Genomic DNA, 115,343 nt, shown 5'->3' with positions numbered 1-115,343 from the left:
TGTTGCCGCAGCAGTGGTGGCCGACTGCGGTAGCACTTAAACGCTTGATCTATAAATGGGGGCCCTGCGCCCGATTTCAAGCCTTCTCGTCAATCGAAGGCGAAACCGGTGCGGGTGCCTTGCTGACCACGACCATGGCCGGGCGCAGCAGGCGACCGTTGAGCTGATAGCCCTTCTGGAACACCTTGAGAACGCTGTTCGGCTCGACGTCGGCACTTTCCTGCATGGCCATCGCCTGGTGCTGTTCAGCGTTGAACGGTTCGCCATGCGGATCGATCGCTTCCAGCTGATAACGCTTCAGGGTGTCCTGGAACATCTTCAGGGTCAGTTCGATACCTTCACGCATCGGGCGAATGCTTTCATCGTCCGGACTGGACAACTCAAGACCGCGCTCGAGACTGTCGATCACTGGCAGCAGGTCGCCAGCAAAACGCTCGAGGGCGAATTTGTGAGCTTTTTCTACGTCCTGCTCGGCACGGCGGCGGACGTTCTGCAGATCGGCCGCAACACGCAATGCCTGATCCTGAGCGCCAGCCAACTGCTCTTCGAGCACTTGCACACGAGCCGCCAGATCTTCGCCCGAGGCCTCGGAGGCCTGATTGGCGTCGAGATTTTGCGTATCCAGCGTCTGTTCGTCAGCCATAAAATTCTCCTTTCAATATCGTCCGCGAGCTCAACTCACGCTTCTGCCCCGGTATATGGGGTCGCATTTTCCAGGTTCAAGGGCCGCGCCCTTGGCAAAAATCATTGGACGGCCCCAAACGCCGGCCGCCAATTATTCCCGCACGCGATAAAAAAATCCGCCAAGCAAGTGAATCGAGCTAAGGCCGGGCATTGTCAGCCGAAAACAAAACACTGTATAAATAACCAGACCTAAAGCTTGGGAGCGGCCTTTATGCTGGTGCACCTGTCCGTACACAACTACGCCATCGTTGAGCATCTCGATCTGGAACTGGATCGCGGGATGAGCGTCATCACGGGTGAAACCGGCGCCGGCAAATCGATCATGCTCGACGCCCTGGGGCTGACCCTGGGTGATCGCGCCGACAGTGGCGTAGTACGCCCAGGTGCCGACAAGGCCGACATTCTCGCCACCTTCGACCTGGAAGACATTCCAGAGGCCCGCACGTGGCTCGCCGAACGCGACCTGGACAACGACAGCCCATGCATCCTGCGCCGGGTCATCACCGCCGAAGGCCGTTCCCGTGGCTACATCAATGGCTCCCCGTGTCCGCTAGGCGACCTCAAGGCACTCGGCGAACTGCTGATCGACATCCACAGCCAGCATGAACACCAGTCGCTGCTGAAAACCGATACCCACCGCCGCCTGCTCGACGAATACGCTGGCGCCACCGACCTGGCTCGCCAGGTATCGCTGGCGGCCCAGCGCTGGCGCCAGACCCGCCAGGAATTGGAGCGTCTGTCCAACTCCGGGGACGAGCAGCGGGCTCGCCACCAGCTCCTCAGCTATCAGCTGGAGGAACTGGAGAACCTCGCCCTGGGCGAAAACGAACTCGAACAACTGGAACTCGAACACAAGAACCTGACCAATGCCGAAAGCCTGCTGGGCATCTGCCGGCAGGTCGTCGAGCATTGCAGCGAAAATGATTCGGGCAACGTCCTCAGCGCCCTGACAGCGAGCCTCAATCGCCTGTCGAGCATCGGCAACACCTCCGGCGCCCTGGCGGAAGCCACCAACCTGCTGGCCAGCGCGCAAATCCAGGTCGAAGAAGCCGTCGGCGAACTGAATCGCTTCGTCGACCATTTCGATGCGGACCCGGCGCGCCTGCAACAACTGGAGGAGCGGCTGGACGCCATCTATACCCTGGCCCGCAAACACCGGATCCAGCCCACCGAGGTGGCAGCCATGCAGCAGAAACTGCTGGAGGAAATCGAAACTCTGGATGCCAATGACGAATCCATTGAGCGCCTGGGCGATGAGCTGAAATCCTATGCCCGGCACTATCACGAAAAAGCCAGGGAGCTGAGCGAGCTGCGCCAGCAGGCCGCAACCAGCCTGGCCAGCGCCGTCGAACAGGAAATCCAGCGCCTGGGCATGCCTGGCGGCCGCTTCACCATCGAACTGCACGCCAACAGCGGCGATGAACTGCAGCCCAACGGCCTCGAGCAGGTCGAGCTGCTGGTCAGCGCCAACCCCGGCCAGCCGCTCAAGGCCCTGGCTAAAGTCGCATCCGGGGGCGAACTGTCGCGGATCAGCCTGGCAATCCAGGTGATTACCGCGCAGACCTCTCGTGTCCCGACCCTGGTATTCGATGAAGTGGACGTCGGCATCGGCGGCCCGACCGCGGAGATCGTCGGCCAACTGCTACGTCGCCTCGGCGAGCGCGGCCAGGTATTGACGGTCACCCACTTGCCGCAGGTGGCAGCCCAGGGCCATCAACATCTTTTTGTGCACAAGGTGCGCGGCAGCGATGCGACTCACACCGCGGTTTCCAAACTGGGCAAGACCGAGCGGATCGAAGAGGTAGCGCGGATGCTGGGCGGCATCGACCTGACCAAGGAGTCGCTGGCCCACGCGAAAAAAATGGTAGTTACCGCCAAGGCTTGAGCCCCTGCCACTTTAATAAAGAGCAGAAAGCACGAAGGCGACCCTTGGGTCGCCTTCGATCGTTTCGCGGACTATGTCCGCGCGACATGCTTATTTCTTCGTGCGTACGTACAGCACCAAGTTGTGATCCACCAACTCGAAGCCATGCTTCTCGACAATCGCCTTCTGAAGCTTCTCGATTTCTTCGTCGAAGAATTCGATCACCTCACCGGAATCCACGTTGACCATGTGGTCGTGGTGACCGCCGTCAGCCAGTTCGAATACCGCATGACCGCCATCAAAGTTGTGGCGTACCACAAGGCCTGCTGCTTCAAACTGGGTCAGAACACGGTAAACCGTGGCCAGACCGACATCCTCGCCAGCTTCCATCAGCGCCTTGTAAACATCCTCGGCGCTCATGTGTCGCTGCTCGGCGGAATCGAGCATTTGTAGAATTTTGACCCGTGGCAGAGTCACTTTAAGGCCGGCTTTACGTAGTTCGCTATTTTCAACCATGGTCAGCTTTCTCGCGGATGCTGCTTCGCAGCTTCTCTTAATGCGGGTATGATCGGGGTTTACGTTGTCCCAGCCAAGATAGTGGAAGTCGCCCACCGATGCAAAACACCAAGCTCTTGCTAACCAGTTTCACCTTCGTGGGACTGCTCGCACTCGCCGGTTGTTCATTCCCCGGGGTTTACAAAATCGACATCCAGCAGGGCAATGTCGTCACGCAGGACATGATAGACCAGTTACGCCCGGGAATGACCCGCCGGCAAGTACGGTTTATCATGGGCAACCCTCTGTTGACCGACACGTTCCACGCCGATCGCTGGGATTATCTGTACAGCCTGCAACCAGGTGGCGGTGAACGCCAGCAGGAGCGCGTCAGCGTTATCTTCAACGGTAACGACCAACTGGTCAGCCTTTCCGGTGACTTCATGCCTGGCGTAAGCCGTGACGAAGCCATCCTGGGCAAGGACAGTGGCACCACCGTGACCGCCCCTACTGAAAACGCCGAGCAGCCAAAACCGGAAAAACCGGCCAAGCCTGGCTCTCTGCTCGATCAGATCCAGAAGGACGTCGACAACGTCGAGACCGTTCCGGTGCCAACGCCAGAACCTCTGGACACCTCGCCGCAATAATTTGTGGTGGAATAAAAAAGCCCGGCGAGTCCGGGCTTTTTGTTGCCTGTCGATTTGTTCAGGACTCTGAAGTACGAGCCCGGGCCTGCGCCGCCTTTGCCGCGCGCAGACGTCGGACCTCTTTAGGGTCAGCCAGCAGCGGGCGGTAGATTTCAATGCGGTCGTCCGCCCGAACCGGCCGCTTCCCCGGGTCCGCAACCGCTTTGCCAAAGATCCCCAGCGGACAATTGTCCAGATCCAATTCTGGAAATTGCGTGCCTATCCCACAGCCTTTCACTGCCGCACGAACAGTAGTCCCCGTTGGCACCGCAACACTGAGCAATACCTGCCGGTCGACCGCGGCATACACCACCTCGACTTCAATCATTGGCTCAAGCATGCAACTGCTTGGCCCGCTGACAAAACGCATCGACCAGGGTGTTGGCCGCCTGGTTGAACAAAGGCCCCAAGGTCGCGCGAACCAGTGGACCGGCGTAGTCGAACGACAAATCCAGGCTGATCTTGCAGGCCTTCTCGCCCAGCGGTTTGAAAATCCACACGCCGTGCAACTGGTTGAACGGCCCTTCCTCCAGGTTCATCTCGATCGACTGGCCCGGCACCAGGGTATTGCGCGTCACGAAATGCTGGCTGAGCCCGCCCTTGGCAACGGCCAGGCTGGCGCGCATCTGCACCTCACTGCTCTCCAGCACCTCGGCCGACGAGCACCAGGGTAAAAACTCCGGGTAGCGCGCCACGTCGTTGACCAGGTCGTACAAAAACTGCGCCGGATAAGGCAACAGGGCCGAGCGTTGAATATGTGTCGTCATGTCAGCGTCATTTCCACAACTGGGCGGCAAACACTATAAGAATGCCGATGGGCGCCACATAGCGCATCAAAAACAGGGTCAGGGCAAAAAGCAGCGGACTGCGGATCGACAGCTCATCACGAACCGCCTCGCGCCCCATTACCCAACCGGCGAACACCACAAAGCAGAGGCCACCCAAGGGCAACATGATCCGCGAGGTGAAGAAATCGATCACCCCAAAGAAATCCAGACCACCCGCCGCCCCCCATTGGTAGAGGTGGAAAGCCCCGCCTTCGTTCACGAAAAACTTGGCCTGCTGCCAGATATTGAAGGAGAACACCGTTCCCAATCCGACGAACCAGCAGGTAAACGCCAGCCAGAATGTCACCCAGCCGCGACGGATTCGAGTCCGCTCCACCAGGTAAGCCACCATCGGCTCCAGCAGCGAGATCGCCGAGCTCCAGGCGGCAATGGCCACCAGGACAAAAAACACCACGCCCATCAGCTGGCCGAACGCCACATTACCAAAGGCAAAAGGCAAACTGACAAACATCAGCCCCGGACCTTCACTCGGGTTCAACCCCGCGGCAAACACGATCGGGAACAGCGCCAGACCCGCCAGCAGCGAAACGAAGGTGTCCAGCAGCGCCACGCCGACAATAGTGCCGGAAATGGACGAATGCTTCGGCATGTAAGCGCCGTAGATCATGATGGAACCGACACCGACGCTCAGGGAAAAGAACGCATGCCCCATGGCCGGCAACAGGCCGTCGAGCAGTTTGTCGGTGCTGAAGTCGAACATGAAATGCACGCCTTCCATGAAATGCCCGGTGGTCAGGCTGTAACCCAGCAGGATCAGCAGCATCACGAACAACAGCGGCATCATGATCCGCAGGCTGCGCTCAAGCCCGGCCACCACGCCCTTGGCGATGACAGCCGCCGACAACAGCATGAACAGCGTGTGCCACAGCGTCAGCCGCCAGGGGTCGGCAATCACCGTGCCGAAATAGGCGCCGACCTGATCCGCCGTCACGCCCTGGAAATCACCACGGCCCATATCGATGATGTAGTCCAGCGACCAACCACCCACGACGCTGTAGAAGGAAAGAATCAACAAGGCCGTGATCATCCCGGCGAACGCGCCCCAGGACCACTTGGCCGAATGCCCGGCCTCCAGAGCCAGCGCCTTCAAGGCATTGGCCGGGCTTTGCCGGGCGCGACGGCCGATCAGGGTTTCCGCCAGCATCACCGGTACACCGATCAGCGCGATGCAGGCGAGAAATACCAGAACAAAGGCGCCGCCACCGTAGACGCCGACCATATAGGGGAATTTCCAGATACTTCCCAGGCCCACGGCAGAACCAGTCGCAGCGAGTATGAAAACCCAGCGACTGGCCCAGCCGCCGTGGACAGAAACCTTGTCCGTCGACATCAAAAACGCGCCCAACCGAGAAAAAAGAGGGCGCATTGTCCGGGATTCACTCAACCTGCTCAAGCACGCAGCTTCACCGTAGCCGACACGCGTGCAACTGCCTATAATGCCGCCCCTATGGCTAAACAGAAGAAACACCCAACAGGGACCATCGCGCAAAATAAAAAGGCGCGTCACGATTACTTCATCGAACATCGGTTCGAGGCTGGCATGGTCCTGGCCGGCTGGGAAGTAAAGAGTCTGCGTGCGGGCAAGGCACAACTGGTCGACAGTTACGTGCTGCTCAAGGACGGCGAAGCCTGGCTGCTGGGCAGCCACTTCACACCCCTGACCACCGCCAGCACCCATGTGATCGCCGACCCCGTGCGCTCGCGCAAACTGCTGCTCAACAAGCGCGAGCTGGAGAAGCTGTTCGCTGCCGTGCAGCAGAAGGGTTATGCCTGCGTGTGCCTGTCGCTCTACTGGAGCAAGCACATGGTCAAGTGCGAGATCGCACTCGGCAAAGGCAAGAAGGAATACGACAAGCGTCATACCGAACGCGAACGCGACTCCGATCGTGAGCTGCATCGCGCGGTGCGCAACAAGGGCAAGGAAGAGTAACGCCCTTCTGCCTTGATGCCATGATCGCAAGCCAGCTCGCTCCTACCAGGAGCGAGCTGGCCAGCGATGAATCTCCCAACTAAATCCCCTTGCGCCGCTCCGCCCGGGCCACGCGCTGCACTTCCTGACGCACCTCTTCCAGCACTTCCTGCACATACAGAATGTGCCGGCTGGAGACTTCGCGCGCCTGCTCGGCACGTCCTTCGATAATCGCCTGGTACAGATCGCGGTGCTGGCTGATCAGCATGTCGCGGGTTTCGGTGCGCTGCTTGTACATGCCGCCAATGTTGGTCACCACGTTGCGCTTGAGCAGATCGAACAGCCCGCGAATGGTGTGTAGCAACACGGCGTTGTGGCTGGCCTCGGCAATCGCCAGGTGAAATTGCGCGTCTGCCGCACCCTCTTCCGCCCGGCTCACATCCCCGGCCCGGGAATAGCAATCCTGCAGCTCCTCGAAGGCCGCGGTGAGCCGTTCACGATCCACCTCGGTGGCACGCAATGCTGCGTAATAGGCACATGAGGCTTCCAGGGTGTGGCGAAACTCCAGCAAGTCACGCTGGGCTTCAGGGTTGCTTTCCAACAACTGCAGCAGCGGATCGCTGAAGGTCGAGCCCAGCGACTCCACTACATAGTTACCGCCGCCCTGGCGACTGACCAGCAAGCCCTTGGCCGTGAGTTTCTGGATCGCCTCGCGCAACGACGGTCGCGAGACACCGAACTGTTCCGCCAACGCACGCTCCGCCGGCAGGCGCTCACCGGACTTCAGCGTGCCCTCGAGGATCATCCCCTCGAGCCGCTCGACAATGTCGTCAGACAAACGGCGCTGACGAATCTGATCAAACCCCATAACTCACTCTCCACGATCCCGACCGCGCGCCGGGCTCTCTATTCTGGCCTATCGGGGCTGTGCCAGCACCTATCAGAACGCAGGTTGGCGAGCGGATCAGATGCCATCTGCACCGCACCTTCGACAAAAGTTTTAGAGCGGCAAATTGACACACCGCTCACAAGGCTTTTACCCTAGCCAACAGCGATTGTAAATTGGTCTTACCAATTAACCAAATACGCTGACCAGTGCCTGACCAACAACAATTAGGGGCCACCCCATATGCAAACCTGGCAACAGCTTTACAGCCCGCTCGGCAGCCTCGGCCTGTCCGCCCTCGCCGCCGTCATCCCGATCGTCTTCTTCTTCCTGGCTCTGGCCGTGTTCCGCCTCAAAGGACACGTCGCCGGCAGCATCACCCTGGCGCTATCGATTCTGGTGGCGATCTTCGCCTTCCAGATGCCCACCGACATGGCGCTTGCCGCCGCTGGCTATGGATTTGCCTACGGTCTGTGGCCCATCGCCTGGATCATCGTCGCCGCCGTGTTCCTCTACAAACTGACGGTCAAGAGCGGCCAGTTCGAGGTCATCCGCAGCTCCGTGCTGTCGATCACCGACGACCAGCGCCTGCAGGTGCTGCTGATCGGTTTCTGCTTCGGGGCCTTTCTCGAAGGTGCCGCCGGGTTCGGTGCGCCGGTCGCCATTACCGCCGCGCTGCTGGTGGGCCTGGGATTCAATCCGCTGTACGCCGCCGGCCTGTGCCTGATCGCCAACACCGCCCCGGTGGCCTTTGGCGCCCTGGGCATCCCGATCATCGTGGCTGGCCAGGTAACCGGCATCGACGCGTTCAAGATCGGCGCCATGACCGGCCGCCAACTGCCGCTGCTGTCGCTGTTCGTGCCGTTCTGGCTGGTGTTCATGATGGACGGCCTGCGCGGCGTCAAAGAGACCTGGCCCGCGGCGCTGGTGGCCGGCCTGAGCTTTGCCGTGACCCAGTACTTCACCTCGAACTTCATCGGCCCGGAGCTGCCGGACATCACCTCGGCCCTGGCCAGCCTGGTTTCCCTGACGCTGTTCCTCAAGGTCTGGCAACCCAAGCGTTCGTTCGCCGCGGCCACCGCCAGCGTCGGCGCCGCTGCCGTGCGCAACGGCGGTTTCGGCCAGCCGCGCACCACCCAGCCTTCGCCCTACAGCTTTGGTGAAATCTTCAAGGCCTGGTCGCCATTCCTGATTCTCACCGTGCTGGTCACTATCTGGACGCTGAAGCCGTTCAAGGCGATGTTCGCCGCCGGCGGCTCGATGTACAGCTGGGTATTCAACTTCGCGATTCCGCACCTGGATCAGCTGGTGATCAAAAGCGCACCGATCGTCGCCACTCCGACCGCGATTCCGGCGGTGTTCAAGCTCGACCCGATTTCCGCCACCGGCACAGCGATTTTCTTCTCCGCGCTGATCTCGATGCTGGTGCTGAAGATCAATTTCAAAACTGGTCTGACCACTTTGAAAGAGACCTTCTACGAACTGCGCTGGCCGATCCTGTCCATCGGCATGGTGCTGGCCTTCGCCTTTGTCACCAACTATTCCGGCATGTCCTCGACCATGGCCCTGGTGCTGGCCGGCACCGGCGCGGCGTTCCCGTTCTTCTCGCCGTTCCTCGGCTGGCTGGGGGTGTTCCTGACCGGTTCGGACACTTCGTCCAACGCCCTGTTCAGCTCGCTGCAAGCCACCACCGCGCACCAGATCGGCGTCAACGACACCCTGCTGGTAGCGGCCAACACCAGCGGCGGCGTGACCGGCAAGATGATCTCGCCACAATCGATCGCCGTGGCCTGCGCCGCCACCGGCCTGGTAGGCAAGGAATCGGACCTGTTCCGCTTCACCCTCAAGCACAGCCTATTCTTTGCCACCATCGTCGGCCTGATCACCCTGGCCCAGGCCTACTGGTTCACCGGCATGCTGGTGCACTGATCGCGACACCGAAAGAACCGGCGCCGGAGCACCCACCCGGCGCCTGCAACTCACAACCCGGTCTGCAAGGCTGCTGAAAGCTTGTCTCTCTATATTCAGCAGCCGCCGCAGACGGATAACCGGGACCACCCGGAGACACGCCTGATGAGCGAGCTTTTTTACAACGCCGTGCCTAACGCGACCCGTGTCGCACCGCCTTTGGCCGAACCGCGCCAGTACCCCAGCGAGAAACCGTCGCGGGTCTACCTGTTCGGCACCTGTGTGGTCGACCTGTTCTATCCCGAAGCCGGGATGGATGCGATTCACTTGCTCGAACGCGAAGGCATTCGCGTGGAGTACCCGCAAGGGCAAAGCTGCTGCGGACAACCGGCCTACACCTCGGGTTACACCGAGCAAGCGCGCACCGTGGCCCGCTCGCAACTGGCGCTGTTCGCCGGCGACTATCCGGTGGTGGTGCCGTCGGGTTCCTGCGCGGGCATGCTGCGCGAGCACTACGCGGACTTGTTCAAGGATGAGCCGCAGACCTTGAAGCAGGTGCAGGCCCTGGCCGAACGTACCTATGAGCTGGCGGAGTTCCTGTTGCACGTATGCAAGGTGCAGCTCAAGGACAGTGGCGAGCCGATCAAGGTGGCGCTGCACACCTCCTGCTCGGCACGGCGCGAGATGAACACCCACCTGCACGGTCGTGAGCTGCTGGCACAACTGGGCAACGTGGAACGGGTAGAACACGACCACGAAAGCGAATGCTGTGGCTTTGGCGGGACTTTCAGCGTCCGAATGCCGGACATCTCCGGCGCGATGGTCGCGGACAAGACCCGCGCGCTGAAGGAATCCGGCGCCCACCAGGTGCTGAGCGCCGACTGCGGCTGCTTGATGAACATCAACGGTTCGCTGGAGAAACAACGGGAAGCGCTGCGCGGCCAACACTTGGCCAGCTTCCTCTGGCAGCGTACCGGAGGTGCCGCATGAGCGCCCCGGAGCTTATTCCGACCCTGACCGTGTCGGACGATTTTCGCACCCGGGCCCACCAGGCCCTGGGTGACCGACAACTGCGAAACAACTTTCGCAGCGCCATGGATTCCCTCATGGCCAAACGTGCAGCGTCGTTCAGCGATGCCCACGAGCGCGAACACCTGCGGGCCCTGGGCAATGCGATCAAGGCCCGTGCGTTATCCAAGCTGCCCGACCTGCTCGAGCAGCTTGAACAGAACCTGACCCGCAACGGTGTGACAGTGCACTGGGCGGAAACGGTGGACGAGGCCAATGGCATCGTCCTCTCGATCATCCGGGCTCACGAGGCGCGGCAAGTGATCAAGGGCAAATCGATGGTCAGCGAAGAGATGGAGATGAACCATGTCCTCGCTGAACAAGGCATTGAATGCCTTGAGTCGGACATGGGCGAGTTCATCGTCCAGCTCGACCACGAGAAGCCTTCACACATAATCATGCCGGCGATCCACAAGAACGCCGGTCAGGTCGCGTCCTTGTTCCACGACAAACTCGGCGTGGAGTACACCAAGGACGTTGACCAACTCATTCAGATCGGCCGCAGGGTCCTGCGGCAGAAATTCTTCGAAGCGGACATCGGCGTCTCCGGCGTCAACTTCGCCGTGGCCGAGACCGGCACCCTGCTGCTGGTGGAAAACGAAGGCAACGGACGCATGTCGACCACGGTGCCGCCCGTGCACATCGCCGTCACCGGCATCGAGAAAGTCGTCGAGAACCTGCGCGACGTGGTGCCGCTGCTGTCGCTGCTGACCCGCTCGGCGCTGGGCCAGCCGATCACCACCTACGTCAACATGATCTCCGGCCCGCGCAAGGAGTATGAGTTGGACGGCCCGCAGCAAGTGCACCTGGTGCTGCTCGACAACGGTCGCAGCCAGGCCTTCGCCGACAGCGAATTGCGCCAGACCCTGAACTGCATCCGCTGCGGCGCTTGCATGAACCATTGCCCGGTCTACACCCGCATCGGCGGCCACGCCTACGGCGAGGTCTACCCCGGCCCCATCGGCAAGATCATCACCCCGCACATGGTCGGCCTGGCCAAGGTGCCGGACCACCCGAGCGCGTCTTCGTTGTGTGGCGCCTGCGGTGAAGTGTGTCCGGTGAAGATCCCGATCCCGAGCCTGTTGCGTCGCCTGCGCGAAGAGAACGTCAAGGCTCCGGACAGCCCCCATCAGGTGATGCGCGGCCAGGGCAGCAAGTACTCGCGCAAGGAACGTTTTATCTGGAACGCCTGGGCCAGGCTCAACAGTTCGCCGACCCTGTATCGCCTGTTCAGCCTGGCGGCCACCCGCCTGCGCGCGCTGACCCCGAGCAACGTCGGCCCCTGGACGCAAAACCACAGCGCACCGAAACCCGCCGCCCGGTCCTTGCACGACCTGGCCCGCGAGCATCTGGCCAAACAGGGAGAACGTCGATGAGCGCCAAACAGAACATCCTCGGCAAGCTGCGCAGCAGCCTGACCGGCACCACACCGATTGTGGATAACTTCGATGAGGCCCTGGTCACCGAGCCTTATACCTACGCACCGGAACAACGCATCCCGCAGCTGCGCAAGCAGATGGAAGCGGTGCACACCGAGATTCATCAGACCACCGGCCAGGACTGGCCGGCGCTGCTCGCCCGCCTGCTGGGCGAACGCCAGTTGCCGAGCCTGCTGATCGCACCGACCACGCCCCACGGCCAGCGCGTCAGCCAATACTGGGCCGAGCATCCCGGGCTGCCGACGTTGAAGGCCTACGATCGGCCCGTCGAGGAATGGAAAGCCGAGCTGTTCAACGACACCCCGGCCAGCCTCACCACTACCCTCGGCGCCATCGCCGCCACCGGCAGCCTGATCCTCTGGCCGACCCGCGAAGAACCGCGGCTGATGAGCCTGGTGCCGCCGGTGCATTTCGCCCTGCTCAAGGCCAGCGAGATCCGCGACAACTTCTATCAGGTCCAGCAGGAATACGCCTGGGCCCAGGGCATGCCGACCAACGCCCTGTTGGTGTCCGGCCCGTCGAAGACCGCCGATATCGAGCAGGTCCTGGCCTACGGCGCCCACGGCCCGAAAGACCTGGTGGTGCTGATTCTGGAGGACCAATGAGTCTACCGGCGGCTTTTCTACGTGATGCCCAACAACTGATCCCCCAGGAGCGGCGTTTCGATGACCCGCTCTCCACCCTGGCCTTCGGCACCGATGCGAGTTTTTATCGGCTGATTCCGCAACTGGTGATCCGCGTCGAGTCCGAAGACGAAGTGGTGGCCCTGCTCAAGCTGGCCCAGCGCGACCGCGTACCGGTGACCTTCCGCGCCGCCGGTACCAGCCTGTCGGGGCAGGCCATCAGCGATTCGGTGCTGCTGGTGCTCGGCGATAACTGGAATGGCCGCGAGATCCGCGACCAGGGCCAGCAGATCCGCCTGCAACCGGGGGTGATCGGCGCCCAGGCCAACGCCTGGCTGGCGCCGTTCGGACGCAAGATCGGCCCCGATCCGGCCTCGATCAACGCCTGCAAGATCGGCGGCATCGTCGCCAACAATGCCAGTGGCATGTGCTGCGGCACCGCGCAAAACACCTACCACACCCTGGCCGGCCTGCGCCTGGTACTGGCCGACGGCACTCGCCTGGACACCGAAGACGCCGCCAGCGTCGCGGCCTTTCGCAGCAGCCATGGCGAGTTGCTCGAACGCCTGGCCAGCCTCGGCCGCGAGACCCGCGCCAACAGTGAACTGGCGGCGAAGATCCGCCACAAGTACCGGCTGAAAAACACCACCGGCCTGTCCCTCAATGCCCTGGTGGATTTCGATGAGCCGCTGGACATCCTCAGCCACCTGCTGGTGGGCTCCGAAGGCACCCTGGGGTTTATCAGCGCGGTGACCTACGACACGGTGATCGACCACCCGCACAAAGCCTCGGCGCTGATCGTCTTCCCGGATGTGGAAACCTGCTGCAACGCGGTAACCGTGCTGAAAAACCAACCGGTGTCCGCCGTGGAACTGCTGGATCGCCGCAGCCTGCGTTCGGTGCAGGACAAACCCGGGATGCCGGCTTTCGTCCAGCAACTGTCCGCCAATGCCTGCGCGCTGCTGATCGAGTCCCGCGCGGCATCTTCCGCGCTGCTACAGGAACAACTGGCGCAGATCATGGCGTCCCTCGCCTCTTTCCCGGTGGAGAAGCAGGTCGACTTCACCGAAGACCCGAAGGAAAACGCCAAGCTCTGGGCGATCCGCAAAGACACCTTCCCCGCCGTCGGCGCGGTGCGCAAGACCGGCACCACGGTGATCATCGAAGACGTGACCTTTCCGGTGGAACAGCTGGCGATCGGCGTCAATCGCCTGATCGCGCTGTTCGACAAACACCGCTACGACGAGGCGATCCTGTTCGGCCATGCGCTGGAGGGCAACCTGCATTTCGTCTTCACCCAGGGCTTCAACAGCGCCGAGGAAGTGGCGCGCTACCAGGCCTTCATGGATGACGTGGCGCAGCTGGTGGCGGTGGAATTCGGCGGCTCGCTCAAGGCCGAACACGGCACCGGGCGCAATATGGCGCCCTTCGTCGAACTGGAATGGGGCAGCGATGCCTACCAGTTGATGTGGCAACTCAAGCGCCTGCTCGACCCCAACGGCATCCTCAACCCGGACGTGGTGCTCAGCGAAGACCCGCAGATCCACCTCAAGCACCTCAAGCCGCTGCCGGCGGCCGACGAGATTGTGGATAAGTGCATCGAGTGCGGTTTCTGCGAACCGGTGTGCCCGTCCAAGGGGCTGACCCTGAGCCCGCGCCAGCGCATTGTGATCTGGCGCGATATTCAGGCCCGCAAGCGCGCCGGCGTCGACACCACGGAACTGGAAGCGGCCTATCAGTACCAGGGCATCGACACCTGCGCCGCCACCGGCCTGTGCGCCCAGCGCTGCCCGGTGGGCATCAACACCGGCGAGCTGGTGAAGAAGCTGCGCAGCCAGCACGCCACGCACACCAAGGCGGCCGATTGGCTGGGCTCGCACTTCGCCACCACCCTGCAGGGAGCGCGGTTCAGCCTGCATGTGGCCAACGGCGCGCGGATGCTGCTGGGGGCGCCACGCCTGGCCAGGGTTTCGGCGGCGCTGACCAGACTGTCCAAGGGCCAGGTGCCGCAATGGACCAGCGCCATGCCGCAGCCGGAACGGGCCATTCGCTTCAGCCCGGCCGTCAGCGACCAGCGGCCACGGGTGGTCTACCTGGCGGCCTGTGTATCGCGGGTCATGGGCCCGGCGGCCGGGGACAAAGAGCAAAGCTCGCTCTACGACAAGACCCGCGGCCTGCTGGAAAAAGCCGGTTATCAGGTGGTGATCCCGGACAACGTCGAAAGCCTGTGCTGCGGCCAGCCGTTCGCCTCCAAGGGCTACGCGGAACAGGCCGAGCACAAGCGCCAGGAACTGATCGGCGCCCTGCTTCACGCCAGCCGCGGCGGCCTCGACCCGATCTACTGCGACACCAGCCCCTGCACCCTGCGTCTGGTGCAGGACCTGGGCGACGTGCGCCTGGACCTGTACGACCCGGTGCGCTTCATCCGCACCCACCTGATGGACAAGCTCGAGTTCACCCCTCAGGAAGCGCCGGTCGCCGTGCACGTCACCTGCAGCACCCAACACCTGGGCGAAAGCCAGGCGCTGATCGACCTGGCGCGGCGTTGCAGCAACAACGTGGTGATCCCGGAAGGCATCCATTGCTGCGGCTTCGCGGGCGATAAAGGGTTCACCACACCGGAGCTCAATGCCCACTCCCTGCGCAGCCTCAAGGACGCGGTGCAATATTGCAGCGAGGGCATCTCCACCAGCCGCACCTGTGAAATCGGCCTGAGCCAGCATGGCGGGATCGATTATCACGGGCTGGTGTACCTGGTGGACCGGGTGACCCAGCCCAGGCAAGCCTGATCGGCACCAGATAAAAAGGGGCGTTTCGCCCCTTTTTTTTACGTCCGCAGGTTCAGTGGTCGCGACCCTGGGCAGAAAAGTAGAACCCTGGCGAACCACCGCAGTCCACCGATCAAGCTCCCGAAAACGGGAGCTTCCTGAAATCTCGGCAGTTCGTACTGATGGCCAGCAGCGCCTGGCCCTTCAGTTCAAGGAGACGCCCATGAAACGCTCTGTACTGTTAGGCCTGTTCGTCACCGCTTCGATCCTGGCTTCCCCCGGCTTCGCCGGGAACCAGGAAGACCTGTGCCAGGTGAACCTGCAAACCATCCGTGATGCACGGACCACCATCCAGGCCGCGGACCTGCAGGCCAACATCGACGCCACCGTGCAACAAGCCCAGGCGGCCCAGGCGAAAAACACCGAGGAAGGCACCAAGGAATGCATCGCCCTGACCACCCGCGCGATCCAGAGCATCCAGAACAGCACCAAGGGTGAAGGCGGCGGCTAACAGGCCCCGCCTTCGGGATGGCCTTGCGGGCCATTTTGGCGTAGACTGTACAAACCTGCTGGTAATGCACAGCAGGTTCGGGGCCGTTTAGGATTCGACGCCGGTTGCGAAACTTTAGGTGCATGCCGAGTTGGTAACAGAACTCGTAAATCCACTGTTGCAACTTCCTATAGTTGCCAATGACGAAACCTACGGGGAATACGCTCTCGCTGCGTAAGCGGCGCTAGCCTTCCTTCTGGTACCTTCGGGTCCAGCAATCATCAGGGGATGTCTGTAAACCCGAAATGATTGTCATACAGAACAGAATCGCCGTGCAGTACGTTGTGGACGAAGCGGCTAAAACTTACACAACTCGCCCAAAGCACCCTGCCCGTCGGGTCGCTGAGGGTTAACTCAATAGACACGGCTACGCATGTAGTACCGACAGCGGAGTACTGGCGGACGGGGGTTCAAATCCCCCCGGCTCCACCAAACAAGCTAGACAAAAAAGGCACTTGGCGATTTTCGCAAGTGCCTTTTTTGTGCCTGAAGTGGGCTAGCTTGGCTCCGCAATGCCAGCTTAATGACGGCCTCCTAGGCACAGCTCGACGGCGTACAGACCTTGGCGGGGGCTTTCGTGATGGCCTCATCAGGCCAAACACTTCGGGCCCTTCCCTTTCCCACTCTAGGCAAAGGCTAGACAAACAGCTCCTTTGAGCGTCTGACTCAATGGTGCAAAGACCTTACCGCAACCCCGTCCCCTTACCGGGTGCGGTGCATCGCTTGGCTTGGGATACAATCACCGCCATTTAATCGGCATCCACTCCCTGGGTGCCCACAAGGGATTCCGCAATGCCCCTCACGCTGCAACAACTGGAACGCCATCTGTTCAAGGCTGCCGATATTCTGCGCGGCAAGATGGATGCCTCGGAGTTCAAGGAATATATCTTCGGCATGCTGTTCCTCAAGCGTTGCTCCGACGTATTTGAGGAGCGCTACGAGCAGGTCGTTGCCGATGAGATAAACGCCGGCAAGAGCAAGGCCGAGGCCTTTGTCACGGCGGAAAACCCGCGCTGGTATAAACGCGATGGCAATTTCTGGGTGCCCAGCCATTCGCGCTTCAGGTATTTGCTCAACGAAGCGCACATCAACGTCGGCGACGTGCTGAACAAGGCGCTGGGTGGAATCGAGGAAAACAACGTCTCCCTAGAAGGAGTTCTGGAGCATATCGACTTTACCCGCAAGGTCGGCCAGAACAAGATTTCCGACCAGAAATTGCGCCAGCTCATCAGCCATTTCGGTGATGTTCGCCTGCGCAACAGCGACTTTGAATTCCCCGACCTGCTGGGTGCCGCCTACGAGTACCTGATCGCCGAGTTCGCCGACTCGGCCGGCAAGAAAGGTGGCGAGTTCTATACGCCGCGCTCGGTGGTGCGGCTGATGGTGCACCTGCTCAAGCCGACCCTGGCCCACGATGTCTACGACCCCTGCTGCGGCTCGGGCGGCATGTTGATTGCGGCCAAGGAATACATCGACGAGCACGGCGAGGACGGCCGCAAGGCCAACCTTTTCGGCCAGGAATTCAACGGTACCGTCTGGTCCATCGCGCAGATGAACATGCTGCTGCACGGCATCAGCAACGCCTGGCTGGAAAACGAAGATACCCTGGCCGACCCCCGGCATATTGAGGACGGCGAACTGCTGCGCTTCGATCGCATCCTCACCAACCCGCCGTTCTCCATCAACTGGGGCCACACCGAGAAGAACCCGGATGGCAGCCTGGCCTGGAACCCGACCTTCCGTGAGGAGCGCTTCCGTTTCGGCGAGGTGCCGCCGGGCTCGAAAAAGGCCGATCTGATGTTCCTCCAGCACATGCTCGCTGTGTGCCGCGACGAGGGCATGGTCGCCACCGTACTGCCCCACGGCGTTTTGTTCCGTGGCGGTGAAGAACGCGGCATCCGCGCCGGCATTATCGAAAACGACCTGCTCGAAGCGGTGATCGGCCTGCCGGCCAACCTGTTCTACGGCACCGGCATTCCGGCCTGCATCCTCATCCTGCGCCAACAGAAGCAGGAAGGCGCCAACCGCATCAGCAGCAAGCCGGCTGAGCGCCAGGGCAAGGTGCTGTTTATCAACGCCGACCGCGAATACTTCGAGGGTCGCGCGCAGAACTACCTGCTGCCCGAACATATCGAGAAGATCACCACAGCCTTCGACGAATTCCGCCGGATCGACGGCCTCAGCGATGTGGTGGATATCGCCACCCTGCGCGACAACGATTACAACCTGAATATCCGCCGCTACGTGGATAACGCACCGCCACCCGAGCCGCATGATGTACGCGCCCATCTGCTGGGTGGTGTGCCCAAGGTCGAAGTTGAAGCGAAAGCCACACTGTTCGCCGCCCACGGCCTTGACCCACAAGATCTGTTCGTGGCGCGCGATGCCCAGTATTTCGACTTTTGCAGCGAGCTAAGCCGCCGCGCCGACCTCAAGCCGGCCATCGAAGGCAATATCGGCCTGCAGGCCAAAGAAGCCTCAATCCGTGACGTCTTCGAGAGCTGGTGGAGCGAGCACAGCCCGCGCATCACCGCCCTTGCGGGGAGGCTCGACGACAGCGCCGCGTTGGTTGAACTGCGCGCCGAACTGCTGGCCAGCTTTAGCCAGACGCTGGAAAGCATCGGCCTGCTCGATCCCTTCCAGGTCAGGGGCATCGTTGCCGGTTTCTGGTACCAGAGCAAATACGACTTCCTCGGCCTGATGGCTCGCGGCAGCCGGGGCGTGATCGATGCCTGGCGCACCAGCATCATCACCGCCCTGGAGGACAAGGCCAGCAAGCAAAGCCCGCTGGAGCACAAGTTGGTGAAATTCCTGCTGGGCGATTTCGTAGCTGGGCTGGCCGAACTGGAAGCTAAAAAGGCCGAACTGGATAGCCAGCTCAAGGCCGCCACCCCAACTAAGGGGGAAGATTTAGACGAGGCAGACAGCGCAGTGGATGCCGATGACGAGGCCCCCCCCATTGACGAAGCGCAGCTCAAGGCCTGGAAGGCCGAGCTGGCCAAGGTGAAGAAACAGCTCAAAACTCAGCAGGAAAACTTCGCCAGCCACCTGAATCAAGCCGTCGATGGGCTGGACGAGCAGCAAGCCGCCGAGCTGTTGCTGACTATCCTGCACAACGATATGCAGGCCATCGTCGAGCGTTATATCGCCGCCCAGCGCAAGCAGATCGTTGCCGCCTTCGAGAGCTGGTGGGACAAGTATCGGGTCACGCTGAACGAGATCGCGCAGAAACGCGATGCGGCGGCAGGAGCGTTGCAGGAGTTCCTAAAGGGGTTGGGCTATGTCTGAGCAGCGTACGCCGAGCCAGTTCCCATCAGTCCCTTTACGTGAGCTAGCTAGCCGTATTACCGACGGCTCTCATTTCAGCCCTACCCCACAGCAACATGGTTATCTCATAGCCAACGTTAAGGACATGAAATCGGGTTACATCGATTTCAGTTCCTGTACTCGAATATCCGCTTCTGCTTACCGCGAGCTCAACGCTACTGGATGCACCATCCGCAATGGAAACGTCTTGCTTTCAAAGGACGGTACCGTTGGGCGTGTTGTGGTTTATCAGCAGGATGATGAGATTGGGGCGCTCTCGTCTATCTGCATCATTGTACCGACCGAGGAAATCGACTCGGCTTACCTTGGTCATGCATTGCAAAGCGAGATTTGTGTCCGGCAGTTTGAAAACTTCATGTCGGGTAGCGCTCTCCGACGTCTGGTTCTGCGTGACATTCGAGCAATCGAGATACCAGTCCCAAGCGTTGAGCAACAGGAGGCCATCGCTCAAATCCTCGACACCCTCGACACCGCCATCCGCGAAACCGAGGTTCTGATCAATAAGCTCAAGGCCTTCAAGCAGGGGCTACTGCACGACCTGCTGACCCGCGGCATCGACGCCAACGGCCAACTACGCCCACCACAAAGCGAAGCGCCGCAGCTCTACAAGGAGTCACGGTTGGGGTGGATTCCGAGAGAATGGGAGGCGCTTCGGCTCGATACGGTTGCAGCACGTGGCAGCGGGCATACACCAAGCAAGGATGTTCTTTCCTACTGGAATGGTGGTGTGAAGTGGGTTTCTTTGGCCGACTCGCATCGCCTCGATCGGATCTACATCCACGAAACGGACAAGGAAATCAGCGAGCTTGGCATAGCCAACTCATCAGCTGTTCTTCATCCGGAGGGAACCGTCATTTTGTCCCGCGATGCAGGGATCGGTAAGAGCGCCATCCTCGGCTGCGACATGGCAGTGAGCCAACACTTCATGGCGTGGCGCTGCGGAGAAAAGCTGAACAACCTTTTCCTGTACTTCTACCTGCAGCGAGAAAAGCCCAAGTTCGAAGCTATTGCGATAGGAAGCACGATCAAAACCATCGGACTGCCATTCTTCAGGAGTTATGAAATTGCAGTACCTCCGCGCCAGGAGCAAGACCAAGGGGCCGCTATCCTGATGGAGGCTGAGCAGGGTCTGGCAGCGCATGCTACTGAGCTGGAAAAGTTACGTAAGCACAAGATCGGCCTGATGGACGATCTGCTAACCGGCCGCGTGCGCGTCACCCCGCTGCTGGAATCCATGCAACACACTGCTGTACCAACGGGAGCCTGATATGCCCCAGCGCCTGCCACTCCGCGAGTCCCTCACCGTCGAGTTCAAGAGCGACCGCAGCAAGCTCCCCGACCGCGAGCTGATCGAGGCACTGGTCTGCCTCGCCAACGCAGAGGGTGGCGAGCTATGGCTGGGCGTTGAGGACGACGGCACGCCCACCGGCCTGCATACCGAGCATCGCCTGCTGGAGGGCCTGGCCGGTATGGTAGCGGCGCGCACTTCACCGTCGCTGAACGTACAGGCCGAAGCGGTCGAGTTGGACGGCGTGACTGTGGCGCGCATCCATGTTCCCAAAGCCCAGGGTGAGGTGGCTACCACCAGTGGTGTGTACCTGCGCCGCCGCTTAAAGCACGACGGCACGCCCGAGTGCGTGGCCATGTTGCCCCATGAGCGCAGCAGCCGTGCGAGCAACTTCGGCCTGCTCGATGTCTCCGCCCAACCAGTGGCCGGCGCCATCCTGGCCGACCTCGACCCGCTGGAGCGCGAACGCCTGCGCCAGGCGGTACAACAATACGGCGGCGACCGCGTGCTGCTGGAACTGGACGACGAAGCCCTCGACGGCGCTCTGCTGCTCACCGTGCGCCAGCCCGACGGTTCGCGGGTGCCAACCCTGACCGGCCTGTTGCTGGTTGGCCGGGAAACCTCTATTCGCCATCTGGTGCCCACCCACGAATTCGCCTTTCAGGTGCTGGCCCAGCAGGCAGTGCGCTTCAACGAGTTCCGCCGCTTCCCGCTGCTCAAGGCACTGGACTGGCTAGAAACCAACTTCCGCCCTTACAACCCAGAGGAGGAGCTGCAGGTTGGCCTGTTCCGCGTGCCGGTGCCCAAGGTAGACCTCGGCGCCTTTCGCGAAGCCGTGGCCAATGCCCTGGTCCACCGCGACTACCACGGTCGCGGCGCGGTGCATGTGCGCCTGGAAGACGATGCCCTGGTGGTCAGCAACCCCGGCGGCCTGGTCGATGGTGTGACCCTGGCCAACCTGCTGGTGACCGAACCGCGCCCGCGCAACCCGGCCCTGGCCGATGCCATGAAGCGTATCGGCGTGGTCGAACGCTCCGGCCGCGGCGTGGACAAGATTTTCCGCGGCATGCTCAAGTTTGGCCGCCCGGCTCCGGATTACAGCTACACCACTGCCCAGAGCGTAGTGCTGCGCCTGCCCACCGCCGAGGCCGACCTGGACTTTCGCCGCCTGGTGGTCGAGCACGAACGCGCCACCCACGCCGAGCTGCCCATCGACAGCCTGATCGCCCTGGCCGCCCTGCGCGAAAGCAAGCGCGTCACGGCCGACGAGCTGGCCGTGCTGATCCAGCGCGACGCCACCAGCGCCAAACGCACCCTGGAAGCCCTGACCGAAGCCGGTTTGGTGGAAGCCCACGGTTCTACCCGCGGCCGCAGCTATACCCTGTCGGCCAGCCTGTACCAGGCAGTGGGCGACAAGGCCGCCTATACCCGCCAGGCAGGCTTCACAACCATTCAGCATGAACAGATGGTGTTGAACTATGTGCAGCAGCATGGGCAGATCCAACGCGCGGAAGTGATGGATCTGTGCCGGCTCTCGCCTGATCAGGCGGCAAAGCTGCTTAAACGCATGAAAGACAAGGGCGCACTGATACAGCAAGGTGAGCGACGCTGGGCGGTATATAAGCTCAGCTAAATATTTTTCTATGAGCCGCTATGAGCCGCTATGAGCCTGTATGAGCCCATACACGCCTGAACTGGATTAAAGGAGTAACCCTGTGGGCTGGGAACTGGAAGACGTCGAAAAACCTTTTATGGCTCAGTTGCAGGGGCTTAACTGGCAGCATACCGAGGGCAGCCTCGACGACCCTGCCATCACCGGCCGCAGCAGCTTCAGTGAAGTTATTCAGTGCGCCGCACTGGCCGAGCGCTTGCGTGCCATCAACCTGCGTGACGGTCAGCCCTGGCTGGATGATCAGCGCATTGCCGAAGCCCTGGCGGCCATTACCCATTTGGGTACCGGCAAGCTGATGGAAACCAACCAGACCGTCACGGAGCTGTTGCTCAAAGGTATCACCGTCGACGGCCTCCCTGGCTGGGAAGGCGGGCGTGGGCAGACCATCCAGTACATTGACTGGGGAACCCCGGCCAACAACCACTTCAGCGTGATCAACCAGTACCGGGTGGACTGCCCGCCGGGCTATAACAGCGGCAAGAAATTTATCGTCCCGGATTTGGTGTTGCTGGTGAACGGCATCCCGCTGGTGGTGGTGGAGTGCAAGAGCCCGTCCATTCCCGAACCGCTGGCCGAGGCTGTCGATCAACTGCGCCGCTACAGCAACCAGCGGAAAACGGCCTTCGAGGTCGAGGAGAACGAGGGCAACGAAACCCTGTTCGCCAGCGTGCAGTTGTTGATCGCCAGCAGCTACGACGAAGCCCGGGTGGGCTGCATTGGTGCTGGCTTCGCACACTTCTCTCAATGGAAGACCGTGGTTGGCCCCGATGGCAACGGCAGCGAGCAGGCGCTGGCCGAGCAGTTGGGTAAAGCCAAATTGTCCGAGCAAGAGCGCCTGGTGGCCGGCATGCTGACCCCAGCCCATCTACTCGATCTGACCCGGCATTTCATGCTGTTTATGCAGGTTGGCGGACGCACTATCAAGACGGTGTGCCGCTACCAGCAGTACCGTGCTGTAAACCGTACGGTTACCCGGATGAAGCACGGCCAAACGCGCCTGGAGCATGGCGAGAGCGATCAGCGCGGCGGCATCGTCTGGCACACCCAGGGCTCAGGCAAGAGCCTGACCATGGTGTTTCTGGTACGCAAAATACGCACAGATACGCAACTGCGTCGCTTCAAGATCATCGTGGTTACCGACCGCAAAGATCTGCAGAGCCAACTCGCAGCCACTGCCACGCTGAGCGGCGAGTTACCGGAGGTGGCCTCCAATATCGAGGGCGTTAAAGCCTTAGCGCGCCGCCAGGGCCCTGGCCTGGTGTTCGCCACCATCCAGAAATACCGCCTCCCCGAGCAAGACGAAGACGGGGTGACTCCGAGCTCTGCGCAAGTCGCTACCCTCCTCAAAGCCGCAGAAAAACCCGCGCTCTACCAGGTAAACAAACCGTTCGAGGTGCTCAACCACGACGAGAGCATTCTGGTACTGATCGATGAGGCACATCGCACCCAGGCCGGTGATCTGCAAGCGAACCTGCTGGCAGGTCTGCCCAACTGCGTACGCATCGGTTTTACGGGTACGCCGATCATCATGGGTAACAAGAAACGCACCCATGAGATTTTTGGTGCATTCATCGACAAATACACCATCAAGGAGGCCGAAGCAGATGGTGCGACGGTGCCGGTGCTCTATGAAGGACGCACCGCCCGAGGCGCGGTGAAAGACGGGGCGAACCTGGATGAGCTGTTCGAGGATTTATTCCGCGAACACAGCCAGGACGAACTGGAACTGATCAAGAAAAAATACGCCACCAAGGGCCATATCTTTGATGCTCCCGCGCTGATCGCCGACAAGGCCCGCGACATACTCCGCCACTACGTCACCAACATCCTGCCCAATAGCTACAAAGCGCAGGTGGTGGCCTACAGCCGGATTGCCGCCATCCGCTATTTCCATGCGCTGCAGGCCGCCCGCGATGAACTGCTGGCTGAGGCCGACGCGTTGCCCGCGAGCGACAAAGGCCTGGACGATGAAGCCCTGTGTCAGCTCCCCGCCAAGTTGCAGGCTCGCGTGCAGGCGTGGCGTTATCGCGACACGTTACGCGGCCTGGAGTTCGCACCGATTATTTCCGGGGCAAACAACGATCCGTCCGGGTGGAAAACCTGGACGGATGGCAGCAAGCACGAACAGCTGATCAAGCGCTTCAAAAAGCCCCTGAACCATGAACAGCCTGGCAAGACTGATCCCTTGGCCTTCCTGATCGTCAAATCGATGCTGCTGACCGGCTTTGACGCCCCCATCGAGGGGGTGATGTATCTCGACCGACCGATCAAGGAAGCCGAACTGCTGCAGGCCATTGCGCGGGTCAACCGGACCGGATTTGGTAAGCGCTGCGGCATCGTGGTCGACTACTACGGGGTCGCCAACCATTTGCGTGAAGCCCTGGCTGCCTATGCTGACGAGGATATCGAGGGCGCACTGAGCAGCATCAAGGACGAGGTGCCGGTGCTACGAGATCGTCATCTGCGCGTGGTGGATGTATTTCGTCGCCAAGGTATCGAGTCGCTGGAAGATATCGAAGCCTGTATTAACGCACTGGATTCGGAGAAGGTTCGCGCCGAATTTGCGGTGAAGCTCAAAGCCTTCCTCGACTCATTGGACACCGTACTGCCTCGCCCCGAAGGTTTGCCCTTCGTCAAAGATGCCAAGCGTCTGGCCTATATCCACGCTCGGGCACGCGGCCGCTACAAGGACCTGCCGCAACTGGGCAAGGATGTCGGCGCCAAGGTGCGCAAGCTGATCGACGATCACGTGATCTCGCTGGGTATCGACCCAAAGATCCCACCGATCCAGCTCACCGATGCAGACTTCGAGAAGCAGTTGTCGCGTAGCGTCAACGACCGCGCCAAGGCCTCCGAGATGGAGCACGCCATTCGCTCCCATGTGCGCAAGCACGCTGATGAAGATCCGGTGCTGTATCGCAAGCTGTCCGAACGTCTGAACGAGCTGCTCAAGTCGCTGGGCGAGCAGTGGGACCAGTTGGTTGAGCAACTGCAGAAGCTCATCAACGAACTGCGCAGCGGTCAGATGAGCGATGACAACAGCCCTCTGGACTTGCCCGAGCACTATGCGCCCTTCCTGCGAACCCTGCTGGATGTAGTAGCTGCCGACGCCAACCCACAGCCCGCTGAGCTGCTGCGATTGAAGGATGTCACGGTGGAATTGGTGGATCTGTTGGTGGGCGAGCTGCAAAGCCACCGCGATATCTGGAGCCCGCGTAAGCGAGCGGCCCAGGAAGAGCTGGCCGGCCAGCTATTCGATCACCTGATGCGGCTGCGGCCGCCCTTGGTGGATACCGACACGGCGGGGGTACTGGCTGACCGCCTGAGGGATCAAGCCAGAGCGAGCCATGAACGGTTGATGCAACTGTGAGCAATCAAATTCTTACCGTAGACGACCTGCTGTTAACGCTGCGTCGCAGTGCGCGGCGCAAGACACTGCAAATCACCGTCGAGCGCGACGGTGCACTTATCCTCTCTGCTCCGCCCGAGGTGGAGGAGCAGGCACTGCGGCAATTCGTAGCGGAAAAAAGCTTCTGGATTTACTCGCGCCTGGCCGAAAAGGAACGCCTGCAACGTGCTATTCCTACCAAGGAGTACGTGGACGGAGAAGGGTTTCTGTACCTGGGGCGAAGTCATCGCCTCAAACTGGTGGATGAGCAGGATGTGCCGCTCAAACTCTCAGCCGGCCGCTTCCGTCTACTGCGTAGCGAGCTGCCACGCGCACGGGAGCATTTTATCCGCTGGTACAGCGAACATGCCCGCAGCTGGCTGGCCCTGCGCGTAAAGAGTTACCAAGCTCGCCTGGATCTTTCACCTGGTGGGGTGCGGGTACAGGATCTTGGCTATCGCTGGGGCTCCTGTGGCAAGGGCGCGCAGTTGTACTTCCATTGGAAGACCATCCTGCTGCCCAAGCACATTGCAGAGTATGTGGTCGTGCATGAAATGGCGCACCTGCACGAGCCGCACCACACACCTGAGTTCTGGCTACGCCTGGAGCGCGTCATGCCAGACTACGCACAGAGAAAAACTTGGTTGGCGGAACACGGGATCGAAGTCGAAGGGGTCTGAAGCTCTTCCCCTGGCTGGGATCAGGCTTTGCCCGGTTTGACTGCCATTAGGGGAACTGAACCGGAATACTTGTCCTTCTGATGCCTGAGACTACGAACCGAAACGCCAGCCAACTTAGACCAAGCCTTCCTTCCCCTGGAGCAGCGTTAAGTCTCTTTCTATTGTGCGAACTTTCCTAGAAACTCCTAGCCGCTTGCGCCTGGTGTACCCGCTGGCTAGCCTCGTTCTGTCACTGCACATTCAGTGACCGGGTTTAGCAGCTCGCAATCGATTAGGCGCACAGCGCCGTCATCTACGTGGCGTTTTTTTGGGCTCCGTTTTATGGCGGCCGTGCGCAGGGCATCTTCGGGTGCGCCGGGTTCCTAATCGACCGGTACTGCTAACCTGCGAACGGCCGCCACCCTATCGTTTAGCAGCGACGGTGAAGGCTCCTACCCTCGATTAGGAGTTACGCCATGAAAAAGCTCGTCCCCGATCCTCCCCGTAGTGCTACCCACCGCGTCAGAAACCTCGAACACGATCTGGCCAATCAGCACATCCGGCAGAAGCTTTCAGTTCAGCCTGCTGATGTGTCTCTGATTCAGTCGCTCAAAAAAACCGTCAGTATCCCGGTGAGCCGCGATTCCTTGTTCTCGGTTCGGGAAGGCATCAACGCCGAAGAAGCACTGCTCCATGTCTCCCTGCTGCTGAAAAGCGCCGAGGAGGTTTCCGATGAAATCACCGAGCGCGGCAGCGGCATCGAGCGCGGTTTGATCTGGTCTATGGTGCACTCGGTGGAGATGGCGCGGGCCGTGGTAGACGCCTTGCTCGATGGCAGTCGCCACACGCCATCGCTGAAATAGAACGCCCCGCGAACGCACGGCGCGGCAGCATGACCTGCCGCGCTGTTCCTTAATGACAAACCTGCGCATGTGGAAAACAGACACGGCCTGAACGGGCCTGGAATGCTGGCCGCATTCGAATTCAACGCCCCCGCCAAACACTCAAAAAAGCACCTCCAACTCCACCCCCTCCGCCATCGCCCTATTCCCCACATCCCCCGGATGCAAGTGATCGCCCGAATCGATCTGCGGCAACAACCGGGTTGGCTGCCGCGGATCGCGGGTCAGCTGGTCGAAGTCGATCACCGCGTCGAATGCCTGCCCGGTGCGTATCCACTGGTTGAGCGCCTGGCGCAGTTGTTCCTTCGGGGCGCTGTGATAGTGCTCGATGATGCTGCCCTGCAGGGCGCCTTCGAAGGGCAACAGCGTGGTGCCGATGATGCGCAGGTTGTGGCGATGTGCCTGGTCGATCAGTTGTCGATAGCCGGCGATCAGCTCGTCCAGTGCAGGCAAGGATGCGTTGGGCGCGAAGGCGGTGCCGGGCCAACTGATGTCGTTGATTCCCAGCATGACGACCACGCTTTTCACCCCGGGCTTGCTCAGCACGTCGCGCTCGAAACGTGCCCGTGCGCTGGCGCCCATGCCGTCTTCGAGCAGGCGCGCGCCGGATATGCCGCCGTTGAGCACGGCGATGTTTTTGGCGGCCAGGCGCTGGGCGAGGAAGTCGGGCCAGCGGCGGTTGCTGTCCAGGGTCGAGCCGTTGCCGTCGGTAATGGAGTCGCCGAGCACCACCAGCGCCCGGCTGTCGAGCGGGGCGTCCACCAGGATGTCGCTGAGGAACAGCCGCGCTTCCACTTGCCGCTCACCCGCTAACTGCTGAGTGTCGACGTGGTTGCCCGCAGCAATAAAGGCGGTTTGCTTGCCGTCCCAGTGGAAGGTAGTCAGCGGCGTGGGCTGCGGCAGGTACAGCGAGACAACCAGCTCACCAAGGGCCGGCACCGCCAGCGCGACCGGATCGCTGGTGCGGGTTTCGCCCGGCGCGATGCTGATCTGTTCCTCACCGCCAAACGTCAGGACTTGTCCGGAGCTGGCGTGAATGGACTCAGCCTCCTCCACGGCCGCGACCCGCGCCGCGCCAATCCGCAGCGGCTGCTGGCCGTATTCATTGGAAACCACTACCCGTACCCGGCTTCCACCGACGCTGACGCGCAGCTTCTGCTGGACGGTGCTGTCGGCCAGGGTTGCGGGAATCCGCGTGGGCAGCGGCAGCTCGTTGCCCCAGGTCGGTTGCGGGCTGGCCATCCAGGTGGTGAGCCAGTTGCCCTGGGCCAGGGCAGGACCTGCGGTAAGCAGGGCCGTGACTATCAGCGGCAGGGAAAAGCTTGAGTGCAGGGCTTTCATCCGGGTAGCTCCTTGAGGCCGTAAGGCTGAGGCGAGCCAGATTGCTCCATTCGAAATAACCGTGATAGAAGGCATAACTTCATACAGCCCATTCCGATATCGAATACCCATGGACAGTCTCAAAGCGATGCATTGCTTCGTCCGCGCCGTCGAGCTGGGCAGCCTGTCGTCGGCCGCCCGGGAACTGGGCAGCACTCAGCCCACTGTCAGCAAGCTGGTGGCGGCCCTGGAACAGCAGTTGGGCACCCGCCTGCTCATCCGCGGCACCAGCGGGCTGACGCCCACCGAACAGGGCAAGCGTTTCTACGAGCGGGCGAAAGCCGTGCTGGAGGAATACAGCGAAGCGGTGGCCGAGGTACGCGGCCTGACCGAGCGCCCCGAAGGCGTGCTGCGGGTTAACGTGCCAGTGAGCCTAGGGGTGTTGCACCTCAATGCCTTGCTGCTGGCGTTCATGGCGCAATACCCGGACATCGAGGTGGAGCTGATCTTCAACGATCGCTTCGTCGACCTCACCGAGGAAAACGTCGACCTGGCCCTGCGCCTGGGCGGGGACCTGCCGCCAAACGCCATCGCCCGGCGCATCGCGACGTCGCCGCGCTACCTGGTGGCGGCCCCGGAGTACCTGCGCCAGCATGGGCCCTTGAACAGCCCGGCCGACCTGGGCGAGCACAATTTCCTGCGCTTCGCCTGGCTGGCGGCGGGCGATCGCCTGGAACTGAGCGGCCCGAGCGGCGAGAAGGCCAGCGTCACCCCCCAAGGGCGCTATCGGAGCAACAGCTCGTTGGCCATCCGCGACGGCGTGCTGCAAGGTGCCGGGCTCTGCATCACCCCGGCCTGGCTGGTCAGCGACCTGCTGGACAGCGGGCAGTTGGTGCGGGTCCTGCCCGACTGGAGCGGGCCAGCCAACGAGGCATTCCTGATCTACCCCGAGCGCCGCTACCGGCCCCTGCGCGTGCGTTTGCTCATGGAGTACCTGGCCGAGCGGGTGGCGCGGTTGCCGGGCTTCATTCCCTGAACCCAGGGCAAGCGCGTTGCCTGCGCCGGACACGATCAATGGCCATTACGATCCCCTTTTGGCCAACCCCGTGCTGTGAATCCCAGGGGCCGTCGGCAAGAATCGAACCCGGACCACCGACTCGAGTGACCTACGCTGTCACCACAACCGCCCTTGTGAACCTTGACCCTCTTTGTCCTTTGCCTTTCAAGGACCGCCTGCCGCGTACAGAACATAAAAACCATCGCCACGCTGGGGAAACCATTCATGGCCACTATGAAACGCATACTGAGTGCCACCGTTTGTGGGCTGTCGCTGCTGGCCGGCGCGGCACAGGCCGAGCAGCGCGAGCTGCGGGTGTACAACTGGGCCGACTACATCCTGCCGTCGGTGCCCAAGGACTTCGCCAAGAACAGCGGCATCAAGGTGACCTGGGACACCTTCGACACCAACGAATCCCTCGAAGCCAAGCTGCTGACCGGCAACTCGGGCTACGACCTGGTGGTGCCGTCGAACCAGTTCCTCGACACCCAGATCAAGGCCGGGGTGTTCCAGAAGCTCGACAAGTCCAAGCTGCCCAACTGGAAGCACCAGGACCCCGAGCTGCTCAAGCTGCTGGACAGCAACGACCCAGGCAACCAGTACGGCGTGCCCTACATGTACGGCACGGTGCTGATCGGTTTCAACCCGGCCAAGGTCAAGGCGGCGCTGGGCGACAACGCGCCGGTGGACAGCTGGGACCTGGTGTTCAAGCCGGAGAACATGGAGAAGCTCAAATCCTGCGGCGTGGCCATGCTCGACTCGCCATCGGAAATCCTGCCGCTGGCCCTGCATTACCTGGGGCTGGACCCCAACAGCCAGAACCCGCAGGACTATGAAAAAGCCAAGGAGCTGATGCTGAAAATCCGCCCCTACGTCACCTACTTCAACTCGGCCAAGTACATGACCGATATCGCCAACGGCGACATCTGCGTGGCCATCGGCTACTCCGGCAGCTTCTACCAGTTCGGCAATCGCGCCAAAGAGGCCGGCAACGGCGTGGTGGTGGACTGGCGCCTGCCCAAGGAAGGCGCGCCGATCTGGTTCGACACCTTCGCCATTCCCAAGAGCGCGAAGAATGTCGCCGAGGCCCATGAGTTCCTCAATACCCTGCTGGACCCGAAAGTCATCGCGCCCATCAGTGATTTCCTCGGTTACCCCAACGCCAACAAGGATTCGATTGCGCTGATCAACAAGGAGATCACCGGCAATACCGACCTGACGCCAACCCCCGAAGCCCTGAAAAAGCTCTATGTGGTGCAACCGCTGCCGCAAAAGCTGGAACGCGTGCGGACGCGAGTCTGGACTAGCATCAAGTCGGATAAATAATCCGCCCTCAGGCAGCCCCGCCCTGGGGTTGCCTGGCCTTCACTTCAGCTCGAACACCAGACAGGGATTGCCGTTCAAGCGCCCCTCGAACACCGGAGTCACCTGTTCCAACGCAGTTCCCGCCAGCAATGCCCGATCCTTGCGCGCCAGGATCACCCAGGCCGGACGCGGCAACGACGCCAGCGGCGACAGGTCGTCCTTGCCGATAAACCGCGGCTGCTCGTCGTGGTCCAGGTTCATCATGTAGCGCACCGCCCAGGTGTCTTTGCCCAGGTTGAGAAACACCAGGGTGCCGCGGTCCTCCCCACGCAGTTGCTCGACCTGAGCGACAAAACCCCGGGTGGCGAATTGCAGGTCCTTGGCCGGCTCGATCGCCTTCACCAGCAGCCACCACTGCGCCGCCAGGGCCAACAGGCTGAGCAGCACCAGGCGCCGCCCGGGCGCATTGCGAGTGGTTTGCCAGCCATGCAGCGCCAGCACCTGCAGGCCGAAAAACACCGCCATCATCAGCGGCAATGACAGCGCCGGCCAATAACCGTGCTTCTGCCAACTGTGCCGGCAGACCAGCAGCACCACCGCGCACAAGCCCGGCAACAGCACCATCAGGCCGAGATAAAACCAGCGCACCCTGAGCAGCCAGCGCTGCGGGTGGAGCAGGCCGTAAGCCGCGACCGCCGCGAACATCGGCACCATGGGCAGGATGTAATAGGCACGCTTGAAGTGCGGCACCGACAAGCCAAGCAGGATCATCAATCCACAGGCCCCCAGGCGCGCCAGCAGTTGCAGCTTGTCGTCGGAGTGCCGCGTGGACCATTGCCGACGCAGGACGAACAGCGTCGCCAGCGCCAGCGGCACCACCGGGAAGTACCGGTAGAGGCTGAGCTGAAAGTAGAAATACAGCGGCTCGCCGCTTTCATCGAGGCGCCCGCCGACCTGCATCTGGTAGACCTGTCGGGCGAAGGCTTCGCCGCCACTGAACTGCGCCAGTTGCATCAACGCCCACCAGCAGGCGGCCAGCAGGATCAGGCCGATCAGCCCATGGGCGAGTACCTTGCTCAACAGTCGCCAGCCGTCGCCCGGTGCCCGGCAAATACTCAATGCCCAGTAGCTGCAGGCCACGCCGCAGACCTCGATCAGCCCCAGGGGGCCGCGGATGGCGAAGGCGATGACGAACAGCGGAAAAATCGCGTACTGGCGCCATTTGGAACCCAGCTGCTCGCCGCTGTGCAGCAGGTAAAAACAGCCCAGGCACAGCAGCGAGACCATCTGGTCCAGGCATACCGAGCGCGACTTCTCCAGCCACTGGGTGGTCAGCGCCGTGAGCAGCACCGCCAGCAATGCCCAGGTGCGATCGAGCGGCGCCAGCAGGCGGTACAGCAGCGCCAGCACCCCGGCCGAGGCCAGCGCCGTGGGCAGGATATTGGCCAATTCGTTAGGCGCGCCGAACAGCTGGGCAAAGCCATAGCTGAACAAGGTGGCGGTGCCCGGATAGTCCGGGTAAGGCTCGCCGTAGGTGGTGGGAAACAGGCTCGCGCCGTGGCGGAACATCTCCTGCAGGAACAACCACCAGCGCCCGTCGAAGCCTTGCGCTGGCTGGTCCCAGATGCCGAAAGTGAACAGGAACAAAGCGAGCAGAAAGACGCCCAACATCTCGATGCGAATGCGGTGGTGGTCCATGGATGATCCGTCAGAGGGTGCGCTGCCCGAAGGCTTGGGCATGCCGGCTGCCATGTTGCAGCCGCAGGCCCTGAACCATCCCTGAACAGGCCGCAAAAAATCCCGGCCCTTCCATCAGCCCTACTCGCAAAGACAGGCTGGCGTCCCACTCCCTCCTGATCGCTCAGCCTGGCGTACTCAGTCCTCCTGCCGCAGAAACGGCAGCAGATGAGCAATAAAGGCCTCGGGCGCCTCCTCGGTAATGAAGTGGCCACACCCCGGCACTATCGCCCCCTGAAGTCTCAGGGCATTGCCCTTCATCGTCAGCAACGGCGCATCGTTAGTGGCGTGTTCGGCGCCAATCGCCAGGACCGGCATTGCCAGTGGGCGGCTGGCACGCTCGCGGTTCTGCCGGATGCTCTCGGGGATGGCCCGGTAATAGGCGAACCCGCCCCGCAGCCCACCGGGCACCGAGTAGGCTCTGACATAGGTCTGGACCGCGACCCGCTCCTGATGCACCGACCACTTTTCGAACATGTAAGCCAGGTACTGCGCCTCCCGCCCGGCGATCAGCACCTCCGGCAGGTCCTGCAACTGGTTGAACATGAAGTGCCAGAGAAAGATGTTCTGCCCCGCAGGCGCGAAGATCGACGGCGCCTCGGCCAGGCCGGGAATCACCGCCTCCGTCAGGGCCAGTTTCTCCACCGCCTGCGGATAGTCGCAGGCCAGGGCGTAGGCCACCCACATGCCGACATCGTGCCCCACCACCGAGTACTGGCTGTAACCGAGCGCCAGCATCAAGGCCTGCAAGCGAGACGCCGTGGTGCCGGTGTCGTAGCCCTGCTCGGGGCGATCGGACAAGCCCATGCCGGGCAGGTCGACCGCGATCGCCCGGTAACCCTGCCCGGCCAGCGCCTGCATGACATGGCGCCAGGTGAACCAAGTCTGCGGCCACCCGGGGATCAACAGCACGGGTTTGCCCTGGCCCTCACTGACATAGTGAATGCGCCCGCCGTCCACCTGTACGTAGCCATGGCGGTAGTCACGCCCGGCAAAAGCCTGCTGCTCGAAAAGATCCATGCTCAGCGTCCTTGATGGGAGGGCTGGGCAATGCCCAGCAGTCGGTTGATCTGGGCCTGGTCCAGCGGCGCGCCGGCGAAGTCGTCGAAGACTTTGTCCGTCACCTGGATGATGTGCTCATTGATAAAGGCCACGCCTTCGCGCGCGCCCTGCTCCTGGTCTTTCAGGCAGCACTCCCATTCCAGGGTCGCCCAGCCGGCATAGTCATAAAGCGCCAGCTTGGAAAAGATCCCCTTGAAATCCACCTGCCCGTCGCCCAGCGACCGGAACCGCCCGGCCCGCTCGGCCCAGGGCTGATAACCGCCGTAAATGCCCTGGCGGCCGGTGGGATTGAACTCGGCGTCCTTCACATGAAACATGCGAATGAACTCGTGGTAGATATCCAGGTAGTCCAGGTAATTGAGTTGCTGCAGGACGAAATGGCTGGGGTCGAAGAGCATCTTGCAGCGCGGGTGGTTGCCGACCCGCTCCAGGAACATCTCGAAGCTCACACCGTCATGCAGGTCCTCGCCAGGGTGGATCTCGTAGCACAGGTTCACCCCCTGCTCGTCACAGGCGTCGAGAATCGGCAGCCAGCGCTTGGCCAGCTCATTGAATGCCGAGTCGACCAGGCCTTCCGGGCGTTGTGGAAAGGGAAAGAAATAGGGCCAGGCGAACGAGCCGGAAAAGCTCCCCATATCGCTGAGCCCCAACCGGCGCGAAGCCTTGGCCGACAGTTTCAGCTGTTCGAGGGCCCACTGGGTCCTGGCGCCACTGTCGCCCCGCAGAGCCGCCGGGGCGAAGCCATCGCACAAGCTGTCGTAGGCGGGATGCACCGCCACCAACTGGCCGAACAGGTGGGTGGTCAGTTCGCTGATCACCAGCCCGTGTTCGGCCAGGGTGCCGCTGACCTCATCGCAATAATCCTGGCTGCTGGCCGCCAGGCGGACATCGAACAGGCGCTCATCCCAGGCTGGTACTTGAAGCGCCTTGAACCCCAGCCCCGCCGCCCATGCGGCAATGGCGGGCAGGGTGTTGAATGGCGGTGCCGCATCACTGAATTGAGCCAGGTGCAGGCTCGGTCCCTTGAGGGTTTTCATGGTTAACGCCCTATTGTTTGTCGTTCGACAAACAATAGGGCTGCCCTCGACACCTCGTCAATACGATGGCTTGATTTTTTTGTCGATCGACCAATAATTGGCAGCACTCCCTTTGCATCGAGAACTGGACATGGCTGGCAGACCCCGCGAATTCGACCGAAAGCAGGCCCTGTACAAGGCGCGTGATGTGTTCTGGCAGCGCGGCTTCGAGGCCACTTCCATGTCCGATCTGGTGGACGCGCTGGGCATTGCCTCGGCGCGCATCTATGCGGCCTTTGGCTCCAAGGAAGCGTTGTTTCGCGAAGCCATAGAACTCTACGAATCAGGCGACGGCGCCTTTGCCGATGCCGCCCTGGGCGACGACATCAGTGCCCGCGATGCCATCGAGCGCATGCTCAGGGAAGCCGTCGAACTCTATACCCAGCCCGACCGGCCCCTGGGCTGCATGGTGGTGTCCTCCGCCACCAATTGCTCGGCGGACAACGACGGCATCAGAGAATGGCTGGCCGAACACCGCCGCGACAGGACCCGCTCCATCATCGAGCGCCTGGAGCAGGCCGTGCGCGCTGGCGAGCTGCCCAAGCGCACCGACGTGATGTCCCTCGGGGACTGCTATGCCACGGTGCTGCATGGGCTGTCGGTGCAGGCCCGGGATGGCATCGGCAGGTCGCGCCTATTGGCGATGATTCCCATGGCCATGGCGGCCTTCGATGCGCAAACCGAAGCGGCCACTTAACACTTGCGAGCAGCCAATCGCGGACAAAAAAACGGCCCGGCGGGATCGCCGCCAGGCCGTATTCGAGTCATTACGCGATTTACAGAAAGACCGCCGAGAGCATGCCCAGCGCACCCAGGCAACAGCCGATCAAGGTGCCGCGCCCCGGCAACTCACGGAACACCGACCAAATCACCAGCGGTTCGAGCAGCAACAGCGAGGTCACCGACACCACCGTGATCATCCAGATATCGCCGACCGCCAAATAGCCCAGCCAATAGGCGCCAATCAGGCAGATACCGGCGAAACACATGATCAGTACGGGAAACGCCAGGTCCGGCCATGACGTGTTGCCCGTCTGCGCCAGGCGGGCGGCGACCACTTCGCTGTAGATCGCGCAGAACTCGCCCAGCACCATCAGCCCTACAGCAGAAACTCCGAGTAATTCTTTGGACATATGACAAACCCCTTGGTATTGAGAGCCAGATTTTTCAGCTCCCAGGCAGCAATGGCTCCGCTGACGGAGCCGCCATGACGATGCCGAGGGGTTTGCTCTAATTCAGTGACCGTGAGGAACCTGAACATGTCCATCTCCTGCGTGGTGGGTGGTACGGGCGCCCGCGAACGCCATGGACGATTGCGGACCGCTCTCTGTATAGGGTATTTCCGGGGTGGTCGACACGCGTTTTTTGTAGAGTTTTTGTCTGTTCGCCGCCACAGGGGCCAATGCCGCCAACCAGAAAAGCCTTCGCTACTCGGCCCGGAAGTTCCAGACGATCTCCACCACCCGCACCGCCAATACCAGGTACACCAGGAACAGCGCGACCTGCAGCAGCCGGTGATAGGGCAGCCTGGCCAAGCGGCGCAGGCCGTCGCTGACATTGAGCAGCATCAGCAGCGCCGACACCCCGATCAACCCCCATCCGGTCAGGCCGGAGCCGAACAGGCCCAGGAACAGGTGGTGGTCGCTGTGCAGCGCATTGGTCCCGGCGGCGAACAGCAAAGCGCAGACCAGCAGGTTCTTGACGTTGTCGAAGACCCGCGTGTTCAGGTCGCCGTCCAGCAGGTCCAGATACTTTCGCCACAGTTTGCGCATGTTCAAGGCACCTGTTCGGCCGCAGGAAAGAAAGACGCCCAGGGCGTTTTCAAAGATCAATCACCCGCCGGGCGCACCTCCCAGCGTAGTGACGATTGCCGCAACCTGCTTGCGGTCGTTCAACCCCATGCGGTACACCCCGTTCAACAAGGAAAACAGGCAGGAGCCTGCTGTTACCCAATCCTCCCTCGTTCACGATTTGTTAAGAATCGCCTCCGTATACTCGGACCGCCTGATCCTCCCCGGCGCAACCTCTTCGGCAGTCCCCTCATGTCGCGACCCGCACCGCTGTTGTTTCTGCTTGCCGCCCTGCTGTTCTTCTTCGCCCTGGGCAACCACCAGTTGCAGGGCTCCACCGAAGCCCGGGTCGCCGGGATCGCCATGCAGATGCACCTGGACGATGACTGGGTGACGCCGCGCCTGTTCGGCCAGCCCTTCCTGGAAAAACCGCCGCTGAGCCTGTGGCTCGACGCCAGCGCCATCCGCGTATTCGGTGGCACGCCGTGGGCGGTGCGCCTGGCCTCGGCCTTCGCCGGGCTGTTCAGCGTGATGCTGCTGTACGCCATGCTGCGCCGCTTCGGCCGCCCGCCAGCGGTGGCCTGGCTCGCCGGCGCCATGCTGGCGACCATGGCCAGTTACTGGGGCAATGTGCGCGGGGTCGGTGAAGACGCCCTGCTCAGCCTCGGCGTGACCCTGGCGCTGCTGGCGTTTTTCCACACCCAACGGCGCCAGGCCGAACGCCAGCCGGCCACTCTGGGCTGGCTGCTGTTCGCCCTCGGCATCGCCATCGCCACCCTGAGCAAGGGCGTGCTGGGCCTGGCGATGCCGGGCGTGGTGATCTTCGCCTGGCTGCTGGCCGACAGCCTGATCGAAAAGCGTTTCGCCCTCGGCCACTGGCTCAAACCCGCCCTGCTGACCCTGCTCGGCCTGGTGCCGCTGCTGATCTGGCTGTATTTCCTGTACCAGCGCGGGGGCCTGCAAGCCCTGGGCGAAGTGCTGTGGACCAACAGCGTCGGGCGCTTCGATGGCTCCTTTGTCGAGGCCGGGCATTACGAGCCCTTCTATTACTACCTGGCCAAGCTGCCGCAAGCCTTCCTGCCGTGGAACATCCTGGTCTACCTGGGCCTGTGGCACTTTCGCAAAAGTCTGGTGAAAAACCGCTACCTGCTGTTTTTCAGCCTGTGGCTCGTAGCCCAGTTCACCCTGCTGTGCCTGGCGTCGAGCAAGCGCACCGTGTACCTGATGTCGCTGACCCCGGCCGCGGCGGTGCTGGCGGCCGAATACGCGGCAGTGCTGTACGAACGCCTGCGCCAGCGCGCCGCGGGCGATGGGTTCTGGAGCGTCGTGGGGCGTCGGCGCCGCGGCCTGGCCCTAGGCGTGCTGACGCTGGTGGTGTGCAGTTACCTGGTGGCCGCGCAGTGGGCCGCGCCACGCGCCGATCGCCAGCTGTCCTTTGTACCGCTGATCAGCGAGATCCAGACGCTACAGGCCGCCGGGCAGCAGGTGGCGCTGTATCAGGCCAACGAACGCGCGGCCGGCGCCAGCGTGTTCTACACCCAGAGCCTGCTCAAGGACGTGCAGACCGTGGCCCAGCTGAATGAGTTTCTCGGCACCTCGCCGAACAACGTGGCGGTCATGGCCCTGCAGGAAGACCCCAAGCCACCGCTCAAGGTACTGAAGAAGGTCACGGTCAGTCGCCAGGCCTACTACTTTGTCGGCCACTGACCGGCACAGTGAGCGCCCATAAAAAAGGCACCCTCATGGGGTGCCTTTTTTTATCTCGTCGCCAGGCTTTCGCACCGGCGCCAGCATGGCTCACTGAACGGTTTTCAGCTTGACCACATCGCCGGAGACCTTGGTGGTGTAACCGCTCAATACCCAGGCCCAGAACCAGTTTTCCTGGATCTGGGTGTTGATCATCGCGTCACCGCCCTTGGCCTGGATAGCCGCGGTCTGGGCGCGGACGAAGCGGTTGTTCTGCCGGATTGGGATGACCCCGAACAGCATGATGCCGGTAGCCGTTGCTTCGCTGTGACCGACCACGGTGTACTGGCTACTATCCAGTTGCTGAGTTTTCATCGCGGTGCCGGTGCAGCCAGCCAGGGCCAGGACAACCAGCGCAGAGGCGGCGATTTTGCTCAAGTGTTTCATGCATGACTCCATAAACCAGGAACCCGGGAACTCTTTTCTCCGGGGCGCGCACCCTAACAGTTCTGGTCACCCAAAAAACATCGGCAAGCGCCAAAAATTGCGCCGGGGCCCTCTCCCGCCGGGCGCCTGGCATTGACGATTCAGTCAGCTACTGAAGCACCGTTATCGATCGGCGCCGCGGACTGCCCGGCCCCCGGCTCACTGTGCGCCAGCACCGGCTGCTCCAGGCGCGCGCGGCCATAAAACAGCAGCGCCGTCAGCAGGCAGGTGAGCCACACTACGATCCCCGCCCAGAAGGTATGGGACATGTAATGCCAGCCCTGCAGCACCCGGGTGGTGCCATAGACGAAACCCAGCAGCAGCGAGCCGTACAGTAGCGCCTTGGCGTGGCGCCAGCGATAACGCCGGGCCACGAAGTACAGCGCCAGCATGGTGAAACCGCCCGAGGCATGGCCGCCCGGCCAGCAGCGGCCGTCACCGGCGGTCTTCAACAGCTCGAAGTTCTCATACCACTCCTTGTGCTCGATCTTGCCGGCGTACTGGGTGGTTTCCACCGGGCAGTACACGCTGGTGTGGCCCTTGAGGTAGTGAATCGCCCCGGTGCACAGGGCGAAGGCCACCACCACGAACAGCAGGTCCCGGCGATGGCGCGCGGTAAAACGCAATACCGGCGCCACGCGGAGCTTCTCCAGCAAGGTCTTGCCGCGGCCAAACCTTGCGCCCTTGAACAGCGGCCAGACAAACGACAGCAGCAGCCCGATCAGCGCCAGCTCGCCGGTCCAGTTGGGGATGATCCGCGCCCACTTGTGGGTGATCTTCTCGAACAGATGGGAGTGATCCAGCGGGAAGGTCTGGCTCACCGGATCGAAGAACAGGTCGCTGAAGGCGATGTCGATCCGGGTCATGTCGAACATCAGGAACACCAGCGCCGCGCACAGCAGCGGCAGGCCGAGGTTCCATTTATAAAAGCTCCAGGCCGTAAAGCGGGGACGGGAAAACGCCGGCATAGTCAGAGTCTCGGACAAGGGACGGTCAGGGGCGGTTGAAGGCGACGGAACGCCAGTCGCTGGCTTCGATGAAGCCGAGCATGTGCGGACGCCCGTCGAGGGTATCGGTGGAGACGAACAACGAGGCGCCGTAGCCCAGGGTCGAAGACGGCAGCTTCAGCGCCTTCTCCAGCGCGGCCATGCATTCGCTGTGGGTCACCAGCACCAGGTTGCGCCCGGCCACCTTGTGCGCCAGGGCATCGCGCAACAGGCTGCGTTTGCAGTCGAACAGCCAGTCTTCGCCACTGCCGGCCTTGCTGAACATATAACCTGAGGTCTGTACCGCGCGGGTCAGCGGGCTGTGGTAGATGTCGGCCTTGTCCAGCCCCAGGTGCTCGAACTGCGCGCCGACCCCCACCGCCACGTCACGGGCACGGTCGGTGATGCCGTCGGGCACGTTCAGGCAGGCGGCCCTGGAATGGTCGCAACGCTCGACGTGACGAATCAGCACAATCATCTGGCCCTTGGCCCAGCCGGCGCTCAAGGCCCTGGCGCCGGCCAGGTTGCCGTGGGCCAGGTCCGGCACCGCCGCGGGCTTGAGCACAAAGAACACCAGCGGCAGCACCAGCAAGGCCACCAGGGCGATCACCAGGCTATTGCGATAACGGGCAAAACGGCTCGCGACGAGCGCGGGCTTTGCCACCGGAAGACTGAGTCCTGACGCCACGTGCGAGCCGCCCCTAAATGACCACCAGACATTGAGTTGAGCAGCGCAGCAGACGCTAACCGCCGCTCATGACAAATCGAGTGCGTGGCACCCGATCGAGGGTCGGACTTTAGGCAGCGAGGCGTGGCCGCCCAGTGAAACGGATGTGAAAAAAAGCTCAATCGGCCAGGCGGTTTCTGGAGCGAAATCAGGCCCTTGGAAAGCCCCAAAATGGTGCAAAAAACTAATGCGACGAAATCGTTTCAGCTATTGCCCTTGCCGCCGATACACACCTGCGAACAAATCCTTGCTGGCCACCAATAACAACAATCTTCCAGCGATACATGATCAAGCAGCACAACGTTCCTGGAGGAATTGCATGAATAGCTGGTTCGGCAACATCAGCGTCAACCTCAAGTTAGGCCTGGGCTTCGGCCTGGTCCTGGCCCTGACTACCATCCTCGCCATCACGGGCTGGACCAGCCTGGGCGGTCTGATCGACCGCAGCAACTGGATGAGCGACATCACCCAACTGAACGCCGGGCTGACCAAGCTGCGCGTGACCCGCCTGCAATACATGCTGACCAACGGCGACGAAACCGCCGCGCAGAATGTGCAGGCCTCCCTGGACGACTTCTCGGCCCAGCAACAGAAGCTGCAGAACAGCTTCAAGAACCCGGCCAACATCAAGCTGCTCAAGGAACAGGGCACCACCATCAGCGCCTACCAGGCGTCCCTGAACAAGATGCGCAACGCCTACCGCAACGCCAATGCTGCCCGCGCGGTGATGAACGGCAACTCGGAAACGGCGCGCAACCTGATCAACAGCATCACCACGCGCGTTCAGCAAATGCCCCTGAGCGACCAGCGCTTCGAACAGTTCCAGGCCATCACCAAGGCCCGTGAGGAGTTCCTGCTGGCGCGCTTCGAAGTCCGTGAATACATCTACAACAGCACCGCGGAAGCCGAACGCAATGCCGCCGCCCAGATCAACGCGGCGATCGCCGCGCTGGGTGGCCTGGACAGCCATTTCAGCAGCACCCAGGGCGATGCCCTGCGCCAGTTGAAAACCGCGCTGGATGACTACCGCACCTCCCTGCTGACCTTCAAGGCCGCGGTCAGCGAAGCCGGCCAGGCGCGCAAGGAAATGACCGAACAGGGCGCCCTGATCGTCAGCCAGAGCGAAGAGCTGTACCAGTTCCAGCTCGACCGCCGCGACGAAGAAAGCGTCCAGGCCCGCAGCCTGCAACTGATCAGCACCCTGCTGGCGCTGCTGGTGGGCATCCTGGCCGCGGTGATCATCACCCGCCAGATCACCCGTCCACTGCGTGAAACCATGACCGTGGTCGAGCGCATCGCGTCCGGCGACCTGACCCAGGACGTGCGCGTCACCCGCCGCGACGAACTCGGCGTGCTGCAACAAGGCATCGGCCGCATGGGCGTGACCCTGCGCGAACTGATCGGTGGCATCCGCGACGGCGTGACCCAGATCGCCAGCGCCGCCGAGGAACTGTCGGCAGTGACCGAGGAAACCAGCGCCGGGGTCAACAGCCAGAAGGTCGAGACCGACCAGGTGGCCACCGCCATGCACGAGATGACCGCCACCGTGCAGGAAGTCGCGCGCAACGCCGAAGAAGCCTCGCAAGCCGCGGCCGCCGCCGACGGCGAAGCCCGCGAAGGCGACAAGGTGGTGGCCGAAGCCATCGCCCAGATCGAACGCCTGGCCAGCGAAGTGGTGCGTTCCACCGACGCCATGAGCGTGCTGCAACAGGAAAGCCAGAAGATCGGCAGCGTCATGGACGTGATCAAGGCCGTGGCCGAACAGACCAACCTGCTAGCGCTGAACGCCGCCATCGAAGCCGCCCGCGCCGGTGAAGCCGGTCGCGGTTTCGCCGTGGTCGCCGACGAAGTCCGCGCCCTGGCGCAACGCACGCAGAAATCCACCGAGGAAATCGAAGGCCTGGTGGCCGGCCTGCAGAACGGCACCCAGCAAGTGGCCAACGTGATGAACAACAGCCGCAGCCTGACCGACAGCAGCGTCGACCTGACCCGCAAGGCCGGCGTCTCCCTGGAGAACATCACCCGCACGGTGTCGAACATCCAGTCGATGAACCAGCAGATCGCCGCCGCTGCCGAACAGCAGAGCGCCGTGGCCGAGGAAATCAGCCGCAGCATCATCAACGTGCGCGACGTCTCGGAACAGACCGCCGCCGCCAGCGATGAAACCGCCGCCTCCAGCGTCGAACTGGCGCGCCTGGGCAACCAGCTGCAAATGATGGTCAGCCACTTCCGCGTCTGACCCTCAAGGCCCTATCGCGAGCAACCTCGCTCGCGATAGGCCGCCCACCCTCCCCAATCCCTGTAGCCGTTGCCGCAGGCTGCGATAAGGCCGAAGGCCTTCGGCGGTCTCAGGACCTTGCGCCTGCTGCGCAGTCGATCGCAGCCTCGCGGGCTCGGCAGCGGCTACAGGGTTCGGGTTCCAGGTTCCAGGTTCCAGATTCCAAGGTTCGGGGTTCGGGGTTCGGGGTTCGGGGTTCGGGGTTCGGGTTCAGGCTTGCGTGGGCCGGCGGCCGCCGTCGAGCAGCGCATCCACCACACCCCGTGCCATCTCCACGTTATGGATCAACGACCAGATCAGGCCACGCTCCACACCGCTGGCCCGCTCGGTGATTTCATCGGACACCTCTTCGGCGGCCTTGAGCAGGATCGAAACGTGAAGCAACGCCTCCTCGGCGCTGATGCCTTCACGTACACAAAACAACGAATCCTGGCCAACGACAGTGCCCACGGTTGGCTTGAGCGCCTCCATCGGCGAACCATCACCACGATGCCGGCACAGCGCCTGAAGAATGCTTTCGTTGGCACGATCATGCTCAGGATTTCTACGCGAGCACGGAAGGGAAACGGGTGGATCGGGGACGAGCTTTTTCATGGTGGATCCTCTTGGAAATGGAGCCAACCACCTACCGCTGCTAAACGAATAAGGGTGGCGGCGGTACGCGGGTTAGCAGACCGGTCCAAGATTCCGGCGCACCCGAAGGTGCCCCACGCACAGCCGCCATGACAGCAAACAGCAACCGAACATCATTGGTTGAGCTGACAGCGATACCTGCGTGACTTGGAAGCGAGCTGCTAAACCCGATCACCGAAAACCAGTGACGAACCCGAGGCTAGACAGCCCCCTTCCCAGACGCAAGCGCCCCGGAGTTTCTCGGAAAAGCCTTACAAGATAAAGCGAAGAGCCTCACTTTCAGACAGCGTCTTACACGACAAACCTGTCAGCCGCGGGACCTGATCGCGAGCAAGCTCGCTCCTACAAAAGGCTCCGATATAACCGGTCTGTAGCCGCTGCCGAGCCCGCGAGGCTGCGATAGGACCGAAGGTCCTCCAGCGGTTTCAAAATCCCTGCGCCCCCTGCGGGGTCGATCGCAGCCTCGCAGGCTCGGCAGCGGCTACAAAATTTAGCGCCGACCGGCAGGTCGCGCATGGCGCAGCTTTTGATCTTGATCTTGATCTACCCGCCCCATCGGGAGGCCGAGTGAAGGCGTTCATCAGGGGGATGGCGCGCAGCGCCCCTCGACGCAGTCGAGGACATCGTATGGAGGTCGAAGCGAAGCCGACCGGAGTCGATGCCCCCTGATGGACGCCGGAGCGAGGGAACCTGAGCGCAGCGAAGGCCGTACGCAGGGGCAAGCGTTTTTTGGTTACTTTTTGCTGGGCCGGCATTCCGGCGTTTGAAAAAAAGTGACCCGCCGTAAGGGCGGAACCCTAAGTGGCCGTTACCGCAGCAACGGATATGTACCCCGTCCAAAAAATGCAGCGCCAGAACGGACGCCATCGCGGGCAAGCCTCGCTCCTACGGCAGCCAGCCCGAATTACTCGATCCGCCAAATCCGCACCGTGGCGTTCTTCAACTCCAACGACCACTCCTCTTGCGACAAACGAAGCCGCCGCAGCGTCTCCCCCATCTGCGTCTCTGCCACATAGTCCTTGGCAATCACCAGAATCAGAAACTTATTCCGAACCCCCTCCATCCGTCGCAACCGATGCAGATCGGCAAACACCGACCAGACCACAGACTCCCCCGGATCAACCTGCGGAAACCAGAGTCGCCCATCGCCATCCTCTCGCAGCACGGACCGGGTCTCGGCCATCCCCTTGCCCATCAGGCACTTGGGAAACGACACATCCCCCAAGCATTTCACCTCGGCCGCCATGTCGAGATCTTCCGTGTACAGGTCGACTTTGGTGCGTCCTCCAGCATTGCCGCCGGTCCAGACATCGGTATGCCCCTGCTGCCAGGCATACAGGCTGAGCTCCGCCTGAATCCAGTGCTCCCGGCAATCGCTCAGCTCCAGCACCTGCGCCATGCGCTCGCTGATCGCATCAAACGCCCCGAGAAAAACCTCCGGCCATGCAATGGCTGTGTTCATTTTTTTGGACTCCGTTCCTGAAAGGGTCAGGGGAGCTTTCACGCCCCCCAACGCGTGCCTGCCTCTTGCGTATCGGCACCCGCTGCAGCGTCTTGAACCCTGCGCCGCCGCGCCAGCCAGCCCGAGGCAAGACGAAGCCGCCCCTTACCGGGTCCCGCGCAAGCGCAACGCCGACGGCATGAAGTAAGCGTCTTCCGGCACCGGCTGGGCAAAGTCCACGGTCTGCGCCTCCTCGTTATCCAGGTTCTGCACGTAGTAACGACGCGCCTGCAGATCATGGAACACGTCCAGCGCGCTCCAGGTCGTCGGCAAGTCGTAGAAGTTCTTCAGATAGGCCATCGACACCCGCCACAGATCCCCGCGGCCATCGTATTGGTCCACCACCGCCGCGCCCCAGCTGTCCTCGTCGAGAAACAGCACTCGCTTGGAATAGATGTGCCGGGCATTGGGCTTCAAGGTGCCTTCCACCACCCACACCCGATGCAACTCATAACGGCTGTACTGCGGGTTGAGATGCCCGGCCTTGAGCAAATCGGCGTACTTCACCGCCGGGCTGGACACCTTGTAGTTGTTGTACGGAATGTAGATTTCCCGCTTGCCCAGCAGCTTCCAGTCGTAGCGGTCGGGCGAGCCGTTGAACATGTCGGTGTCGTCGGCCGTGCGCAACCCGTCGGACGCCGCGATCGGCGTGTCGTACGCCAGGTTCGGCGCGCGCCGCACCCGACGCTGGCCGGCGTCGTAGATCCAGGCCTGGCGGGCCTCCTTGATCTGGTCCAGGGTCTCATGCACCAGGGCGGCGCCACCGGCCAGGCGCGCCGGGCTTTTCACGAAGGCCAGGTAATAGAACAGGACGTTCTTCAAACCGGCGAATTGCCCGTCCTTGCGGTAGTAGTTGAACAGCCCTTCCTGCTGCGAGGTCACCAGCGCGAAGCTGCCATTGCGCTGCACCGGCGCCTCGGAAGCGCGGCGTACCACATAGGTGCCGCGGTAGCGTGTGATGTGGTTCCACAACGCCTCGACCCCGCTTTTCGGGATTGGGAACGGCACCCCGCCGTAGGCGTCGGCAAAGCCGTTGCCACCGTCGAGCAGCTTGGCGCTGGTGGCGTTCCTGTAAGTGTTGTCATACACCCATTGCGGCGCCGAGCCGGAGCGGCGGCTCTTGTACACCGGCATCTGGAAGGTGTCCGGGTAGTTGTTGAACAGGGCGATTTCACCGGCGGTGAGGTTGGCCTTGTACTGTTCCAGGTTGGCCTTGGTGATGGTGAACAACGGCGTGTCGCCGGCGAACGGGTCGACATGGTGCTTGCCGGATTGATAGCCCTGGGGCGCCTGGGTGATGCCACCGTCCCAGGCTGGAATGGTGCCGGCCGCGTTGCCGGCACGCTCGGCGCCCAGCGGTGTCAGGCGGCCCTTGAGTGTTTGCGCCTCATCGCCGTTCGCCGCCAGGGCGCTGGCGGCGGCCATGCCCAGGGCCAGCGCCAGGCCGGCGTGGATCAATCGGTGCTTGTGCAACATGGATGCTCTCCGAAGCGGCTCGACAGGTGCCGCAGGCTGATGGCTCACAGGAAGTACTTGAGGTTGAAACCGATGTTGTCGCGGTCACGCACGCCGTTGTTCTGGCCACCGCCGAAAAACTCGGTGTACTGCAACTCGGCTTCCAGCTTGTTCTGGTAGTTGGCCTTGACCCCCAGGGTGTAGGCCTTGCGTCCCTCGATGAAGTTGCCGGCCTGGTAGGAGTTGCCCTCGAAGTCGTCCTTGTAGACCACGTAGGGCGACACGTTGACCCCGGCGTACACGTCGTTCCAGGTGCCGTTGAACATCACCGTGTAGCTGTAGGCGTTGCGGTTGACCTGATCGTCGCGCTCGCCCCCGGAGACGTAGGAAAAGTTGCCGGTGCCGGCGTAATAGCGGGTGCTGCCGTCATGGGCCGTGTATTTCAGGCTGCTGCCGCGCAGGTGTTCGGAGGCCAGTTCGAACACCCCGAACAACGAGTCGAACGACAGGCTTGGGCCGAAGTTGTAGATGCTGCCCAGGGAGGCGTTGAAGGCTTCGATCCGCTCGGCGTTATTGATCTCGCTGTCGAGCCGGACCATTTGCCCGCCGACATTCACGGTCCGGCCGGCCGCCGCGGCCGCCGCGCCATTGGCCAGGTCGCCGACCAGGTCGTTGGTGGCCGCGATGCCAATCGGCAGGTTCGGCCGGTAAGCCAGTTCGCCGAACACCGACGCCGGCCCCAGGGTGGTGTTGAAACTGAAGCCATACATGCGGATGTCTTCGGCGTACCGGCGGTGAGCCTGGATATTGCCCATCACGTCGGCCGTGGCCAGGCCGTTGGCCAGCGCCTCGGCCTGGCTGCCGGCCACCGGGCGCAGCAGATTGGCCAGGGCGTCCATGTCGACACCCTGGTACCCGCCCAGGTCGGCGGCAATGGTGGGCTCCTTGGCGTGATAGTTGACCAGGTACAGGCCGAACTCGGTGCTGTTGAGCGACTCGGCCATGTAGCGAAAGGCGAAGCCGTATTGGCCGTCGTTGCGCGCGTTGATGTCCTTGCCCACCGAGGCCACCTTGAGGGTGTTGCCGAATGCCGGGGTGATGCCGTTGGCGTACAGGCCGGTGCTGCGCAGCACGTTGCCCAGCACCGGGTTGTTGCCCAGGGACTCATACAGCCCGATGACGTTGCCGAAGCCCGGCACCGGGGTGTCCAGCGCGGTGCCGCTGAAGTTGTTGTAGGCCGTGCGGCCGCCGTCGGCGAACAGATCGGTCTGCGAATAGAAGGTGCCGACCGGGTCGATGCGCGTCTCCTTCCAGTTCCACTGGTAGAAGCTTTCCAGGGTCAGGTTGTCGCTCAGGCCGATGTTGAAACTGATGGCCTCCACCGGCATCAGCACTTCCTTGACCTCGGCGCCGGGCAGACGGTACTTGGCGGCGTCCACCGGGTTGGTGGTGTTGACCCCGCCGCGATAGAAAATCCCCTCGCCCCAGTTGAACACCTGGCGCCCGAGCCGCACCGACAGCGGCATCTGCGCCACATCCCAGTTGCCGTAGACATAGGCGTCGAGCATCTCCACGCGGCTGCCGGCGATGTCGCGGGTCTGGCTGCTGAAGTGATCGTCCCGGGGGTTGCTCTGGCTCGGCTGCGAGGGCTGGTTGTTTTTGTAGTAGTCGTTGCGCTTGTCCATGATCTGGGTGTCATAGAACGCCGTGCCGCGCACGAACATGCCGTAGTTCTGGTAGTTGGCCTCCAGCTCCGAAGTGATCTTGTAGACCTCCGAAGCCAGCCCGGTGTCGAAATTGCGATTGCCGTCGTTGGTGTTGACGTCATCGTTGCTCTTGTCCCGCCCCTGGACCCGCCACAGGCGGCCGTAGGACAAGGTGCTGTCGAACGAGCCGGTGACCTGGCTGTCCAGCACGCTGAACTCCAGGGCCTGCACCGCATCGACCGCGCACCATTGCAACACGCCCAGCAGCCCGACCCCGGCATAGCTGGGTGCCGCGTACCATTTGCCCGGTGCTCCCGGGTGCCGACTCCACACGCTGATCGCCATCGCTTGCATCCCCCTGACTGACTCTTGTTATTTTTCTGTCCGTTTGCGCTGCACTACTCGGTGCCTGGCCCGGCATCTGCCTCGATACCGGCGCGCACAAAATTGCGGCTGTGGGCGCCCAGGTTCCGGATCAGTTGCAACAGTTGCCCGTTCAGCGCCGCATGCTCATGAGGTTCCCGGGCCAGCGCGTTGCCGGCGCTGAAGCTCTGGTTGGCTGCCGGGGTCTGCAGCCACTGGCCGATGGCCTCGTCGAAGGCCGCGGCCTGGGCGCTGGATTCGGCGCTGATCACCTCGCGCGGGTAGTCCACCGAATAGGGCGGGTAGCTCGCGTCCCGCTCGGTGTCGGCATAGGCCGCCAGCATCGGGTGCGGCTGCCCGGCCAGCAGCAGGCCGTGCAGCCAGTTGAACTGGTATTTCTCCACTTCCGTGTGGCGGGTGGCCGCGCGTTCGATCGCGGCCTTCTTGTCCGCGTCGTAACCGGCCAGGGCCTTGCTCTCCATCAGCAGCATGTCGGCCAGGTCGACACCCGGCAGCGCCGTGGCGTGATAGGGCTGGGTCAGGTCCTGGATGTAATGCAGGCCCCAGCCGAGAAAGCGGTAACCCCAATAGGGATGCCCCTTGGCGAAGGCGAAGCGCGCCAGGTCGAGAAACTGATAGGCCCGCCAGTGCGGCCAGTTGCGTTGCAAGAACGGCGCGGCGGCATACACCACCGGGTTTTCGTGGAAGAAACCCATGTGGAACGGCGCCTGGGAGCTGTACTGGAAACGCGCATCGCCAAAGGGCTGCGGGCCGAAGCCATAGCGCGCGCCGACATCGCCGGGGTTGTCGCTGAACAGGTTGATGTCGTGGCCGTAGTCCGGCTCGTCGGCGGCGCTGGCCAGCACCGCCAGCGGCGCGACGCGCTCGGCGGGAGCCAGGGCAATGAAGCGCTGGATGTTCCAGGGCGAAAGGGTCTGCTCGACCATCACCTGGTCCGCCGCCAGATGCTGGCGCCGGGGCTGGTCTTGCCCGGCCATCGGCTGGATCGCCAGCGCCAGGTGGATCTTCGGGTTGAGCCGCAGCGCCTGGAGGAATGCCTGGCGCGGATTGTCCCCCGGCTGCTCGCCCAGCTTCAGCTCGTCCGGGCGCGGCGGATAGTGCGCGAAGTGTTCACGGGCAAACTGCTCCTGCCGCTCGAGCAGGACCACCAGCCCCGCATGCTCCTGCACGAGGAACGGCTCCAGGGCTTCGACCTCGACTTCGGGCGCGTCACGCAGTTGCGGCAACGCCTGCAAGGCCAGGTAGCTGCCCACGGTGTGGTTGGACCAGGCCTGGGCATCGGGCGCCATTGCGCAGGTTCCCCACGCCAGCCCCCACCACAGCGCTACAGACAACTTCATCGGCTTTTCGCTCTTATTGGATCAATCGGCAGTGGGGATCGAGCCTAACAACCGACCCCGGGCCTGACACTGTCCAATCTGGCCAAAAAAACTCTCCGATAGCGCCACGCCGTTGCCCGCGAATCCACGCAGCCGCCAACGCCGCGCGCCGGCAAAACCCGGGCGCGACAACCGCTGGCATGCGGCCGGGTTCAGGCCGGGTAACCGGTGATCTCGCGAATGCTGCGGTACAGCGGGCTGAGCTGGCGGTACATGCGCACATACACCTCGCGGTACAGCCGTTGATAGAGCTGCTGCGCCTGGGGTTGCGGCTGAAAGACCTCGGCGACGCGGGTCATGCCGGCAATGGCCGTGGGGAAATCCGGGTACAGGCCCAGCCCGACCGCACAGGCAATCGCCGCGCCAAGCCCGGAGGCTTCGTACACATGCGGACGCTCGGCGGGCAGGCCGAAAATGTCCGCCGTCAATTGCATGGCCGCGTCGCTCTGGGAACCGCCGCCGGCCACCCGCAAGCAGGTAATCGGGGTGCGGGTGCGCTGCTCGATGCGTTCCTTGCCCTGGCGCAGGGCGTAGGCCAGGCCCTCGAGAATCGCCCGGTAGATATGCGCCCGGGTGTGCACATCGCCAAAGCCGATCATCGCGCCCTTGGCCTCGACGCCCGGCTCGCGGATTCCGGGCGACCAGTAAGGTTGCAGCATCAGCCCCATGGAGCCGGGCGGCACCGCGTTGACCAGCGCATCGAACAACACCTCCGGCTCCAGCCCCTGCTCGCGGGCCTGCTGCATTTCCCGCAGGCCGAACTCCTGCTTGAACCAGCTGACCATCCAGTAGCCGCGATAGATCATCACTTCGCAGTTGTAATGGTCGGGCATCGCCGAGGGGTAAGGCGGGATCAGCGGGATGATTTCCCGGTAGCGGGACCGGGTGGTGGTGATGGTCGCCGTGGTGCCGTAGGACAGGCAGGCAGTGCTGCTGTCCTGCACCCCGGAACCCAGCACTTCACAGGCCTTGTCGGCCCCCGCGGCAATCAGCGGCAAGCCTTCGGGAATCCCGGTCAGCTGGCTGGCCGCGGCGCTGATATGCCCCAGGACCTCGCCCGGCTTGCGCAGGCTCGGCAACTGCTCGGGGCGCACCGCCAGGGCCTGCCATTTCCAGTCACGGGGCGCGGCCCAGCGCAGGCGCTTGTAGTCGAAGGGCAAAAAGGCCACGCAACAGCCGACCGAGTCGACAAAGTTCCCGGTCAGCCGATGGGTGAGAAAGCCCGACAGCAGCAACAGCTTGTCGGTGGCCGCCCAGACGTCGGGCTGGTGCCGGGCGATCCAGTTGACCTCGGCCTGGGCGCGAAAGTAGTCCACCGTGGCCTGGGCCCCGATCAGCTTGAACAGCCAGCTCCAGGGGCCCTTGAGGTCGCCCTCGACTTCGGTCTGGCGCTGGTCGAGCCAGAGGATCGCCGGACGCAAGGGTTTGCCGTCGGCATCGACGTTGATCAGGGTGCCGCGCTGGGTCGTCAGCGACACGCCGCGGATCTGCCGGCGATCGATGCCGGCCTGCTGCCACAACTGCTGGCAGGCCTCGCCGAGTTTGCGCCAGTAGTAATCGGGGTCCTGTTCGGCCCAGCCGGGCTGGCTGGAATAGTAGGCCTGCAACTCGACCTTGCCCTTGCCCAGCAGGTTGCCTTGCAGGTCAAACAACAGGGCCCGCACGCTCTGGGTGCCATTGTCGATCGCCAGCAGATAGGGCTTGTCGTTGTTCATGGATGGCTCTTGGGTAGGCTTCTATAGGCAACCTCGGGCAGGCTGTGATAACGCAGCCACAGGTCGTGATAACGCTGTTGTTCCTGTTCCCAGCGCGCGTCGTCCCAACCGAGCAGGGGCTGGCACAGGGCGCGGATCGCCGGCAGCTCGGCCGCCGCGCCGTTGGCCAGCAACAGGCCCAGGCGGGTGCGGCGCAGCAGCAGGTCGTCCAGGTGCAGGACCATCTCGCTTTGGGCGGCAAACGCCAGCTCGGCCCACAAGGTGTCGCTGCTGGCGACGCAGCCGCATCCCAGCTGCGCCAGCCATTGCGCCAGTCGCGGCAGGTCGCGCCCATGGCGCCCGGCCAGGCGGCGCAGCTGGCCGCTGCTCAGGCCCGCGACCTCCACCGCCGGCACGGCCGCGAACACCGCCGCGTCGGCATCGTCCAGGGTCCGCCCGAGCATCGCCGCACAGGCCTGCAACACCTCGAGGGCCTGGGTACGAAAGGTGGTCAGCTTGCCGCCGGCCAGGGTCACGCAGCCCGGCTCGCACCACAGCGCATGCTCGCGGGTTTCATTGGAAGGCTTGCCCGCCGCGTCGGCGCTGCCCACCACCGGGCGCACCCCGGACCAGGTCGACAGCACATCGGCGGCGCCGATGCGCGCCTCGGGAAATTGCTGCTCGCAGGCCGCCAGCAGATAGGCCAGCTCCTCGGCACTGATGCGCGCGCTCTGGTCGAGGTCTTCGCGGTGATCGAGGTCGGTGGTGCCGACCACGGTGGCGCCTTCCCAGGGAAACACGAACACCGGGCGCCGATCGCTGTCATGCAGGAAGCTGAATGCCTGGGCCACCGGCAGACGCCAGCCGGGCAGCAACAGGTGGCTGCCGCGCAGGGGCCGCAAGTGGCGGTTCTCGCCAGGCGGCGCGAAACGCCCGGCCCAGGCCCCGCTCGCCACCGCCAGCACCGCGCAACGCAGGGTCAGCGCCTGGCCGCTTTCCACGTCCTCGACCGACACCCCGCACACTCGCCCCCGTTCGCGCAGCACCTGCTGCACGCGCAGGCCATTGAACGCCTGGGCGCCATCGGCCCGCGCCTCGGCCAGCACCCGCATCACCAGCCGGGCATCGTCGGTCAGGGCATCGAGAAAACATGAGCCGCCCAGCAAGCCTTCGGCCTTGATGCCGGGCGCCAGGTAACGCATCTGCTCGACGTCGTGGAAACGATGGTTGCGCCGCCCGGCCAGGGCGTCGTACACCGCCAGCAGGCCACCGAACACCCGCGGCCCGGGAAACACACCGCGATAGTGCGGCATCAGAAAGCTCATGGGCTCCACCAGCCCGGGGGCTTCGTCGAGCAGGCGCTGGCGTTCGCGCACCGAATCGCGGGTCAGGCGCCATTGGCCCTTGGCGATGTAGCGCAGGCCGCCATGGACCATTTTCGAGGAGCGGCTGGAAGTGCCCCAGGCAAAATCGCGCTGTTCCAGCAGCAGGCAGCGCCAGCCATGCCGCGCCGCCTCACGCAGGATCCCGGCCCCGCTGATGCCGCCGCCGATCACGATCAGGTCCCAGCTCTGGCCCGCCAGGGTCGGCAGCTGAGCCTGGCGCCATTGCGCATTCCAATCCGTGCTCATGGGCCTTATTCCTCCAGCAGGGTGCCGGGGTTGAGGCGCCCGGCAGGGTCGAAGTGCCGGCTGAGGCTGCGCAGGGCGGCGATCGCCAGTTCGCCTTTTTCGTGCACCAGATAGGGCGCGTGGTCCTTGCCCACGCCGTGCTGGTGGCTGATGGTGCCGCCGTGCTCGACGATGGTCTGGCTGGCCGCATGCTTGAGCGCCTTCCAGCGGGCCAGGGTGGCCGGGTAATCCGCGGCCGGACGGAACACGTAGCTGGTGTAGATGCTCGAGCCTTCGCCGTAGACATGCGACAGGTGGGTGAAGACATGGACCTGTTCGCCTTCGGCCGCCAGGCAATCGCGCAGGCTGGCCTCGATGCGCTGCAACAGGTTGTCGACATTGCTCCAGTCGGTGGCGGTCTCCAGGGTGTCGACCACATAGCCGGCATGCCAGAGGCTCTCGCGCAGGTAGGGAAAACGAAAGCGGTTATGCGCCCACTTGTTGCCCAGCAAGGTGCCGGTGAACACCCCGCCGAAGGCCTTCAGGTGCTGCCTGGCCTGGCGCAGGGACAGGGCGTTCTGCTGGCGGTTGCCGGTCACGCCGAAGGTCAGCAGGCACTTGCCCTGCCCCGCCCCGCGCAGCTTCAGGTATTTCTCCAGCCAGGCGATCTGCCGCGGATGGCCGGCCAGGGCCAGCTGGGTCTCGGTTTCCACCGCGTTCGACAGCCGCAGCATGGACAGCGGCACCCGGGCCTGGGCCAGTTGGCGGATGGCCTGCAGCGCCTTGGGCCAGTCCGGCAGGAACACGCCATAGAAGCGCTCGTCCTCGACCAGCGCGCTGACCCGCACCTTGACCGAGGAAATGATCCCGAAGCGGCCCTCGCAGCCCAGCACCACCTCGCGCAGGTCCGGCCCCGCGGCCGACGCCGGGAACGCGGGAATCTGCAAGGGGCCGGCGAAGGTTTCCAGGGTGCCGCCGGCGAACAACTGCTCGATGCGCCCGTAGCGCAGGGACTGCTGGCCGCTGGAGCGGCTGGCGACCCAGCCGCCCAGGGTCGACAGCTCCCAGGACTGCGGGAAGTGCCCCAGGGTATAGCCGCGGGCGCGCAACTGGCTTTCCACCTGCGGGCCGCTGGCGCCGGGGCCGAAGGTGGCGATCAGGCTGCTTTCGTCCAGCTCCAGCAGGCGATTCATCCGCGCCATGGACACGGTCAGTACCGGCCGCGTCGAAACGGGTGGGTTGATGTGGCCGGCCACCGAGGTGCCGCCGCCGTAGGGGATCAGGCACAGGTCCTGCTGTTCGGCCAGGGCCAGCAACTGGCGAACCTGCTCGGCGCTATCGGGAAAGGCCACGCCGTCCGGGTAGCGCTCCAGCGTGCCTTCGCGCAGGGCCAGCCAGTCCGGCAGGCTCTGGCCGCGGGCATGCAGCAGCCGGTCATGGGCCTCGATGCTGTACAGCGCATGGGGCATCAGGCGCGACGGCGGCACCCGGGCCAACGCGGTTTCCAACGAAGCATCCGCCAGTCGGCTCCCCGCGCCGATACGCTGCGCAAGAAACCCCGCGCCCTGGGCGGGCAATTCGACCACCGTGCTTTGTTCGCCCCAGCCGTTCCAGCGTCGCATGCCTGTGCCCCTTGTGTCGTGCTTGTAAGTATTGGTTTTCAAGGCCCCCATACTAGTTCGCGGCGCACGGGTGTCACGGTCGCATCAGGCCAGTTCGAGTAGCCAATTGGGTCAGCCGGGGACAAGGGGCCCGAAGCATTTACTTTAGTCCCGCTTTCAAATTACCTTTCAGGGCGCCGACGCCTGCTGGAACAGCCTCCCACTCGGTTCCCGCGCGCGTCCATCCACGTTCCGGCGCCAGGAAACCCACCATGCACAGCCTCGGCTACACCTCGGTCCCACCGCTGCTCAAGTACCTGCGCTATGCCGAGCAGCTGGGTATCGCCATCGAACCTGCGCTGGCGGCCGCGGGCTTGCAGGCCGGGCAATTGAGCGACAACAGCCTGCGCCTGCCCGGCGAGGCCCATGAGCGTTTGCTGGACTATTTCTGCGAGCATTCGGCAGACCCGTTGTTCGGGCTCAACTCGGCGCGGTTCGTGCTGCCCAACTCGTGGAACGTGCTGGGCTACATCACCATGAACTGCGCGACCCTGGGCGACGCGATGAACCGGATCATGCCGTTCGAGAAGCTGGTGGGCGACATGGGCGTCAGCCGCGCCGAGCAGGTCGACGGGCAAATCCACTTGACCTGGAGCTGCCGCCACCAGCGCCCCACCTCGCGCCGGCACATGGTGGAGAACGTGCTGGCGTCGTGGCTGCTGTACGCACAGTGGATCGCCGATACCCGGTTGAGCCCCATCGCCGTGTGGTTCGAGCATTCGCTGCCGGCGGGGGCCGAGCTGGCCCAGTACGAGGCATTTTTCGGCAGCCCGGTACTGTTTGACCAAGCCTACTCAGCGCTGATCGCGCCTGCGCAATACATGCAGTTGCCCCTGCGCCAGGCCGACGCCCAGTTGCTGCGGACCCTGGAGGAACATGCCCTGGGCCTGATGGCCTCGCTAAGCGATGCGCCGCTGCCGCAGCAGGTGAAAAACGTCCTGCGCCAGCTGCTCAAGGAAGGCCTGCCACGCAAGGAGCAGGTGGCGAAACAACTGGCCACCTCCGTGCGCACCCTGCAGCGCCAGCTGCAACAGGCCGGCACCGGCTACCAGCAGATTCTCGATGACCTGCGCCAGGAGCTCGCCGAGCATTACCTGCTGCACAGCGATCTGGCGATTCACGATATTTCCCAATACCTGGGCTTTACCGAACAGCGCTCCTTTCACCGCACCTTCAAAAGCCGCACCGGCATGACCCCGGGAGAATTCCGCCACACCCAGCGAACCCCCTAACCCTGTAGCCGCTGCCGAGCCCGCGAGGCTGCGCTCGACCCCGCAGGGGGCGCAAGGTTCTTGGGAGCGCTGGATGACCTTCGGTCCTATCGCAGCCTCGCTGCGCTCGGCAGCGGCTACAAGGTGCCAGGCGCAAGGCGAGGTGCATCGCACCATTCCCTGTAGCCGCTGCCGAGCCCGCGAGGCTGTGATCGTCCCCGCAGGGGGCGCAAGATTCTTGGGGCCGCTGGAGGACCTGCGGTCCTGTCGCAGCCTCGCTGCGCTCGACCCCGCAGGGGGCGCAAGGTTCTTGAGACCGCTGGAGGACCTGCGGTCCTGTCGCAGCCTCGCTGCGCTCGGCAGCGGCTACAAGGTCCAGGCGCAAGATGCGAAGCGCTGGCTCAGACGCAAATGGCGTTGGTAAACACCAGCCGATTGCCGAACGGATCGAGCACCGTCAGGTCCTGGCTACCCCAGGGCATGGCCTGGATCTGTGGGTGGGCGAAGCGGTAATCCTTGGCCAGCAACTGCTGCTGGAAGGCTTCCAGCTCGTCGGTCTCGATGCGCAACGCAGAGCCCGGCGTGCTGTCGCCATGGTGCTCCGACAGGTGCAGCACGCACTCCCCACGCGACACCTGCATATACAGCGGGAAGTTGTCTTCGAAGCGATGCTGCCAGTCGAGCGTGAAGCCCAGGAAGTCGATATAAAACTCCCGCGCCTTGGCCTCGTCGAAAATCCGCAGGATGGGGGTGGTTTTGCCAAAGCTCATTGCGCGACTCCCTGATGAAAGATGTCCACGGTATAGCAGGTGGATGTCAGCACTTCGGCTAGGCCAAGGCTTTCTTTAATATCATCAGGCCATCATTGTGACGGCGTTCACCTATTCGGCACCGCACGCCTTCAGCCGTTGAACCCTTCACGCAAATCCCCTTGCCGCGCCAGGAAGCGCCCATGCCGGCGGCCATTGGCCTGGCCTTCGGCATAGCTGCGCACGCCGTTGACCCACACGCCGTCGATCCCCTCGGCCGCCTGTTGCGGGCTTTTGAAGTCGGCCACATCGCGGACCCGCGCCGGGTCGAACAGCACCAGGTCGGCCCAGTGCCCTTCGCGGATTTCGCCACGCTGCTTGAGGCCGAAACGCGCCGCCGACAGCCCGGTCATCTTGTGCACCGCGGTGTGCAGCGGGAACAGGCCGAGGTCGCGGCTGAAGTGCCCGAGCACCCGCGGGAAAGCGCCCCACAGCCGTGGATGGGGGAACGGGTCTTCCGGCAGGCCGTCGGAACCGATCATCGACAGCGGGTGGGCAAGAATGCGCCGCACATCGGCTTCGTCCATGCCGTAGTACACCGCGCCGGCCGGTTGCAGGCGCCGCGCGGCCTCCAGCAGAGTCGTGCCCCACTCGGCGGCGATGTCCATCAGGTCGCGGCCGCCCAGTTCCGGGTGCGGGGTGGACCAGGTGATGGTGATGCGAAAGGCGTCGGTGACCTGCTTGAGGTCGAGGGTCGAGGAACTGGCCGCGTAGGGGTAACAGTCGCAGCCCACCGGATGGTCTTTCGCCGCCTGCTCCAGGGAGGCCAGCAACTGCGGACTGCGCCCCCAGTTGCCCGCCCCCGCGCATTTGAGATGGGAAATGATCACCGGCGCCTTGGCCTGGCGGCCGATCAGGAACGCCTCATCCATGGCCTCCAGCACCGGCTCGAATTCACTGCGCAGGTGGGTGGTGTACACCGCGCCGAAGGCGCTCAGTTCCGCGGCCAGTTGCAGCACCTCGTCGGTCTCGGCCGAGAAGGCGCTGGCGTAGGCCAGGCCTGTGGATAAGCCGAGGGCGCCGTCTTCCAGACTGGCCCGCAACTGCTCGCGCATGGCGGCGATTTCCTCGGCCGTGGCGGTGCGATACAGATCGTCCAGGTGGTTGCTGCGCAGCGCCGTGTGGCCGATCAGCGCCGCCACATTGACCGCCGGCTGCGCGGCGTCCACCGCCGCGCGGTAGTCGCGAAAACGCGGGTAGACGAAGGCCGCCTGGCTGCCCAGCAGGTTCATCGGGTCCGGTGGCTCGCCGCGCAGATTCACCGGCGAGGCACTGATGCCGCAGTTGCCGACGATCACCGTGGTCACGCCCTGGCTGAGCTTGGGCAGCATCTGCGGCTGGCGGATCACCACGGTGTCGTCGTGGGTGTGCACGTCGATAAAACCGGGGGCCAGCACCCGCCCGGCGGCGTCGACTTCTTCGCTGGCGCGGGCGCCTTGCAGGTCGCCGATGCGGGCGATGCGGCCCTCGAGCAGGGCGACATCGGCGGGGTAAGCCGGGCGGTCGCTGCCGTCGATCACCAGGGCGTTGCGGATCAGGGTGTCGTAAAGCATGTCAGTCTCCCAGCGGCAGGCAATCGTCGCCGCCGCGGTAATCGTCCAGGGCCAGTTTGATCCGGCGCAGGCGTTCCTGGTTGTCTTCGGGCAGGGCCAGCGCCAGCTCAGTGGCCAGCACATCGATGGCCAGCAGCATGCCGTAGCGCGCGGCCGTGGGTTTGTAGATGAAGGAGGTTTCGGCGTTCTGCAGTGGCAACAGCACGTCCGCCAGTTCCGCCAGCGGCGAGTCGGCCAGGGTGATGGCGAGCACGCTGGCGCCGTAGCTGCGGGCCAGTTCGACGGTCTCCAGCAATTCGGGGGTGATGCCGGTCAGGGAGCAGGCGATCAGCGCGTGTTGCGGGCCCAGGGCCGCGGCGGTCACCCGCATCATCACCGGGTCGTGGCAGGCGGCGATGGGGTAGCCGAGGCGCACCAGGCGCACCTGCAATTCGTCGCTGCACAAGGTGGAACAGCCGCCCATGCCGAAGGCGTGAATCATCTGCGCCTTGCCCAGCAAGCGCACCGCATCGCGAAAGCGCGACTCGTCGAACCCCGCCAGGTGCTGGTGCAGGGTCGACTCGATATCGCCGACGATCTGCCGGTAGAAACCCGACTGCTCCGGGGTGCCCGCCGGGTCGAGAAAGCGGCTGCCGACGCCGCTGGCCTGAGCCAGTTGCAGGCGCAGGTCGCGACAGCCGACGCTGCGGGCAAACCGCGACAGGGTGGCGGCGCTGACTTCCGCCTGCTGCGCCAGCTGTTCCAGGCTGGCCGAGGCGGCGAAACCGACGTCATCCAGCATCAAGCGGGCGATGCGGCCTTCGCCGGCGCTGAAGGAATCCTGGCGGGAACGGATCTGGTAGAGGATGTCCATGGACGGCACCTGGGCTCAAAGCAATTGGGCAAGACCGACGGTCAGGGCGAAGGCGACCACCGAGATCAGGGTCTCCAGCACCGTCCAGGTCTTGAAGGTCTGGGTCACGGTCATATTGAAGTATTCCTTGATCAGCCAAAAGCCGCCGTCGTTGACGTGGGAGAAGATCACCGACCCAGCGCCGGTGGCCAGCACCAGCAGTTCCGGGTGGGGATAGCCCAGGCCGATGGCCACCGGCGCCACCACGCCCGAGGCGGTGGTCATGGCCACGGTGGCCGAGCCGGTGGCGATGCGCATCAGCGCGGCGAACAGCCAGCCCATCAGCAGCGGCGACAGCTGGAATTCATGGGCCAGGCCGACGATCTGGTCGGTGACCCCGGCGTCCACCAGGATCCGGTTCAGGCCGCCGCCGGCGCCCACCAGCAGGGTGATGCTGGCGGTCGGCGCCAGGCATTCGTTGGTGAACCTGAGGATCGATTCGCGGTTGAAGCCCTGGGCCAGGCCGAGGGTCCAGAAGCTCAGCAGGGTCGCCAGCAACAGGGCGATCACCGAGTTGCCGATAAACAGCAGGAACTGGTTGAGGCTGCTGCCCGGGGTGGAGATCAGGTTGGCCCAGCCGCCGATCAGCATCAGCACCACCGGCAACAGGATGGTGACCATGGTGATCGAAAAACTGGGCAAGCGGGTGCGCGGCTCACGGTCGATGAACTGGCGCGCCAGCGGGTTTTCCGCTGGCAGCTGGATGCGCGGCACGATGAACTTGGCGTACAGGGGGCCGGCGATGATCGCCGTGGGAATGCCGATCAGGATCGCGTACAGCAGGGTCTGCCCCACCGACGCCTGATAGGCCTGCACCGCCAGCATCGCCGCCGGGTGCGGCGGCACCAGGGCATGCACCACCGACAGGCCGGCGACCATCGGCAGGCCGACCATCAGGATCGACACACCGACACGCTTCGCCACGGTGAAGGCGATCGGCACCAGCAACACGAAACCGACCTCGAAGAACAGCGGCAGGCCCACCAGGAAGGCGATGCAGACCATCGCCCAGTGCGCGTTGCGCTCGCCGAAACGGTCGATCAGGGTCCGCGCCACCTGCTCCGCGCCGCCGGACTCGGCCATCATCTTGCCGAGCATGGTGCCCAGGGCCACCACCAGGGCGATGTGCCCGAGGGTCTTGCCGACACCCGCCTCGTAGGCCCCGACCACGCCGGACGGCGGCATCCCGGCCATCAACGCCAGGCCCACCGAGACCAGGGTGATGACAATGAACGGATTGATCCGGTAACGCGCGATCAGGACGATCAGCGCGATGATGGCGATGGCGGCATAGCCCAGCAGCCAGTAGCCCGATGCAGGTGTCATGCGGTACTCCTCGAAAAAGGGTCACGTCGAATGCTTGTGAAACTCATAAATCATTTCGTGACCGGATTTTCAAACCACATGAAACTAACTTTCGCGCAGAGACATGCTTTGTCGCGGACAGACAGGTCGTGTCGCGAATAATGAAAATTGGCGAGGGGTATTTTCATCCGCTGTAGCGGATGTCTGCTTCTTTCTGTAGGAGCGAGGCTTGCCCGCGATGGCGTCGTTTCTGACACATCGCGGGGCCTCGATCGCGAGCAAGCTTCGCTCCTACAGAAGCTTGCTCGTGATCGACGGGTTATTTGACGACTTTGCCCACGCCGCGTCCGCGCGGGTCGGAGGCCGTTTCCAGCTGGCGGCCGGTGACCCGGATCGCCTGGATATCGCCCATCTCCCAGCCCTGGTCTTCCAGGGTGTAGCCCAGGGCTTTCAGCTCGTCGGCGACCTTGCCGGTGAGCGGTGCGTAGGCGTCGTAGTAAATAGTGTCCTTGGGCAGCAACTGGTGATGCACGCGCTGCGCGGCCACGGCTTTCTCCAGCGGCAGGTCGAAGTCGTAGAGGTTGTTCAGCACCTGGAAGATCGAGGTGAAGATCCGCGACCCGCCAGGCGTGCCCAGCACCAGGGTGACCTTGCCGTCGCGGGTCACCAGGCTCGGGCTCATGGACGACAGCATGCGCTTGCCCGGCGCGATGGCGTTGGCGTCGCCGCCGACCACGCCAAAGGCGTTGGCTACCCCGGGCTTGGCGCTGAAGTCGTCCATTTCGTCGTTGAGCAGGAAGCCCGCGCCCTTGACCACCACGCCGCTGCCGTAGTCCCAGTTGAGGGTGTAGGTATTGCTCACCGCGTTGCCGTCGGCATCAACGATGGAGAAGTGCGTGGTCTGGTGCCGCTCCAGGCCCGGGCGGACTTTTTCGGTGGGCGAGATGGCCGTCGGGTTGATCTCGGCGGCGCGTTTTTTCAGGTAGGCCGGGTCGGTCAGCTGCTTGACCGGCACCTCGGAGAACGCCGGGTCGCCAAGGTAATCGGCGCGGTCGGCGAACACGCGTTTTTCGATTTCCGCCAGCAGGTGGATGTACTTGGCCGAGTTCAGCTCGACGCCCTTGAAGTCCGCCGTGCGTTCTTCCTTGATGGTCATCAGTTGCGCCAGGGCGACGCCGCCGGAGCTGGGCGGCGGCGCGGTGTACAGGGTGTTGCCGCGCCAGTTGACCTGCAGCGGCTCACGCCAGGCGACCTTGTAGTCCTGCAGGTCCTGCTTGGTGATCAGGCCTTTGTCGGCCTGCATCTGCGCCACCAGCAGGTCGGCGGTCTTGCCCTCGTAGAACTCCTTGGCGCCCTGGTCGGCGATGCGTTCCAGGGTCGCGGCCAGCTCCGGCTGGCGGAAGGTTTCGCCGACTTTCATGCTGCCGAAATAGTCGCCGAAGTTGGTGCTGTCCTTGAACAGCTTCAGCGCATCCTCGCGGTACTGATACTGCTTGTCGGCGACCTTGAAACCGTTTTTCGCATAGCCCACCGCCGGGGTGATCAGTTCGCTCCAGGGCAACTTGCCGAACTTCTTGTGCGCCTCCCACAGGCCCATCACCGTGCCCGGCACCCCGGCGGCGCGCGCGCCGACCAGGCTGAGGTTCTCGATCACCTCGCCTTTGTCATTCAGGTACATGTCGCGGGTCGCGGCCTTGGGCGCGGTTTCGCGGTAGTCGAGGAAGTAGGGTTTTCCGTCGATGAACAGGGTCATGAAACCGCCGCCGCCAATGTTACCGGCCTCGGGGTAGGTCACCGCCAGGGTGAAGGCGGTGGCGACCGCGGCGTCCACCGCGTTGCCGCCCTTCTTCAGAACCTGCGCCGCGACGTCGGCGCCATACTGGTTCGGCGCGGCGACCGCACCGCCCTCCAGCAACACAGCGAAGGTCGGCGAGCTGGCGGCGATGGCCGCTGTCAGAGCCAAGGTCTTAAATAGAACAATGCGCATAAGGTCCGTCCTTTTATTGTTTTTTGGCAGGTCGAACGATAGGGGCAAGATCGGGGGCGGAGCAATCGGCAAATAAAAACGGCCGCTTGAAGCGGCCGTCTGGCGAGGGGACGAGTGACGGTGGCTACGGTGCCGCGCTTGAGGCCGTCACGACCGTACCGGTCGATCGTCCGAACGCGACCCGAGCCTGCAGCAGCGGCTACAGGGATAGCGGGTCAGACCATCTCGTGGCGAATCCACTCCAGCACCGAGGTGCGCCGCGGTACCCAGCCCAGCAATTCGCGGGCGTTCTTGCCCCGCACGCGGCTGTTGGAACCCAGGCCGTAGTTGGCCATTTCATAGCCCCATTCGGCTTCGGCCTGGGCCAGCGGCCAGTCCTGCGGCGCGCCGAGGTGCAGGGCCTGGGCCATGGCGGTGGTCATGTCGATGAAGGAGGCTTCACCGCTTTCGACGAAGTAGAAGGTGCCCGGGATGTTGCGGGTCAGCGCCAGCAGGTACAGCGCCACCACGTCTTCGATATGCACGTTGGACCAGATGTTCTGCCCCGGCCCGACATGCCGCACCACGCCACTGTTGCGCGCCTGCTTGAGCAGCCGCGGCAGCTGCACGCTGTCGCGTTTCACGCCGAGGCTGTGGCCGTAGATCAGGGTGTTGCAGAGCACCGCCGAGTTCACCCCGTCCTTGGCAGCGGCCAGCACCAGGTTGTCGATGGCCACGCGCGCGGCCTTGTCGACGGTGGGCTCTGGCAGGTTGTTTTCCTGATAGACGACGTCGCTGACCTTGCCGCCCGAAGCGTCGCCGACGATGCTCGAACCGCTGGTGTGCAAGAAGACTTTATTGGAGCCCTTGAGGGCCGCGAGCAGGACTTCCACCGCTCCACGATGGTCGCTGCTGGCAGCGTTGATCACCGCGTCGGCGGCGCGGGCCTGTTCGGTCAGCACGACGCTGTCGTCCAGGCTGCCGAGCACCGGCTGGATGCCCAGGGCGCTGAGTTCGGCGGCCTGTTCGGCGCTGCGCACCAGGCCGGTGACTTGATGGCCGGCCTGGACCAGGCCGGTAGCGATGGAGCCACCGATAAAACCCGCGGCGCCGGTGACGAATACATTCATGGAGAAACTCCCTGGGTGGATAAGTGATGGCGCCAGTATCGACGGGCGACTCCTGCCGAAACAGGCAGGTTGGCCCAAATCACTCTTGCGCAGGGATCACGAATCAGGGATCGGTCTTCCCACGGAGATTGGCCGCTGCAGGAGCCGACTTGCCAGCGATGGCGCCTGCCCGGGCGGTGCAAGGCGAGCCGGTTCCTACAGCAGAAAGGCCTCAGCCTTCGAACAGCGGGTTAGCGTACTCGGCCAGCTTGCCCTGGATAAAGTCGAGGAAGCACTGGATGCGCAGGGCCAGCTGCGAGTTGCGGTAGTACACGGCGTTGATCGGCTGGCGATAGCCGCTGTTGAACTGGGCGAGGAGCGGCGTGAGGCGCCCGGCGCGGATGTCGTCGATGGTCATGAAGTGCGACAGGCAGGCGATGCCCTGCCCTGCCAGCGCCAAGTGGCGCACCGTCTCGCCGCTGGAGGCGCTGATGCCCGGCTGGATCGGCCAGCGGTCGCCGTGCACATGGCGCAGCGGCCAGTGGTTGAGGGTTTCGGTCTGGGTGAAGCCCAGCAGGGTATGGTCGCTCAGCTCGGCCACGCTGGCGGGTGTGCCGTGCCGCTTCAGGTAGTCGGGGCTGGCGAGGATGTGCAGCGGGCTGCAACCGAGCGCGCGCGCATGCAGGGTCGAGTCCGCCAGGGTGCCGATGCGGATCGCGATATCGGTGCTCTGCTCCAGCAGGTCGATGATCAGGTCGTTGCTGTTGAGCTCCAGCTGGATGTCCGGGTACAGGCTACGGAATTCGGCGATGTAGGGCACGATGGCATGCAGCATGAACGGCGAGGCGGCGTTGATGCGCAGGCGCCCGGACGGCGTCTGCTGGCGGGACGACAGGCGCTCTTCGAGCTCGTCCATCTGGTCGAGGATCAGCTTGGCCTGCTCGAAGAAATACTTGCCCTCCTCGGTCAGGTCCATGCGCCGTGTGGTGCGGTTGATCAGCGTGGTGTCGAGCTTGGTTTCCAGGCGCGACAGGGTGCGGCTGACCGCCGACGGCGTCTGCCCGACCTGCTCGGCCGCCGCGGAAATCGAACCGCACTCGATGACGCAGACGAAGATCTGGAGTTCGTCGGATCTGGCTTTCACGTAAGTCCTCTATCTCGGTTGGGCGCCTGTAGCCACTGCCGCAGGCTGCGATAAGGCCGAAGGCCTTCAGCGATCTCACGACCTTGCGCCCCCTTCGGTGGCGATCGCAGCCTGCGGCAGCGGCTACATCCTGTGTCAGGCTTGTGGCACGCCACCGATAGTAGCCGGATTTACGCGGGGAGGTTGAACACCGCCTTGAGGTGTTCTTCGTAGCGCTGCACGTCGGCCTCGATGTTCGGGCGCTTCATCACGTCGACGCAGAGGAAGGTCGGCAGGCCGCGCATGCCGAGGAACTGGTTGGCCTTGTGGAACGGGAAGTACACCGCGTCCACGCCCTTGGCTTCGAAGAAGTCGGTCGGGTCGTCGAAGGCTTGCTGCGGAGCGTTCCAGGTCAGCGACAGCATGTACTGCTTGTCGTGGATCAGGCCGCCGCTGCCGTACTTCTGCGAGGCATCGGAACGGGTGCGGCCGTCGCTGGCGTAGAGGCTGCCGTGGCCCTCGGTGAAGACTTCGTCGATGTACTTTTTCACGATCCACGGCGCGCCCATCCACCAACCCGGCATCTGGTAGACGATCACGTCGGCCCAGAGGAACTTGGCCACTTCTTCCTGGATGTCGTAGCCCTCGTCGATGTGGGTGACTTTGACGTCCACGCCGCCACGGTCCAGCACCGCCACCGCGGCTTCATGCAGGGTCGCGTTATAGCGGCCGTCGGAGTGGGCGAACTTCTTGCCACCGTTGAGCAACAGTACTTTTTTCATGATCCAGCCTCATCAGGAACAACCCTTTGGCGCTGCGCTGCAGGGCCGGGTCGAGAAAATTAAAAAACGATGGGGCGGAGAATATCGTTGAAAGACGATATGAATAAGCGCGATCCAGGCAAAAAGCATTTGACCAATACGCACGAATAGACGACGGATTCGTGTCGTAGAATTTTTAAAACTCCCTTTACTCAGGAACGCAGCATGTCCGAACAGCACGGTTTTATCCTTCACGCCAAGACCCGCCCGGAAATGTCCGAGGCCTTCGAGGCGCTGTTTCGCGCCTATGTCGAGCCGAGCCGCGCCGAACCTGGCTGCATCGAATACCACATGCTGCGCGACCAGCAGGACCCGAGCCTGTTCATCTTCTATGAGATCTGGGAATCCCAGGCGCACCTGGACGTGCACTCCAACTTGCCGCACATGAAGGCGTTCTTCGACAAGCGCATGGATTACCTGGAGCGCGACTTCGATATCCGCCGCATCGACATGCTCAGCCCGTCGTCCGCTAGCCGCTGATTAGTAGATGGGCACCCAGCAGGACCAGGCCGCTGAAAAACACCCGCTTGAACAGCACGGCGCTGATGCGCTGGCGCAGTGCCTGGCCCAGCCACATGCCGAGCAGGGCCGGGATCAGCGCCAGCAGCGAAGCGCTGAGTTCGCCGCCGCCCAGGGCGCCGCGCCAGTACAGGCCGGCCGCCAGGGCCAGGGTCGAGACGGTGAACGACAGCCCCAGGGCCTGCACCAGTTCGTCCTTGTGCAGCCCCAACGCCTGTAGATAAGGCACCGCCGGAATCACGAACACCCCGGTGGCCGAGGTGATGACGCCCGTCACCAGGCCACAGGCCGGGCCCAGCCAGGTTTCCATTCGCGGCCGCAGCCGCAGGGTCGGCAGCAGCAACCCGCTCAGGGCATAGAGCAGTAACGCCGCCCCCAGCGCCCGCACCACCCAATGCCCACCGTCGATGCCCAGCCACAGGCTGCCCAGGCCAGTGCCGATGAATATCGCCAGCAGCAGCGGCCACAAGCGCTTGAGCAACGTCCACAGATGCCCACCGAATGCCAGCTGCCAGACATTGGTCAGGGTCGCCGGGATGATCAACAGCGCCGCAGCCTGCGTTGGCGCCATAGCCAGGCCGAGCAGGCCCATGGCAATGGTCGGCAGGCCGAGGCCGATCACGCCCTTGATCATGCCGGCCAGGACAAAGGTGCCGATCACCAGCAAGGACAGGAGCAAACCGAGGTTCTGGTAAAACGCGAGGGAAGTGTTCATGGCGCTATCCTGCACCCGCGGCGGTGGGCTGAAAATCTGCCATATACTGAGGTAGCCTCTTGCTGGGCGAGAGGCTGTAGATTTTCAGTGGCTGTGATGGCCGCACAGCGGCGTTATCAAGGACACCCCCCATGCACTTCGACCTGACCGACCTGCGCCTGTACTTGAACATCCTCGACGCCGGCAATATCACCGCCGGCGCCAGCCGCAGCCATTTGTCCCTGGCCGCGGCCAGCGCACGAATCCGCGCCATGGAAGCATCCCTGGGCACCGAGTTCCTGCAGCGCGGCCGCCGAGGCGTGAGCCCGACGCCCGCCGGCAAGGCCCTGGCCCAGCACGCGCGCGGCCTGCTGCAACAGGCCGAGCACCTGCGCCAGGACCTGGCCGAATATGCCCGGGGCGTCAAAGGCCAGGTGCGCCTGTTGTGCAACACCACGGCGATCACCGAATACCTGCCGGAGCCGCTGGCGGACTTTCTCTGCGCCCACCCCAACCTCGACATCGACCTGCAGGAGCTGCCCAGCCAGCGCATCACCCACGCCCTGCGCCAGGGCGCGGCGGACCTGGGGATAGTCTCCGACGCGGTGGATACCCAGGACCTGCAGACCCTGGCGTTTCGCGACGACCCGCTGGTGCTGGTCCTGCCCGCCCACCACACGCTGGCGGACGGTCGGGCGGTGAGTTTCAGCGACAGCCTGCACCACGACTATGTCGGCCTCGCCGCCCACAGCGCCCTGGCCGTGTACCTGGAAGAACAGGCCTTGCACCTGGGGCTGCGGATGGCGATCCGCATCCGCGCCGACGGCTTCGACGGGGTGATGCGCATGGTCGCCCGGGGCGCCGGATTGGCGGTGGTGCCCCGCGCCGCCATCGAACGCCGGGGGCCGGATGCATCGCTCAAGGTGCTGCCGCTGGTGGAGGCCTGGGCGCAACGCAAGTTGCTGCTCTGCGCCCGCGACTTCAACGCCCTGCCGCCCTACGCCAAGGCCCTCCTGGAAGCGCTGGGACACCTGTAGGAGCAGCCGGTCGACGCTCGATTGCTCGCGAATAGCGTTCGTCGCAACGCTGCGGTAAATGGCCGCTGCGCGGATCGCGAGCAAGCTTCGCTCCTACAGGTTTGGGATCAGACCTTGGACGGGTTCAGCTCGGCGGCGGCCCGGGTTTTTCTGAAGCAGGCGAAGTAGACCGCCGTCAGGATCAGCAGGAACGGCACGCCGAACACCAGGGTCATCTTGAAGGCCTCGGTGAAGTAGGTGGTGATCATCACCGCGCCCATCAGCACCAGGCCCAGCAACGTGCTCCAGGGGAACAGGCGCATGCGGAACGACAGCTGTTGCTCGCCATGGCGCTGGTGGTAGCGGCGGAAGCAGTAGTGCGTGAGGAAGATCATGAACCAGGTGAAGATCGCGCCGAACATCGAGATCGCCATCATCAGGGTGAACGAGCTTTCCGGGTACAGCACGTTGATCAGGGTCGCCAGGCCGATGCCCGAGCTGGACAGCAGCAAGGCGTTCAACGGGATGCCGCTCTTGCTCAGGGCGCCCATGGACTTGGGCGCATAACCGCCGCGGGACAGGCTGAACATCATGCGCGTGGTGATGTACAGCTGGCTGTTCATCGCCGACAGCGCGGCGATCAGGATCACGAAGTTCATCACCCCGGTGGCGCCGGGAATGCCGATGGTCTGCATCACCGTGACGAACGGGCTCTGCGCCTTGCCGGCCTGGACCCAGGGCACGATGGCCAGCATCAGCGCCAGGGTCAGCAGGTAGAACACCACCAGCCGCACCATGGTCGCGCGAAAGGCCTTTTTCACCGCCCGCTGCGGATCCTCGGCTTCGCCGGCGGCCACCGCGATCATCTCCACGCTCAGGTAGCTGAAGATCGAGACGATCACCGCGACCCACATGCCCTGCACACCGTGGGGGAAAAAGCCGCCGTGGGCGGTGTAATTGTGCAGGCCGTAGTCGGCATTGCCGGAGCCGAACACCACGTACACCGCGAGGATGATGAAGCCGACGATGGCGGCGATCTTGATGGTGGAGAACCAGTACTCGAAATTGCCGAAGGTTTTCACGCTGATGGCGTTGAGCAGGATCAGCACGCTGGAGAACGAGACGATCCACACCCATTCCGGCACGTGGGCGAACCAGTACTTCATGTACATGGCGATGGCCGTGACCTCGGCGCCGACCGCCAGCACGATGGCCGCCCAATAGGCATAGCGCACCAGGAACCCGGCCAGCGGGCTGATGTAGAACTCGGCGTAGGCGCCGAAGGAGCCGGAGGTGGAATGGGCCACGGTCATTTCCGCCAGGCAGCCCATCAGCAGCAGAGTGATCAGCGCGCCGATGGCGTAGCTGAGCAGCACGCTGGGCCCGGCGTAACCGATAGCGTAGGCGCTGCCCATGAACAGGCCGGTGCCAATCGCCCCGCCGATGGCGATCATGCTCATCTGCCCGGCTGTGAGCTGGCGGCGCAAGCCCTGTTCACGATTGGAAATCGCTGCAAAACCCTTGTTGGTCGTGGTCACGTTTGTGAGCCTCTTTTATTGTTATTTGCACACGGAATGGCTTGGCTTGTAGCCGCTGGCGCAGCCTGCGATCGGCGACGAAGTCGTCGTGAAACCGGGCAACGCGGTGTTTCGGTTACACCGCGTGCACCGGTCTTACGCCTGCTGCGCCCGAACGCGGACCGAGCCGATCGCAGCCTGCGGCAGCGGCCACAGGGGGGGTGTTTCAGGTCACGCTGTGGCGGATCTGGAACTGCGGCTGGGCCCAGGTTTTTTCATCTAGGATTTCACCGAGGATCTGCACCGCGTCCCAGACTTCGCTGAAGCGGGTGTACAGCGGCGTGAAGCCGAAGCGCATGATCCGCGGTTCGCGGTAATCACCGATCACGCCCCGGGCGATCAGGGCCTGGATCACCGCATAACCTTCGGGGTGCTCGAAGCTGACATGGCTGCCGCGCTTGTCGTGTTCGCGCGGGGTGACCAGCTTCAGGCCATGGGCCGCGCAGCGCTGTTCCACCCGTTCGATGAACAGGTCGGTCAGGGCCAGGGACTTGCGCCGCAGGCTGGCCATGTCGGTCTGCTCGAAAATCTCCAGGCCGCACTCGACCATGGCCAGCGACGTGATCGGCTGGGTGCCGCACAGGTAGCGGGCGATGCCGCTGCTCGGCTGATATTGCACGTCCATGTCGAACTGCCGCGCATGGCCGAACCAGCCGGACAGCGGCTGCCTGACCAGATCGCAGACGGCCGGCGAGACCCAGGCGAAGGCTTGCGAGCCCGGGCCGCCGTTGAGGTATTTGTAGGTGCAGCCGATGGCGTAGTCGGCGCCGGCCTGCTTCAGGTCCACCGGCACCGCGCCGGCGGAGTGGGCCAGGTCCCACAGGCTCAGCGCGCCGCATTCGTGGGTCAGCGCGGTTACCGCCTGCATGTCGTGCATGTAGCCGGTCTTGTAGTTGACGTGGGTCAGCATGACCACCGCGGTGTCTTCGCCAATGGCCTGGGGCAGCGCCTCGGGGCTGTCCACCAGGCGCAGGGAATAGCCCTGCTGCAGCATCTCGGTCAGGCCTTCGGCGATGTACAGGTCGCTGGGAAAGTTGCTGCTCTCGCTGACGATCACCCGCCGCTGCGGCGCCTTGAGCGCCTGCACCCGCAAGGCGGCGCTGAGCACCTTGAACAGGTTGACCGAGGTGGTGTCGGTGATCACCACTTCGTTGGCATCGGCGCCGATCAGTTTGGCCAGGCGGTCGCCCAGGCGCTGCGACAGGTCGCGCCAGCCGGCAGTGTTCCAGCTGCGGATCAGGCCATTGCCCCATTCCTCGGCAATCACCTGTTGCGCCCGTTGCAGGGCCGCGACCGGGCGGGCGCCGAGGGAGTTGCCGTCGAGATAGATCACCCCGTCGGGCAGCGCGAACTGGTTGCGCAGCGGTGCCAGCGGGTCCTGTGCGTCGAGGGTCAGGCAGTGGTTTCTTGTTGTCATGGGAAGTCCTGTTTTCACTAAGGCATGCGGCGGCACACGCCATGCCAGGGGCGGCATCGGCGGCTGCGCGGTGAAGAAATAATGAACGAAGCCCTGGAGAATTTTCGTGCAAAATGCGCTATGAGAGCGGCACAGTCTCGAAGATTATTCGACTACAACTTAAAAAAACGCGGATAAATGCCAACCATGATTCTCGACTCGACAGACCTGCGAATCCTGCACTTCCTGCAACAGGACGGCCGTATCAGCAACCAGGAGCTGGCGGAGAAAGTCGCCCTCTCGCCCTCGGCCTGCCTGCGTCGCCTGCGCCTGCTGGAGGGCGAAGGCATCATCAGCGGCTATCGCGCGGTACTGAATGCCGAGCGTTTGGGGATCGAGCTGGAGGCCATCGTTCATGTGTCGCTGCGCCAGGACGTGGCGGACTGGCACGAGACCTTTATCAAGAAGGTCCAGCAGTGGCCGGAAGTGGTGACCGCCTATGTGGTCACCGGCGCCAGCAACTATGTGCTGCGGGTCCAGGCGCGCAACCTCAAGCACTTCTCGGATTTCATCGTCAATCACCTGAACCGCACGTCCGGGGTCACCGACATCCGCTCGGAAATCGTCCTGCAGAAAATCAAGGAGCAGGACGGCCTGCTGGACCTGGTGTTGCGCAAGTAACCGCTAGAAACCACCCAGGCGCCGCGCGTCGTGGCGCTGCAGGGTGACGCTGGGCGACTCGCCGAACAGCTTGCGGTATTCGGCGGAGAACCGCCCCAGATGGCTGAAGCCCCAGCCCAGGGCGATCTCGGAAATGGTCCGCGCCGAGCCGTGTTCGAGGATCTCCTGGCGCACCGCGTTGAGCCGGTACTTCTTCAGGTAGACCATCGGCGACAGGGCGAAATACTTCTTGAAGGCCTCGAACAGCTTGAAGCGCGAAACCCCGGCGGCGGCTTCCAGGTCTTCCAGGCCCAGCGGTTCGCGGGCGTTGGCGTGAATGTACTGGCGGGCGCGGACCAGGTAGTGGGGCAACTTGACCTCCAGCACCTCGCGCAGCTCCGCCGAGTAGTTGTTCGGCTGGGCCAGGATCAGGCCCTTGATCAAGGAGCTTTCCAGGTCCCGGGTGAAGGCCAGCTGTTCGTACAGCTCGCTGCTGCGCTCCAGCTCGGCGATGAAATAGCGCGCCATGCGCCACCAGGACGCCGACGCCCCCTCCACCGCATCCATCACCGCCTCGAAGCGCAGCGGCGCTTGCGGCGGGCGTTGCAGCAAGGCTTCGAGGGCCTCGCTCATGGCCGCCCGGGTAATCACCACCTGGACTTTGCGGCAGTCGCCGGAGATCGCCAGCATCTGGCTTTCATTGGGCGCGATGATCACCCCCTGGTCGCGGTTGGAACGCAGCAGCCGGCCGTCCTTGCTCAGTTCCTGATCGCCGCTCAGCGGCAGGCTCAGGCTGTAGCTGCTGAAGCGCTCGGCGTCTTCGATATCGATGGTGACGTCGGTGCCGTATTCGATGGTGCCCAGGGTCGTGGCCCGCGACTTGAACACGTTGGCGCTGTGGTGAAAGCGGATGCGTTCGGGGGTCGCGGTCTCGAGCCGATGCGGCCCGCAAATGCCGGACATCCAGCTTCTCGCCCCCTCGAGGTCGTAGCGATCGATACGAATATCGCGAAACTGCGAATCAGCCTTGCTATTCATCACGGCGCACCCACGGCAATATTTTTTTTGCGCGCTCTGACGGCGCGTCTGGCTTGAAGTACTGGCTTGCTTGCAACAGCCGACAGCAAGTTTTGCGCCACCGCCCGGCACTGCCAACCGACTGGATAGCAATCGCCGACTAAGTGGATAGAACCCGTCCACCCGGTGCGCAAAACCCACGCAAGACTGCGCCAAACAGTAGCTCATCGCGACATCGCGGTGCAGCCGTTGATCGCCTGGGGCGCAGGCCCTGGGTATTTCCACCACACCTCCAGCCCATGTAGCCGCTGTAGCCGCTGTAGCCGCTGTAGCCGCTGCCGCAGGCTGCGATCGACGACGCAGTCGTCGCAAGACCTGAGCCCGCGATCCTCCTGAAACACCGCGATACCTGGTTTGCGCCTGCTGCGCCCGAACGCGGACCGAGCCGATCGCAGCCTGCGGCAGCGGCTACAGATGAGCGTGGCCATGCAATTTTGTGGATGGCCTTGGCCGACTAAGCGGATAGCCACCTCTGCCCCGCACTCTCTCTAATGCATGCACCGATTGGCCTGAACAAGAAAGGTACTCACTCATGAGTGGTGCAAGAAACACAGAACAATGGAAAAGCTTCATCGACGGCTGCCTGGATTTTCGTCCGGACGACGGCGTATTCCGCATCGCCCGGGACATGTTCACCGAGCCCGAGCTGTTCGACCTGGAGATGGAACTGATCTTCGAGAAGAACTGGATCTACGCCTGCCACGAAAGCGAGCTGGCCAACAACCACGACTTCGTCACTATGCGCGCCGGGCGCCAGCCGATGATCATCACCCGCGACGGCGAAGGCCGGCTCAACGCGCTGATCAACGCCTGCCAGCACCGCGGCACCACCCTGACCCGGGTCGGCAAGGGCAACCAGTCCACCTTCACCTGCCCGTTCCACGCCTGGTGCTACAAGAGCGACGGGCGCCTGGTGAAGGTCAAGGCGCCGGGGGAATACCCCGAAGGCTTCGACAAGGCCACCCGCGGCCTGAAGAAGGCCCGCATCGACAGCTACAAGGGCTTCGTCTTCATCAGCCTCGACGTCCACGCCGACAACTCCCTGGAAGACTTCCTCGGCGACGCCAAGGTGTTCTTCGACATGATGGTCGCCCAGTCGCCCACCGGTGAGCTGGAAGTCCTGCCCGGCAAGTCCGCCTACACCTATGACGGCAACTGGAAACTGCAGAACGAAAACGGCCTCGACGGTTATCACGTGAGCACCGTGCACTACAACTACGTGGCCACGGTGCAACACCGCCAGCAGGTCAACAGCGAGAACGGCGGCGCCAGCGCCACCCTCGACTACAGCAAGCTCGGCGCCGGCGACGCCAACACCGACGACGGCTGGTTCGCCTTCAACAACGGCCACAGCGTGCTGTTCAGCGACATGCCCAACCCTGCGGTGCGCTCCGGCTACGCCACCATCATGCCGCGGCTGGTGGAGGAGTACGGCCAGGAAAAGGCCGAATGGATGATGCACCGCCTGCGCAACCTCAACGTCTACCCGAGCCTGTTCTTCCTCGACCAGATCAGCTCGCAGCTGCGGATCATCCGCCCGCTGGCCTGGAACAAGACCGAGATCATCAGCCAGTGCATCGGGGTCAAGGGCGAGTCCGACTCCGACCGGGAAAACCGCATCCGCCAGTTCGAGGACTTCTTCAACGTCTCGGGCATGGGCACCCCCGACGACCTGGTGGAATTCCGCGAAGCCCAGCGCGGTTTCCAGGGCCGCCTGGAACGCTGGAGCGATATCTCCCGCGGCAGCCACCGCTGGGAAACCGGGCCGACCCGCAACAGCGAGGCCATCGGCATCCAGCCGGCCATGACCGGTACTGAGTTCACCCACGAAGGGCTGTACGTCAACCAGCACCGCAACTGGCAGAAATTCCTCCTCGACGGGCTGGCCCGGCAATCCCTGAAACTGCGTGAGGTGTGAACATGAGTGCGCAACTGCAATACCGTATCGAGCAGTTTTTCTACCGCAAGTCCGAGCTGTGCGACGCCCAGGACTGGGATGCCTACCTCGAACTCTTCGACCCGCAGAGCGAGTTCCACCTGCCGCAGTGGGACTCCGAGCATGTCTACACCACCGACCCGAAACGCGGCATGTCGCTGATCTACTACGCCAACCGCTCGGGCCTGGAAGACCGGGTGTTCCGCCTGCGTACCGGCAAGGCCGCCTCGACCATTCCGATGCCGCGCACCCTGCACAACATCAGCAACGTGCGGATCGCCGAGTTGGCCGACGGCAGCCTGCAAGTGCGGCTGAACTGGCACACGCTGTTCTATCGCCTGGCCACCGCCGAGCAGTTCTTCGGCCATGCCACCTACAACCTCAAGGCCCACGGCGACAGCTGGCTGATCACTCGCAAGCATGTGCTGCTGCTCAACGACACCATCAATTCGGTGCTCGATTTCTACCACCTCTGACGGAGACCGGGCATGAATCACAAGGTCGCGTTCAGCTTTGCCGACGGCAAGACGCTGTTCTTCCCTGTAAACGCCAACGAAATACTGCTCGACGCCGCCCTGCGCAACGGCATCAAGATCCCCCTCGACTGCCGCGAGGGCGTCTGCGGCACCTGCCAGGGCCGCTGCGAATCGGGCAACTACAGCCAGGACTACGTGGACGAGGAAGCGCTCTCCAGCGCCGACCTGGAGCAGCGCAAGATGCTCAGTTGCCAGACCCGGGTGCAGTCCGATGCCACCTTCTACTTCGACTTCGATTCCAGCCTGTGCAGCGCCGCGGGGCCTGCACAGCTGGGCGCCACAGTCAGCGCAGTGCGCCAGGTCTCCGACAGCACGGCGATCCTGCAACTGCAGCTCGACGAGGGTCAGGCGGCGCTGGACTTCCTGCCGGGGCAATACGCCCGGCTGTCGGTCCCCGGCACCTCGAGCAAACGCTCCTACTCGTTCGCCAACCGCTCGGGCAGCCAGCAGCTGCAATTCCTCCTGCGCCTGCTGCCCGACGGGGCAATGAGCAATTACCTCCGCGAACGCTGCCAGGTCGGCGACCGCATCGAGCTGGAGGCGCCGCTGGGCGCCTTCTACCTGCGCCATATCGTCCGGCCGCTGGTGCTGGTGGCCGGCGGCACCGGGCTGTCGGCGCTGCTGGCCATGCTCGAGCAACTGGTCGCCGACGGCTGTACCCAGCCGGTGCACCTGTACTACGGGGTGCGCAACGTCGCCGACCTGTGCGAAACCGCGCGTATCGAGGCTTATGCCGGCCAACTGCCGGGCTTTCGCTACACTCCGGTGATCAGCGAGCCGACGGCGGACTGGCCGGGCAAGCGCGGTTATATCGCCGAGCATTTCGATTGCAGCGAACTGCGCGATGCTCCGGTGGACATGTACGTCTGCGGACCGCCACCGATGGTCGAGTCGATCAAGAACTGGTTGCAAGATCAGCAACTTGAGAGCGTTCAGCTGTATTACGAGAAGTTCACCGAGAGTAATATCTGATCCGTCCGCCGTCAGCCGCGATCTGGCCGCGAATACGGACAGATCCGATAACAATGAGAAGAGAGCGTGATTAGTGGATGACATCCTGAAACCCGGCGAACTCAAGCGTGGCTTGAAGAACCGCCATATTCAGCTGATTGCCCTGGGCGGGGCGATCGGCACCGGACTGTTCCTGGGCTCCGCCGGCGTGCTCAAGTCCGCCGGACCTTCGATGATCCTCGGTTATGCGATAGCCGGGTTCATCGCCTTCCTGATCATGCGCCAGCTCGGCGAAATGATCGTCGAGGAACCGGTGGCCGGGTCCTTCAGCCACTTCGCGCACAAATACTGGGGCGGTTACTTCGGCTTTCTCGCCGGCTGGAATTACTGGGTGCTGTACGTGCTGGTGGGCATGGCCGAACTCACGGCCGTGGGCAAGTACGTGCAGTTCTGGTGGCCGGAAATCCCGTCCTGGGTCAGCGCGGCGGTGTTCTTCGTACTGGTCAACCTGATCAACATGATGAACGTGAAGTTCTTCGGCGAAGCCGAGTTCTGGTTCGCCATCATCAAGGTGGTGGCCATCATCGGCATGATTGCCCTGGGCTGCTACATGCTGGCCAGCGGCAGCGGCGGCCCGCAGGCGGCGGTGAGCAACCTGTGGAGCCACGGCGGGTTCTTCCCCAATGGCGGCACCGGCCTGCTGATGGCCATGGCCTTCATCATGTTTTCCTTCGGCGGCCTGGAACTGGTGGGCATCACCGCCGCCGAGGCCAGCGAGCCACGCAAAGTGATCCCCAAGGCGATCAACCAGGTGGTGTACCGGGTGCTGATCTTCTACGTCGGTGCCCTCACCGTGCTGCTGTCGCTGTACCCCTGGGACCAGTTGCTGCAGACCCTCAACGCTTCCGGCGACTCCTACAGCGGCAGCCCGTTCGTGCAGATCTTTGCCCTGATCGGCAGCGACACCGCCGCGCACATCCTCAACTTCGTGGTCCTGACCGCGGCGCTGTCGGTGTACAACAGCGGCGTGTACTGCAACAGCCGCATGCTCTACGGCCTGGCCGAACAGGGCGACGCGCCCAAGGCGATGATGAAGCTGAACAAACAGGGCGTGCCATTGTTGGCCCTGGGCGTCTCGGCGCTGATCACCCTGCTCTGCGTGGTGGTCAACTACCTGGCGCCGCAAGAAGCCCTGGAACTGCTGATGGCGCTGGTCGTTGCCTCGCTGATGATCAACTGGGCGCTGATCAGCCTGACCCACCTGAAGTTCCGCAAGTCCATGGGCCAGCAAGGCATAGTGCCGTCGTTCAAGACCTTCTGGTTTCCGTTCAGCAACTACCTGTGCCTGGCTTTCATGCTGATGATCGTCAGCGTGATGCTGATGATTCCCGGCATACGGGTGTCGGTCTACGCCATCCCGGTGTGGGTTGCGCTGATCTGGGTGTTCTACCGCCTGCGGATAGCCAGGTCCGGCGCTCGCGCGGTGGCCTGACGTCTGCGGCACCAGCCCCGGTAGCCGCTGCCGAGCCCCGCGAGGCTGCGATCGGGCGCGCAGCGGCCGTAAAACAGGCGACCGTGTTCAGCCTGTCCCACCGCAGTGGCCGGTTTTACGGCTCCTGCGGAGCCGATCGCAGGCTGCGCCAGCGGCTACAGGGATTGGCATAAACAAAAAGGCCCGGCATTCGATGAATGCCGGGCCTTTTTGTTGGCCTGCCGCTTACAGCGTCGAACGTACGCGCCACAGCTCGGGGAACAATACGGTGTCGAGCATCTTGCGCAAATAGCCGACGCCTTCGGTGCCGCCGGTGCCGGGCTGGAAGCCGATGATGCGCTCCACCGTGGTCACATGGCGGAAGCGCCACTGGCGGAAGGAGTCTTCCAGGTCGATAAACTTCTCCGCCAACTGGTACAGGTCCCAGTAGCGCGACGGGTCGGTGTAGACCTCGCGCCAGGCGGCTTCCACCGACGGGTCATGCTGGGTCGGCGCCTGGCTGTTCAGGGCCAGGCGCTCGGGGTCGATGGCCAGCCCGGCCTTGGCCATCAGGCCGATGGCTTCGTCGTACAGCGACGGCGTGGCGATCGCCAGCTCCAGTTCCTTGAGCAGTTCCGGCCGATGGGCATGGGGGCGCAGCAGGGTCGCGCTCTTGTTGCCGAGGATGAACTCGATCTCGCGGTACTGGAACGACTGGAAACCCGACGAGTGCCCCAGGTACGGGCGGATCGACTTGTACTCGGACGGGGTCATGGTCGCCAGCACCGCCCAGGCGTGCACCAGCTGGTCGAAGATCCGCGACACCCGCGCCAGCATCTTGAATGCCGGTGGCAGCTGCCCCTGATGCACGTGCTCGCGAGCCGCCTTGAGCTCGTGCAGCATCAGTTTCATCCACAGCTCCGAAGTCTGGTGCTGGATGATGAAGAGCATTTCGTTGTGGTCCGGCGACAAGGGGTGCTGGGCATTGAGGATGCGCCCCAGGTCCAGGTAGTCGCCGTAGCTCATGGAGTCGGAAAAATTCAGCTCGGCGTTATGCCAGTTGCCGGGCGGCGGGTTGTTCGAATAGGGACATTGACTCATCGCGTGGGCTCCTCATGTCAGGTCGCGGCCGGTCGATCACCCGGCGCCGGTCTTGATCGAGGGCGCGCGGGGTCGAAGCTTCGTTGTTGTAAATACTATTGTAGGAATTATCGCGGCAAAGGCCGCAGGATGGCGCGCACCGGGCTCGCATCCAGATGAGCGAAACGCAGGGGGAGCGCGATCAGTTCGTAGTCGCCTTCGGCCACCTCGTCGAGCACGATGCCTTCGAGAATCGCCAGGCCATGGCGGGCCACGGCGTTATGGGCCTCCATGGTTTTCGATTGCTGCGGGTCGAGGGACGGGGTGTCGATGCCGATCAGGCGCACACCGTGGCTGGCCAGCAGTTCGACAGTCTCCTTGGCCACGGCGCTGAAATCCGGGTCCCAGGTGCTCAAGGGCGCCTGTCGATAGGTACGCAACAGCACCCGCTCGGGCAGGTTGTCCAGGTGCCCCTCCAGGTGCCGGGGCAAGACCAGCGGGCCACAACCCAGGCAATGCACGACCCGGCACGGGCCGAGGTAGACATCCAGCGGCACCTCGCCGATCGGCGCGCCATCGGCGCTGTAGTGCAGCGGCGCATCGACATGGGCACCGGTGTGCGGCGACAGGGTGATGCGCCCGACGTTCACCGGGCACTCGGGCCCGTATTGCCAGACCCGCTCTTCCTGGAATGGCGTATCGCCGGGCCAGGTCGGGGTCGCGGTACTCAGGGGCGGGCTGATGTCCCACCAGCTTGGGGTTGTGCTCATAGCGTTGCTCTCGGCCATTTCGACCTGAATCATACGAGCGATGCCCGTGAAGATTCTTGCGAAATGCTCCAGCGACCGCGAAATCTTTCGCATGAACTGCCAGGAAATCACTGATTCACGCTCGGAAATTTCAATGCAAACCGCGGCAACACTTCACGGGCGGGTACTGCGTTTCTGGGCACCCCGATGTCGAGTACAGACAACTGACCGGGCGCCGGGCGCTATAGGGTGCGACTTCAGTTCTCAGCCAACACCCCGGAGTCCTCATGACCGCGACTGCCCCCATCACCGTTCTGCGCGACACTCACCCGCTGCCGGTGCTCGATGCCTGCAAATGGGAAAAACTCGAAGGCGACCCGCACACCGTCAACCTCAACGCCTACACCAGCGAAGACGGCAGCAAGATCATGGGCACCTGGATCTGCACGCCCGGCAAATGGCGCGTGGACTATGTGAAATGGGAGTACTGCCATTTCCAGGAAGGCTACTGCGTGATCACCCCGGACGGCATGGACCCGATCCACCTGCGCGCCGGCGATATCTTCGTGGTCGAGCCGGGGATGAAAGGCACCTGGGAAGTGGTCGAGACCGTGCGCAAGTATTTCGTGTTCGCCTGATCCACCGCGCCACATCACTCTGCCTCTGTAGGAGTAGGGGGACGCCTAGTCCTTGCTCGCGATAGCGGTATGTCAGACGCAGCGCATTGCCTGCATCGCGGGCAAGCCTTGCTCCTACGAGTTATTTCTGCGGCTGATACTCCGACGCCGCAAACAAAAAACCGGGAGCCCACCCGACGTGAGTCCCGGAAAGTTTGCAGCGTTCACAGCGGTTGGCGAAACCTGCGCTCTTTAAAGAGCGCAGGCTTTGCAGTGCCTAGCTCGGCTTGCGATAGCTGTTGACGATAGCCGAGAAGTCCATGCCCCCTTCCCCGCGCTGGCTCATGGCCTGGTACAGCTGCTGCGCCACGGCGCCCAGCACCACGGGCTGGTGCGCCTGGCGGGCGGCCTCGGTGGCCAGGCCCAGGTCCTTGAGCATCAGCTCGGCGCCGAAGCCGCCGGTGTAGCCGCGGGCGGCCGGCGCGGTTTCGATCACGCCGGGCCAGGGGTTGTAGGTGTCGGAACTCCAGCAACGCCCGGTGGAGCTGTTGATGATGCCCGCCAGCACCTTGGTGTCGATCCCCAGGGCATCACCCAGGGCCATGGCCTCGCTGACACCGATCATCGAAATGCCCAGCAGCAGGTTGTTGCAGATCTTGGCGATCTGCCCGGTGCCCACTTCACCGCAGTGCACGATATTGCGGCCCATCTGCGCCAGCACCGGCTGCAGGGTGGCGAACAGTTCGGCGCTGGCGCCGACCATGAAGGTCAGGGTGCCCGCCGCCGCGCCGCCGGTACCGCCGGATACCGGCGCATCGGCCACGGCCACGCCTTGCTTGGCAGCCGCCGCGGCCACGTCGCGGGCGGTCTGCGGGTCGATGGTGCTGCAATCCACCGCCGGCGTGCCACGGGCGATACCGGCCAGCACTCCGTCGTCACCCAGCCAGACGCTGCGCACATGGGGCGCGGCCGGCAGCATGGTGATCACCAGCTCGCTGTCTGCGGCGGCGGCGCGCGGCGAGGTACTGATGCTGCCACCCAGTTCGGCCAGTTCCTTGAGCACGGCCTGGTTCAGGTCGAACAGGTTCAACTGATGCCCGGCCTTGAGCAGGTTGCGCGCCATGGGTGCGCCCATGTTGCCCAGACCGATGAATGCGATTTTCATGAGCGGACTCCTCAACGCAAATGGATGGTGGTGTTCACGCCATCGTTGACGCTGTCATCGTCGAACCAGCGACTGGTGACGGTCTTGGTCTGGGTATAGAACTGCACCACTTGTTTGCCATAGGGCCCCAGATCGCCCAGTTTGGAACCACGGGAACCGGTGAAGCTGAAGAACGGTACAGGCACCGGAATCGGGATGTTGATCCCGACCTGGCCGACATCGATTTCGGTCTGGAACTTGCGGGCCGCCGCGCCGCTCTGGGTGAACAGGCCGGTGCCGTTGCCGAAGGGGTTGCTGTTGACCAGGGCGATGGCCTGGTCGAGGGTGTCCACTTCCAGCACCACCAGCACCGGGCCGAAGATTTCCTGGGTGTAGATCTGCATGTCAGTGGTCACCCCGGAGAACAGGGTCGGGCCGACGAAGTTGCCCTGCTCGAAACCTGGCACCTTGACGTCGCGACCGTCCAGCTCCAGCTTGGCGCCTTCCTTGATGCCGCTTTCGATCAGGCTCAGCACACGCTCCTTGGCGCGCTTGGAAATCAGCGGCCCGACATCGGTGCCCGGCTCGCTGCCGGCATTCACCTTGAGTTTCTGCGCCAGCGCCTTGAGGTCCGGCAGCCATTGTTTCGCCGCGCCCACCAGGACCACCACCGAGGTGGCCATGCAACGCTGGCCGGCCGCGCCGAACCCGGCACCGACCAGGGCATTGAGCGCCTGTTCGCGGTTGGCGTCGGGCAGCACCACCGCATGGTTCTTCGCGCCCATCATCGACTGCACGCGCTTGCCGTGTTTGCCCGCCAGGTCATAGACGTGGGTGCCCACCGCGGTGGAGCCGACGAACGACACCGCCTTGATGTGTGGGTGGGTGCACAGCTTGTCCACCACGTCCTTGCCGCCATGCACCACGTTGAGCACGCCAGGCGGAACCCCGGCTTCCAGCGCCAGCTCCACCAGCAGCATGGTCGACAGCGGGTCCTGTTCCGAAGGTTTGAGGACGAAGGTGTTGCCGCAGGCGATGGCCATCGGGAACATCCACAGCGGAATCATCGCCGGGAAGTTGAACGGGGTGATCCCGGCGCAGACACCGATCGGCTGGCGCAGGGTGTAGGTATCGACGCCACCGGCGACGTTCTCGGCGAACTCGCCCATCTGCAGGCTGCCGATCGAACAGGCATGCTCGACCACTTCCAGACCGCGGAAGATGTCGCCTTCGGCATCGGCGATGGTCTTGCCCTGTTCGGCGCTGAGCACCTGGGCAATGCGCTTGGAGTGTTCGCGGATCAGCGCCTGCAGCTTGAGCATGATGCGCATCCGCGCGCCGATCGGGGTCAGTTTCCAGGTCTGGAAGGCGCGATGCGCGGCTTCGATGGCGGCGTCGACTTCATCCGCCGTGGCGAAAGGTACCTTGGCCAGCACCTGTTGGGTGGCCGGGTTGGTGATGTCGTGCCACTCGCGGGTCTGGGATTCGACCCACTGGCCGTCGATCAGCAGCTTGACCTGCTGCAAGGTAGTGCCGTCGGACTTGAGGGATGCGTTCATACGGGTCTCCTGACTTCTTGAGGTTCTTATGCAGGGAGCCAAGGCGTGGGACCGCCTTGAAATGAGGCGTGCGTCGCGAGTTGGTTGTCGGACTGTTTTTGGAGTATAGATGTGCAAACTTCTAATAAGAACGCACATAAAAGCCGGTCCATCATGCAAAAAAACATCACCTCCCTCGGCTCGCTGAACTGGGACGACCTGAAGTTTTTCCTCGAAGTGGCGCGCACCCGCAAGGCCAGCAGCGCGGCCAAGCGCCTGGCGGTGGACTACACCACGGTGTCGCGGCGCATCGGTTCGCTGGAGGGCGCGCTGGGCACCCTGCTGTTCGAAAAGTCCCGGACCAATGGCTTTGTCCTGACCGCCGAGGGCCAGCGCCTGCTGGGTTATGCCGAGTCGATCGAAAGCACTCTGCACATGGCCTGCGAACAGGTCTCGGGCTCGGGCGTGGCCCTGTCCGGGCATGTGCGCATGGGCTGTACCGAAGGTTTCGGCAGCTTTTTCATCACCCCGCAACTGAGCCATTTCGTCGACGCCTACCCGGCGATCTCGGTGGATATCCTGCCGCTGCCGCACTTCATCAGCCTGTCCAAGCGCGAGGCCGATATCGTCATCGCCCTGGAACGCCCGGAGCATGGCCCCTACGTCTGCTGCAAGCTCTGCGACTACCGTCTGCGGCTCTATGCGACCCAGGAATACCTCGACCAGCACCCACCGATCCGCCGCCCGGCGGACTTGAGCGAGCATCAATTCATCAGCTACGTGGACGACCTGGCGTTCAGCTCGGAGCTCTTGTACCTGGCCAACGTGCTGCCCGGCGCCAGCGCCAACCTGCGCAGCACCAGCGTCATCGCCCAATACGTGGCGGCCCAGCAAGGACGCTCGCTGGCGATCCTGCCGTGCTTCCTGGCAGCCCAGGACCCGCGCCTGCTGCCAGTGCTGCCGGAGGAAATAGACATCACCCGGCAGTTCTGGATGTACTGCCGCGAGGACCTGCGCAAGCTCAAGCGGATCACCCTGTTGTGGGATTACATCCGCAGCGTGACCGAACAGAATCAGGGCCTGCTGATGGGGCAGAGCCGGGAGATGGTGTTTGCCGACTCATAGTCCTGCAGAAAGATCAGCAGGCCCTGCCAAGGCTTTGTGGCAGGGATTGATCGTAATTGCCGGAGCCCGACAGACTCTCCATCCAAGTTCAGAATCGTCCTAAAGCCTTAGCCATCGCTACTTGCTAGGTTCGCGAAGCTCGACAAAGAGCCTCGCGGATCAGCTAATGCAAGGACGATAAATGCTTTCTTCTGCTCGCCTGGGCGACAAACACCTCTGCCCTCTTCCCGGTCACGGCACGACACCTATTGCTTGCGCTTCTGGTGACATCAACATCAACTTCATGGGAGCAGCCCGAGTCGGTGACACTTGCGGCTGTGGCGCGGTCATCACCACGGGGTTTCCATCGATTATCCTGAATGGTCGTCCTATGGCCCACTTAGGGAGCCCCACCAGCCACGGCGGGACCATTATCACGGGCTCGGGTAACACCTTCGGCGGCTTTGTCTTTGAACCCACTCCTGACGCGGTAATCATTAACTTCGCAGCCCTCGGCGTGTTCCGCCCAGACGGCTCGGTAGACGATGAAAAGATGGCAACCTTGTTGGCTGACCCGAAGCTGATGGAGAAGGCTAGCGCTGCAAATGCCTTGGTTGATCCCAATGAGGCCTCTAAGGCGCCTGGAGAGAAGCCAGAAGAAAAGGTCTGTAATGACCCAGACCAGATGGAAGAACTGGCGAGCTACATTGCGGGCGAGATGAATACCAATATCAACAGCCCGTCTGTGCGACAAATGAAAGACCTCAACAGCTTTAGCCCAACAGCTGAAATGAAGAAGTATAAGGAACTTCCTTTCTATCTTCGTCTTGGTCAAAGCCCTGACTTCTACAGCTTAGCGCTGGGGAAGAGAGCGAAGGCTTTGGCTATCTGGACAGAGCGAGTCGGCCAGGGCCGGCCCTGGGACCACAAGCCGAAGCTGCAAGCGATGTTCAAGGATGTTTGGAACAAACAAGGGGGCTACGACTACTTCTATGACATCTGGTCGAACATCCACTATGGCTATGTTGGACTGGCTGGTGGACTCTCTGAAAGCGTCCTCTTGGACGGCGCAGGTATAGAGCAGATAGGGTCGGACGCTGCTCGGAAGGTTGAAGAGACTTTTGAAAAACCTAAAGCAGAATGGGAACGACCCGGTCCGCATCGCTCTGCTGATATCGAGGGCATGAGGGCCTGGGATGATGCACCTGACCGAATATCCATTAGTATCGGCGTGAAACTCTATCGACAACGCCCCAACGGAGGCATAACGGCAAAGATGATCATGGACGAAGTTCTTGCAGTACAACCGAAGGAATGGGGGGAAGGTATCCGTGTCCACAAATGTAAGGCCCATTAAATACAGGTACATTTTGGGCATTCTCTTTCTGCTACTGCTGTTCCCCTTTGTGTTTTGGAGGGTAGCGACCCCAGTGGTCACGGTTCACTACTCCAAGGAGGGAAAAGAGAAGCTTTCTATGACCTGGAATACCGAACACCGAATTTATCGGAGTGGACGCGGGGGCCTATTTCCAGGCGAGGCGACATCTGATTTTGGTCACATTTTTCCAGATGCAGGGTTCTTCATGGAGTTCTATTGGTGGAGTGATACGGGCCGTAATCATTGCGTCAATATCACCCCTAAATGGCGAAGAACGGATATTTACCTCGACCTAAATGGCAATATTGATACCAGCCCAGAGAGCGGCACGGATACGGATCGCTTGAAGAAGTGCACTACGGACCCTGCTGATCCTTAAGAACTCCAAGCATCACCACTATGAACTCACCCTGCCAGCACCACTGCAAGATCCACTCGGCACAGCCTGGTCCTGCTATCGCGAAGACCTAGCGGATCACCCTGCTGTGGGATCCGCAGTGTGAAGGAAGAATCAGGGCCTGCTGGCAAGACAGACCCGGTGATGGTCTTCGCCCATCAGTCGGCAATGACCACGATCGAGACGCGACGGTTTTCGGTGCGTCCGGCCACCGTGCTGTTGGAGGCCACCGGCTCGCTGCTGCCCAGGCCGCGCAGCTGGATGTTTTCTTCGCGCATGCCCGTGGCCACCAGTACCTTGCTCACGCTTTTCGCCCGGCGCAGGGACAGTTGCTGGTTGTAGCTTTCCCTGCCGGAGCCATCGGTGTGGCCATCGACCCGGACCTTGTCGATGTGCACGCTGACCAGCGCCTTGCCGATATGCTCAACGATGCCGGTGCTCGCAGCATTCAACCTATCGATGTCGCTGCCGAACAGCACCTTGCCGGACAGGCCGAAGGCCCAGCCCTCGTCCGTCAGCTCAAAGCCCTCCTGCTTGAGCACCGCTACTTGCTGCGGGGTCAGCCCCTTGGGCGGTACGCTCTGGCAACCGGTCAATGAAAGCAGCGCCAGCAACAGGCCGGTGGTGAAAAGTCGCAAGCAAGGTCGAGTCAGTGAAAACAAAGAATTAGCTCCTGGATTGAACGTGAACGACGGGGGGCTCCGACCCCGCGGTGTGTTGCCCGCCTCGAGAGACACGCTTGGCCTGATACATCGCCGCATCGGCGGCATTGAGCAGAGCTCCCGGGGTGGTGCCATGATCAGGGTAGACGGCAATACCGATGCTGAGTGAAGTCAGTACCGAAGTACTGCCCGGCAAGGCAATCGGCATCTCCATGCTGGCGATGATTTTTTCGGCGATACGCTCGGCATCCTCGATGCGGTGCAGCGGGGTCAGCAGAATGGCGAACTCGTCGCCCCCCAGGCGCGCCACCAGGTCTTCCTCGCGCAACTGCGCGCGCACCCGCGACGCCACCGCCATCAGCACCGCGTCGCCGGCGGCGTGACCGAAGTTGTCGTTGATGCCCTTGAAACGGTCACTGTCGAGAAACAGCACCGCCACCCGTTCGTTGAGCTTGCTGGCGCTGCGCAGCGCGCGGATCAGCCGGCCCTCGAAAAACGCCCGGTTCGGCAACCCGGTCAGGCTGTCATGGCTGGCCTGGTGGGCCAGGGTTTCGTTTTCGCTCTGCAAGTGGGTTTGCCAGGCTTCCAGCTCATCGAGCAGGGCATTGAAGTCGTTGCCCAGGTTGTCCAGTTCGGCAATTTCCGCCGGCGGCACCCGGACGTCGAATGCCCGCTCGCGGCGCGCGGCATGGGCCACATCGGCCAGGCTGCGCAGCGGCCCGGTAATGCCGCGCAACTGCCGGCGCGCCAGGTACAGCGCCACCCAGGCGCTCACCGCGATACACAGGACAATCCCCACCAGCCCACTGAGCAGGAAGCGCAGCAGGCTGCCGCCGTGCCCGGTCAGGGCGATGCTGCCGATTTCCTGGCCCTGATGCATGATCGGCACGGTGATGGGCTTTTCGAGAAAGGCCCGGGCGATCTGCATTTCCAGATCGGTCAGCAAACCGATTTCCGGCCGCTCCCAATGGGCCAGCACGCGCCCCCGGGCATCGAGTACCTGGGCATCGGCCACCTCTTCGGTGGAGGCAATCAGGGCCAGGGCTTCGGTCGCCGCGGCGCTGTCGTTGAACACCACCGCCGCTTCGACCGTGTAATTGATCGAACGCGCGATCAGATGCAGGTTGTGATCGGCATACACCCGCAACGCCAGCACCCCGAGCAATGTCAGGGACAGGCTGGCCATGGAAATGGCCAGCAGGGCGACAATCAGATGCCCGCGGCCAATGACCGAACGCAATGTAGGGCGAGCAGGAGATTTGAAGAAGCTCATGGCGCCGCCGGTCGACGACGGGAGAGTTGCAGCACGCTTGGATGAATCCGCACGCCACTGCGGGCCACCGAATCCAGGTTGACCTCGAATGACACCTGATTGTCACTGACGCGCAGGCAGAACAGGCTACCGACCGTGCACTGGTCGCCGCCCTCGCTGATGCTCAATACCGGATGACCGACCAGGGAAGTGAACAGGCGGGCGCGCTGGTCGTCGGTCAGCTTGCCGATGTACACCGCATCGCACTCGCTGACGATGGCCGGGTTGTCGGCCAGCAAGCGCCGCACCAGAACCGGGCGGCCCGTGGCCTGGGTCGTGCCCTTGACCAGGTCGTCGGTGTATTCGGTCGGCCCCACCACGCACAGACGCAATTGCGCCGGCTCCACCGGCCAGCGCGCATAACTGAGAATCCCCAGCACCACTTGAGTCACCGCCTTGGCGCGCTGGTCTGCCAGGCTGACAGCAGCAGGCTCGGGTTGCGCGACGGCAAAAGTGCTCAGCAGACAGACCAGGGCGGACAGCAGTACCTGCCTCCAACCCGAAAAGCGCTCTGTCGCCGAGACAGCCACGTTCATGCAGGGATTCTCTTTGATCTTCATACAATGATGCCGCAACGATAGCACAGCCGGTGAAACCGCCGCGAGGTTCCCAGGTATGGGTAGCAGGCTATTGGTTTAGAAAAAAATGAAGTAACGATTTGAGCCTTCCTATTCTTCATGCCTGCATCGCCTGCTTAAGATCGGCGCCAGAGAGCGAGCCGTCCAGACCGCCCTCGGTGAGACCGGATCCGCAGAGACCCGGCTCAAGGAATGTCTTTTGCTACTGCCCAGTATCGCCGCTTCGGCCCAGTGCCTTTGCGGTGCCATGAGTAGCCCAGGACATCTTTGAGGTTAGCCGATGCAACTGGAAATATTCCGCACACTCTGGGGCTATACCGCCAGCCCAGCCCAGGCCCTCGACGAGCTGCTGGCCGCCGGCTTCGACGGTATGGAAGCCCGCCTGCCTTTGCAAGCCCGCGAACGCGGCGAATTCGGCACTTTCCTGCGGGACAATCGCCTCGCCTACATCTGCACGGTTTTCACCGCCTACGACGTCCTGCCAAAACAGTCGGCCGCGTTCCAGGAACACCTGCTGGACCTGGAGCGCAAGCTCGCCTGGGCCGCCGAACTGGCGCCGCGCTTCGTCAATCTGCTGGCCGGCAACGACCGCTGGCCCCTGGCCCAGCAAGTGGAGTTCTTCGGCCAGGCCATGGAGCTGGCGCGCAAGCATGGCCAGTTCTGCAGCTTCGAGACTCACCGAGCCCGTTCGCTGTTCAATCCCTGGGTCACCCTGGAGCTGATCCGGCAATTGCCCGACCTGCGGTTCACCAGCGATATCAGCCACTGGGTCGTCACCTGCGAACGCCTGCTGGATGACCCCTTCGATGACCTGAGCGCCTTCGTCGAGCGCGTTCACCATATCCAGGCCCGGGTCGGCTATGACCAGGGGCCGCAAGTCCCGCACCCCGCCGCCCCGGAATATGCCCGTGAACTGGCGTTCCACCAGCAGCACTGGGAAGCCGTCTGGCATTCGCAAAAGGCCCGTGGCTATCAGGTCAGCACCCTGACCCCGGAGTTCGGCGCCGACGGCTACCTGCATCACCTGCCCTTCACCAACGTGCCGGTGGCCGACCTCTGGTCGCTGAACCAGTGGATGGCCAGGACCGAGCGCGAACACTTCGACCGCTTCACCCACTCAACCCGTCCGTGAGGTTCTTGCGTCATGCCCGAGAAGATCGATAACACCCCGGCCAAGGCCAACTTCAAGCACATTCCGGTGGTGGACATCGCCGGCCTGTTCAGCATCGAGCTGGAGCACCGACTGGCCGTCGCCGAGCAGTTGGGAGCGGCCGCCAGCGAAGTGGGCTTTCTCTACATCACCAGCCATGGCATCGACCCGCAGTTGATCGCCGGCCTGCGCCAGGCCGCCAGGGACTATTTCGCCCAGCCCCAGGACAGCAAGATGCAGCACTACATCGGCACCTCGAAAAGCCACAAGGGTTTCGTCCCCGAGGGCGAGGAGGTGTATTCCAAGGGCAAGCCGGATCACAAGGAAGCCTTCGACATCGGTTTCGAAGTCGCGGCCGACGATCCCCTGGTCCTGGCCAACACGCCGCTGCTGGGGCCGAACGAGTGGCCAGAACTGCCCGGCTTCAAGAAGGCGGTGCAAGCCTATTACGCGGCCGTCTTCGCCCTCGGCAGGCGCCTGTTCGGCGGGTTCGCCCTGGCCCTGGGCCTGGAGGAAAACTATTTCGACGCCCTGGTCACCCGCCCGCCTTCCAAGCTGCGCCTGATCCACTACCCGTTCGACGACGCGGCCCAGGATGCGCCAGGCATCGGCGCCCACACCGACTACGAGTGCTTCACCATCCTGCTGGCCGACAAGCCGGGCCTGGAGGTGATGAACAACCTGGGCCAGTGGATCGACGCCCCGCCCATTGCCGACGCCTTCGTGGTGAACATCGGCGACATGCTGGAGGTGATGACCGCCGGCGCCTTTGTCGCCACCGCCCACCGGGTGCGCAGCGTCAGCGAGGAGCGCTACTCGTTCCCGCTGTTCTACGCCTGCGACTTCCATACCCAGATCAAGCCTTTGCCGCAGTTCGCCAAGGCCTCGGACGACTACGAGCAGATCACCATCGGCGAGCACATGTATGGCCAGGCCCTGCAGACCTACCAGTACCTGCGCAAGCGCGTGGAGAACGGCGAGATCCTCCTGCCGGAAAAGGCCCGCAAGCCTTCGAGCTTCGGCCACCTGAAACACCAGTCGCAAGCGTCCTGACCACCCTTTTGCCCTTTGCTTCCATCCCCTGGAGAGACCCACGATGCTTAACAAAAACAACGTTGCTCGCCTGACCCTGCTCACCGCCGGCCTGTTGTGCGCCACCGCCGGCCTGGCCTCGACCGCGACACCCGGACAGCTGAAGATCGGCATGGAAATCACCTACCCACCGTTCGAGTCCTATGACAGCGAGAAGAACGTGGTCGGCTCCGACCCGGAACTGGCCCACGCCCTGGCCAGGCACCTGAACGCCAAGGCCGAGTTCGTCGACACCAAGTTTCCCAGCCTGATCCTCGGGCTCAACGCCGGTCGCTACGACGCGATCATTTCCGGCATGTACATCACCCCGGAACGGCAGACCCAGGCCATGACCATCGCCTATGCGAAAACCGGCGCGGCGATCATGACGTCCAAGGACAGCGGCCTGAATCCGCAAACCCCTGAAGACCTGTGCGGCCTGAAGGTCGGGCTGGAGCAGGGCACCACCTGGGTCAGCCAGTTGCAGAAGCTCTCCAGCGACTACTGCGTGCCGAACAACAAGGGCGCGATCAGTGTCAGCGAATACCCCTCGGCACCTGAGGTGACCCAGGCCCTGCTGTCGAAGAACATCCAGGCCCAGGTGGAAATCGCCGGCGCGGCGAAGATGATCGCCGAACGCACCCAGGGTCGGGTGGTGGTCACCAGCCAGCACCTGATCTATCAGCAAACCCTCGGCATCTTCGTCAAGAAAGGCAACGACGCCACCTACAAGGCGCTGCAGGAAGCCTTCGCCGAGAGCCGCAAGAACGGTGAGTACGCCGCGATCCTCGGCAAATACAACCTGGAACCGGTGACTGACTGACAAGCCACTGCGGCGCAGGGATGCGCCCGTGACCGGCCCCCGATCGAGCGCGCAGCGCCCGTCCTGATGCCTGCGATCCGAAGCCGCCCGAGGTGTTTATGCAATTCGACTGGTCCTACTTCATCTCCCTGTTCTCCCTGCCCAGCTTCTGGCACGCCTGCGTCACCGTGGTCCAGCTCAGCGCGCTGGCCTGGTTCATCGGCATGCTGCTGGGCTTTCTCCTGGCCTCGGCCAAACTCTCCACGGCCGCCTGGATCAGAACCCCGGCAGCGCTGTACATCTGGTTCTTTCGCAGCATTCCGCTGCTGGTGCTGGTGGTCTTCGTCTACAACCTGCCCCAGCTGTTTCCGGCCACCGGTTCGGTGCTGTCCAACCCCTTCTACTCGGGGCTGCTCGCCCTGGTGGTGACCGAAGCGGCGTACATGGCGGAAATCCATCGCGGCGGGCTGATCTCGGTGGCCAAGGGGCAGAAGGAAGCCGGCCGCGCGCTGGGCATCGGCCTGATCGGTCTGCAACGGCTGATCGTCATCCCCCAGGCCTTCCGCATTTCCCTGCCGACCCTGATCAACGAGTACATCACCGTGGTCAAGCTGACTTCGCTGATCTCGGTGATCTCCCTGACCGAACTGCTCACCGTCGGCCAGCGCCTGTATGCGCAGAACTTCCTGGTGATGGAGACCCTGGCCGCGGTGGCGGTGTACTACGTGCTGATCGTCACCCTGTTCGCCTGGCTGCTGCAGCGCCTGGAGCGCCACCTGGACCTGAACCTGCGCACCCCGCAAACCCTGGATGACGCCGGCACCGAGCGGCTCCGGCAACAGGCACAACCGCAGCACAGCCGCCCTCGCCCACGACCGGTAGCCGGCAGCGCCCCAGCCCTGCAACTGCAAAACATCCACAAGCGCTACGGCGATCATCAGGTGCTCAAGGGCGTCGACCTGAACGTCGTCAGTGGCCAGGTGATTTCCATCATCGGTCCGTCCGGCTCGGGCAAGACCTCGCTGATCCGCACCATCAACGGCCTGGAGCGCATCGACCAGGGCGAGATCGTGCTGTTCGGCAACAGCTTCATCAGCGCCGGCGACAACCTCAACAGCCCGCAGGTGCGCGAGGGCGTGCGGCACATCGGCATGGTCTTCCAGAACTTCAACCTGTTCCCCCATCGCTGCATTCTCGACAACATCTGCCTGGCGCCGCGTTACCACGGCAGCAGCAAGGCCTTGAGCGAGCAGCAGGCCTACGCCTTGCTGGACAAGGTCGGCCTGCTGGCCCACGCCCACAAGTACCCGCACCAGTTGTCCGGCGGCCAGCAGCAGCGCGTGGCGATTGCCCGGGCCCTGGCGATGGAGCCGCAGATCATGCTTTTCGACGAGCCGACTTCGGCCCTCGATCCCGAGCTGGTGGGCGATGTGTTGAACGTGATTCGCGACCTGGCCCGAGAGGGCATGACCATGTTGATCGTCACCCACGAGATGGACTTTGCCCTGTCGATTTCCGATCGGGTGATCTTCATGGAGGGCGGCAATATCCAGCTGGACGCCAGCCCGCAAGCGATCCGCGAAGAAGCGGCGGGGGAACGGGTCAGACGCTTCATGGGGCTGGAGCAGCCAAGCGCGACGGCACTGGCAGCGGCGCTCTGATCGAGTGCCGAACGCCAGTGCCTCGGCGTTCAACCCAGGTCGAGCATCAACCCGCTCAGGCGCTTGACCTTGCGCCGCACCGCCTCTTCGAACACCCCGGCCCGCGGCTCGATCAGGCTGAACCAGTCCTTGGCCCGGGTGATACCGGTGTAGATCAGCTCCTTGGTCAGCACCGGGTTCAACGCCTCGGGCAGGATCAGCGCGGTGTGGGCGAACTCCGAGCCCTGGGATTTGTGCACGGTCATGGCGTACACGGTTTCCACATCGTTGAGCCGGCTCGGCAGCACGAAACGCACGCCTCCCTGGCCGTCGTTGCGCGGGAAGGCCACCCGCAGCACCAGGCGTCCGTCTTGCGTGCCTTCGTGCTCGGGCAGTTTCAGGGCAATGCCGATATCGCCGTTCATCAGGCCCAGGCCGTAATCGTTGCGGGTCATCAGCACCGGACGACCTTCGTACCACTGCTGATCGCTTTCGATCAGCCGCGCCTTGAACAGGGCAGCGGTGATCCGCTGGTTCAACCCCTCGACACCCCAAGGCCCCTTGCGCACCGCGCAGAGCAACTGGAACTGGTCGAAGGCCAGCAGCACATCGCGGGCCCAGGCGGTCCAGCGCGGATCTTCCAGCGCTGTATCGGCAGGCGGGCGCTGGCCGCGCAACAGGCTCAGGTAATGCCGGTAACCCTGCGGCCCGTCGCCGTGGCCTTCCAGCAGCAAGCGCTCCAGGGCGCGGTCCTGCTCGCCCTTGAGGCTCAGGCCATACAGGTCGGCGTGGCTGCGGGCAGCCAGCAGCCGGCGCGCTTCCTCGGCCTGCTGCTGGTTGACCCAGCGCGCCAGCTGGCCGATACCGCTGCCTTCGCCGAAGCGCCGGGAGTGGCGCAGCATCACCACCTGCTGGGCCAGCGGGTGAGTGCCGGCGTTGTCTTCCTGCAGTCCGCTGTCCGCCAGTTGTTCGCCGCTGACGGCCTCGAGCCAGCTGCGGGTCTGCGGGCTGTACCAGCCGGCCTCAGCATCGCGGCACAGGTCGCCAAGCACCGCACCGGCTTCCACCGAGGCCAGTTGATCCTTGTCCCCGAGTAACACCAGGCGCGCGTGCACCGGCAGCGCATCGAGCAGATTGGCCATCATCTCCAGGTCGATCATCGAGGCTTCGTCGACCACCAGCACATCCAGGGGCAAGCGGTTGCCGGCGTGATGGCGAAAGTGCCGGGTTCCCGGACGATTGCCCAGCAGGCGGTGCACCGTGGTCACGTCGCTGGGGATCTTCTCGCGCACACTGTCGTCGACCGACAGGGAGCGCACTTGCAGGCTGATGGATTCGGTCAGGCGCGCCGCCGCCTTGCCCGTAGGCGCGGCGAGGCGGATGCGCAAAGGCTTTCCGGCTTCGACAGCCGGGGCCTGGAGCAAGGCCAGCAGGCGCACCACGGTGGTGGTCTTACCGGTTCCCGGCCCGCCGGTAATGATGCTGAAGGCGCCTCGGGTGGCCAGCGCACAGGCAAGCTTCTGCCAGTCCACCGGCCCCGCTGCCTTGGCCGCACCGAACAGACCGCCGAGGCGCTCGGCCAAATCCGCGGGAGTTTCCTCCTGCACCGCCAGGCGCTGGCGCAAGGCATTGTCAATGCGCCGCTCATAGGCCCAGTAACGGCGCAGATACAGGCGCTTGCCCGACAACACCAGCGGCCGCTGGCGGGCCTGCTCGCTCTGGTCGGCCGCCAACGCCACCAGGCGACTGGCCGCCAGGGCCTTGCACCAGTGTGCGCCGTCCAGCGTCGCCAGCACCTGCGACGGCAGTACCGCCGCCGTGCTTTGCAGGTCGCCTTCCGGCGGCAGGGACAGGGCGAAGTCCGGCTCCTTGAGGGTTTCGAACAGGTCCAGGCAAACATGCCCGTGGCCCAGTTGATGGCTGGTCAACGCCGCGGCCATCAGCACCAGTGGATCGCCTTGTGGCTCCAGTTCATGGAGGAAGCCTACGAAAGCCTTGTCCAGGGCGCGCAACCATCCGCGCTCGACCCAACGATCGAGCAACAGCAGCAAATCGCCGGCCCGAACCAGGGGCGCCAGGTCGGGCTGGGGTTCCAGCGGCGTCAGCAGATCCTCGATCACAGCAATACTCCCTGTTCCCACGCCGGCTCTGCCCTGGGCTGCTCGGGTTTGCCCTGGAACAAGCGGTCCAGGCGCTCGATCAGCTCACGGGGTGGCCGGGTGAAAAACACGCCGCGGCTGGCCGAGCCCGTGCCGCGCAAGAACAGGTACAGGGCACCGCCCATGTGCCGGTCGTAATCGTAGTCCGCCAGGCGCGCCCGCAACTGGCGATGCAGGGCCAGCAGGTACAGCACGTATTGCAGGTCATAACGGTTGTCGAGAATCGATTGTTCCATGGCCTGCTCGGTATAGGCGGCGTCATCCACGCCCAGCCAGTTGGATTTGTAGTCGGCCACGTAATAGCGCCCTTCATGTTCGAAGGTCAGGTCGATGAAGCCCTTGAACATGCCATTGAGCAGGACAGGTTCGGCGGTCACCCGAGGCACGCCTTGATGGGTGTACTGGCGCACCAACTCGTCGAGCTTGAGCACATCGACCTTGTGGCTGGCGAACCAGAACTCCATCTCGACCCGGTATTGGCTCAACTGTGCGAGCACCACCGGCAGTCGTCCCGTCCCGGCTGGCAAAGGCAGTTGCAACAGATGCCGCAACCAGTCGCTCAGGGTCTTGATCCAGCCTTGCCAACCGCGGCGATTGCAGCGCCGAGCGATGGCGTCCTCGATGGCGACGGGGTCGGCGGCGAACCCCTCGCCACCGGCCCACTCCAGCAGGCCGTGGAGGAAGGTCCCCGGGTTCGGCCCACGGGGGAAGCGATGGATGTCCGCGCCGCTGGCCACGACTTCACGCGGAGCATCGGGGTCGAGGCGTTCATCGTCGAAGAGTTTCTGCGCCTGCGGGCTTTCCGGCGCCTCGGTATTGCCGGCCCCCAGGCTGTCGCTGATGCGCAGAGCACTATAGGACGCGATCCACCAGTTCTCCGCGGCGCGCCGCTTGGGAGCCAGGGGCGCCAGCAGGGTGGCGTCGTTGCGCGGCGGATGGAAGCGGCTGTCGGAGGCGCCGGGCATTTCGCTGACACTCATGGCCTCGCAGCCTTGTTGCAGGTCTTGCAGCCAGCGCGCCAGGCCACTGGACTCGTTCAACAACGCACCGCCGCCCAACAGGTAGCCCAGGGCCGAGAGGTGCAGCACCGAGCTGTTGTGGTTGCCGCGCTTGAGGTCGGCGACACCCAGCCAGCAGGCATGCTGCGCGCGGGTCAGCGCCACGTAGAGCAGGCGCAGGTCTTCGGCCAGGCGTTCGTCGTCGGCCTGGGCAATCAGCTCCGGGGTCGGCCGCAGCGTCACCTGGGCCTTGCCCGACTCGTCGTGGTAGTGCAGCGGCAGACGACTGCCATCCACCGGCTTGGCCGAACAGATGAACGGCAGGAACACCAGCGGGTACTCCAGGCCCTTGGATTTGTGGATGGTCACCACCTTGACCAGTTGTTCGTCGCTTTCCAGGCGCAGGATCTGCTCTTCGCCAGCCTGCCCGGACAAGGCCAGGTGCTCGGCCAGGTGGCGGATCAGCGCTTGTTCGCCATCCAGCTCGGCGGCCGCCTGCTGCAACAGTTCGGACAGGTGCAACAGGTTGGTCAGGACCCGTTCGCCATCGCTGCGGGCGATCAGGGCCTGGGGCAACTGGAAGTCATGCAGCAGGCGTCGCAACATCGGCAGCACACCCTGGGTACGCCAGATCAGGCGATAACCGCGAAACTGCATGACCCGGCTCTCCCAGGCCAGCTCGTCCTGGTTCAGGCGCTCCAGCTCAACCAGCGGCAGGTTCAGGGTGATGGAGGCCAGCGCGGCGCGCAGCGGGCGCTCGATATCCGGTTCGGCACAGGCCTTGAGCCAGGCCAGCAGGTCGTGGGCTTCCTGGGCGGCGAACACCGAGTCCTTGTCCGACAGGTACACGCTGCGCACCCCGCGCGCGGCCAGTTCGCCGCGCACGGCCTGGGCCTCCTTGCCATCGCGCACCAGGATGGCGATGTCCGCCGGCAGCAGCCCCTTGAAGGGCTGGCCGTCGCGGGCGAAGCCGGTGCTGGCCTGCTGTCCGCCGTTGAGCAAGGCGACGATTTCGCTGGCGCAGGCCGCCGCCAGTTGCTGCCGATACAGCGCACCGGAAATGGCTTGCTCCGTGGACAGGTGCCAGACATTCAGCGCCGGCACCACCTGCCCTTCTCTGTGTAGCTGCTCCTTGCGCCCCTGGGAGGCCACCGACAGGAACGGCACCGGGTTCTCTCCGCTCTTTTCCCGGAACAGGAACGCGCCGCGTCCCTGTTCACGGGACTCGGCACGCTCGAATACATGGTTCACAACCTTGACCATGGCGTGGCTGGAACGGAAGTTGGTGCCCAGGGTATGCAAGCGGCCGCTGGTGGCCTGGCGAGCGCGCAGGTAGGTGTAAATGTCCGCCCCACGGAAGGCGTAGATCGCCTGCTTGGGGTCGCCGATCAGGAACAGCCCGGTCTCGGGGTTGTTGTCCTCGATGCGGTAGATACTTTCGAAGATCCGGTACTGCACCGGGTCGGTGTCCTGGAATTCGTCGATCAGGGCCACCGGGAACTGCTCGCGAATCAGCGTCGCCAGACGCTCGCCACCCTCGGCCTGCAACGCGGCGTCGAGGCGCAGCAGCATGTCGTCGAAGCCCATCTCGGCACGGCGGCGCTTCTCCTCCTCGAAGCGCGCGCCGACCCAACGCGCGGCGTGTTGCAACACCGCAGCGTCGGGGCTCGGCAGGGCATCGAGCGCGACCTTGAGCCCGGCCATGGCGTCCAGCGCGGGATGATCCGGCGCATCGCCTTTCCAGGCCTCGGCCATGCCTTCGGGGGTCAGGCGGCTGAAGCCGGTACCGATATCCAGTTGCTCTATGGATTCGTCTTCGGCCCAGGCGGTGATCTTTTCGAACCAGGGCTCGAAGTAACGCGCCTGCATTTTGCGGCCATCGACCGCCTTGCTGGCGACGCCTTGCAAGCAGATCTCCCGCAGTTGCTCAGCCCATTGCCGCCAAGGCGCCTTGAGCTGCACCAACGCCACGCGACGCTCCAGCAAGCAAGCTTCGATCAACTGCGCCGGCGTCTGCTCCGCGTCCACTTCTCGCTCGCTGCCAAACAGCGCGCGTACCCTGGGCAGCAAGGCCGCGGGCCCGCCCCAGTTGGCCCGCACCCAGTTCAACGCATCGCCCTGCATCGGGTAGCAAAACAGCCGCCAGTAGTCGCGTAGCACTTCGCCCAGCAGATCGCTGTGGTCGGTTTCCAGGGTCTGGGTAAACAGGCTGCCACTGTCGAACGCATGCTCGCGCAGCATGCGCTGGCACCAACTGTGGATGGTCGAGACCGCGGCCTCGTCCATCCATTGCGCGGCGATGTCCAGGCGGCTGGCGCAGCCCGGCCATTGTTCGGCGGCGAACTGATCGCGCAACTCGGCGATCAGCGCGTCGGGCGCGGCGGTTTCATCGCGGAAGAAGCGTGCGGCTTCAGCCAGGCGGGTGCGGATCCGCTCACGCAGTTCCTTGGTCGCCGCATCAGTGAAGGTCACCACCAGAATCTGCGGTGGCAGCAACTCGCGACCGAACCCGGCCGGCTCGCCGCCGTGCCCCAGCACCAGGCGCAGGTAAAGCGCCGAGATGGTAAAGGTCTTGCCCGTGCCGGCGCTGGCTTCGATCAGTTGGCTGCCTCGTAGCGGGAACGCCAGGGCCAAAGGTGCTTGCCGGGTCATGCGTCAGCCTCCCCATTGGCCGCGGAGCGCCAGGGCGCCTGTAATAGTGGGCGGTACAGCGCATCAACCCAGCCGCAGAAGGTTTCGTCGGCGATCAACGCGTTGTAGTCCGGGTACTGACGCGCCAGGGCCGGGCTTTCCCGACGTTCGCCATCGCTGGTCTGGCCATCGCCTTCATAAGCTTTGCGCGCCGCCGCTTCGGCCTTGCCCGGATCGCTCTGGCCCAACCAGGCAAAAGCGGTTTTCACGGCTACCGGCAACGGCTGGCACATGCCCGCCTGCCAGGCCAGCAGCAGATCGCCCAGGCTTTGCAGCGCCACATCGCGGTCCAGAGGCGGCAGCAACAAGGTGTCGTCGCTGGCCACCAGCGCGGTGGTCAAGGCATAACCGCTGGCACAGGCCACCAGATGATTGACCCAGGGCCGGGTCAGACGGTGCCATTTGCGGGTCTTGGGCGAGCCGATGCTGTTGGGGATGGTGGTGACCGACAGCAGCCCGCCGTCGCTACGTTGGTGCAGGCCGCTCAGCCAGCCTTCGAGTTTCACTTCCTTGAGTTCAAGGGTAATCGGCAAGGCGCTGGTGACCGGCGTTGGCCATAACTCCAGCAATTGCCGATAGCGTATCAACAGATCCGGCAAGGGCTCGATCAGCTCTCGTTGCAGGCTCTCGCCAAAACCGGCCATGGGTAACAAGCCGCTGGCTTGTAGCCGTTGCGCCTGGGCCTGCAGGGCCTGGTCCGGATCATCGGCGCAGTTCAACGCCGCCTCCAGCAGGCTGTCGCTCAGGCTGTAGCGTTGCAGCGCGTCGAGTACAAAGGGTTCCTCGTCGGCCAATGGCGCGTCGGCCGCCTCGAAGAACACCTTGAGGCGCTGACTGAAGAAATGCCGTACCGGGTTACGCAGGAAGTCCTGCAACTGCCCCAGGCTCAACGGCTCTTCCTGGACATAGGGCGCCAGAAGTTCGAGCGTTTGAGGAGCCGCTTGGGCCTGGTGCAACAGCTGCCACTCTCGGGCATAGCTGAACAGCCCATGGCCTTCATGGAAGTAGCGGGCACTGAAAGGTTGCAGTGGATGCTCCTGGGTCATGGCGTCGAGCAGATTGTCCTGGTCATTCGCCAGCTTCCAGCCACTGGCCAGGTGATCGCGCAACTGGCCGATCAGCACCGAGGCCGGGCGCTCGCTGTTGTCGCGAATGCTGCGACCGACCCAACTGACGTACAGCTGATCCCGCGCCGAAAGCAGCGCCTCCAGCAGCAGGTAACGGTCGTCTTCGCGCCGCGAGCGGTCGCCGGGCCGGTAGTCGCTGCCCATCAGGTCGAAATCCAGCGGCGGTTGCGCCCGCGGGTAGTCGCCGTCGTTCATCCCCAGCAGGCATACCAGCTTGAAGGGAATCGCGCGCATCGGCATCAACGTGCAGAAGTTCACCGCACCGGCCAGGAAACGCTGGGACAAGCGGCCCTGGTCCAGGCCAGCCAGCCAGGCTTCGCGGACCACGGTCAGCGGCAGCTCATCATGCAGGCCAACCGATTCGCAGGTTTCCAGCCAGGTTTCGCGCAAGTCTTCGAGTTGGCTCAGCAGGTAGTCGTCATGCTCGGTACTGGCCAGGAAGAATTGCTGCGTGAGTGCTTGCAGGCGTTCGCCCCACTGTGGCGGCGAAGCCGGTAAAGTGAGGTTCTGATACGCCATCTCCAGGGCATCGAGCAGAGCCACCAGCGGCCCGATCAGTGCCGCATCCAGGCCACCAATCTCGTCGTAAGGCTCGATCCCCTCGCAGGCATCGGAGCGTCCCACGGCGTAACCCAGCAACATGCGGCGCAGGCCGAAACGCCAGCTGTTCTGCTCCAGCTCCTCCGGCAATCCCAGGTCGGCCCGTTGTTCGGCGTTCATGCCCCAGCGGATGCCGGCGCCTTCGATCCAGCGATGCAAGGTCGGAAGATCGGCCTCATCAACGCCAAAACGTGCGCGTAATGCCGGAACATCCAGCAGGTCGAGGATTTCGCTGACGGGGAACCGGCTGTCCGGCAGCTTGAGCAGATGCTCCACGGCAATCAGCAGTGGGTCGCGGCCACGTTGGCCCTGGTCCGTCAGGGTGAACGGAATAAAACGTCGATCGTCACGCTCCAACTGGCCGAAGACCGCGCGAATATGCGGTGCGTAACTGTCGATATCCGGGACCATCACGATCACATCCCGCGGACGCAATTCAGGGTCCTCACTGAAGCGCGCAAGCAGCTGGTCATGGAGGATCTCCACTTCGCGCTGGGCACTGTGGGCAATGTGAAAACGGATCGACTTGTCCTGGTGCAGATCGACCGCCGGCCATAACTGGCGGGTTTCCTCCAGCGGGCGCAATTCGAGGATATCGTCCTGCAGCTGATTCAGCAGGGTCTGCGGCTGACTCTCGCTGAACAGGTCGATACGGCCGTCGCGAAAGGCCGAGCGATAGCTGTTGGGATCGTCATAACTGTCGAGCAGATTGATGTAGTCACGACCCTGTTTACCCCAGGCGGCGAGCAGCGGGTGGGCATGTTGATGCAGGGTCTGCGGATCAAGCACCACCGGCATTCCCGCCTTGCGCGCCTGACGCTTGTATTGATGGCGCAGCAGGTCCTTGTCGGCGACGATATCCGCCCAATGGTGACGACAAGGGTTGTGTACACACAGCAGTACCTGGCTGAAGCGGGCCAGTCCAGCTAGGGCTTCCAGGGCTTGCGCCGGCAGGGAGGAAATCCCGAAAACGATCACTCGCGAGGGCAACCCTTGTGGCGCCGTTTCCAGGCTGAGAATACGTTCGATGAAACGCTGGTGAACACCGGCGCGACTCTGCGCCATGCCCTCCTCCCCCACATCCAGCAACAACGCCCGCCACAGTTCGGCCTGCCAGCAGTTGGCGGGGGTCAGGGCCTTGGCTTCGCCTCGAGCGCTGCGTAGTTGATGCCTGCCTGCGGCCCAGTCTTCCAGCCAATCGGCGCGATAGACCTGATATTGGTCGAACAGGTCAGCCAGGCGCTCGGCCAATTGATAGCGCTTGCGCAGATCCGTGTCGTGAGTGAGGAAGCGTCGTAGAGGCTCGAAGTGCGGCTGATCGATCAGTTCGGGCAGAAGCCGCATCAGACGCCAGGTCAGCGGCGCTTTATCCAGCAGGGATTTAGGCGGGATTTCATCGCGTCCCAGCACCATGCGATAGAGCTGCCACATGAAACTGCCGGGGAGCTGCACATCGATGGCAGCAGCGATGCCACAGCCGCCCATGTCGTCATCCTCAGGATCCTCAGCCAAGGCCAGCTTCAGCCATTGGGCGATGCCGTTGCTCTGGACCAGGGCGATCTCATTCTCCAGCGGCGCCAAGGGGTAACGCCGCATCCAGCTGACCACCAGGCTGCGCAACTCGTCCAGGCGGTTACCGTGAACCACCATAAAACCAGCGCTGAGGGACGTGGCGTCCGGCATAAGGGCTTCCTTGGAAAATGCAAAAGCTAGGGCCGAACCTTAGCACTGTCACGCAGCGGTGACAGCTGAGAGGACCAACGTGAGTGTTGCGAGGAATGAGGCATTTTTTGTCGCACAAAAACAAAACCCCAATTGCTTTCGCAATTGGGGTTTCGGAATTTAATCTTGACGATGACCTACTCTCACATGGGGAAACCCCACACTACCATCGGCGATGCATCGTTTCACTGCTGAGTTCGGGATGGGATCAGGTGGTTCCAATGCTCTATGGTCGTCAAGAAATTCGGTGTGCCGAGTCGTCTTTCGACGCTTCAGCAAGTTGGGTATGCGATAGTTTGTGTGTTTTCTCGAACTTTCGGTTCGTTTCGTCTTCACACACCGCAATCTGGCTGTTAAGCGCAAATTGCTTGGGTGTTATATGGTCAAGCCTCACGGGCAATTAGTATTGGTTAGCTCAACGCCTCACAGCGCTTACACACCCAACCTATCAACGTCGTAGTCTTCGACGGCCCTTCAGGGAACTCAAGGTTCCAGTGAGATCTCATCTTGAGGCAAGTTTCCCGCTTAGATGCTTTCAGCGGTTATCTTTTCCGAACATAGCTACCCGGCAATGCCACTGGCGTGACAACCGGAACACCAGAGGTTCGTCCACTCCGGTCCTCTCGTACTAGGAGCAGCCCCTCTCAAATCTCAAACGTCCACGGCAGATAGGGACCGAACTGTCTCACGACGTTCTAAACCCAGCTCGCGTACCACTTTAAATGGCGAACAGCCATACCCTTGGGACCGGCTTCAGCCCCAGGATGTGATGAGCCGACATCGAGGTGCCAAACACCGCCGTCGATATGAACTCTTGGGCGGTATCAGCCTGTTATCCCCGGAGTACCTTTTATCCGTTGAGCGATGGCCCTTCCATACAGAACCACCGGATCACTAAGACCTACTTTCGTACCTGCTCGACGTGTCTGTCTCGCAGTCAAGCGCGCTTTTGCCTTTATACTCTACGACCGATTTCCGACCGGTCTGAGCGCACCTTCGTACTCCTCCGTTACTCTTTAGGAGGAGACCGCCCCAGTCAAACTACCCACCATACACTGTCCTCGATCCGGATAACGGACCTGAGTTAGAACCTCAAAGTTGCCAGGGTGGTATTTCAAGGATGGCTCCACGCGAACTGGCGTCCACGCTTCAAAGCCTCCCACCTATCCTACACAAGCAAATTCAAAGTCCAGTGCAAAGCTATAGTAAAGGTTCACGGGGTCTTTCCGTCTAGCCGCGGATACACTGCATCTTCACAGCGATTTCAATTTCACTGAGTCTCGGGTGGAGACAGCGCCGCCATCGTTACGCCATTCGTGCAGGTCGGAACTTACCCGACAAGGAATTTCGCTACCTTAGGACCGTTATAGTTACGGCCGCCGTTTACCGGGGCTTCGATCAAGAGCTTCGCGTTAGCTAACCCCATCAATTAACCTTCCGGCACCGGGCAGGCGTCACACCCTATACGTCCACTTTCGTGTTTGCAGAGTGCTGTGTTTTTAATAAACAGTCGCAGCGGCCTGGTATCTTCGACCGGCATGGGCTTACGGAGCAAGTCCTTCACCCTCACCGGCGCACCTTCTCCCGAAGTTACGGTGCCATTTTGCCTAGTTCCTTCACCCGAGTTCTCTCAAGCGCCTTGGTATTCTCTACCCAACCACCTGTGTCGGTTTGGGGTACGGTTCCTAGTTATCTGAAGCTTAGAAGCTTTTCTTGGAAGCATGGCATCAACCACTTCGTCACCTAAAAGGTAACTCGTCATCAGCTCTCGGCCTTAGAATCCCGGATTTACCTAAGATTCCAGCCTACCACCTTAAACTTGGACAACCAACGCCAAGCTGGCCTAGCCTTCTCCGTCCCTCCATCGCAATAACTAGAAGTACAGGAATATTAACCTGTTTTCCATCGACTACGCTTTTCAGCCTCGCCTTAGGGACCGACTAACCCTGCGTCGATTAACGTTGCGCAGGAAACCTTGGTCTTTCGGCGTGGGTGTTTTTCACACCCATTGTCGTTACTCATGTCAGCATTCGCACTTCTGATACCTCCAGCAAGCTTCTCAACTCACCTTCACAGGCTTACAGAACGCTCCTCTACCGCATCACTTACGTGATACCCGTAGCTTCGGTGTATGGTTTGAGCCCCGTTACATCTTCCGCGCAGGCCGACTCGACTAGTGAGCTATTACGCTTTCTTTAAAGGGTGGCTGCTTCTAAGCCAACCTCCTAGCTGTCTAAGCCTTCCCACATCGTTTCCCACTTAACCATAACTTTGGGACCTTAGCTGACGGTCTGGGTTGTTTCCCTTTTCACGACGGACGTTAGCACCCGCCGTGTGTCTCCCATGCTCGGCACTTGTAGGTATTCGGAGTTTGCATCGGTTTGGTAAGTCGGGATGACCCCCTAGCCGAAACAGTGCTCTACCCCCTACAGTGATACATGAGGCGCTACCTAAATAGCTTTCGAGGAGAACCAGCTATCTCCGAGCTTGATTAGCCTTTCACTCCGATCCACAGGTCATCCGCTAACTTTTCAACGGTAGTCGGTTCGGTCCTCCAGTCAGTGTTACCTAACCTTCAACCTGCCCATGGATAGATCGCCCGGTTTCGGGTCTATACCCAGCGACTAAACGCCCTATTAAGACTCGCTTTCGCTACGCCTCCCCTATTCGGTTAAGCTCGCCACTGAATATAAGTCGCTGACCCATTATACAAAAGGTACGCAGTCACAGAACAAAGTCTGCTCCCACTGCTTGTACGCATACGGTTTCAGGATCTATTTCACTCCCCTCTCCGGGGTTCTTTTCGCCTTTCCCTCACGGTACTAGTTCACTATCGGTCAGTCAGTAGTATTTAGCCTTGGAGGATGGTCCCCCCATATTCAGACAAAGTTTCTCGTGCTCCGTCCTACTCGATTTCATGACTAAGAGATTTTCGCGTACAGGGCTATCACCCACTATGGCCGCACTTTCCAGAGCGTTCCGCTAATCTCAAAGCCACTTAAGGGCTAGTCCCCGTTCGCTCGCCACTACTAAGGGAATCTCGGTTGATTTCTTTTCCTCAGGGTACTTAGATGTTTCAGTTCCCCTGGTTCGCCTCTTGCACCTATGTATTCAGTACAAGATAACCATCTTATGATGGCTGGGTTCCCCCATTCAGACATCTCCGGATCAAAGTCTGTTTGCCGACTCCCCGAAGCTTTTCGCAGGCTACCACGTCTTTCATCGCCTCTGACTGCCAAGGCATCCACCGTATGCGCTTCTTCACTTGACCATATAACCCCAAGCAATCTGGTTATACTGTGAAGACGACATTCGCCGAAAATTCGCGATTAAACTCACAAATTTTACCTTAGCCTGAACAACACCAGTGAAAGTGCTATCCAGTCTATCTTTCTATCACATACCCAAATTTTTAAAGAACGATTCTGATAAAGATCAGAAATCAACATTCACCATCAACTTGATGGAATGCTCATTTCTAAGCTTTAAACGATGGACACCAATCTGTAATGGTGGAGCCAAGCGGGATCGAACCGCTGACCTCCTGCGTGCAAGGCAGGCGCTCTCCCAGCTGAGCTATGGCCCCGTATCGCTACAGGGTGCACCAGTAATTGGTGGGTCTGGGCAGATTCGAACTGCCGACCTCACCCTTATCAGGGGTGCGCTCTAACCAACTGAGCTACAGACCCAATCGTCTTCTTCAATGAATCAAGCAATTCGTGTGGGAGCTTATGAAGCAGCTGATGTCGTCGATTAAGGAGGTGATCCAGCCGCAGGTTCCCCTACGGCTACCTTGTTACGACTTCACCCCAGTCATGAATCACACCGTGGTAACCGTCCTCCCGAAGGTTAGACTAGCTACTTCTGGTGCAACCCACTCCCATGGTGTGACGGGCGGTGTGTACAAGGCCCGGGAACGTATTCACCGCGACATTCTGATTCGCGATTACTAGCGATTCCGACTTCACGCAGTCGAGTTGCAGACTGCGATCCGGACTACGATCGGTTTTGTGGGATTAGCTCCACCTCGCGGCTTGGCAACCCTCTGTACCGACCATTGTAGCACGTGTGTAGCCCAGGCCGTAAGGGCCATGATGACTTGACGTCATCCCCACCTTCCTCCGGTTTGTCACCGGCAGTCTCCTTAGAGTGCCCACCATAACGTGCTGGTAACTAAGGACAAGGGTTGCGCTCGTTACGGGACTTAACCCAACATCTCACGACACGAGCTGACGACAGCCATGCAGCACCTGTCTCAATGTTCCCGAAGGCACCAATCCATCTCTGGAAAGTTCATTGGATGTCAAGGCCTGGTAAGGTTCTTCGCGTTGCTTCGAATTAAACCACATGCTCCACCGCTTGTGCGGGCCCCCGTCAATTCATTTGAGTTTTAACCTTGCGGCCGTACTCCCCAGGCGGTCAACTTAATGCGTTAGCTGCGCCACTAAGAGCTCAAGGCTCCCAACGGCTAGTTGACATCGTTTACGGCGTGGACTACCAGGGTATCTAATCCTGTTTGCTCCCCACGCTTTCGCACCTCAGTGTCAGTATCAGTCCAGGTGGTCGCCTTCGCCACTGGTGTTCCTTCCTATATCTACGCATTTCACCGCTACACAGGAAATTCCACCACCCTCTACCATACTCTAGCTCGCCAGTTTTGGATGCAGTTCCCAGGTTGAGCCCGGGGATTTCACATCCAACTTAACGAACCACCTACGCGCGCTTTACGCCCAGTAATTCCGATTAACGCTTGCACCCTCTGTATTACCGCGGCTGCTGGCACAGAGTTAGCCGGTGCTTATTCTGTCGGTAACGTCAAAATACTCACGTATTAGGTAAGTACCCTTCCTCCCAACTTAAAGTGCTTTACAATCCGAAGACCTTCTTCACACACGCGGCATGGCTGGATCAGGCTTTCGCCCATTGTCCAATATTCCCCACTGCTGCCTCCCGTAGGAGTCTGGACCGTGTCTCAGTTCCAGTGTGACTGATCATCCTCTCAGACCAGTTACGGATCGTCGCCTTGGTGAGCCATTACCTCACCAACTAGCTAATCCGACCTAGGCTCATCTGATAGCGCAAGGCCCGAAGGTCCCCTGCTTTCTCCCGTAGGACGTATGCGGTATTAGCGTCCGTTTCCGAACGTTATCCCCCACTACCAGGCAGATTCCTAGGCATTACTCACCCGTCCGCCGCTCTCAAGAGGTGCAAGCACCTCTCTACCGCTCGACTTGCATGTGTTAGGCCTGCCGCCAGCGTTCAATCTGAGCCATGATCAAACTCTTCAGTTCAAACATCTTTGGGTTTTGAGAAAACCCTAAACTTGGCTCAGCAATCGTTGGTTACATCTTTGATTTCTCGCGGAGTAACTTGTGATGCTGATAATCTTTCTGACTATCAGTCTGACTCCACAAGCACCCACACGAATTGCTTGATTCAGTTGTTAAAGAGCGGTTGGTTAAGTCTTTCGTCTCAACCGAGGCGCGCATTCTACAGCAGCCTCTGCATCTGTCAAGCGGTTATTTTAAGAAGTTCTCAAAGTTTCCTTTGCAACTTCAACCACTTGCGCTTCCGATCTCTCGTCAGCGGGAGGCGAATTCTACAGCGTTACACGCTGCTGTCAACACCTCTTTTTCTCCGCTTTCGACCGAGAAGATCGAATCGTTAACTCGGCGAAAACTTACTGCCGAATCAACTCCTTCGGGCTTCGATGAACTGAAGCGCAACCACTGCCGAAAACCGCGTAACTCGTTGAATCTCAAGGAGTTTTCCGTTTCGACTGCGCCGGAAGTGGGGCGAATTATAGACTTCCAGAATCTGCCGTCAACACTTATTTTCACAAATCTGTCATATCGGTCAAAACCGCCCCTAAAAGCAAAGGCCGCCCCAAGGGGGCGGCCTTTAATACCCTTCTACTAATTACAAGCTAGGGAAGGCGAACTGCGAGGCTTCATGGCTGGCACGCTGTGGCCAACGCTGAGTGATCGCCTTGCGACGGGTATAGAAGCGCACGCCGTCCGGACCGTAGGCATGCAGGTCGCCAAACAGCGAACGCTTCCAGCCGCCGAAGCTGTGGTACGCCACCGGTACCGGCAGCGGTACGTTGACGCCTACCATCCCGACTTCAATCTCGTCACAGAACAGACGCGCCGCTTCACCGTCACGGGTAAAGATGCAGGTGCCGTTGCCATATTCGTGATCGTTGATCAGTTGCATGGCCTCTTCCAGGCTGTTCACCCGCACGACGCACAGCACCGGCCCGAAGATCTCTTCTTTATAGATGCGCATTTCCGGGGTGACGTTGTCGAACAGGCAGCCACCAAGGAAGAAGCCTTCTTCATGGCCCGGCACGCTCAGGCCACGGCCGTCGACCACCAGTTTCGCGCCTGCCTTCACGCCATCCTCGACATAACCGCTGACCTTGTCCCGCGCCTGCCCTGTGACCAGCGGCCCCATGTCCAGGCCACAAGAAGTGCCGGCACCGATTTTCAGCGCCTTGATCTGCGGAACCAGCTTGGCCACCAACGCATCGGCCACCTGGTCGCCGACACACACGGCAACCGAGATCGCCATGCAACGCTCGCCGCAGGAACCATAGGCCGCGCCCATCAAGGCACTGACCGCGTTGTCCAGGTCGGCATCCGGCATCAGCACGGCGTGGTTCTTCGCGCCGCCCAGTGCCTGCACGCGTTTGCCGCGCTTGGTGCCTTCGGCGTAGATGTATTCGGCAATCGGCGTCGAACCAACGAAGCTCAGTGCCTTGACTTCCGGCGCTTCGATCAGCGCGTCCACCGCGGCCTTGTCGCCGTGCACCACACTCAGCACGCCTTTCGGCAGGCCGGCTTCCAGCAGCAGCTGGGCAATCAGCAGGGTCGAACTCGGGTCACGCTCGGATGGCTTGAGGATGAAGCAGTTGCCGCAGACGATCGCCAGCGGATACATCCACAGTGGCACCATCGCCGGGAAGTTGAACGGGGTGATGCCGGCAACCACGCCCAGCGGCTGGAAGTCGGACCAGGCATCAATGTTCGGGCCGACGTTGCGGCTGTACTCGCCCTTGAGGATTTCCGGAGCGGCACAGGCGAACTCGACGTTTTCGATACCACGCTTGAGCTCACCGGCGGCGTCTTCCAGGGTCTTGCCGTGTTCTTCGCTGATCAACTGGGCGATGCGCGATTCGTTCTGCTCCAGCAATTGCTTGAAGCGGAACATCACCTGGGCACGCTTGGCCGGCGGCGTGTTGCGCCAGGCCGGGAAGGCAGCCTTGGCGGCATCGATGGCGCTCTGGATGGTTTCGCGGCTGGCCAGCGGCAGCTTGTGGATCGCCTGACCGGTGGACGGATTGAACACATCGACCGCGCGACCGCTCTCGGTCACCAGTTCACCATTGATCAAATGCGGGATAACGCTCATCGGGGAACTCCTGAAGTTGTCCACAGGCGCCCACCAAGGGGCGCCTGCTCTATATAGATGACTTTGAATATGAGCCAAACCACGATGGCGCCTATAAGTACGCCATCGCGAGCAAGCTCATCTCCTACAGTTTTGGGGAATCAGTCGAGCTTGTTCAGCACTTCGCCGACGGCATCGAACAGACGATCCAGATCCTGCGGCTTGCTGTTGAAGGTCGGGCCGAACTGCAGGGTGTCGCCGCCGAAGCGTACGTAGAAACCGGCTTTCCACAGGGCCATGCCCGCTTCGAACGGACGCACGATGGCATCACCATCGCGCGGGGCAATCTGGATGGCGCCGGCCAGGCCGAAGTTACGGATGTCGATGACATTCTTCGCCCCCTTGATGCCGTGCAGCGCCTTCTCGAAATGCGGCGCCACGTCAGCGACGCTCTGCACCAGGTTTTCTTTCTGCAACAGATCCAGTGCCGCCAGACCGGCCGCGCAAGCCACTGGGTGCGCCGAGTAGGTATAGCCGTGGGGGAATTCCACCGCGTACTCGGGGGTCGGCTGGTTCATGAAGGTCTGGTAGATCTCGGAGCTGGCAATCACCGCGCCCATCGGAATCGCGCCATTGGTGACTTGCTTGGCGATGCACATCAGGTCCGGGGTCACGCCAAAGCTGTCGGCACCGAACATCTTGCCGGTACGGCCGAAACCGGTGATCACTTCGTCGAACACCAGCAGGATATTGTGCTGGTCGCAGATTTCCCGCAGGCGCTTGAGGTAACCCTGTGGCGGCACCAGCACGCCAGCGGAACCGGCCAGAGGCTCGACGAACACCGCGGCGATGTTGGAGGCGTCATGCAGTTCGATCAGCTTGAGCAGTTCGTCGGCCAGCGCGATACCGCCCTGCTCCGGAATGCCACGGGAGAACGCGTTGCTTGCCAGCAGGGTGTGCGGCAGGTGGTCGACATCCATCATCGCCTGGCCGAACAGTTTACGGTTGCCGTTGACCCCGCCGAGGCTGGTGCCGGCAATGTTCACGCCGTGATAGCCACGGGCACGGCCGATCATCTTGGTCTTGGTCGACTGGCCTTTCAGGCGCCAGTAGGCGCGCACCATTTTCACCGCGGTATCGGCGCATTCGGAACCGGAGTCGGTGAAGAACACATGGTTCAGATTGCCCGGGGTCAGTGCGGTGATTTTCTCGGCCAGCTGGAACGACAGCGGGTGACCGTACTGGAAGCCTGGCGAGTAATCGAGGGTGCCCAGTTGCTTGGCCACCGCTTCCTGGATTTCCTTGCGGGTGTGGCCGGCGCCACAGGTCCACAGGCCGGACAGCGAGTCATAGACCTTGCGCCCCTTGTCGTCGACCAGCCAGCTGCCTTCGGCGGCGACGATCAGGCGCGGATCGCGCTGGAAGTTGCGGTTGGCGGTGTAGGGCATCCAGTGAGCATCGAGCTTGAGCTGGCTGGCCAGGGAAGCCGGAGCGTTTTCATGCATGTTCATGGGGCAAAACCTCGCAGGGCAATAAGCGGCGCAGGGATCGGAAAGCGTTGTTGCAGCTAAGTTGCCACGGCTATAAAGTCGGTGAAATCCAACTTTTATAACCTTCAGTCAGTGGCCCACTAAACTATGAGCAGCCGTCGCGCCGACCCGCTGGCGCAAGTCAGCGACTTTGATATCCGCCTGCTGCGGATCTTTCGCAGCGTGGTCGAGTGCGGTGGCTTCTCCGCCGCGGAAACTGTGCTCGGCATCGGTCGCTCAGCCATCAGCCAGCAGATGAGCGACCTCGAGCAGCGTCTCGGCCTGCGCCTGTGCCAACGCGGACGCGCCGGTTTCTCGCTGACCGAAGAGGGTCGCGAGGTATATCAATCGGCCCTGCAACTGTTGAGCGCCCTGGAAAGCTTTCGTACCGAGGTCAACGGCCTGCACCGGCACCTGCGTGGCGAACTGATCATCGGCCTGACCGACAACCTGGTCACCCTGCCCCACATGCGCATCACCCATGCACTGGCGCAACTGAAGGAGCGCGGGCCGGACGTGCAGATCCAGATCCGCATGATCGCCCCCAACGAAGTCGAACAAGGCGTGCTCGACGGGCGCCTGCATGTCGGCGTAGTGCCCCAGGCCAGTGCCTTGTCCGGGCTGGAATACCAACCGCTGTACAGCGAACGCTCGCTGCTTTATTGCGCCGTCGGCCATCCGCTGTTTTATGTCGACGACAAGCAACTGGACGACCGGCGCCTCAACGAGCAGGACGCCATCGCCCCGACCTTCCGCCTGCCCGCCGAGATCCAGGCCCATTACCAGGCGCTCAATTGCACCGCCAGCGCTTCGGACCGCGAAGGCATGGCGTTCCTGATTCTCACCGGACGCTACATTGGCTACCTGCCGGACCACTACGCCAGCCTCTGGGTCCAGCAGGGACGACTGCGCGCGCTCAAACCCGGTTCACGTTTTTATGACCTGAGCCTGGCATCGGTCACACGCAAGGGCCGTCGCCCCCATTTGGTGCTGGAAAGCTTCCTGGACAGCCTGGCGGCCACCCGCTGAAAAAACCTACGACACTATAAAAGCCCCGCCCCCATTGCCCCATAACGGCAAACACAGGCAATAACCTGAGCACTTGGACAGCTTTTTGCAGGGCACGATGACCTTGAACCATCAGCCCTGAGTTCCCCGTCCATGCAGCCAGACACCTTGCGCCAAAGCGACCTGATCTACGGTCTCGACGATCGCCCGAAACCACTCGCCGCGATCCTCGCCGCCCTGCAGCATGTGCTGGCGAGTTTCGTCGGCATCATCACCCCGCCGCTGGTGATCGGCTCGACCCTGGGCCTGGGCGCCCACCTGCCCTACCTGATCAGCATGGCGCTGATGGTTTCCGGCGTCGGCACCTTCATTCAGGCGCGTCGGCCGTTCGGAATCGGCGCGGGGATGATCTGCCTGCAAGGCACCAGCTTTGCCTTCCTCGGCGCGGTGCTGTCCGCAGGTTTTCTGGTCAAGCAACGGGGCGGCAGCCCGGAAGACATCCTAGCGATGATTTTTGGCGTGTGCTTTTTCGGCGCGGCGGTGCAGATCGTCCTGAGCCGCTTCATCGGCCAATTGCGCCGGGTCATTACGCCGCTGGTCACCGGCATCGTGATTACCCTGATCGGTGTCAGCCTGATCAAGGTCGGCATCACCAACCTGGGCGGCGGCTTCAATGCCGCGGATTTCGGCGCGCCGGGCAACCTGGCGCTGGGCCTGTTGGTGCTATTGACCATCATCCTGCTGAACCGCTCGAACACGCCCTGGGTACGACTGTCGGCGATCATCATCGGCCTGGCCCTGGGCAGCCTCGCCGCCTGGTTCAGCGGCAAGCTGGTGCCCCAGGCGTTGCCCGACCTGCCGCTGATCAGCCTGCCGACACCCTTCCGCTTCGGTTTCAGCTTCGACTGGACGGCGTTCCTGCCCGTGGCGCTGATCTACCTGATCAGCACCCTCGAAACCGTCGGCGACCTGACCGCCAACTGCATGCTCGCCCGCCAGCCCATCAGCGGCCCTTCTTATATAAGCCGGCTCAAGGGCGGCATTCTCGGCGACGGCGTCAGCTGCATGATCGCCGCGACCTTCAGCGCCTTCCCCAACACCACCTTCGCCCAGAACAACGGGGTGATTCAGCTGACCGGCGTGGCCAGCCGCCATGTCGGGCTGTACATCGGCCTGTTGCTGTTTTGCCTGGGCCTGTTTCCACTGATCGGCGCGGTGCTGCAGCAAATCCCCAAGCCAGTGCTCGGCGGCGCCACCCTGGTGATGTTCGGCAGCGTCGCCGCGGCCGGCGTGCGCATCCTCGCCCAGGCACCGCTGGACCGGCGCAGCATGCTGATCATCGCCACCTCCTTCGGCGTCGGCCTGGGGATCGCGGCGCAACCAAACCTGCTGCACCTGTTGCCCAAGGTGGTGCAGAACCTGTTCGACTCGGCGATCACCAGCGGCGGCCTGACCGCAATCCTCATGTGCCTGTTGCTGCCGGAAGACCGGGCCGCGCTGCGTGACGCAAATCCGGCCGGCGAAAGCGACACCCTGGAACCGCTTTGAGGGTTTTCTGCCCATTAAGACTTGTCTGAGGCCTGTGGGTGCGCTATCAACGCACTGGTTGCACCCACAGAACAGCTCGGAAATGCCTATGACCCTTGAAGTCCCAGCCCACGCCGGCCCTCAAACCGCCAAGCCCGCCAGCCGTATTCGTCAGAAAAACGAAGAAGCGATCATCAAGGCCGCCGAAGACGAGTTCGCCCGTCACGGTTTCAAAGGCACCAGCATGAACACCATCGCGCAGAATGCCGGCCTGCCCAAGGCCAACCTGCATTACTACTTCACCAACAAGCTTGGGTTGTATGTCGCGGTGCTGAGCAACATCCTCGAGTTGTGGGACAGCACCTTCAACACCCTGACCGCCGAGGACGACCCGACCGAAGCGCTGACCCGCTACATCCGCGCCAAGATGGAGTTCTCCCGGCGCCAGCCGCAGGCCTCGCGAATCTTCGCCATGGAGATCATCAGCGGCGGCGAATGCCTCAGCGAATACTTCAGCCAGGACTACCGCGCCTGGTTCCAGGGGCGCGCCGCGGTGTTCCAGGCCTGGATCGACGCCGGCAAGATGGACCCCGTGGACCCGGTGCACCTGATCTTCCTGCTGTGGGGCAGCACCCAGCATTACGCCGACTTCGCCACCCAGATCTGCCGCGTCACCGGTCGCAGCAAGCTGACCAAGCAGGACATGGAAGACGCCGGCAACAACCTGATCCGCATCATCCTCAAGGGGTGCGGTCTCAAGCCTGCCTTATAAAGAACACAACGCATGCCCTTTACCCTCGCCGGCCTTTGCGAATACCGCGAAGAGATTCGCAAAAGCCGCTTTATCGCCCTCGCCGCGCCAATCAGCAGCGCGACCGAGGCCCAAGCCTTTATCGAACGGCACAGCGATCCCAATGCCTCCCACAACTGCTGGGCCTGGAAACTCGCCGAGCAATACCGCAGCAGCGACGACGGCGAGCCCGGCGGCACCGCCGGCCGCCCGATCCTCGCGGCCATCGAAGCCCAGGACTGCGATCAGGTCGCGGTGCTGGTGATTCGCTGGTACGGCGGCATTCAGCTGGGCACCGGCGGCCTGGCCCGCGCCTATGGCGGCAGCGCCAACAAATGCCTGCAAGGCGCCGAACGCATCGAGCTGGTCAGCCGCGTAGCCCTGCGTTGCGCCTGCAGCTTCAGCGAGCTGGCACTGGTCAAGCTGCGGGTCGCCGAACTCGGCGGGCTGCTGGTCGAGGAACACTTCACGGCCAACGGCGTAGAACTGCAACTGGCCCTGGGCGAAAGCCAGATCGCCACCTTGCAAAGCCAGCTGGCCGACCTGAGTCGCGGGCGCATCCTCTTGCAGCGCTGAGCGCACCAATACGCACCAACGCCTCGAAATTATCCTGTGCACAACGGCCCGGTGGATAGCCGACTTGCCCACACCTGCTGTGCACCCGACTGTGGATAACCTGAGCACACTTGCCTGTAACCCTTCTGTCACGTGGCTTTGCAGCGATTGCTCACTTTTCAGCCAATCACCCGCCAAAAACATATTTTTCAAATTAAAACAGTAAGTTAGCCTGGTTTATCGCTTTTAGAAGAAAGCCACACAGTGCTTATGCCCGGTCTTCGGGCTTGCACACAAATACTGTGGAACAAGCTGTGGATAACCCGTGCAAGGCTGCGCCAGCCGCATAGAGCGCAAGGCTTGCAGGCACCTGATCATTTTTCGACCAGACCGTTCGGGCAAAACCGCCGCCGTTTCAAGCTCCTTGCCCTGAACTGGTGCCAAACAGCGGTGCAGGTAACGAGCAAAGGGGGCACGAGGCCGCAGTTCATCGGGGTCTCGGTAGTTTCCTGACTCACTGGCCAGGAAATTGCTTTATCCACCGGCATAACGTTCAGCAACCCGAGTCCGTCATGCCCAACCCTGTTCCCATCCCCGCTGCAACACCCCGCCTGCAACTGCGCGGAATAACCAAGCGTTATCCCGGTTGCCTGGCCAACGACGGGATCGACCTGAGTATCCAGCCGGGGGAAATCCACGCCCTGCTCGGTGAAAACGGCGCCGGCAAAAGCACTCTGATGAAAATCATCTACGGGGTGACCCAGGCCGACTCGGGCGAGGTGATCTGGCAGGGGCAGCATCAGCTCATGCGCAATCCGGCCCAGGCGCGCAGCCTGGGGATCGGCATGGTGTTCCAGCATTTCTCGCTGTTCGAGACCCTGACCGTGGCGCAGAACATCGCCCT

Annotated in this window: 88 protein-coding genes, 2 tRNA genes, 3 rRNA genes, 1 other RNA gene and 1 pseudogene (1 of these 95 only partly in view); 43 read left to right on the top strand and 52 right to left on the bottom strand. The window is 62.6% G+C overall.

What is annotated here, in order from left to right:
• Positions 1-76: 76 nt before the first annotated feature.
• Entirely contained in the window at positions 77-643 is a 567-nt protein-coding gene (grpE, locus tag CXQ81_RS06495; RefSeq protein ID WP_101336808.1) for a nucleotide exchange factor GrpE, read from the bottom strand.
• Between the two features lie 252 nt (positions 644-895).
• Here grpE and recN point away from each other — a divergent pair, with 252 nt between their 5' ends.
• Entirely contained in the window at positions 896-2,569 is a 1,674-nt protein-coding gene (recN, locus tag CXQ81_RS06490; protein WP_101336807.1) for a DNA repair protein RecN, read from the top strand.
• A 90-nt stretch (positions 2,570-2,659) separates the two neighbouring features.
• On the opposite strand, the gene fur is transcribed toward recN, so the two are convergent.
• Positions 2,660-3,064, bottom strand: coding sequence for a ferric iron uptake transcriptional regulator (gene fur / locus CXQ81_RS06485; protein ID WP_007920840.1), 405 nt, complete (start codon positions 3,062-3,064; stop codon positions 2,660-2,662).
• Between the two features lie 98 nt (positions 3,065-3,162).
• Between fur and CXQ81_RS06480 the strand changes: the two genes are divergently transcribed.
• Positions 3,163-3,690, top strand: coding sequence for an outer membrane protein assembly factor BamE (locus CXQ81_RS06480; RefSeq protein WP_007920839.1), 528 nt, complete (start codon positions 3,163-3,165; stop codon positions 3,688-3,690).
• A gap of 58 nt (positions 3,691-3,748) precedes the next feature.
• Here CXQ81_RS06480 and CXQ81_RS06475 read toward each other — a convergent pair whose 3' ends face one another.
• From CXQ81_RS06475 to CXQ81_RS06465, 3 genes are read right to left on the bottom strand one after another with little or no spacing between them, the layout of a single operon-like run.
• Positions 3,749-4,069, bottom strand: a complete 321-nt coding sequence (locus CXQ81_RS06475) for an RnfH family protein (protein ID WP_178081047.1) — start codon at positions 4,067-4,069, stop codon at positions 3,749-3,751.
• Positions 4,062-4,496 (bottom strand): type II toxin-antitoxin system RatA family toxin, encoded by a 435-nt coding sequence (locus CXQ81_RS06470; protein WP_007920838.1) that lies wholly within the window; start codon positions 4,494-4,496, stop codon positions 4,062-4,064. The genes CXQ81_RS06475 and CXQ81_RS06470 overlap by 8 nt, the downstream gene beginning before the upstream one ends.
• A 7-nt stretch (positions 4,497-4,503) precedes the next feature.
• Positions 4,504-5,907, bottom strand: coding sequence for a sodium-dependent transporter (locus CXQ81_RS06465; RefSeq protein WP_101336805.1), 1,404 nt, complete (start codon positions 5,905-5,907; stop codon positions 4,504-4,506).
• Positions 5,908-6,024: 117 nt separating this feature from the next.
• Between CXQ81_RS06465 and smpB the strand changes: the two genes are divergently transcribed.
• Positions 6,025-6,507 (top strand): SsrA-binding protein SmpB, encoded by a 483-nt coding sequence (gene smpB, locus CXQ81_RS06460; protein WP_009042112.1) that lies wholly within the window; start codon positions 6,025-6,027, stop codon positions 6,505-6,507.
• Positions 6,508-6,586: 79 nt separating this feature from the next.
• Here the strand turns inward: smpB and CXQ81_RS06455 are convergent, their stop codons facing one another.
• Positions 6,587-7,354, bottom strand: coding sequence for an FCD domain-containing protein (locus tag CXQ81_RS06455; RefSeq protein ID WP_007920835.1), 768 nt, complete (start codon positions 7,352-7,354; stop codon positions 6,587-6,589).
• A gap of 261 nt (positions 7,355-7,615) precedes the next feature.
• Here CXQ81_RS06455 and CXQ81_RS06450 point away from each other — a divergent pair, with 261 nt between their 5' ends.
• The 13 genes from CXQ81_RS06450 (at position 7,616) to CXQ81_RS06390 (ending at position 26,925) form a co-directional block, all read left to right on the top strand.
• Complete coding sequence (locus CXQ81_RS06450) at positions 7,616-9,301, top strand: lactate permease LctP family transporter (RefSeq protein ID WP_097138671.1); 1,686 nt, start codon at positions 7,616-7,618, stop codon at positions 9,299-9,301.
• Between the two features lie 144 nt (positions 9,302-9,445).
• A complete protein-coding gene (locus tag CXQ81_RS06445) occupies positions 9,446-10,270 on the top strand; it encodes a (Fe-S)-binding protein (protein ID WP_053259597.1) in 825 nt (274 codons plus the stop codon).
• Positions 10,267-11,724 carry a LutB/LldF family L-lactate oxidation iron-sulfur protein gene (locus CXQ81_RS06440; protein WP_101336804.1) on the top strand — a complete coding sequence of 486 codons (1,458 nt, stop codon included), beginning with the start codon at positions 10,267-10,269 and terminating at the stop codon, positions 11,722-11,724. Before CXQ81_RS06445 ends, CXQ81_RS06440 begins: the two co-directional genes overlap by 4 nt.
• Positions 11,721-12,392 (top strand): lactate utilization protein, encoded by a 672-nt coding sequence (locus CXQ81_RS06435; RefSeq protein ID WP_101336803.1) that lies wholly within the window; start codon positions 11,721-11,723, stop codon positions 12,390-12,392. Before CXQ81_RS06440 ends, CXQ81_RS06435 begins: the two co-directional genes overlap by 4 nt.
• Positions 12,389-15,199 (top strand): FAD-binding and (Fe-S)-binding domain-containing protein, encoded by a 2,811-nt coding sequence (locus CXQ81_RS06430; protein WP_101336802.1) that lies wholly within the window; start codon positions 12,389-12,391, stop codon positions 15,197-15,199. The genes CXQ81_RS06435 and CXQ81_RS06430 overlap by 4 nt, the downstream gene beginning before the upstream one ends.
• 202 nt (positions 15,200-15,401) lie before the next feature.
• Entirely contained in the window at positions 15,402-15,689 is a 288-nt protein-coding gene (locus CXQ81_RS06425; protein ID WP_101336801.1) for a hypothetical protein, read from the top strand.
• A 79-nt stretch (positions 15,690-15,768) separates the two neighbouring features.
• Positions 15,769-16,160: a transfer-messenger RNA gene (ssrA, locus tag CXQ81_RS06420) on the top strand.
• A 360-nt stretch (positions 16,161-16,520) separates the two neighbouring features.
• Positions 16,521-19,016 carry a class I SAM-dependent DNA methyltransferase gene (locus tag CXQ81_RS06415; RefSeq protein ID WP_101336800.1) on the top strand — a complete coding sequence of 832 codons (2,496 nt, stop codon included), beginning with the start codon at positions 16,521-16,523 and terminating at the stop codon, positions 19,014-19,016.
• Positions 19,009-20,322, top strand: coding sequence for a restriction endonuclease subunit S (locus CXQ81_RS06410; protein ID WP_101336799.1), 1,314 nt, complete (start codon positions 19,009-19,011; stop codon positions 20,320-20,322). The genes CXQ81_RS06415 and CXQ81_RS06410 overlap by 8 nt, the downstream gene beginning before the upstream one ends.
• 1 nt (position 20,323) lies before the next feature.
• Positions 20,324-21,976, top strand: a complete 1,653-nt coding sequence (locus tag CXQ81_RS06405; RefSeq protein ID WP_101336798.1) for an ATP-binding protein — start codon at positions 20,324-20,326, stop codon at positions 21,974-21,976.
• Between the two features lie 82 nt (positions 21,977-22,058).
• Positions 22,059-25,385, top strand: a complete 3,327-nt coding sequence (locus tag CXQ81_RS06400) for a type I restriction endonuclease subunit R (protein ID WP_101336797.1) — start codon at positions 22,059-22,061, stop codon at positions 25,383-25,385.
• Positions 25,382-26,083 carry a M48 family metallopeptidase gene (locus tag CXQ81_RS06395; RefSeq protein WP_101336796.1) on the top strand — a complete coding sequence of 234 codons (702 nt, stop codon included), beginning with the start codon at positions 25,382-25,384 and terminating at the stop codon, positions 26,081-26,083. The genes CXQ81_RS06400 and CXQ81_RS06395 overlap by 4 nt, the downstream gene beginning before the upstream one ends.
• A 455-nt stretch (positions 26,084-26,538) precedes the next feature.
• Complete coding sequence (locus CXQ81_RS06390) at positions 26,539-26,925, top strand: DUF6124 family protein (RefSeq protein ID WP_007920819.1); 387 nt, start codon at positions 26,539-26,541, stop codon at positions 26,923-26,925.
• Positions 26,926-27,066: 141 nt separating this feature from the next.
• On the opposite strand, the gene CXQ81_RS06385 is transcribed toward CXQ81_RS06390, so the two are convergent.
• Positions 27,067-28,305 carry an SGNH/GDSL hydrolase family protein gene (locus CXQ81_RS06385; protein WP_101336795.1) on the bottom strand — a complete coding sequence of 413 codons (1,239 nt, stop codon included), beginning with the start codon at positions 28,303-28,305 and terminating at the stop codon, positions 27,067-27,069.
• A 109-nt stretch (positions 28,306-28,414) separates the two neighbouring features.
• On the opposite strand from CXQ81_RS06385, the gene CXQ81_RS06380 reads away from it, so the two are divergent.
• Complete coding sequence (locus CXQ81_RS06380; protein WP_101336794.1) at positions 28,415-29,320, top strand: LysR family transcriptional regulator; 906 nt, start codon at positions 28,415-28,417, stop codon at positions 29,318-29,320.
• Between the two features lie 246 nt (positions 29,321-29,566).
• Positions 29,567-30,667 (top strand): polyamine ABC transporter substrate-binding protein, encoded by a 1,101-nt coding sequence (locus tag CXQ81_RS06375; protein ID WP_009042091.1) that lies wholly within the window; start codon positions 29,567-29,569, stop codon positions 30,665-30,667.
• Between the two features lie 39 nt (positions 30,668-30,706).
• Here CXQ81_RS06375 and CXQ81_RS06370 read toward each other — a convergent pair whose 3' ends face one another.
• The 3 genes from CXQ81_RS06370 to CXQ81_RS06360 all read right to left on the bottom strand — a co-directional run bounded on the left by CXQ81_RS06370 (position 30,707) and on the right by CXQ81_RS06360 (position 34,482).
• Positions 30,707-32,344: a glycosyltransferase family 39 protein gene (locus CXQ81_RS06370; RefSeq protein ID WP_101336793.1), complete on the bottom strand. Its 1,638-nt coding sequence runs from the start codon at positions 32,342-32,344 to the stop codon at positions 30,707-30,709.
• 177 nt (positions 32,345-32,521) lie between these two features.
• The gene (locus CXQ81_RS06365; protein ID WP_101336792.1) at positions 32,522-33,403 is read right to left on the bottom strand and encodes an alpha/beta fold hydrolase; all 882 of its coding nucleotides are present in this window, start codon (positions 33,401-33,403) and stop codon (positions 32,522-32,524) included.
• A gap of 2 nt (positions 33,404-33,405) precedes the next feature.
• On the bottom strand, positions 33,406-34,482 hold the full coding sequence (locus tag CXQ81_RS06360) for a sugar phosphate isomerase/epimerase (RefSeq protein WP_087091197.1): 1,077 nt from the start codon (positions 34,480-34,482) through the stop codon (positions 33,406-33,408).
• A gap of 130 nt (positions 34,483-34,612) precedes the next feature.
• Between CXQ81_RS06360 and CXQ81_RS06355 the strand changes: the two genes are divergently transcribed.
• Positions 34,613-35,218, top strand: a complete 606-nt coding sequence (locus tag CXQ81_RS06355) for a TetR/AcrR family transcriptional regulator (protein ID WP_101336791.1) — start codon at positions 34,613-34,615, stop codon at positions 35,216-35,218.
• Positions 35,219-35,297: 79 nt separating this feature from the next.
• Here CXQ81_RS06355 and CXQ81_RS06350 read toward each other — a convergent pair whose 3' ends face one another.
• Both CXQ81_RS06350 and CXQ81_RS06345 read right to left on the bottom strand, forming a co-directional pair.
• Complete coding sequence (locus CXQ81_RS06350; RefSeq protein ID WP_101336790.1) at positions 35,298-35,615, bottom strand: hypothetical protein; 318 nt, start codon at positions 35,613-35,615, stop codon at positions 35,298-35,300.
• 333 nt (positions 35,616-35,948) lie between these two features.
• Positions 35,949-36,293: a hypothetical protein gene (locus CXQ81_RS06345; protein WP_007920795.1), complete on the bottom strand. Its 345-nt coding sequence runs from the start codon at positions 36,291-36,293 to the stop codon at positions 35,949-35,951.
• 270 nt (positions 36,294-36,563) lie between these two features.
• Here CXQ81_RS06345 and CXQ81_RS06340 point away from each other — a divergent pair, with 270 nt between their 5' ends.
• Positions 36,564-38,018 carry a glycosyltransferase family 39 protein gene (locus tag CXQ81_RS06340; protein ID WP_101336789.1) on the top strand — a complete coding sequence of 485 codons (1,455 nt, stop codon included), beginning with the start codon at positions 36,564-36,566 and terminating at the stop codon, positions 38,016-38,018.
• Between the two features lie 90 nt (positions 38,019-38,108).
• Here CXQ81_RS06340 and CXQ81_RS06335 read toward each other — a convergent pair whose 3' ends face one another.
• The 3 genes from CXQ81_RS06335 to CXQ81_RS06325 form a co-directional block, all read right to left on the bottom strand.
• Positions 38,109-38,444, bottom strand: a complete 336-nt coding sequence (locus CXQ81_RS06335; protein WP_028681622.1) for a hypothetical protein — start codon at positions 38,442-38,444, stop codon at positions 38,109-38,111.
• A gap of 140 nt (positions 38,445-38,584) precedes the next feature.
• Entirely contained in the window at positions 38,585-39,451 is an 867-nt protein-coding gene (locus CXQ81_RS06330) for a phosphatase PAP2 family protein (protein WP_101336788.1), read from the bottom strand.
• 25 nt (positions 39,452-39,476) lie between these two features.
• Entirely contained in the window at positions 39,477-40,133 is a 657-nt protein-coding gene (locus CXQ81_RS06325) for a histidine phosphatase family protein (protein WP_062823719.1), read from the bottom strand.
• A gap of 250 nt (positions 40,134-40,383) precedes the next feature.
• On the opposite strand from CXQ81_RS06325, the pseudogene CXQ81_RS31710 reads away from it, so the two are divergent.
• Together CXQ81_RS31710 and CXQ81_RS31705 are read left to right on the top strand one after the other, a co-directional pair.
• Positions 40,384-41,529: pseudogene (locus CXQ81_RS31710) on the top strand (methyl-accepting chemotaxis protein); the annotation flags it as partial.
• Between the two features lie 42 nt (positions 41,530-41,571).
• Entirely contained in the window at positions 41,572-42,435 is an 864-nt protein-coding gene (locus tag CXQ81_RS31705; protein ID WP_370686826.1) for a methyl-accepting chemotaxis protein, read from the top strand.
• Between the two features lie 249 nt (positions 42,436-42,684).
• On the opposite strand, the gene CXQ81_RS06315 is transcribed toward CXQ81_RS31705, so the two are convergent.
• The 8 genes from CXQ81_RS06315 to CXQ81_RS06280 form a co-directional block, all read right to left on the bottom strand.
• Entirely contained in the window at positions 42,685-43,068 is a 384-nt protein-coding gene (locus CXQ81_RS06315; protein WP_101336787.1) for a hypothetical protein, read from the bottom strand.
• A 943-nt stretch (positions 43,069-44,011) separates the two neighbouring features.
• The gene (locus tag CXQ81_RS06310) at positions 44,012-44,569 is read right to left on the bottom strand and encodes a hypothetical protein (RefSeq protein ID WP_101336786.1); all 558 of its coding nucleotides are present in this window, start codon (positions 44,567-44,569) and stop codon (positions 44,012-44,014) included.
• Between the two features lie 144 nt (positions 44,570-44,713).
• A complete protein-coding gene (locus CXQ81_RS06305; RefSeq protein WP_101336785.1) occupies positions 44,714-46,084 on the bottom strand; it encodes a DUF1329 domain-containing protein in 1,371 nt (456 codons plus the stop codon).
• A gap of 44 nt (positions 46,085-46,128) precedes the next feature.
• A complete protein-coding gene (locus CXQ81_RS06300; RefSeq protein WP_256593455.1) occupies positions 46,129-48,114 on the bottom strand; it encodes a DUF1302 domain-containing protein in 1,986 nt (661 codons plus the stop codon).
• Between the two features lie 53 nt (positions 48,115-48,167).
• Complete coding sequence (locus CXQ81_RS06295; RefSeq protein ID WP_101336784.1) at positions 48,168-49,493, bottom strand: phospholipase; 1,326 nt, start codon at positions 49,491-49,493, stop codon at positions 48,168-48,170.
• A gap of 191 nt (positions 49,494-49,684) precedes the next feature.
• Complete coding sequence (locus tag CXQ81_RS06290; protein ID WP_101336783.1) at positions 49,685-51,247, bottom strand: FGGY-family carbohydrate kinase; 1,563 nt, start codon at positions 51,245-51,247, stop codon at positions 49,685-49,687.
• A complete protein-coding gene (locus CXQ81_RS06285) occupies positions 51,244-52,857 on the bottom strand; it encodes a glycerol-3-phosphate dehydrogenase/oxidase (RefSeq protein ID WP_101336782.1) in 1,614 nt (537 codons plus the stop codon). The genes CXQ81_RS06290 and CXQ81_RS06285 overlap by 4 nt, the downstream gene beginning before the upstream one ends.
• 5 nt (positions 52,858-52,862) lie before the next feature.
• Positions 52,863-54,458 carry an FAD-binding oxidoreductase gene (locus CXQ81_RS06280; RefSeq protein ID WP_101336781.1) on the bottom strand — a complete coding sequence of 532 codons (1,596 nt, stop codon included), beginning with the start codon at positions 54,456-54,458 and terminating at the stop codon, positions 52,863-52,865.
• A 251-nt stretch (positions 54,459-54,709) separates the two neighbouring features.
• On the opposite strand from CXQ81_RS06280, the gene CXQ81_RS06275 reads away from it, so the two are divergent.
• Positions 54,710-55,729 carry an AraC family transcriptional regulator gene (locus CXQ81_RS06275; protein WP_101336780.1) on the top strand — a complete coding sequence of 340 codons (1,020 nt, stop codon included), beginning with the start codon at positions 54,710-54,712 and terminating at the stop codon, positions 55,727-55,729.
• A 380-nt stretch (positions 55,730-56,109) separates the two neighbouring features.
• Here the strand turns inward: CXQ81_RS06275 and CXQ81_RS06270 are convergent, their stop codons facing one another.
• From CXQ81_RS06270 to CXQ81_RS06235, 8 genes are all read right to left on the bottom strand, one after another.
• Positions 56,110-56,478, bottom strand: a complete 369-nt coding sequence (locus CXQ81_RS06270) for a glyoxalase superfamily protein (RefSeq protein ID WP_007932466.1) — start codon at positions 56,476-56,478, stop codon at positions 56,110-56,112.
• Between the two features lie 131 nt (positions 56,479-56,609).
• The gene (locus tag CXQ81_RS06265) at positions 56,610-58,070 is read right to left on the bottom strand and encodes an amidohydrolase family protein (RefSeq protein WP_101336779.1); all 1,461 of its coding nucleotides are present in this window, start codon (positions 58,068-58,070) and stop codon (positions 56,610-56,612) included.
• Between the two features lies 1 nt (position 58,071).
• Positions 58,072-58,923 carry a MurR/RpiR family transcriptional regulator gene (locus CXQ81_RS06260; protein ID WP_101336778.1) on the bottom strand — a complete coding sequence of 284 codons (852 nt, stop codon included), beginning with the start codon at positions 58,921-58,923 and terminating at the stop codon, positions 58,072-58,074.
• A gap of 15 nt (positions 58,924-58,938) precedes the next feature.
• On the bottom strand, positions 58,939-60,288 hold the full coding sequence (locus CXQ81_RS06255; RefSeq protein ID WP_101336777.1) for a gluconate:H+ symporter: 1,350 nt from the start codon (positions 60,286-60,288) through the stop codon (positions 58,939-58,941).
• 298 nt (positions 60,289-60,586) lie between these two features.
• Positions 60,587-62,254, bottom strand: coding sequence for a gamma-glutamyltransferase (ggt, locus tag CXQ81_RS06250; protein ID WP_101336776.1), 1,668 nt, complete (start codon positions 62,252-62,254; stop codon positions 60,587-60,589).
• Between the two features lie 215 nt (positions 62,255-62,469).
• Positions 62,470-63,363 (bottom strand): NAD-dependent epimerase/dehydratase family protein, encoded by an 894-nt coding sequence (locus tag CXQ81_RS06245; RefSeq protein ID WP_101336775.1) that lies wholly within the window; start codon positions 63,361-63,363, stop codon positions 62,470-62,472.
• 211 nt (positions 63,364-63,574) lie between these two features.
• Complete coding sequence (locus CXQ81_RS06240; protein WP_101336774.1) at positions 63,575-64,486, bottom strand: LysR family transcriptional regulator; 912 nt, start codon at positions 64,484-64,486, stop codon at positions 63,575-63,577.
• A gap of 170 nt (positions 64,487-64,656) precedes the next feature.
• Positions 64,657-65,247 (bottom strand): NAD(P)H-dependent oxidoreductase, encoded by a 591-nt coding sequence (locus CXQ81_RS06235; protein WP_007927414.1) that lies wholly within the window; start codon positions 65,245-65,247, stop codon positions 64,657-64,659.
• A gap of 204 nt (positions 65,248-65,451) precedes the next feature.
• Here CXQ81_RS06235 and CXQ81_RS06230 point away from each other — a divergent pair, with 204 nt between their 5' ends.
• Positions 65,452-65,766, top strand: a complete 315-nt coding sequence (locus CXQ81_RS06230) for a putative quinol monooxygenase (protein WP_016704181.1) — start codon at positions 65,452-65,454, stop codon at positions 65,764-65,766.
• Here CXQ81_RS06230 and CXQ81_RS06225 read toward each other — a convergent pair.
• Positions 65,756-66,520 carry a sulfite exporter TauE/SafE family protein gene (locus tag CXQ81_RS06225; RefSeq protein WP_101336773.1) on the bottom strand — a complete coding sequence of 255 codons (765 nt, stop codon included), beginning with the start codon at positions 66,518-66,520 and terminating at the stop codon, positions 65,756-65,758. The two genes, CXQ81_RS06230 and CXQ81_RS06225, sit on opposite strands and share 11 nt — an antisense overlap.
• Before the next feature lie 131 nt (positions 66,521-66,651).
• Here CXQ81_RS06225 and CXQ81_RS06220 point away from each other — a divergent pair, with 131 nt between their 5' ends.
• The gene (locus CXQ81_RS06220; protein WP_101336772.1) at positions 66,652-67,536 is read left to right on the top strand and encodes a LysR family transcriptional regulator; all 885 of its coding nucleotides are present in this window, start codon (positions 66,652-66,654) and stop codon (positions 67,534-67,536) included.
• 107 nt (positions 67,537-67,643) lie between these two features.
• Here the strand turns inward: CXQ81_RS06220 and CXQ81_RS06215 are convergent, their stop codons facing one another.
• Complete coding sequence (locus tag CXQ81_RS06215; protein ID WP_101336771.1) at positions 67,644-69,053, bottom strand: amino acid permease; 1,410 nt, start codon at positions 69,051-69,053, stop codon at positions 67,644-67,646.
• 205 nt (positions 69,054-69,258) lie between these two features.
• Positions 69,259-70,509: a kynureninase gene (kynU, locus tag CXQ81_RS06210; RefSeq protein ID WP_101336770.1), complete on the bottom strand. Its 1,251-nt coding sequence runs from the start codon at positions 70,507-70,509 to the stop codon at positions 69,259-69,261.
• A 186-nt stretch (positions 70,510-70,695) separates the two neighbouring features.
• On the opposite strand from kynU, the gene CXQ81_RS06205 reads away from it, so the two are divergent.
• Positions 70,696-71,169: an Lrp/AsnC family transcriptional regulator gene (locus tag CXQ81_RS06205; RefSeq protein WP_007927404.1), complete on the top strand. Its 474-nt coding sequence runs from the start codon at positions 70,696-70,698 to the stop codon at positions 71,167-71,169.
• A gap of 3 nt (positions 71,170-71,172) precedes the next feature.
• Here the strand turns inward: CXQ81_RS06205 and CXQ81_RS06200 are convergent, their stop codons facing one another.
• A complete protein-coding gene (locus CXQ81_RS06200; RefSeq protein ID WP_053259559.1) occupies positions 71,173-72,186 on the bottom strand; it encodes a helix-turn-helix domain-containing protein in 1,014 nt (337 codons plus the stop codon).
• 571 nt (positions 72,187-72,757) lie between these two features.
• Here CXQ81_RS06200 and antA point away from each other — a divergent pair.
• The 4 genes from antA to CXQ81_RS06180 all read left to right on the top strand — a co-directional run bounded on the left by antA (position 72,758) and on the right by CXQ81_RS06180 (position 77,140).
• Positions 72,758-74,143 (top strand): anthranilate 1,2-dioxygenase large subunit, encoded by a 1,386-nt coding sequence (gene antA, locus CXQ81_RS06195; RefSeq protein WP_101336769.1) that lies wholly within the window; start codon positions 72,758-72,760, stop codon positions 74,141-74,143.
• Positions 74,144-74,145: 2 nt separating this feature from the next.
• The gene (gene antB / locus CXQ81_RS06190; protein WP_101336768.1) at positions 74,146-74,637 is read left to right on the top strand and encodes an anthranilate 1,2-dioxygenase small subunit; all 492 of its coding nucleotides are present in this window, start codon (positions 74,146-74,148) and stop codon (positions 74,635-74,637) included.
• Positions 74,638-74,649: 12 nt separating this feature from the next.
• The gene (gene antC, locus CXQ81_RS06185; protein WP_101336767.1) at positions 74,650-75,669 is read left to right on the top strand and encodes an anthranilate 1,2-dioxygenase electron transfer component AntC; all 1,020 of its coding nucleotides are present in this window, start codon (positions 74,650-74,652) and stop codon (positions 75,667-75,669) included.
• 73 nt (positions 75,670-75,742) lie between these two features.
• On the top strand, positions 75,743-77,140 hold the full coding sequence (locus tag CXQ81_RS06180) for an amino acid permease (protein WP_101336766.1): 1,398 nt from the start codon (positions 75,743-75,745) through the stop codon (positions 77,138-77,140).
• 225 nt (positions 77,141-77,365) lie between these two features.
• On the opposite strand, the gene kynA is transcribed toward CXQ81_RS06180, so the two are convergent.
• Positions 77,366-78,220 carry a tryptophan 2,3-dioxygenase gene (kynA, locus tag CXQ81_RS06175; protein WP_101336765.1) on the bottom strand — a complete coding sequence of 285 codons (855 nt, stop codon included), beginning with the start codon at positions 78,218-78,220 and terminating at the stop codon, positions 77,366-77,368.
• A 107-nt stretch (positions 78,221-78,327) separates the two neighbouring features.
• On the bottom strand, positions 78,328-78,969 hold the full coding sequence (kynB, locus tag CXQ81_RS06170) for an arylformamidase (RefSeq protein WP_037033901.1): 642 nt from the start codon (positions 78,967-78,969) through the stop codon (positions 78,328-78,330).
• 266 nt (positions 78,970-79,235) lie between these two features.
• Here kynB and CXQ81_RS06165 point away from each other — a divergent pair, with 266 nt between their 5' ends.
• The gene (locus tag CXQ81_RS06165; protein ID WP_007922165.1) at positions 79,236-79,586 is read left to right on the top strand and encodes a cupin domain-containing protein; all 351 of its coding nucleotides are present in this window, start codon (positions 79,236-79,238) and stop codon (positions 79,584-79,586) included.
• Positions 79,587-79,842: 256 nt separating this feature from the next.
• Here the strand turns inward: CXQ81_RS06165 and mmsB are convergent, their stop codons facing one another.
• A complete protein-coding gene (mmsB, locus tag CXQ81_RS06160; protein ID WP_101336764.1) occupies positions 79,843-80,730 on the bottom strand; it encodes a 3-hydroxyisobutyrate dehydrogenase in 888 nt (295 codons plus the stop codon).
• 11 nt (positions 80,731-80,741) lie between these two features.
• Positions 80,742-82,268 (bottom strand): CoA-acylating methylmalonate-semialdehyde dehydrogenase, encoded by a 1,527-nt coding sequence (locus CXQ81_RS06155; protein WP_007922163.1) that lies wholly within the window; start codon positions 82,266-82,268, stop codon positions 80,742-80,744.
• Positions 82,269-82,421: 153 nt separating this feature from the next.
• On the opposite strand from CXQ81_RS06155, the gene CXQ81_RS06150 reads away from it, so the two are divergent.
• From CXQ81_RS06150 to CXQ81_RS06140, 3 genes are all read left to right on the top strand, one after another.
• Complete coding sequence (locus CXQ81_RS06150) at positions 82,422-83,372, top strand: LysR family transcriptional regulator (RefSeq protein ID WP_097140225.1); 951 nt, start codon at positions 82,422-82,424, stop codon at positions 83,370-83,372.
• Between the two features lie 181 nt (positions 83,373-83,553).
• Positions 83,554-84,708, top strand: coding sequence for a polymorphic toxin type 44 domain-containing protein (locus CXQ81_RS06145; protein WP_101336763.1), 1,155 nt, complete (start codon positions 83,554-83,556; stop codon positions 84,706-84,708).
• Positions 84,709-84,826: 118 nt separating this feature from the next.
• Entirely contained in the window at positions 84,827-85,108 is a 282-nt protein-coding gene (locus CXQ81_RS06140) for a hypothetical protein (protein WP_223815824.1), read from the top strand.
• Positions 85,109-85,284: 176 nt separating this feature from the next.
• Here the strand turns inward: CXQ81_RS06140 and CXQ81_RS06135 are convergent, their stop codons facing one another.
• Genes CXQ81_RS06135 through CXQ81_RS06125 form a run of 3 tightly spaced genes read right to left on the bottom strand, consistent with a single transcriptional unit; the run spans position 85,285 to position 87,636 of the window.
• Positions 85,285-85,788: an OmpA family protein gene (locus CXQ81_RS06135; RefSeq protein WP_101336762.1), complete on the bottom strand. Its 504-nt coding sequence runs from the start codon at positions 85,786-85,788 to the stop codon at positions 85,285-85,287.
• A gap of 4 nt (positions 85,789-85,792) precedes the next feature.
• Positions 85,793-87,061: a diguanylate cyclase domain-containing protein gene (locus CXQ81_RS06130; RefSeq protein WP_053259549.1), complete on the bottom strand. Its 1,269-nt coding sequence runs from the start codon at positions 87,059-87,061 to the stop codon at positions 85,793-85,795.
• Entirely contained in the window at positions 87,058-87,636 is a 579-nt protein-coding gene (locus CXQ81_RS06125; RefSeq protein ID WP_101336761.1) for a YfiR family protein, read from the bottom strand. Before CXQ81_RS06125 ends, CXQ81_RS06130 begins: the two co-directional genes overlap by 4 nt.
• 322 nt (positions 87,637-87,958) lie before the next feature.
• Here CXQ81_RS06125 and CXQ81_RS06120 point away from each other — a divergent pair, with 322 nt between their 5' ends.
• The 4 genes from CXQ81_RS06120 (at position 87,959) to CXQ81_RS06105 (ending at position 92,362) form a co-directional block, all read left to right on the top strand.
• Positions 87,959-88,810 (top strand): sugar phosphate isomerase/epimerase, encoded by an 852-nt coding sequence (locus tag CXQ81_RS06120; RefSeq protein WP_101336760.1) that lies wholly within the window; start codon positions 87,959-87,961, stop codon positions 88,808-88,810.
• 12 nt (positions 88,811-88,822) lie between these two features.
• A complete protein-coding gene (locus CXQ81_RS06115) occupies positions 88,823-89,881 on the top strand; it encodes an isopenicillin N synthase family oxygenase (RefSeq protein WP_101336759.1) in 1,059 nt (352 codons plus the stop codon).
• 43 nt (positions 89,882-89,924) lie between these two features.
• Complete coding sequence (locus CXQ81_RS06110) at positions 89,925-90,722, top strand: ABC transporter substrate-binding protein (RefSeq protein WP_007922149.1); 798 nt, start codon at positions 89,925-89,927, stop codon at positions 90,720-90,722.
• 98 nt (positions 90,723-90,820) lie between these two features.
• Positions 90,821-92,362 (top strand): amino acid ABC transporter permease/ATP-binding protein, encoded by a 1,542-nt coding sequence (locus CXQ81_RS06105; protein ID WP_101336758.1) that lies wholly within the window; start codon positions 90,821-90,823, stop codon positions 92,360-92,362.
• A 29-nt stretch (positions 92,363-92,391) separates the two neighbouring features.
• On the opposite strand, the gene recD is transcribed toward CXQ81_RS06105, so the two are convergent.
• The 10 genes from recD to CXQ81_RS06050 form a co-directional block, all read right to left on the bottom strand.
• The gene (gene recD / locus CXQ81_RS06100) at positions 92,392-94,461 is read right to left on the bottom strand and encodes an exodeoxyribonuclease V subunit alpha (RefSeq protein ID WP_007922147.1); all 2,070 of its coding nucleotides are present in this window, start codon (positions 94,459-94,461) and stop codon (positions 92,392-92,394) included.
• Entirely contained in the window at positions 94,458-98,150 is a 3,693-nt protein-coding gene (gene recB, locus CXQ81_RS06095; protein ID WP_101336757.1) for an exodeoxyribonuclease V subunit beta, read from the bottom strand. Before recB ends, recD begins: the two co-directional genes overlap by 4 nt.
• Positions 98,147-101,599: an exodeoxyribonuclease V subunit gamma gene (recC, locus tag CXQ81_RS06090; RefSeq protein ID WP_101336756.1), complete on the bottom strand. Its 3,453-nt coding sequence runs from the start codon at positions 101,597-101,599 to the stop codon at positions 98,147-98,149. The genes recB and recC overlap by 4 nt, the downstream gene beginning before the upstream one ends.
• A 163-nt stretch (positions 101,600-101,762) precedes the next feature.
• Positions 101,763-101,878 (bottom strand): 5S ribosomal RNA (gene rrf / locus CXQ81_RS06085).
• Between the two features lie 139 nt (positions 101,879-102,017).
• Positions 102,018-104,909 (bottom strand): 23S ribosomal RNA (locus tag CXQ81_RS06080).
• 239 nt (positions 104,910-105,148) lie between these two features.
• A tRNA-Ala gene (locus CXQ81_RS06075) sits at positions 105,149-105,224 on the bottom strand.
• A 26-nt stretch (positions 105,225-105,250) separates the two neighbouring features.
• Positions 105,251-105,327: transfer RNA gene (locus CXQ81_RS06070), tRNA-Ile, on the bottom strand.
• Between the two features lie 65 nt (positions 105,328-105,392).
• A 16S ribosomal RNA gene (locus CXQ81_RS06065) occupies positions 105,393-106,929 on the bottom strand.
• Together the 16S, 23S and 5S rRNA genes with 2 tRNA genes alongside form the textbook arrangement of a ribosomal RNA operon.
• Before the next feature lie 628 nt (positions 106,930-107,557).
• Positions 107,558-109,051: a CoA-acylating methylmalonate-semialdehyde dehydrogenase gene (locus tag CXQ81_RS06055; RefSeq protein WP_007930704.1), complete on the bottom strand. Its 1,494-nt coding sequence runs from the start codon at positions 109,049-109,051 to the stop codon at positions 107,558-107,560.
• A 140-nt stretch (positions 109,052-109,191) separates the two neighbouring features.
• The gene (locus CXQ81_RS06050; RefSeq protein ID WP_009042039.1) at positions 109,192-110,541 is read right to left on the bottom strand and encodes an aspartate aminotransferase family protein; all 1,350 of its coding nucleotides are present in this window, start codon (positions 110,539-110,541) and stop codon (positions 109,192-109,194) included.
• A gap of 126 nt (positions 110,542-110,667) precedes the next feature.
• Here CXQ81_RS06050 and CXQ81_RS06045 point away from each other — a divergent pair, with 126 nt between their 5' ends.
• The 5 genes from CXQ81_RS06045 to CXQ81_RS06025 form a co-directional block, all read left to right on the top strand.
• Positions 110,668-111,588 carry a LysR family transcriptional regulator gene (locus CXQ81_RS06045; RefSeq protein ID WP_007930700.1) on the top strand — a complete coding sequence of 307 codons (921 nt, stop codon included), beginning with the start codon at positions 110,668-110,670 and terminating at the stop codon, positions 111,586-111,588.
• 132 nt (positions 111,589-111,720) lie between these two features.
• Positions 111,721-113,115 (top strand): uracil-xanthine permease family protein, encoded by a 1,395-nt coding sequence (locus tag CXQ81_RS06040; RefSeq protein ID WP_101336755.1) that lies wholly within the window; start codon positions 111,721-111,723, stop codon positions 113,113-113,115.
• 88 nt (positions 113,116-113,203) lie between these two features.
• Positions 113,204-113,866 (top strand): TetR/AcrR family transcriptional regulator, encoded by a 663-nt coding sequence (locus tag CXQ81_RS06035; RefSeq protein WP_101336754.1) that lies wholly within the window; start codon positions 113,204-113,206, stop codon positions 113,864-113,866.
• Between the two features lie 12 nt (positions 113,867-113,878).
• Entirely contained in the window at positions 113,879-114,460 is a 582-nt protein-coding gene (locus CXQ81_RS06030; protein ID WP_097139049.1) for a YigZ family protein, read from the top strand.
• Between the two features lie 551 nt (positions 114,461-115,011).
• Positions 115,012-115,343, top strand: the 5' portion of a protein-coding gene (locus CXQ81_RS06025; protein ID WP_101336753.1) for an ABC transporter ATP-binding protein. It continues 1,234 nt past the right edge of the window; 332 of the gene's 1,566 nt are visible here — the first part of the coding sequence; the start codon lies at positions 115,012-115,014; its stop codon lies beyond the right edge, outside the window.

Source organism: Pseudomonas sp. 09C 129 (assembly GCF_002843625.1).
Lineage (GTDB): Bacteria > Pseudomonadota > Gammaproteobacteria > Pseudomonadales > Pseudomonadaceae > Aquipseudomonas > Aquipseudomonas chlororaphis.
This window is presented reverse-complemented; position numbering and strand designations above follow the sequence as displayed.

Excerpts from the sequence above, each read along its gene's own strand:
- CXQ81_RS06365 (WP_101336792.1), bottom strand. The coding sequence starts at position 33,403 with ATGGATCTTTTCGAGCAGCAGGCTTTTGCCGGGCGTGACTACCGCCAT.
- CXQ81_RS06310 (WP_101336786.1), bottom strand. The coding sequence starts at position 44,569 with ATGAACACAGCCATTGCATGGCCGGAGGTTTTTCTCGGGGCGTTTGAT.
- antA (WP_101336769.1), top strand. The coding sequence starts at position 72,758 with ATGAGTGGTGCAAGAAACACAGAACAATGGAAAAGCTTCATCGACGGC.
- CXQ81_RS06125 (WP_101336761.1), bottom strand. The coding sequence starts at position 87,636 with ATGAACGTGGCTGTCTCGGCGACAGAGCGCTTTTCGGGTTGGAGGCAG.
- CXQ81_RS06220 (WP_101336772.1), top strand. The coding sequence starts at position 66,652 with ATGCACTTCGACCTGACCGACCTGCGCCTGTACTTGAACATCCTCGAC.
- CXQ81_RS06280 (WP_101336781.1), bottom strand. The coding sequence starts at position 54,458 with ATGCGACGCTGGAACGGCTGGGGCGAACAAAGCACGGTGGTCGAATTG.
- CXQ81_RS06290 (WP_101336783.1), bottom strand. The coding sequence starts at position 51,247 with ATGAACAACGACAAGCCCTATCTGCTGGCGATCGACAATGGCACCCAG.
- CXQ81_RS06285 (WP_101336782.1), bottom strand. The coding sequence starts at position 52,857 with ATGAGCACGGATTGGAATGCGCAATGGCGCCAGGCTCAGCTGCCGACC.
- CXQ81_RS31705 (WP_370686826.1), top strand. The coding sequence starts at position 41,572 with ATGGGCGTGACCCTGCGCGAACTGATCGGTGGCATCCGCGACGGCGTG.
- smpB (WP_009042112.1), top strand. The coding sequence starts at position 6,025 with ATGGCTAAACAGAAGAAACACCCAACAGGGACCATCGCGCAAAATAAA.
- CXQ81_RS06300 (WP_256593455.1), bottom strand. The coding sequence starts at position 48,114 with ATGGCGATCAGCGTGTGGAGTCGGCACCCGGGAGCACCGGGCAAATGG.
- CXQ81_RS06295 (WP_101336784.1), bottom strand. The coding sequence starts at position 49,493 with ATGAAGTTGTCTGTAGCGCTGTGGTGGGGGCTGGCGTGGGGAACCTGC.
- CXQ81_RS06480 (WP_007920839.1), top strand. The coding sequence starts at position 3,163 with ATGCAAAACACCAAGCTCTTGCTAACCAGTTTCACCTTCGTGGGACTG.
- CXQ81_RS06315 (WP_101336787.1), bottom strand. The coding sequence starts at position 43,068 with ATGAAAAAGCTCGTCCCCGATCCACCCGTTTCCCTTCCGTGCTCGCGT.
- CXQ81_RS06035 (WP_101336754.1), top strand. The coding sequence starts at position 113,204 with ATGACCCTTGAAGTCCCAGCCCACGCCGGCCCTCAAACCGCCAAGCCC.
- recN (WP_101336807.1), top strand. The coding sequence starts at position 896 with ATGCTGGTGCACCTGTCCGTACACAACTACGCCATCGTTGAGCATCTC.
- CXQ81_RS06265 (WP_101336779.1), bottom strand. The coding sequence starts at position 58,070 with ATGCTTTACGACACCCTGATCCGCAACGCCCTGGTGATCGACGGCAGC.
- CXQ81_RS06475 (WP_178081047.1), bottom strand. The coding sequence starts at position 4,069 with ATGCTTGAGCCAATGATTGAAGTCGAGGTGGTGTATGCCGCGGTCGAC.
- kynA (WP_101336765.1), bottom strand. The coding sequence starts at position 78,220 with ATGAGTCAATGTCCCTATTCGAACAACCCGCCGCCCGGCAACTGGCAT.
- CXQ81_RS06455 (WP_007920835.1), bottom strand. The coding sequence starts at position 7,354 with ATGGGGTTTGATCAGATTCGTCAGCGCCGTTTGTCTGACGACATTGTC.
- CXQ81_RS06235 (WP_007927414.1), bottom strand. The coding sequence starts at position 65,247 with ATGAAAAAAGTACTGTTGCTCAACGGTGGCAAGAAGTTCGCCCACTCC.
- CXQ81_RS06120 (WP_101336760.1), top strand. The coding sequence starts at position 87,959 with ATGCAACTGGAAATATTCCGCACACTCTGGGGCTATACCGCCAGCCCA.
- CXQ81_RS06330 (WP_101336788.1), bottom strand. The coding sequence starts at position 39,451 with ATGCCGGCGTTTTCCCGTCCCCGCTTTACGGCCTGGAGCTTTTATAAA.
- CXQ81_RS06230 (WP_016704181.1), top strand. The coding sequence starts at position 65,452 with ATGTCCGAACAGCACGGTTTTATCCTTCACGCCAAGACCCGCCCGGAA.
- ggt (WP_101336776.1), bottom strand. The coding sequence starts at position 62,254 with ATGCGCATTGTTCTATTTAAGACCTTGGCTCTGACAGCGGCCATCGCC.
- CXQ81_RS06380 (WP_101336794.1), top strand. The coding sequence starts at position 28,415 with ATGGACAGTCTCAAAGCGATGCATTGCTTCGTCCGCGCCGTCGAGCTG.
- CXQ81_RS06430 (WP_101336802.1), top strand. The coding sequence starts at position 12,389 with ATGAGTCTACCGGCGGCTTTTCTACGTGATGCCCAACAACTGATCCCC.
- CXQ81_RS06305 (WP_101336785.1), bottom strand. The coding sequence starts at position 46,084 with ATGTTGCACAAGCACCGATTGATCCACGCCGGCCTGGCGCTGGCCCTG.
- CXQ81_RS06370 (WP_101336793.1), bottom strand. The coding sequence starts at position 32,344 with ATGGACCACCACCGCATTCGCATCGAGATGTTGGGCGTCTTTCTGCTC.
- CXQ81_RS06390 (WP_007920819.1), top strand. The coding sequence starts at position 26,539 with ATGAAAAAGCTCGTCCCCGATCCTCCCCGTAGTGCTACCCACCGCGTC.
- CXQ81_RS06405 (WP_101336798.1), top strand. The coding sequence starts at position 20,324 with ATGCCCCAGCGCCTGCCACTCCGCGAGTCCCTCACCGTCGAGTTCAAG.
- CXQ81_RS06155 (WP_007922163.1), bottom strand. The coding sequence starts at position 82,268 with ATGAACGCATCCCTCAAGTCCGACGGCACTACCTTGCAGCAGGTCAAG.
- CXQ81_RS06260 (WP_101336778.1), bottom strand. The coding sequence starts at position 58,923 with ATGGACATCCTCTACCAGATCCGTTCCCGCCAGGATTCCTTCAGCGCC.
- CXQ81_RS06340 (WP_101336789.1), top strand. The coding sequence starts at position 36,564 with ATGTCGCGACCCGCACCGCTGTTGTTTCTGCTTGCCGCCCTGCTGTTC.
- recB (WP_101336757.1), bottom strand. The coding sequence starts at position 98,150 with ATGACCCGGCAAGCACCTTTGGCCCTGGCGTTCCCGCTACGAGGCAGC.
- CXQ81_RS06425 (WP_101336801.1), top strand. The coding sequence starts at position 15,402 with ATGAAACGCTCTGTACTGTTAGGCCTGTTCGTCACCGCTTCGATCCTG.
- CXQ81_RS06470 (WP_007920838.1), bottom strand. The coding sequence starts at position 4,496 with ATGACGACACATATTCAACGCTCGGCCCTGTTGCCTTATCCGGCGCAG.
- CXQ81_RS06345 (WP_007920795.1), bottom strand. The coding sequence starts at position 36,293 with ATGCGCAAACTGTGGCGAAAGTATCTGGACCTGCTGGACGGCGACCTG.
- CXQ81_RS06245 (WP_101336775.1), bottom strand. The coding sequence starts at position 63,363 with ATGAATGTATTCGTCACCGGCGCCGCGGGTTTTATCGGTGGCTCCATC.
- CXQ81_RS06205 (WP_007927404.1), top strand. The coding sequence starts at position 70,696 with ATGATTCTCGACTCGACAGACCTGCGAATCCTGCACTTCCTGCAACAG.
- CXQ81_RS06415 (WP_101336800.1), top strand. The coding sequence starts at position 16,521 with ATGCCCCTCACGCTGCAACAACTGGAACGCCATCTGTTCAAGGCTGCC.
- CXQ81_RS06385 (WP_101336795.1), bottom strand. The coding sequence starts at position 28,305 with ATGAAAGCCCTGCACTCAAGCTTTTCCCTGCCGCTGATAGTCACGGCC.
- CXQ81_RS06275 (WP_101336780.1), top strand. The coding sequence starts at position 54,710 with ATGCACAGCCTCGGCTACACCTCGGTCCCACCGCTGCTCAAGTACCTG.
- CXQ81_RS06055 (WP_007930704.1), bottom strand. The coding sequence starts at position 109,051 with ATGAGCGTTATCCCGCATTTGATCAATGGTGAACTGGTGACCGAGAGC.
- kynU (WP_101336770.1), bottom strand. The coding sequence starts at position 70,509 with ATGACAACAAGAAACCACTGCCTGACCCTCGACGCACAGGACCCGCTG.
- CXQ81_RS06030 (WP_097139049.1), top strand. The coding sequence starts at position 113,879 with ATGCCCTTTACCCTCGCCGGCCTTTGCGAATACCGCGAAGAGATTCGC.
- CXQ81_RS06105 (WP_101336758.1), top strand. The coding sequence starts at position 90,821 with ATGCAATTCGACTGGTCCTACTTCATCTCCCTGTTCTCCCTGCCCAGC.
- CXQ81_RS06140 (WP_223815824.1), top strand. The coding sequence starts at position 84,827 with ATGACCTGGAATACCGAACACCGAATTTATCGGAGTGGACGCGGGGGC.
- CXQ81_RS06465 (WP_101336805.1), bottom strand. The coding sequence starts at position 5,907 with ATGTCGACGGACAAGGTTTCTGTCCACGGCGGCTGGGCCAGTCGCTGG.
- CXQ81_RS06375 (WP_009042091.1), top strand. The coding sequence starts at position 29,567 with ATGGCCACTATGAAACGCATACTGAGTGCCACCGTTTGTGGGCTGTCG.
- CXQ81_RS06350 (WP_101336790.1), bottom strand. The coding sequence starts at position 35,615 with ATGGTGCTGGGCGAGTTCTGCGCGATCTACAGCGAAGTGGTCGCCGCC.
- CXQ81_RS06355 (WP_101336791.1), top strand. The coding sequence starts at position 34,613 with ATGGCTGGCAGACCCCGCGAATTCGACCGAAAGCAGGCCCTGTACAAG.
- antB (WP_101336768.1), top strand. The coding sequence starts at position 74,146 with ATGAGTGCGCAACTGCAATACCGTATCGAGCAGTTTTTCTACCGCAAG.
- mmsB (WP_101336764.1), bottom strand. The coding sequence starts at position 80,730 with ATGAAAATCGCATTCATCGGTCTGGGCAACATGGGCGCACCCATGGCG.
- kynB (WP_037033901.1), bottom strand. The coding sequence starts at position 78,969 with ATGAGCACAACCCCAAGCTGGTGGGACATCAGCCCGCCCCTGAGTACC.
- CXQ81_RS06130 (WP_053259549.1), bottom strand. The coding sequence starts at position 87,061 with ATGAGCTTCTTCAAATCTCCTGCTCGCCCTACATTGCGTTCGGTCATT.
- antC (WP_101336767.1), top strand. The coding sequence starts at position 74,650 with ATGAATCACAAGGTCGCGTTCAGCTTTGCCGACGGCAAGACGCTGTTC.
- CXQ81_RS06335 (WP_028681622.1), bottom strand. The coding sequence starts at position 38,444 with ATGAAACACTTGAGCAAAATCGCCGCCTCTGCGCTGGTTGTCCTGGCC.
- CXQ81_RS06040 (WP_101336755.1), top strand. The coding sequence starts at position 111,721 with ATGCAGCCAGACACCTTGCGCCAAAGCGACCTGATCTACGGTCTCGAC.
- grpE (WP_101336808.1), bottom strand. The coding sequence starts at position 643 with ATGGCTGACGAACAGACGCTGGATACGCAAAATCTCGACGCCAATCAG.
- CXQ81_RS06050 (WP_009042039.1), bottom strand. The coding sequence starts at position 110,541 with ATGAACATGCATGAAAACGCTCCGGCTTCCCTGGCCAGCCAGCTCAAG.
- CXQ81_RS06435 (WP_101336803.1), top strand. The coding sequence starts at position 11,721 with ATGAGCGCCAAACAGAACATCCTCGGCAAGCTGCGCAGCAGCCTGACC.
- CXQ81_RS06200 (WP_053259559.1), bottom strand. The coding sequence starts at position 72,186 with ATGAATAGCAAGGCTGATTCGCAGTTTCGCGATATTCGTATCGATCGC.
- CXQ81_RS06450 (WP_097138671.1), top strand. The coding sequence starts at position 7,616 with ATGCAAACCTGGCAACAGCTTTACAGCCCGCTCGGCAGCCTCGGCCTG.
- CXQ81_RS06360 (WP_087091197.1), bottom strand. The coding sequence starts at position 34,482 with ATGAAAACCCTCAAGGGACCGAGCCTGCACCTGGCTCAATTCAGTGAT.
- CXQ81_RS06115 (WP_101336759.1), top strand. The coding sequence starts at position 88,823 with ATGCCCGAGAAGATCGATAACACCCCGGCCAAGGCCAACTTCAAGCAC.
- CXQ81_RS06225 (WP_101336773.1), bottom strand. The coding sequence starts at position 66,520 with ATGAACACTTCCCTCGCGTTTTACCAGAACCTCGGTTTGCTCCTGTCC.
- CXQ81_RS06045 (WP_007930700.1), top strand. The coding sequence starts at position 110,668 with ATGAGCAGCCGTCGCGCCGACCCGCTGGCGCAAGTCAGCGACTTTGAT.
- CXQ81_RS06255 (WP_101336777.1), bottom strand. The coding sequence starts at position 60,288 with ATGACACCTGCATCGGGCTACTGGCTGCTGGGCTATGCCGCCATCGCC.
- CXQ81_RS06445 (WP_053259597.1), top strand. The coding sequence starts at position 9,446 with ATGAGCGAGCTTTTTTACAACGCCGTGCCTAACGCGACCCGTGTCGCA.
- CXQ81_RS06410 (WP_101336799.1), top strand. The coding sequence starts at position 19,009 with ATGTCTGAGCAGCGTACGCCGAGCCAGTTCCCATCAGTCCCTTTACGT.
- fur (WP_007920840.1), bottom strand. The coding sequence starts at position 3,064 with ATGGTTGAAAATAGCGAACTACGTAAAGCCGGCCTTAAAGTGACTCTG.
- CXQ81_RS06145 (WP_101336763.1), top strand. The coding sequence starts at position 83,554 with ATGCTTTCTTCTGCTCGCCTGGGCGACAAACACCTCTGCCCTCTTCCC.
- CXQ81_RS06440 (WP_101336804.1), top strand. The coding sequence starts at position 10,267 with ATGAGCGCCCCGGAGCTTATTCCGACCCTGACCGTGTCGGACGATTTT.
- CXQ81_RS06150 (WP_097140225.1), top strand. The coding sequence starts at position 82,422 with ATGCAAAAAAACATCACCTCCCTCGGCTCGCTGAACTGGGACGACCTG.
- CXQ81_RS06110 (WP_007922149.1), top strand. The coding sequence starts at position 89,925 with ATGCTTAACAAAAACAACGTTGCTCGCCTGACCCTGCTCACCGCCGGC.
- recC (WP_101336756.1), bottom strand. The coding sequence starts at position 101,599 with ATGCCGGACGCCACGTCCCTCAGCGCTGGTTTTATGGTGGTTCACGGT.
- CXQ81_RS06270 (WP_007932466.1), bottom strand. The coding sequence starts at position 56,478 with ATGAGCTTTGGCAAAACCACCCCCATCCTGCGGATTTTCGACGAGGCC.
- CXQ81_RS06165 (WP_007922165.1), top strand. The coding sequence starts at position 79,236 with ATGACCGCGACTGCCCCCATCACCGTTCTGCGCGACACTCACCCGCTG.